Origin of the sequence: Vibrio sp. St2, assembly GCF_947311885.1 — a bacterium.
GTDB classification, from domain to species: Bacteria; Pseudomonadota; Gammaproteobacteria; order Enterobacterales; family Vibrionaceae; genus Vibrio; species Vibrio coralliilyticus.
This window is the reverse complement of the sequence record NZ_CAMZNA010000006.1, coordinates 57,672-173,014: the sequence shown is the minus strand read 5'-3', so window position 1 is coordinate 173,014 and position 115,343 is coordinate 57,672. Positions and strand designations below refer to the sequence as shown.

111 protein-coding genes and 1 riboswitch (2 of these 112 cut by a window edge) are annotated in these 115,343 nt (G+C 43.5%); of the genes, 44 read left to right on the top strand and 67 right to left on the bottom strand.

Features of this window, described 5'->3' with window-relative positions:
* From dusB to QMA41_RS17660, 3 genes are all read left to right on the top strand, one after another.
* Positions 1–693: the 3' portion of a tRNA dihydrouridine synthase DusB gene (gene dusB, locus QMA41_RS17670; RefSeq protein ID WP_281630318.1), read on the top strand. 270 nt of this gene lie to the left of the window's left edge; only the last 693 of its 963 coding nucleotides appear in the window; its start codon lies beyond the left edge, outside the window; the stop codon is at positions 691–693.
* A 72-nt stretch (positions 694–765) separates the two neighbouring features.
* The gene (gene fis, locus QMA41_RS17665) at positions 766–1,062 is read left to right on the top strand and encodes a DNA-binding transcriptional regulator Fis (protein ID WP_000462885.1); all 297 of its coding nucleotides are present in this window, start codon (positions 766–768) and stop codon (positions 1,060–1,062) included.
* A gap of 284 nt (positions 1,063–1,346) precedes the next feature.
* Positions 1,347–2,333: a sensor domain-containing diguanylate cyclase gene (locus tag QMA41_RS17660; RefSeq protein ID WP_281630316.1), complete on the top strand. Its 987-nt coding sequence runs from the start codon at positions 1,347–1,349 to the stop codon at positions 2,331–2,333.
* Here the strand turns inward: QMA41_RS17660 and zntR are convergent.
* A complete protein-coding gene (gene zntR, locus QMA41_RS17655; protein ID WP_281630315.1) occupies positions 2,330–2,764 on the bottom strand; it encodes a Zn(2+)-responsive transcriptional regulator in 435 nt (144 codons plus the stop codon). The two genes, QMA41_RS17660 and zntR, sit on opposite strands and share 4 nt — an antisense overlap.
* A 273-nt stretch (positions 2,765–3,037) precedes the next feature.
* Between zntR and purH the strand changes: the two genes are divergently transcribed.
* Both purH and purD read left to right on the top strand, forming a co-directional pair.
* On the top strand, positions 3,038–4,630 hold the full coding sequence (purH, locus tag QMA41_RS17650; protein WP_281630314.1) for a bifunctional phosphoribosylaminoimidazolecarboxamide formyltransferase/IMP cyclohydrolase: 1,593 nt from the start codon (positions 3,038–3,040) through the stop codon (positions 4,628–4,630).
* A gap of 274 nt (positions 4,631–4,904) precedes the next feature.
* Positions 4,905–6,194: a phosphoribosylamine--glycine ligase gene (purD, locus tag QMA41_RS17645; RefSeq protein WP_281630313.1), complete on the top strand. Its 1,290-nt coding sequence runs from the start codon at positions 4,905–4,907 to the stop codon at positions 6,192–6,194.
* 45 nt (positions 6,195–6,239) lie between these two features.
* On the opposite strand, the gene QMA41_RS17640 is transcribed toward purD, so the two are convergent.
* Both QMA41_RS17640 and hupA read right to left on the bottom strand, forming a co-directional pair.
* The gene (locus QMA41_RS17640) at positions 6,240–6,935 is read right to left on the bottom strand and encodes a DUF1481 domain-containing protein (protein ID WP_281630312.1); all 696 of its coding nucleotides are present in this window, start codon (positions 6,933–6,935) and stop codon (positions 6,240–6,242) included.
* Positions 6,936–6,980: 45 nt separating this feature from the next.
* Positions 6,981–7,253 (bottom strand): nucleoid-associated protein HU-alpha, encoded by a 273-nt coding sequence (gene hupA, locus QMA41_RS17635; protein WP_006963283.1) that lies wholly within the window; start codon positions 7,251–7,253, stop codon positions 6,981–6,983.
* A gap of 352 nt (positions 7,254–7,605) precedes the next feature.
* On the opposite strand from hupA, the gene QMA41_RS17630 reads away from it, so the two are divergent.
* Entirely contained in the window at positions 7,606–8,706 is a 1,101-nt protein-coding gene (locus QMA41_RS17630; RefSeq protein WP_065740838.1) for a hemolysin family protein, read from the top strand.
* Positions 8,707–8,738: 32 nt separating this feature from the next.
* Here the strand turns inward: QMA41_RS17630 and QMA41_RS17625 are convergent, their stop codons facing one another.
* On the bottom strand, positions 8,739–9,326 hold the full coding sequence (locus QMA41_RS17625) for a DUF416 family protein (RefSeq protein ID WP_172851399.1): 588 nt from the start codon (positions 9,324–9,326) through the stop codon (positions 8,739–8,741).
* 70 nt (positions 9,327–9,396) lie between these two features.
* Here QMA41_RS17625 and QMA41_RS17620 point away from each other — a divergent pair, with 70 nt between their 5' ends.
* The 4 genes from QMA41_RS17620 to QMA41_RS17605 all read left to right on the top strand — a co-directional run bounded on the left by QMA41_RS17620 (position 9,397) and on the right by QMA41_RS17605 (position 14,670).
* A complete protein-coding gene (locus QMA41_RS17620; protein WP_281630311.1) occupies positions 9,397–10,317 on the top strand; it encodes a D-2-hydroxyacid dehydrogenase in 921 nt (306 codons plus the stop codon).
* Complete coding sequence (locus QMA41_RS17615; RefSeq protein WP_281630310.1) at positions 10,317–10,898, top strand: uracil-DNA glycosylase family protein; 582 nt, start codon at positions 10,317–10,319, stop codon at positions 10,896–10,898. The genes QMA41_RS17620 and QMA41_RS17615 overlap by 1 nt, the downstream gene beginning before the upstream one ends.
* A 199-nt stretch (positions 10,899–11,097) precedes the next feature.
* Positions 11,098–13,731, top strand: a complete 2,634-nt coding sequence (ppc, locus tag QMA41_RS17610; RefSeq protein ID WP_281630309.1) for a phosphoenolpyruvate carboxylase — start codon at positions 11,098–11,100, stop codon at positions 13,729–13,731.
* 399 nt (positions 13,732–14,130) lie between these two features.
* Positions 14,131–14,670: a PadR family transcriptional regulator gene (locus QMA41_RS17605; RefSeq protein WP_006963298.1), complete on the top strand. Its 540-nt coding sequence runs from the start codon at positions 14,131–14,133 to the stop codon at positions 14,668–14,670.
* Between the two features lie 65 nt (positions 14,671–14,735).
* On the opposite strand, the gene cysE is transcribed toward QMA41_RS17605, so the two are convergent.
* From cysE to QMA41_RS17570, 7 genes are all read right to left on the bottom strand, one after another.
* Positions 14,736–15,557, bottom strand: coding sequence for a serine O-acetyltransferase (gene cysE / locus QMA41_RS17600; RefSeq protein ID WP_006963300.1), 822 nt, complete (start codon positions 15,555–15,557; stop codon positions 14,736–14,738).
* Positions 15,558–15,616: 59 nt separating this feature from the next.
* The gene (gene gpsA, locus QMA41_RS17595; protein WP_281630308.1) at positions 15,617–16,651 is read right to left on the bottom strand and encodes an NAD(P)H-dependent glycerol-3-phosphate dehydrogenase; all 1,035 of its coding nucleotides are present in this window, start codon (positions 16,649–16,651) and stop codon (positions 15,617–15,619) included.
* Positions 16,652–16,801: 150 nt separating this feature from the next.
* Positions 16,802–17,269 carry a protein-export chaperone SecB gene (secB, locus tag QMA41_RS17590; protein ID WP_019276827.1) on the bottom strand — a complete coding sequence of 156 codons (468 nt, stop codon included), beginning with the start codon at positions 17,267–17,269 and terminating at the stop codon, positions 16,802–16,804.
* Positions 17,270–17,421: 152 nt separating this feature from the next.
* Entirely contained in the window at positions 17,422–17,856 is a 435-nt protein-coding gene (locus tag QMA41_RS17585; protein WP_021457395.1) for a rhodanese-like domain-containing protein, read from the bottom strand.
* A gap of 123 nt (positions 17,857–17,979) precedes the next feature.
* On the bottom strand, positions 17,980–18,939 hold the full coding sequence (locus QMA41_RS17580) for a Wzz/FepE/Etk N-terminal domain-containing protein (protein ID WP_281630307.1): 960 nt from the start codon (positions 18,937–18,939) through the stop codon (positions 17,980–17,982).
* Between the two features lie 53 nt (positions 18,940–18,992).
* Positions 18,993–21,644, bottom strand: a complete 2,652-nt coding sequence (locus QMA41_RS17575) for an SLBB domain-containing protein (protein WP_281630356.1) — start codon at positions 21,642–21,644, stop codon at positions 18,993–18,995.
* 74 nt (positions 21,645–21,718) lie between these two features.
* Positions 21,719–22,984, bottom strand: coding sequence for a hypothetical protein (locus QMA41_RS17570; protein WP_281630306.1), 1,266 nt, complete (start codon positions 22,982–22,984; stop codon positions 21,719–21,721).
* A 242-nt stretch (positions 22,985–23,226) separates the two neighbouring features.
* Between QMA41_RS17570 and QMA41_RS17565 the strand changes: the two genes are divergently transcribed.
* The 4 genes from QMA41_RS17565 (at position 23,227) to QMA41_RS17550 (ending at position 27,158) form a co-directional block, all read left to right on the top strand.
* A complete protein-coding gene (locus tag QMA41_RS17565) occupies positions 23,227–23,484 on the top strand; it encodes a hypothetical protein (RefSeq protein WP_281630305.1) in 258 nt (85 codons plus the stop codon).
* 79 nt (positions 23,485–23,563) lie between these two features.
* Positions 23,564–24,226 carry a YjbF family lipoprotein gene (locus QMA41_RS17560; protein ID WP_281630304.1) on the top strand — a complete coding sequence of 221 codons (663 nt, stop codon included), beginning with the start codon at positions 23,564–23,566 and terminating at the stop codon, positions 24,224–24,226.
* A 5-nt stretch (positions 24,227–24,231) separates the two neighbouring features.
* On the top strand, positions 24,232–24,972 hold the full coding sequence (locus QMA41_RS17555; RefSeq protein ID WP_281630303.1) for a capsule biosynthesis GfcC family protein: 741 nt from the start codon (positions 24,232–24,234) through the stop codon (positions 24,970–24,972).
* The gene (locus QMA41_RS17550; RefSeq protein ID WP_281630302.1) at positions 24,972–27,158 is read left to right on the top strand and encodes a YjbH domain-containing protein; all 2,187 of its coding nucleotides are present in this window, start codon (positions 24,972–24,974) and stop codon (positions 27,156–27,158) included. The genes QMA41_RS17555 and QMA41_RS17550 overlap by 1 nt, the downstream gene beginning before the upstream one ends.
* 44 nt (positions 27,159–27,202) lie before the next feature.
* Here the strand turns inward: QMA41_RS17550 and epmA are convergent, their stop codons facing one another.
* Positions 27,203–28,174, bottom strand: coding sequence for an elongation factor P--(R)-beta-lysine ligase (gene epmA, locus QMA41_RS17545; RefSeq protein WP_281630301.1), 972 nt, complete (start codon positions 28,172–28,174; stop codon positions 27,203–27,205).
* A gap of 390 nt (positions 28,175–28,564) precedes the next feature.
* Between epmA and frdA the strand changes: the two genes are divergently transcribed.
* The 4 genes from frdA to frdD are packed head-to-tail and all read left to right on the top strand — an operon-like array spanning position 28,565 to position 31,918.
* Entirely contained in the window at positions 28,565–30,379 is a 1,815-nt protein-coding gene (frdA, locus tag QMA41_RS17540) for a fumarate reductase (quinol) flavoprotein subunit (RefSeq protein ID WP_045986764.1), read from the top strand.
* The gene (locus QMA41_RS17535) at positions 30,379–31,143 is read left to right on the top strand and encodes a succinate dehydrogenase/fumarate reductase iron-sulfur subunit (RefSeq protein WP_172851411.1); all 765 of its coding nucleotides are present in this window, start codon (positions 30,379–30,381) and stop codon (positions 31,141–31,143) included. The genes frdA and QMA41_RS17535 overlap by 1 nt, the downstream gene beginning before the upstream one ends.
* A 1-nt stretch (position 31,144) precedes the next feature.
* A complete protein-coding gene (gene frdC / locus QMA41_RS17530) occupies positions 31,145–31,528 on the top strand; it encodes a fumarate reductase subunit FrdC (RefSeq protein ID WP_281630300.1) in 384 nt (127 codons plus the stop codon).
* Between the two features lie 12 nt (positions 31,529–31,540).
* Positions 31,541–31,918, top strand: a complete 378-nt coding sequence (gene frdD, locus QMA41_RS17525; protein WP_281630299.1) for a fumarate reductase subunit FrdD — start codon at positions 31,541–31,543, stop codon at positions 31,916–31,918.
* 60 nt (positions 31,919–31,978) lie between these two features.
* On the opposite strand, the gene QMA41_RS17520 is transcribed toward frdD, so the two are convergent.
* From QMA41_RS17520 to priA, 6 genes are all read right to left on the bottom strand, one after another.
* On the bottom strand, positions 31,979–32,662 hold the full coding sequence (locus QMA41_RS17520; protein ID WP_281630298.1) for a nitroreductase family protein: 684 nt from the start codon (positions 32,660–32,662) through the stop codon (positions 31,979–31,981).
* A 164-nt stretch (positions 32,663–32,826) separates the two neighbouring features.
* Complete coding sequence (gene hslU / locus QMA41_RS17515; protein ID WP_021457296.1) at positions 32,827–34,161, bottom strand: HslU--HslV peptidase ATPase subunit; 1,335 nt, start codon at positions 34,159–34,161, stop codon at positions 32,827–32,829.
* Positions 34,162–34,198: 37 nt separating this feature from the next.
* Positions 34,199–34,744, bottom strand: coding sequence for an ATP-dependent protease subunit HslV (hslV, locus tag QMA41_RS17510; RefSeq protein WP_006963336.1), 546 nt, complete (start codon positions 34,742–34,744; stop codon positions 34,199–34,201).
* A 161-nt stretch (positions 34,745–34,905) separates the two neighbouring features.
* Positions 34,906–35,454: an SPOR domain-containing protein gene (locus QMA41_RS17505; protein ID WP_029236296.1), complete on the bottom strand. Its 549-nt coding sequence runs from the start codon at positions 35,452–35,454 to the stop codon at positions 34,906–34,908.
* A gap of 114 nt (positions 35,455–35,568) precedes the next feature.
* On the bottom strand, positions 35,569–36,576 hold the full coding sequence (gene cytR / locus QMA41_RS17500) for a DNA-binding transcriptional regulator CytR (protein ID WP_006963339.1): 1,008 nt from the start codon (positions 36,574–36,576) through the stop codon (positions 35,569–35,571).
* Between the two features lie 248 nt (positions 36,577–36,824).
* Positions 36,825–39,026 (bottom strand): primosomal protein N', encoded by a 2,202-nt coding sequence (priA, locus tag QMA41_RS17495; protein ID WP_281630297.1) that lies wholly within the window; start codon positions 39,024–39,026, stop codon positions 36,825–36,827.
* A 290-nt stretch (positions 39,027–39,316) separates the two neighbouring features.
* Between priA and rpmE the strand changes: the two genes are divergently transcribed.
* Positions 39,317–39,535 (top strand): 50S ribosomal protein L31, encoded by a 219-nt coding sequence (gene rpmE / locus QMA41_RS17490; protein WP_006963341.1) that lies wholly within the window; start codon positions 39,317–39,319, stop codon positions 39,533–39,535.
* A gap of 251 nt (positions 39,536–39,786) precedes the next feature.
* On the top strand, positions 39,787–41,064 hold the full coding sequence (locus QMA41_RS17485; protein ID WP_038513924.1) for a malic enzyme-like NAD(P)-binding protein: 1,278 nt from the start codon (positions 39,787–39,789) through the stop codon (positions 41,062–41,064).
* A gap of 88 nt (positions 41,065–41,152) precedes the next feature.
* Here QMA41_RS17485 and metJ read toward each other — a convergent pair whose 3' ends face one another.
* Entirely contained in the window at positions 41,153–41,473 is a 321-nt protein-coding gene (gene metJ, locus QMA41_RS17480) for a met regulon transcriptional regulator MetJ (RefSeq protein ID WP_006963343.1), read from the bottom strand.
* Positions 41,474–41,694: 221 nt separating this feature from the next.
* Between metJ and QMA41_RS17475 the strand changes: the two genes are divergently transcribed.
* From QMA41_RS17475 to metF, 3 genes are all read left to right on the top strand, one after another.
* Positions 41,695–42,864: an O-succinylhomoserine (thiol)-lyase gene (locus tag QMA41_RS17475; protein ID WP_281630296.1), complete on the top strand. Its 1,170-nt coding sequence runs from the start codon at positions 41,695–41,697 to the stop codon at positions 42,862–42,864.
* Positions 42,861–45,272 (top strand): bifunctional aspartate kinase/homoserine dehydrogenase II, encoded by a 2,412-nt coding sequence (locus QMA41_RS17470; protein ID WP_281630295.1) that lies wholly within the window; start codon positions 42,861–42,863, stop codon positions 45,270–45,272. Before QMA41_RS17475 ends, QMA41_RS17470 begins: the two co-directional genes overlap by 4 nt.
* A gap of 213 nt (positions 45,273–45,485) precedes the next feature.
* Positions 45,486–46,376, top strand: a complete 891-nt coding sequence (gene metF / locus QMA41_RS17465; RefSeq protein ID WP_019277576.1) for a methylenetetrahydrofolate reductase — start codon at positions 45,486–45,488, stop codon at positions 46,374–46,376.
* A 72-nt stretch (positions 46,377–46,448) separates the two neighbouring features.
* On the opposite strand, the gene zapB is transcribed toward metF, so the two are convergent.
* Complete coding sequence (gene zapB, locus QMA41_RS17460) at positions 46,449–46,691, bottom strand: cell division protein ZapB (protein WP_006963347.1); 243 nt, start codon at positions 46,689–46,691, stop codon at positions 46,449–46,451.
* A gap of 303 nt (positions 46,692–46,994) precedes the next feature.
* Here zapB and glpX point away from each other — a divergent pair, with 303 nt between their 5' ends.
* Positions 46,995–48,002 (top strand): class II fructose-bisphosphatase, encoded by a 1,008-nt coding sequence (gene glpX / locus QMA41_RS17455; protein WP_281630294.1) that lies wholly within the window; start codon positions 46,995–46,997, stop codon positions 48,000–48,002.
* 119 nt (positions 48,003–48,121) lie between these two features.
* On the opposite strand, the gene groL is transcribed toward glpX, so the two are convergent.
* The 5 genes from groL to QMA41_RS17430 all read right to left on the bottom strand — a co-directional run bounded on the left by groL (position 48,122) and on the right by QMA41_RS17430 (position 52,533).
* Positions 48,122–49,768: a chaperonin GroEL gene (groL, locus tag QMA41_RS17450; RefSeq protein ID WP_281630293.1), complete on the bottom strand. Its 1,647-nt coding sequence runs from the start codon at positions 49,766–49,768 to the stop codon at positions 48,122–48,124.
* A gap of 75 nt (positions 49,769–49,843) precedes the next feature.
* Positions 49,844–50,134 carry a co-chaperone GroES gene (locus QMA41_RS17445; protein WP_281630292.1) on the bottom strand — a complete coding sequence of 97 codons (291 nt, stop codon included), beginning with the start codon at positions 50,132–50,134 and terminating at the stop codon, positions 49,844–49,846.
* Positions 50,135–50,335: 201 nt separating this feature from the next.
* On the bottom strand, positions 50,336–51,478 hold the full coding sequence (locus tag QMA41_RS17440) for a Wzz/FepE/Etk N-terminal domain-containing protein (RefSeq protein WP_281630291.1): 1,143 nt from the start codon (positions 51,476–51,478) through the stop codon (positions 50,336–50,338).
* Positions 51,479–51,607: 129 nt separating this feature from the next.
* Complete coding sequence (locus QMA41_RS17435; RefSeq protein WP_281630290.1) at positions 51,608–51,940, bottom strand: DUF3135 domain-containing protein; 333 nt, start codon at positions 51,938–51,940, stop codon at positions 51,608–51,610.
* 170 nt (positions 51,941–52,110) lie between these two features.
* Positions 52,111–52,533 carry a GNAT family N-acetyltransferase gene (locus QMA41_RS17430; RefSeq protein ID WP_281630289.1) on the bottom strand — a complete coding sequence of 141 codons (423 nt, stop codon included), beginning with the start codon at positions 52,531–52,533 and terminating at the stop codon, positions 52,111–52,113.
* 68 nt (positions 52,534–52,601) lie between these two features.
* Between QMA41_RS17430 and murB the strand changes: the two genes are divergently transcribed.
* From murB to wecA, 4 genes are all read left to right on the top strand, one after another.
* Positions 52,602–53,648: a UDP-N-acetylmuramate dehydrogenase gene (gene murB / locus QMA41_RS17425; protein ID WP_281630288.1), complete on the top strand. Its 1,047-nt coding sequence runs from the start codon at positions 52,602–52,604 to the stop codon at positions 53,646–53,648.
* Entirely contained in the window at positions 53,645–54,607 is a 963-nt protein-coding gene (birA, locus tag QMA41_RS17420; protein WP_281630287.1) for a bifunctional biotin--[acetyl-CoA-carboxylase] ligase/biotin operon repressor BirA, read from the top strand. Before murB ends, birA begins: the two co-directional genes overlap by 4 nt.
* 109 nt (positions 54,608–54,716) lie before the next feature.
* Complete coding sequence (gene pssA, locus QMA41_RS17415; protein ID WP_281630286.1) at positions 54,717–56,057, top strand: CDP-diacylglycerol--serine O-phosphatidyltransferase; 1,341 nt, start codon at positions 54,717–54,719, stop codon at positions 56,055–56,057.
* 56 nt (positions 56,058–56,113) lie between these two features.
* Complete coding sequence (wecA, locus tag QMA41_RS17410; RefSeq protein ID WP_281630285.1) at positions 56,114–57,187, top strand: UDP-N-acetylglucosamine--undecaprenyl-phosphate N-acetylglucosaminephosphotransferase; 1,074 nt, start codon at positions 56,114–56,116, stop codon at positions 57,185–57,187.
* A gap of 16 nt (positions 57,188–57,203) precedes the next feature.
* Here the strand turns inward: wecA and QMA41_RS17405 are convergent, their stop codons facing one another.
* The 25 genes from QMA41_RS17405 to wecB form a co-directional block, all read right to left on the bottom strand.
* Entirely contained in the window at positions 57,204–58,424 is a 1,221-nt protein-coding gene (locus tag QMA41_RS17405; protein WP_281630284.1) for a glycosyltransferase family 4 protein, read from the bottom strand.
* 2 nt (positions 58,425–58,426) lie between these two features.
* Entirely contained in the window at positions 58,427–59,941 is a 1,515-nt protein-coding gene (locus QMA41_RS17400) for an alginate lyase family protein (protein WP_281630283.1), read from the bottom strand.
* A 160-nt stretch (positions 59,942–60,101) separates the two neighbouring features.
* A complete protein-coding gene (locus tag QMA41_RS17395) occupies positions 60,102–62,219 on the bottom strand; it encodes a bi-domain-containing oxidoreductase (RefSeq protein WP_281630282.1) in 2,118 nt (705 codons plus the stop codon).
* A gap of 10 nt (positions 62,220–62,229) precedes the next feature.
* Positions 62,230–62,994 carry an AglZ/HisF2 family acetamidino modification protein gene (locus QMA41_RS17390; RefSeq protein ID WP_281630281.1) on the bottom strand — a complete coding sequence of 255 codons (765 nt, stop codon included), beginning with the start codon at positions 62,992–62,994 and terminating at the stop codon, positions 62,230–62,232.
* Complete coding sequence (gene hisH, locus QMA41_RS17385; RefSeq protein WP_281630280.1) at positions 62,987–63,604, bottom strand: imidazole glycerol phosphate synthase subunit HisH; 618 nt, start codon at positions 63,602–63,604, stop codon at positions 62,987–62,989. The genes QMA41_RS17390 and hisH overlap by 8 nt, the downstream gene beginning before the upstream one ends.
* On the bottom strand, positions 63,601–64,740 hold the full coding sequence (locus tag QMA41_RS17380) for an N-acetyl sugar amidotransferase (RefSeq protein WP_281630279.1): 1,140 nt from the start codon (positions 64,738–64,740) through the stop codon (positions 63,601–63,603). The genes hisH and QMA41_RS17380 overlap by 4 nt, the downstream gene beginning before the upstream one ends.
* A gap of 9 nt (positions 64,741–64,749) precedes the next feature.
* Complete coding sequence (locus QMA41_RS17375) at positions 64,750–65,823, bottom strand: glycosyltransferase family 4 protein (RefSeq protein WP_281630278.1); 1,074 nt, start codon at positions 65,821–65,823, stop codon at positions 64,750–64,752.
* Positions 65,795–66,430: a CatB-related O-acetyltransferase gene (locus QMA41_RS17370; protein ID WP_281630277.1), complete on the bottom strand. Its 636-nt coding sequence runs from the start codon at positions 66,428–66,430 to the stop codon at positions 65,795–65,797. The genes QMA41_RS17375 and QMA41_RS17370 overlap by 29 nt, the downstream gene beginning before the upstream one ends.
* A gap of 3 nt (positions 66,431–66,433) precedes the next feature.
* Positions 66,434–67,654: a hypothetical protein gene (locus tag QMA41_RS17365; RefSeq protein WP_281630276.1), complete on the bottom strand. Its 1,221-nt coding sequence runs from the start codon at positions 67,652–67,654 to the stop codon at positions 66,434–66,436.
* The gene (locus QMA41_RS17360; RefSeq protein WP_281630275.1) at positions 67,612–68,715 is read right to left on the bottom strand and encodes a glycosyl transferase family 1; all 1,104 of its coding nucleotides are present in this window, start codon (positions 68,713–68,715) and stop codon (positions 67,612–67,614) included. The genes QMA41_RS17365 and QMA41_RS17360 overlap by 43 nt, the downstream gene beginning before the upstream one ends.
* 111 nt (positions 68,716–68,826) lie before the next feature.
* Entirely contained in the window at positions 68,827–70,725 is a 1,899-nt protein-coding gene (gene asnB / locus QMA41_RS17355; protein ID WP_281630274.1) for an asparagine synthase (glutamine-hydrolyzing), read from the bottom strand.
* Position 70,726: 1 nt separating this feature from the next.
* Positions 70,727–71,593 carry a nitroreductase family protein gene (locus tag QMA41_RS17350; RefSeq protein WP_281630273.1) on the bottom strand — a complete coding sequence of 289 codons (867 nt, stop codon included), beginning with the start codon at positions 71,591–71,593 and terminating at the stop codon, positions 70,727–70,729.
* The gene (locus tag QMA41_RS17345) at positions 71,590–73,266 is read right to left on the bottom strand and encodes a hypothetical protein (RefSeq protein ID WP_281630272.1); all 1,677 of its coding nucleotides are present in this window, start codon (positions 73,264–73,266) and stop codon (positions 71,590–71,592) included. Before QMA41_RS17345 ends, QMA41_RS17350 begins: the two co-directional genes overlap by 4 nt.
* The gene (locus tag QMA41_RS17340; protein WP_281630271.1) at positions 73,244–74,749 is read right to left on the bottom strand and encodes a polysaccharide biosynthesis C-terminal domain-containing protein; all 1,506 of its coding nucleotides are present in this window, start codon (positions 74,747–74,749) and stop codon (positions 73,244–73,246) included. Before QMA41_RS17340 ends, QMA41_RS17345 begins: the two co-directional genes overlap by 23 nt.
* 31 nt (positions 74,750–74,780) lie before the next feature.
* Positions 74,781–76,091, bottom strand: a complete 1,311-nt coding sequence (locus tag QMA41_RS17335; protein WP_281630270.1) for a hypothetical protein — start codon at positions 76,089–76,091, stop codon at positions 74,781–74,783.
* 645 nt (positions 76,092–76,736) lie between these two features.
* Positions 76,737–77,408: a WbqC family protein gene (locus QMA41_RS17330; RefSeq protein ID WP_281630269.1), complete on the bottom strand. Its 672-nt coding sequence runs from the start codon at positions 77,406–77,408 to the stop codon at positions 76,737–76,739.
* Entirely contained in the window at positions 77,405–78,322 is a 918-nt protein-coding gene (locus tag QMA41_RS17325; protein WP_281630268.1) for a hypothetical protein, read from the bottom strand. Before QMA41_RS17325 ends, QMA41_RS17330 begins: the two co-directional genes overlap by 4 nt.
* 10 nt (positions 78,323–78,332) lie before the next feature.
* Positions 78,333–79,019 (bottom strand): acetyltransferase, encoded by a 687-nt coding sequence (locus QMA41_RS17320; RefSeq protein WP_281630267.1) that lies wholly within the window; start codon positions 79,017–79,019, stop codon positions 78,333–78,335.
* An 11-nt stretch (positions 79,020–79,030) separates the two neighbouring features.
* The gene (locus QMA41_RS17315; RefSeq protein WP_281630266.1) at positions 79,031–80,071 is read right to left on the bottom strand and encodes a glycosyltransferase; all 1,041 of its coding nucleotides are present in this window, start codon (positions 80,069–80,071) and stop codon (positions 79,031–79,033) included.
* Positions 80,072–81,112 (bottom strand): pseudaminic acid synthase, encoded by a 1,041-nt coding sequence (gene pseI, locus QMA41_RS17310; RefSeq protein ID WP_281630265.1) that lies wholly within the window; start codon positions 81,110–81,112, stop codon positions 80,072–80,074.
* A complete protein-coding gene (gene pseF, locus QMA41_RS17305; protein WP_281630264.1) occupies positions 81,109–81,798 on the bottom strand; it encodes a pseudaminic acid cytidylyltransferase in 690 nt (229 codons plus the stop codon). Before pseF ends, pseI begins: the two co-directional genes overlap by 4 nt.
* Positions 81,799–81,803: 5 nt before the next feature.
* Positions 81,804–82,976 (bottom strand): UDP-4-amino-4,6-dideoxy-N-acetyl-beta-L-altrosamine transaminase, encoded by a 1,173-nt coding sequence (gene pseC, locus QMA41_RS17300; RefSeq protein ID WP_281630263.1) that lies wholly within the window; start codon positions 82,974–82,976, stop codon positions 81,804–81,806.
* Complete coding sequence (gene pseB / locus QMA41_RS17295; RefSeq protein WP_281630262.1) at positions 82,973–83,986, bottom strand: UDP-N-acetylglucosamine 4,6-dehydratase (inverting); 1,014 nt, start codon at positions 83,984–83,986, stop codon at positions 82,973–82,975. The genes pseC and pseB overlap by 4 nt, the downstream gene beginning before the upstream one ends.
* A gap of 8 nt (positions 83,987–83,994) precedes the next feature.
* Positions 83,995–85,251, bottom strand: a complete 1,257-nt coding sequence (gene wecC / locus QMA41_RS17290) for a UDP-N-acetyl-D-mannosamine dehydrogenase (RefSeq protein WP_281630261.1) — start codon at positions 85,249–85,251, stop codon at positions 83,995–83,997.
* Positions 85,252–85,279: 28 nt separating this feature from the next.
* Complete coding sequence (gene wecB, locus QMA41_RS17285) at positions 85,280–86,404, bottom strand: UDP-N-acetylglucosamine 2-epimerase (non-hydrolyzing) (RefSeq protein WP_281630260.1); 1,125 nt, start codon at positions 86,402–86,404, stop codon at positions 85,280–85,282.
* Positions 86,405–86,636: 232 nt separating this feature from the next.
* Between wecB and rfaD the strand changes: the two genes are divergently transcribed.
* Together rfaD and QMA41_RS17275 are read left to right on the top strand one after the other, a co-directional pair.
* Positions 86,637–87,578: an ADP-glyceromanno-heptose 6-epimerase gene (gene rfaD / locus QMA41_RS17280; protein ID WP_281630259.1), complete on the top strand. Its 942-nt coding sequence runs from the start codon at positions 86,637–86,639 to the stop codon at positions 87,576–87,578.
* Between the two features lie 84 nt (positions 87,579–87,662).
* Positions 87,663–88,775: a glycosyltransferase family 4 protein gene (locus tag QMA41_RS17275; protein ID WP_281630258.1), complete on the top strand. Its 1,113-nt coding sequence runs from the start codon at positions 87,663–87,665 to the stop codon at positions 88,773–88,775.
* 15 nt (positions 88,776–88,790) lie between these two features.
* On the opposite strand, the gene QMA41_RS17270 is transcribed toward QMA41_RS17275, so the two are convergent.
* On the bottom strand, positions 88,791–89,960 hold the full coding sequence (locus tag QMA41_RS17270; protein ID WP_281630257.1) for an O-antigen ligase family protein: 1,170 nt from the start codon (positions 89,958–89,960) through the stop codon (positions 88,791–88,793).
* Entirely contained in the window at positions 89,957–90,682 is a 726-nt protein-coding gene (locus QMA41_RS17265) for a glycosyltransferase family 25 protein (protein WP_281630256.1), read from the bottom strand. The genes QMA41_RS17270 and QMA41_RS17265 overlap by 4 nt, the downstream gene beginning before the upstream one ends.
* A gap of 354 nt (positions 90,683–91,036) precedes the next feature.
* Here QMA41_RS17265 and QMA41_RS17260 point away from each other — a divergent pair, with 354 nt between their 5' ends.
* From QMA41_RS17260 to QMA41_RS17235, 6 genes are read left to right on the top strand one after another with little or no spacing between them, the layout of a single operon-like run.
* On the top strand, positions 91,037–91,591 hold the full coding sequence (locus QMA41_RS17260) for an acyltransferase (RefSeq protein WP_281630355.1): 555 nt from the start codon (positions 91,037–91,039) through the stop codon (positions 91,589–91,591).
* Positions 91,592–91,610: 19 nt separating this feature from the next.
* Positions 91,611–92,642: a lipopolysaccharide heptosyltransferase II gene (gene waaF, locus QMA41_RS17255; protein WP_281630255.1), complete on the top strand. Its 1,032-nt coding sequence runs from the start codon at positions 91,611–91,613 to the stop codon at positions 92,640–92,642.
* A gap of 3 nt (positions 92,643–92,645) precedes the next feature.
* Positions 92,646–93,665: a glycosyltransferase family 9 protein gene (locus tag QMA41_RS17250; RefSeq protein WP_281630254.1), complete on the top strand. Its 1,020-nt coding sequence runs from the start codon at positions 92,646–92,648 to the stop codon at positions 93,663–93,665.
* Between the two features lie 27 nt (positions 93,666–93,692).
* Positions 93,693–94,472 carry a glycosyltransferase gene (locus QMA41_RS17245; RefSeq protein WP_021457889.1) on the top strand — a complete coding sequence of 260 codons (780 nt, stop codon included), beginning with the start codon at positions 93,693–93,695 and terminating at the stop codon, positions 94,470–94,472.
* Positions 94,469–95,743, top strand: coding sequence for a lipid IV(A) 3-deoxy-D-manno-octulosonic acid transferase (gene waaA, locus QMA41_RS17240; RefSeq protein WP_064488859.1), 1,275 nt, complete (start codon positions 94,469–94,471; stop codon positions 95,741–95,743). Before QMA41_RS17245 ends, waaA begins: the two co-directional genes overlap by 4 nt.
* Positions 95,740–96,420: an acyltransferase gene (locus QMA41_RS17235; RefSeq protein ID WP_281630253.1), complete on the top strand. Its 681-nt coding sequence runs from the start codon at positions 95,740–95,742 to the stop codon at positions 96,418–96,420. Before waaA ends, QMA41_RS17235 begins: the two co-directional genes overlap by 4 nt.
* 15 nt (positions 96,421–96,435) lie before the next feature.
* Here QMA41_RS17235 and QMA41_RS17230 read toward each other — a convergent pair whose 3' ends face one another.
* Both QMA41_RS17230 and QMA41_RS17225 read right to left on the bottom strand, forming a co-directional pair.
* The gene (locus QMA41_RS17230) at positions 96,436–97,185 is read right to left on the bottom strand and encodes a glycosyltransferase family 25 protein (RefSeq protein WP_019276572.1); all 750 of its coding nucleotides are present in this window, start codon (positions 97,183–97,185) and stop codon (positions 96,436–96,438) included.
* Between the two features lie 53 nt (positions 97,186–97,238).
* On the bottom strand, positions 97,239–97,928 hold the full coding sequence (locus tag QMA41_RS17225) for a 3-deoxy-D-manno-octulosonic acid kinase (RefSeq protein WP_281630252.1): 690 nt from the start codon (positions 97,926–97,928) through the stop codon (positions 97,239–97,241).
* 94 nt (positions 97,929–98,022) lie between these two features.
* Between QMA41_RS17225 and QMA41_RS17220 the strand changes: the two genes are divergently transcribed.
* The gene (locus tag QMA41_RS17220) at positions 98,023–99,078 is read left to right on the top strand and encodes a glycosyltransferase family 9 protein (protein WP_281630251.1); all 1,056 of its coding nucleotides are present in this window, start codon (positions 98,023–98,025) and stop codon (positions 99,076–99,078) included.
* A 27-nt stretch (positions 99,079–99,105) separates the two neighbouring features.
* Complete coding sequence (locus QMA41_RS17215; RefSeq protein ID WP_281630250.1) at positions 99,106–99,891, top strand: glycosyltransferase family 2 protein; 786 nt, start codon at positions 99,106–99,108, stop codon at positions 99,889–99,891.
* Between the two features lie 45 nt (positions 99,892–99,936).
* Here QMA41_RS17215 and QMA41_RS17210 read toward each other — a convergent pair whose 3' ends face one another.
* Positions 99,937–100,971, bottom strand: coding sequence for a glycosyltransferase family 9 protein (locus tag QMA41_RS17210; protein WP_281630249.1), 1,035 nt, complete (start codon positions 100,969–100,971; stop codon positions 99,937–99,939).
* Between the two features lie 111 nt (positions 100,972–101,082).
* Between QMA41_RS17210 and coaD the strand changes: the two genes are divergently transcribed.
* Positions 101,083–101,577 carry a pantetheine-phosphate adenylyltransferase gene (gene coaD, locus QMA41_RS17205; protein WP_281630248.1) on the top strand — a complete coding sequence of 165 codons (495 nt, stop codon included), beginning with the start codon at positions 101,083–101,085 and terminating at the stop codon, positions 101,575–101,577.
* A gap of 47 nt (positions 101,578–101,624) precedes the next feature.
* Here coaD and mutM read toward each other — a convergent pair whose 3' ends face one another.
* The 5 genes from mutM to radC all read right to left on the bottom strand — a co-directional run bounded on the left by mutM (position 101,625) and on the right by radC (position 104,500).
* Positions 101,625–102,431: a bifunctional DNA-formamidopyrimidine glycosylase/DNA-(apurinic or apyrimidinic site) lyase gene (mutM, locus tag QMA41_RS17200; RefSeq protein ID WP_281630247.1), complete on the bottom strand. Its 807-nt coding sequence runs from the start codon at positions 102,429–102,431 to the stop codon at positions 101,625–101,627.
* A gap of 30 nt (positions 102,432–102,461) precedes the next feature.
* Entirely contained in the window at positions 102,462–102,947 is a 486-nt protein-coding gene (locus QMA41_RS17195; protein ID WP_019276580.1) for a hypothetical protein, read from the bottom strand.
* A gap of 181 nt (positions 102,948–103,128) precedes the next feature.
* Complete coding sequence (gene rpmG, locus QMA41_RS17190) at positions 103,129–103,299, bottom strand: 50S ribosomal protein L33 (RefSeq protein WP_004410866.1); 171 nt, start codon at positions 103,297–103,299, stop codon at positions 103,129–103,131.
* Positions 103,300–103,312: 13 nt separating this feature from the next.
* The gene (gene rpmB, locus QMA41_RS17185) at positions 103,313–103,549 is read right to left on the bottom strand and encodes a 50S ribosomal protein L28 (protein WP_004410867.1); all 237 of its coding nucleotides are present in this window, start codon (positions 103,547–103,549) and stop codon (positions 103,313–103,315) included.
* 276 nt (positions 103,550–103,825) lie between these two features.
* Positions 103,826–104,500 (bottom strand): DNA repair protein RadC, encoded by a 675-nt coding sequence (gene radC / locus QMA41_RS17180; protein WP_281630354.1) that lies wholly within the window; start codon positions 104,498–104,500, stop codon positions 103,826–103,828.
* A 230-nt stretch (positions 104,501–104,730) separates the two neighbouring features.
* Between radC and coaBC the strand changes: the two genes are divergently transcribed.
* From coaBC to lpxM, 4 genes are all read left to right on the top strand, one after another.
* Complete coding sequence (gene coaBC / locus QMA41_RS17175) at positions 104,731–105,936, top strand: bifunctional phosphopantothenoylcysteine decarboxylase/phosphopantothenate--cysteine ligase CoaBC (RefSeq protein WP_281630246.1); 1,206 nt, start codon at positions 104,731–104,733, stop codon at positions 105,934–105,936.
* 111 nt (positions 105,937–106,047) lie between these two features.
* Positions 106,048–106,638 (top strand): nucleoid occlusion factor SlmA, encoded by a 591-nt coding sequence (gene slmA / locus QMA41_RS17170; protein WP_006963404.1) that lies wholly within the window; start codon positions 106,048–106,050, stop codon positions 106,636–106,638.
* A 5-nt stretch (positions 106,639–106,643) separates the two neighbouring features.
* On the top strand, positions 106,644–107,594 hold the full coding sequence (locus QMA41_RS17165) for a Kdo(2)-lipid IV(A) acyltransferase (protein ID WP_065740882.1): 951 nt from the start codon (positions 106,644–106,646) through the stop codon (positions 107,592–107,594).
* 17 nt (positions 107,595–107,611) lie between these two features.
* Complete coding sequence (lpxM, locus tag QMA41_RS17160; protein ID WP_171341534.1) at positions 107,612–108,577, top strand: lauroyl-Kdo(2)-lipid IV(A) myristoyltransferase; 966 nt, start codon at positions 107,612–107,614, stop codon at positions 108,575–108,577.
* A gap of 131 nt (positions 108,578–108,708) precedes the next feature.
* On the opposite strand, the gene pyrE is transcribed toward lpxM, so the two are convergent.
* Complete coding sequence (gene pyrE, locus QMA41_RS17155) at positions 108,709–109,350, bottom strand: orotate phosphoribosyltransferase (RefSeq protein WP_021458310.1); 642 nt, start codon at positions 109,348–109,350, stop codon at positions 108,709–108,711.
* A gap of 122 nt (positions 109,351–109,472) precedes the next feature.
* On the bottom strand, positions 109,473–110,189 hold the full coding sequence (gene rph, locus QMA41_RS17150; RefSeq protein WP_006963408.1) for a ribonuclease PH: 717 nt from the start codon (positions 110,187–110,189) through the stop codon (positions 109,473–109,475).
* 177 nt (positions 110,190–110,366) lie between these two features.
* On the opposite strand from rph, the gene QMA41_RS17145 reads away from it, so the two are divergent.
* The gene (locus tag QMA41_RS17145) at positions 110,367–111,233 is read left to right on the top strand and encodes a YicC/YloC family endoribonuclease (RefSeq protein ID WP_006963409.1); all 867 of its coding nucleotides are present in this window, start codon (positions 110,367–110,369) and stop codon (positions 111,231–111,233) included.
* A gap of 62 nt (positions 111,234–111,295) precedes the next feature.
* Here the strand turns inward: QMA41_RS17145 and QMA41_RS17140 are convergent, their stop codons facing one another.
* From QMA41_RS17140 to QMA41_RS17120, 5 genes are all read right to left on the bottom strand, one after another.
* Positions 111,296–112,666 (bottom strand): NCS2 family permease, encoded by a 1,371-nt coding sequence (locus QMA41_RS17140; protein WP_281630245.1) that lies wholly within the window; start codon positions 112,664–112,666, stop codon positions 111,296–111,298.
* A gap of 55 nt (positions 112,667–112,721) precedes the next feature.
* Positions 112,722–112,821: riboswitch (purine riboswitch) on the bottom strand.
* A 97-nt stretch (positions 112,822–112,918) separates the two neighbouring features.
* Positions 112,919–113,815, bottom strand: a complete 897-nt coding sequence (locus tag QMA41_RS17135; RefSeq protein WP_281630244.1) for an energy transducer TonB — start codon at positions 113,813–113,815, stop codon at positions 112,919–112,921.
* Positions 113,812–114,243: a TonB system transport protein ExbD gene (exbD, locus tag QMA41_RS17130; protein WP_281630243.1), complete on the bottom strand. Its 432-nt coding sequence runs from the start codon at positions 114,241–114,243 to the stop codon at positions 113,812–113,814. The genes QMA41_RS17135 and exbD overlap by 4 nt, the downstream gene beginning before the upstream one ends.
* A gap of 13 nt (positions 114,244–114,256) precedes the next feature.
* Entirely contained in the window at positions 114,257–115,051 is a 795-nt protein-coding gene (gene exbB, locus QMA41_RS17125) for a tonB-system energizer ExbB (RefSeq protein WP_006957177.1), read from the bottom strand.
* Between the two features lie 242 nt (positions 115,052–115,293).
* Positions 115,294–115,343: the end of a surface lipoprotein assembly modifier gene (locus QMA41_RS17120; RefSeq protein ID WP_281630242.1), read on the bottom strand. It continues 1,429 nt past the right edge of the window; 50 of the gene's 1,479 nt are visible here — the last part of the coding sequence; its start codon lies off the right edge, out of view; it ends in the stop codon at positions 115,294–115,296.

Here is a 115,343-nt window from a genome sequence, read left to right as displayed (position 1 = left end):
GCGCAAATCATCGATATCAACATGGGCTGCCCAGCAAAAAAAGTGAATAAGAAGCTTGCCGGTTCTGCACTGCTTCGCTTCCCAGATATCATCGAAGATATCCTGAAAGCGGTAGTCAATGCAGTCGATGTCCCAGTGACACTCAAAACCCGAACAGGCTGGGACCCAGATAATAAAAACTGTGTCCAAATCGCTAAATTAGCCGAAGACTGCGGTATACAAGCGCTTGCTCTGCATGGCAGAACAAAAGCCTGTATGTACAAAGGCGAGGCCGAATATGACAGCATCAGAGCGGTCAAGCAGGCAATTTCGATACCGGTTATCGCAAACGGTGATATCGATAGCCCAGAGAAAGCCAAGCGCGTACTGGAGTACACCGGTGCAGACGCTCTGATGATTGGACGTCCCGCCCAAGGTCGTCCATGGATTTTCCAGGAAATCCAACACTTTTTGGAAAACGGCACCACGATGCCTGACCTTCCGTCCGTGGAAGTGAAAGACATTCTGCTGGGTCATGTGAATGCGCTCCACGATTTTTATGGAGAGTACTTAGGGCCACGAATCGCGCGTAAGCACGTAGGTTGGTACCTAAAAGAGCATGAGCAAGCAAGTGAGTTTCGCCGTACCTTCAACGCGATTGAGGCAGCAGAGCTGCAACTTGAAGCGTTAGAAGAGTATTTTGATAAAGCCTAACTATTTGAAGTGAACGCTTCAGATACGATGGCTAAACGTTGCATCATAATTAAGAGAAGAGCTAGACCGAATATGTTCGAACAAAATCTGACTTCAGAAGCATTAACAGTAACTACAGTAACGTCACAGGACCAGATTACTCAGAAACCATTACGTGACTCTGTTAAAGCGTCTCTTAAAAACTACTTGGCTCAACTAAACGGCCAAGAAGTCACAGAACTATACGAATTAGTTCTAGCTGAAGTTGAACAGCCACTACTAGATACCATCATGCAATACACTCGCGGTAACCAAACTCGCGCAGCAACTATGATGGGTATCAACCGCGGTACTCTTCGCAAGAAACTTAAAAAATACGGCATGAACTAATACGTTCTGACGAATTTTTGTTTTGAGAAAGCCGATTCCAAATGGATTCGGCTTTTTCCGTTTCTAGTCGCCTTTAATTTATAAAATTCAATTCATTTGCACACTCACTGCTCAGCATGTTTTACTTATGAGACTCCCAAAGAGCAGAGAAACCAAACGCATATTAAGTCTCACTTTCGTGCCATCTAACTGAGCAAATAGTAAGCAAACTGTGATCTATCACGATTGCCATCACTACCTGTCTAGATATAATGCGGTGTTCATCTGTTGTTGGATAAAACTATATGCTTGATAAGCAAAGGGAAGCATGGCTAAGCCTGATTCTGAATGAACTTCCTGACCGACTTTTCGTTTTAGAGCAGTCGGGGCGCTTTGTCGAGGGCTTTGGGGGAACGTTCCACTCCGTTCGCCTAGAAAAAAATGGTTACGCCAACAAAACGCTTCACGACATCCTTCCACAGGATAAAGCCGACCAGTTACTCAGCTACATAAAAGATGTTAGTGAGTCAGCCAAACCGCTGGTTGTGCAGTACAGTGTCAGCCCTATCGAATGCTTGCAACTGTCCATTGATGAGCTGGAAACACTAGATGGCCCTGAAGACATGTGGTTCGAAGCCACCATCAAGCCACTGTGCTTAGTAGATGGCACCCAGTATGTTCTGTGGCAAGAACGTGACATCACGAGTAACTATCGCCGTCAGGAAGAGCTAAAGCGTCTGTCCGAAACCGATGAGCTAACCGGCATCTTCAACCGCCGCGCCTTCCTTGAAGCTCTTGAGCAAGAATTACAAAGCTACAATGAGACTCGGCGCAATTTGTCTTGCTTGATGATCGATATCGATCACTTTAAAGAAATCAACGATCAAGTCGGCCACCTTTCGGGTGATGAAGTCATCACTCAAGTTGCTAGAATTTGTCAAAAACAGATTCGTGGCAGTGACTACATTGGTCGACTTGGCGGCGAAGAGTTTGGCATTGTACTCTCAAATACCAATGCCATTCAGGCTTACGATATTGCCGAGCGCATCCGACAATCAATTGAAAGTGCCCCTTGCAGTGTCGACGGCCATATCATTCATCCGACCGTCAGTATTGGTATTGCAGAGGTCACCTCAGACATCTCTCATGTGAAAGAACTCTTGGTTCAGGCAGATAAAGCGATGTATTACTCTAAGCAGACGGGTCGAAATCAAGTCACGCTCTACCACGATAACTTGCCCGATATGAAGGTTCAGTCCGCGATTCAAGCCAAAATTCGACAGGCGAGTTAAGGCTCATCACAGCAAGTCGATGGGCGCTCTTCACTGCCCAGCGCCCCTAAAATCGAACAATGACTGGCATCGTCATCAATATGACCACAACACGCATCGTTGATTTTCTTCAATGCATGGCGAATACGGGTCAACTCCGCAATCTTTTCATCAATCACCTCAAGCTTTGCCGAGGTAATGGCTTTTACTTCGGCACAGCTGTGCTCGGTGGCTTCTAGCTTTATCTCTAGCAGCTCGCGAATTTCTTCCAGACTTAGCCCTAGGTCTTTAGCTTTTAAGATAAAACCGACCTGTTTTTGATTTTCTTCGTTATAAAGACGATAACCAGATTCACTGCGCCCCATGGGGCGGATCAGTTCATTTTTCTCATAGAAGCGCAAAGTATCGGTTGTCACACCACAACGCTTTGCCAGTTCTCCAATCTGGAACATAACTTTCCTTATTAACTATCTCGTTACTTTTTAAGTTAAAAAGCACGGTTTTCATAATTATTTTTGAGATGCCAAACGATTGCGCGAGCTTTTTTGTAATAAATTAGTTAGAATGTGCGCCATCAAGTTTAGAGTCTAATATCTGTCCAGTCTCGACTGGCAAAAAGGTCTTTACCAAAACTGGCCAATATTTTATCCCTACGAGATAAAAACAAGTTCATTTTTGGCAAATATCTTTAGTTTTAACTCCATGACTTTGAGGAAGATGGAAGCATGAACAACGCTCGTCCAATTCGCCGCGCCCTAATCAGCGTATCAGACAAAACAGGTATTGTTGAGTTTGCCCAAGCTCTCGCTGAACGCGGTGTCGATATCCTATCAACAGGTGGTACTGCCCGCTTGCTAGCTGAGCAAGGCATTGCTGTCACAGAAGTATCCGATTATACGGGTTTCCCGGAAATGATGGACGGACGCGTTAAAACGCTTCACCCAAAGATTCATGGTGGTGTTTTAGGCCGTCGCGGTCAAGACGATGACGTGATGGAAAAACACGGCATCAATCCTATCGATATGGTTGTCGTTAACCTATATCCATTTGCTGAAACTGTGGCTAAAGAAGGCTGTACGCTTGCTGACGCGGTTGAGAACATCGATATCGGTGGTCCAACAATGGTTCGCTCTGCTGCGAAAAACCACAAAGACGTGACTATCGTTGTAAATGCACACGACTACGACCGCGTTATCGCAGAAATGGACGTAAACGAAACGTCTCTTACGCTAGAAACGCGCTTCGACCTCGCTATCGCGGCATTCGAGCACACCGCGTCTTATGACGGTATGATCGCAAACTACTTCGGCACTATGGTTCCTAGCTACGGCGAGAACAAAGAAGGTGACGAAGAGAGCAAGTTCCCTCGCACATTCAACCAGCAGTTCGAGAAGAAGCAAGACATGCGCTACGGTGAGAACAGCCACCAAGCAGCTGCTTTCTACGTTGAAGCAAACCCTGAAGAAGCTTCGGTTTCCACTGCTCGCCAAATCCAAGGTAAAGCCCTTTCTTACAACAACATCGCAGACACAGACGCAGCGCTTGAGTGCGTGAAAGAGTTCGATGAACCAGCGTGTGTGATTGTAAAACACGCGAACCCATGTGGTGTTGCACTTGGCGAAGACATCCTTGAAGCGTACAGCCGCGCTTACCAGACTGACCCAACATCGGCATTTGGCGGCATCATCGCGTTCAACCGCGAACTTGATGCAGCAACAGCATCTGCGATTGTTGAGCGTCAATTCGTTGAGGTTATCATCGCGCCATCTGTATCTGCTGAAGCAATCGAGGTTGTTGCAGCGAAGAAGAACGTTCGCCTACTTGAATGTGGCGAGTGGTCAACCAAGACAACCGGCTTCGACGTAAAACGCGTTAACGGTGGCCTACTGGTTCAAGACCGTGACCAAGGCATGGTTAGCCTAGATGACCTTAAAGTGGTTTCTAAGCGTCAACCAACCGAAGAAGAGCTGAAAGATGCCCTATTCTGCTGGAAAGTAGCGAAATACGTGAAATCTAACGCGATCGTTTACTCGAAAGGTGATATGACTATCGGTGTGGGCGCAGGCCAAATGAGCCGCGTTTATTCTGCGAAAATCGCAGGCATCAAAGCTGCTGACGAAGGTCTACAGGTTGAAGGTTGTGTGATGGCTTCTGATGCATTCTTCCCATTCCGTGACGGTATCGATGCGGCGGCAGAAGCGGGCATCAAGTGTGTAATTCAACCGGGCGGTTCTATGCGTGATGACGAAGTTATCGCAGCAGCAGACGAACACGGCATGGCGATGATCTTTACCGGTATGCGTCACTTCCGCCACTAATTTCCTCTTCGTATTTGGCACTGTGGCGTCGTTAGCGGCTTTCCCCCACCCCAGCTGGCTATGCTCCCGGGGATGGGCTCAATTGCTACCTAGCCACATCACCAATTACTTTGAGCAAGACTTATAATTTTGTTTTTTAAATATTCCGATATTTGAAATACGTAGAGCAAGTCAGTGACTTTAGTTCAAGGAAAACACGCGGAGCTTATGACCATAAGTGAGCATGTTTGACACAGAAATAAAGGCTCTGAAGCAGCTATAAGGATTTTAAAACATGAATGTATTGATTATTGGTGCCGGCGGTCGTGAGCACGCTTTAGGTTGGAAAGCAGCACAAAACCCAAACGTTGAGACAGTATTCGTTGCACCTGGTAACGCAGGTACCGCGCTTGAGCCAAAGCTAGAAAACGTAAACATTGGTGTTGAAGCAATCTCTGAGCTGGTTGCATTCGCTCAAGAGAAGAAGATCGAGCTGACGATTGTTGGCCCAGAAGCGCCACTCGTTATTGGTGTTGTTGACGCTTTCCGTGAAGCGGGATTGCCTATCTTTGGCCCAACTCAAGCCGCTGCGCAGCTAGAAGGCTCTAAAGCGTTCACCAAAGATTTCCTTGCACGCCATAATATTCCGACTGCAGCGTACGCTAACTTCACTGAAATTGAGCCAGCTCTCGCTTACGTTCGTGAGCAAGGTGCGCCTATCGTTGTAAAAGCGGACGGCCTTGCTGCAGGTAAAGGGGTTATCGTTGCGATGACGCTTGAAGAAGCGGAAGACGCAATCAAAGACATGCTGGCAGGTAACGCGTTTGGTGAAGCAGGTAGCCGCGTGGTGATCGAAGAGTTCCTAGACGGTGAGGAAGCCAGTTTCATCGTCATGGTTGACGGCCAGAGCGTTCTGCCAATGGCCACCAGCCAAGACCACAAACGTGTTGGCGACAGAGACACTGGCCCTAACACAGGCGGCATGGGTGCTTACTCCCCTGCACCAGTGGTAACGCCAGAAATCCACGAGCGTATCCTTGAAGAAGTTATCTACCCAACCGTGCGCGGCATGGATGCGGAAGGTCACCCATACACTGGTTTCCTTTACGCTGGTCTTATGATCGACAAAGACGGCACGCCAAAAGTCATCGAGTACAACTGCCGCTTTGGCGATCCAGAAACCCAGCCCATTATGATGCGTATGGAATCTGATCTGGTTGAGCTTTGTCTGATGGCTATCGACGAGAAGCTTGATGAAGCCGAGTCTAAATGGGACCCACGTGCGTCTATCGGTGTGGTCCTTGCAGCTGGCGGTTACCCAGCAGACTACGCGAAAGGTGATGTAATTTCTCTACCTGCTGATGAAGTCGAAGGTCAGAAGATATTCCACGCAGGCACTGCAAACAACGAAGCTGGCGAAATCGTAACTAACGGCGGTCGTGTTCTATGTGCAACGGCACTTGGAAATAGCGTCTCAGACGCTCAGCAGCAAGCGTACGCGCTGGCTAAGCAAGTCAGTTGGACTGGAATGTTCCATCGCAATGACATTGGTTACAGAGCGATAGAGCGCGAACAAAGCAAATAATCGCTCAGTATCAAAAAAGGCGCCTCTTGAGGCGCCTTTTATATTTTAATCAGATAGCAGACTAGGCCTTTCAATACAGGAGTGATCCTCATCTGCTAGCATGAGTAAGTCTTCAACAATAACTCGGTTGGTGCGTGTCGAACCAAGGAAAGCTACGTAGTTGTCCACTCCAGCTAAGCGATTAACCACAAATGACGGCAGTGTCTGATTGAACTCCAATCGAGAGTAACTCTGACCAGAACAGGTTTCAAACGTTGAGCCATCCCAGTAGCCCTGAATCAGCTCCTGACCTTTTTTATCCTGCTCTTTCGTCACTGTTACCACAGTCATCGCATCATTTTTGTAGCGTTCGAGTTCAGCGGGTTTGACCGGAAGCACTTTGCCATCCAAGCGGTACTGCTGATAAACCGCTTCACCGTCCTTATTAAAACGAACATGCACTCGGTATTTCACCAGCCCTTGTTCGCCTTTAAGCTGTTCGCCTTCACGAATCAGTTCTCTCAGTTCCCCTTCCGCCCAGCTGTAGTCGGTTTTATACCAACCGTAATCTCCTGCTGTGACATAGTCTGCGGCTGCGCTAGGAGAAGCAATCTTTTCCGTATACCAGTATAAGCTTGTGGCATCGCCCATGCTTTTCCCGCCCGTGTAATAAGCGAACTGATCTAAGTTAGGAGTAGGAACGCTGGAAGAACAACCAACGATAAAAGAAGTGATTAGTGAAGAGAATAAACGTTTTTTCATGACAGTGATGCGCCAAGACAGAAGACTACCTTGGCGCATTATAAATTATTTCACTGCGTCTTTCAGAGCTTTACCTGAAACAAATGCAGGAACGTTTGCAGCAGCGATTTGGATCTCATCACCAGTTTTTGGGTTACGGCCAGTGCGAGCTGCACGGTGGTTTACTTTGAACGTACCAAAACCAATTAGTTGAACTTGGTCACCCTCTTTAAGTGCATCAGTCACACCGTCAAGAGTTGCTTCAAGAGCAGCTTTAGCTTGTGCTTTAGATAGATCTGCTTTCTCTGCGATAAAGTCGATTAATTGGGTCTTGTTCATTAGGTTTCCCTTCTCATATGTTATCGAATTCAACTCACTCTAAAGCATAAATGCCCCATCTGGCAAAGGTTTGTAAGCGATCTTTAGCTTTCATGACGTACTTTTAACCATAATATGAGTAATAACTCACAATTTGTTACCTTCCTCTCCTATGCGAAGGCTTGTTTTTAATCATAATTAACCTTATTTATAAAACGCGGATAGTCCACGAAGCCTGATATTGTGGGGCCTGAAGCGAATATAAAATACTCACACCAATAATGCCCAGGCATAGTGACTCATTTCATAATTGATAATTTTGATGGGTACATTGCAAAATTCGGTGGTGGTATAAACCTGATATAGGACATTTATGTTACTGCTAACCATCTACGTCTCTGTTGCGATTGGCGTATCCTTTATCTGCTCGGTCCTCGAAGCGGTTCTACTGAGTATTACTCCCAGCTATCTGGCACAACTGCGTCAGCAAGGCCATCCGGCCGCAGAGAAATTATCAAAATTAAAAGCGGATATCGACCGCCCACTAGCTTCAATTCTGACACTGAATACCATCGCTCACACTATCGGCGCCGCCAGTGCAGGTGCACAAGCTGCTGTAGTTTTTGGTAGCGAATGGCTAGGTGTATTCTCAGGTGTATTAACTCTGGGTATTCTTGTGCTATCGGAAATTGTGCCTAAAACCATTGGCGCAACATACTGGCGTCAGCTGTCTCCTCTTGCAGCCATTACGTTACGTTGGATGGTGTGGGCACTGACACCGTTTGTGTGGTTTTCAGAGCAGATCACCAAACGCCTTGCCCGCGGTCACCAAGCACCGAAGATGCGTGATGAACTCTCTGCGATGGCGATTCTGGCTAAAGAGAGTGGTGAATTTGCGGAAGGTGAGACTAAAATTCTCAACAACCTGCTTGGCATTCAGGACGTCCCTGTTACTCAGGTCATGACACCACGTCCGGTCGTCTTCCGTGTTGATGCAGAGATGAGCATTAATGAATTTCTTGCCCAACACAAAGACACGCCGTTTTCTCGCCCGCTGGTTTACAGCCAGTCCAAAGACAATATCATCGGTTTTGTACACCGCTTAGAGATGTTTAAACTTCAGCAGGCAGGTTGTGGCGAAAAGCAGCTAGGGGCAGTAATGCGTCCGGTTCACGTACTACTGAACAACTTATCTCTGCCAAAAGCGTTTGAGCAGATGATGGCTAAACGCCTACAGTTAGCGATGGTGGTTGATGAATACGGCACCATTCAGGGAATTCTGACGCTGGAAGATATCTTCGAGCACTTAGTTGGGGAAGAGATCGTCGATGAAGCGGACAGAGCCACCGACATGCAAGAGCTTGCGTTTGAGCGTTGGGAGAAATGGAAAGAGACGCATGGCGTTATCGAAAGTCGTGATGACGATGAAGAGGACCAAGCGCCAGAGCCACAAGCCAAAAAAGAAGACCACTAATAAAATCGGGAGCCTATGGCTCCCGTTTCTCATTAAAGGCTGACGCCAATATTGCTGATACCATCTTCTCTCAACTCAAAGCGAAGATCTTTAATCAGTTCAATGTCTCGTTCCTGAGCATCTTTCAGTGGACGGAAAATAGCCCACTGCACATCCCACTCCTCACAAACCGCTTCATTGTCTTTCTGATTATCATTAGTTATTTCGAGGCCGGTTTGCGCTTCTTCTAGCTGAGCAACCGTCTGTACCGACTGTTGACTGATTTTTTGCATGCTTTCAAATAAGTCATCGCGATCCAACAAGCCATGTAGCAGGGTAGACAAACCAATACAGGCATCAATCGCGGGGTAAACACCATAAAAATCAAAATCTTCAGAACTTGGAATAATCTCTTCTAACTTCTCCAACTGGCGCTCATAATTAACCTTGGCACTCTTGACTGTCAGTTGCTCCCAAATGCTATCCAGAATATCGCGATAAATACGTGGCTCTGCAAATTCCGTACTGTCACAAAACATCGCATAATTAGGGTACATACGTTCACACAGACACGCCATAAAGGTAATCTGCTTCCAAGGTTCTAACTTCTCAAGGCGAAGTTGAAGAGGGTTCTGTAGCATAAGGACTCATTGGTTCAGAAAAAGACAGCGGAAGTGTACTTGATAACCATAGTGGAAAAAAGCGAAGCCGATGAACAATTTCACCAACAAAGTCTATTTACTGACTGAGCACAACGAAACTTACCAGCAGCAGCTCGACAAGCTGCAGTTACCGGATCTCGAGATCACCGACAATCCAGACGATGCTGCTATTTTACTGGCCTCTCCACCACTGGTCGCCAAGCGACTTAGTGACTTTCCCAACGTAGAGTGGATGCAATCGGTTTATGCTGGTGTCGATGCCCTCACCAGCAACACCCCGAATTTTCTTCTCACTAATGTAAAGGGGATATTTGGTCAGCAAATCTCGGAATACGTTCTCGGTTACCTTATTCAACATCATCGCCACTTTTTGCACTATCAAGAAAGTCAGAATCAGGCCAAATGGGAACCCAAACCCTATCAATCTCTAAGCGCACTCACTTTATTGATTTTAGGGACTGGCTCAATAGGTAGCCACCTTGCCAAAACGGCTCAGGCATTTGGCATAAAAGTGATCGGTATTAACCGCAGTGGTATTCCGTCCATGCATTCTCCTTTTGACGAAACTTACCATATTCAAGAACTAGACAGTGTACTGAGCCGCGTCGATGTGGTAGTTAACACGCTGCCCAGTACCAAAGAAACGCATCATCTACTTAATCATCAGTCTCTCAGTCGCTGCCAATCCGCCTTACTGTTCAATGTGGGCCGTGGCGATGTCGTGTGTGAGACCGGTTTACTTGCCGCTATAGAAGAGCAAGCCATTGCCCATGCCTTTCTTGATGTGTTTGAAAACGAACCACTCGAAGCCAGTCATCCATTCTGGCGCCACCCAGCTGTTACGATCACTCCACATATCGCCGCTCTCAGCTTCCCTGAGCAAGTGGTCGAGATCTTTGCTGACAATTATCAACGTTGGCGAGATGGGTTTTCTCTACTGAATGAAGTCGATCTCGACAAAGGTTACTGATGCTAGAAGATCTGCTCCAACAAATTCGCCAGTGCCGGCTATGCGAGCCTGATTTACCTCTGGGAGCAAATCCCATTATTCAGGCGAGTAAAGAAGCCAAGCTACTGATCATCGGCCAAGCGCCAGGGACCCGAGTGCATAAAACGTCCATCCCTTGGAATGACCCGAGCGGTGACAGATTAAGGCAATGGCTTGAGCTTGATAGAACGGCCTTTTATGACGCGAACAAGATAGCCATCATGCCCATGGGGCTGTGTTATCCCGGCAAAGGCAAAAGCGGCGATCTCCCTCCAAGAAAAGAGTGTGCCCCGCAATGGCACAGCAAGGTGCTCGAACAACTGCCTAACATCGGTATGACGCTGTTGATAGGCCAGTATGCACAAAACTATTATCTGCAAGACAAACCGAAGACACTCACCGAAACCGTCAGAGCGTGGCAGCAGTGGGCACCTCACTATTTGCCCCTACCTCACCCTTCTCCGAGAAATACTTTGTGGTTAAAGCGTAACCCTTGGTTCGAGGCCGAAGTGGTGCCTTTTATCCGCGAATACGTTCATGCTCATATAGGAATTGAACAATAAACGAGCTTTGAATTAGCTCGTATTTCTGTAATAAAGTTTCAACAAATATAGAAAAAATGGCCACGTCATCTCAGTTGCATTCATTTGCACAATATTTGCAATCTTAGCCTACAGCATTTGACTCACAGCGATATTTTTCGCTAGATTGTCTACTTAACAAGGAACAATGGATGTAATTTTTTTACAAGGCAGGATGACAATGAACGAGAAATACTCTGCACTCAGAAGCAACGTGAGCATGTTGGGACACTTGCTCGGTAACACCATTAAGGACGCCCATGGTGATGCCCTTCTGGAAAAAGTAGAAACGATTCGTAAGCTTTCTAAGTCTGCGCTTTCTGGCAATCAATCAGATCGTGAAAGCTTGATTGAGGAAATTAAAAGCCTACCCGATGAGCAACTGACGCCTGTTGCCCACGCTTTCAACCAGTTCCTCAACCTGACGAACATGGCGGAGCAGTACCACACTATTTCACGTCATTGCGATGCACATGTCTGCGAACCAGACGCCATCAACAACCTGTTTTCCAAACTTAGCCAAAACGACATAAGCAAACTCGACACTGCTCAAGCGGTGCGAGATCTCAACATTGAGTTAGTGCTTACTGCGCACCCAACCGAAATCACTCGACGCACCATGATCAACAAGCTGGTCAAAATCAATAAGTGTTTGTCGAAACTAGAGTTAAACGACCTGTCAGCCAAAGAACGCCAGAAGACTGAACGTCGCCTCGAACAATTGATTGCCCAAGGCTGGCACTCTGACACCATTCGTCAACAGCGCCCAACCCCTCTTGATGAAGCCAAATGGGGCTTTGCTGTCGTCGAGAACTCCCTATGGGAAGCGGTACCTGACTTTTTACGCGAATTGGACGGTCGTCTGCGTCGTTATCTTGAAGAAGGCCTACCTATTGATGCTCGCCCTGTGCATTTCTCTTCTTGGATGGGTGGCGACCGCGATGGTAACCCATTTGTCACTCACACCATTACTCGTGAAGTCATGTTACTGTCACGTTGGAAAGCTGCAGATCTCTACCTCAATGACATCAATGAGCTGGTCAGTGAGCTGTCGATGACCCGCTGCAATGACGCGGTACGCTCGCTCGCGGGAGAAGACGAACACGAACCTTACCGTGCCGTGCTAAAACAGCTGCGTGCCTTGCTGACTGAAACCAAAGAAATACTGGATGCAAAAGTAAATGGTCAGAAGCTGGCAGTTAAAGCACCTCTTCAACGTGTCGAGCAGCTGTGGGAGCCTCTTTATGCTTGTTACCAATCTCTTCATGAGTGCGGCATGGGCATCATTGCTGATGGCTCGCTTCTAGACACGCTACGCCGAATCAAGGCCTTTGGTGTTCACCTCGTACGCCTCGATATTCGTCAGGAAAGTACGCGCCACTCCGATGCTTTATCAGAACTAACTCGCTACCTTGGCATTGGTGATTACAACCAGTGGAGCGAACAGGACAAGATAGCGTTTTTGACCAATGAGCTGGCCTCTAAGCGCCCACTTCTCCCACGCGACTGGCAGCCATCCGAACAAGTCCAAGAAGTACTCGATACTTGTAAGATTGTCGCCGCCCAACCACGTGAAGCCTTTGGGGCTTATGTGATTTCTATGGCACGCACAGCTTCTGATGTATTGGCCGTACACCTACTTCTGCAAGAAGCAGGCTGTCCGTATCGCATGGATGTCTGCCCACTGTTTGAAACGTTAGACGACCTGAATAATGCCGAATCCGTCATCAAACAATTGATGGGCATTGATCTCTACCGTGGCTTTATCCAGAACCACCAAATGGTGATGATCGGTTACTCTGATTCTGCAAAAGATGCTGGCGTGATGTCAGCGGGCTGGGCTCAGTATCATGCGATGGAAGCACTGGTCAAAGTCGCTGAAGAAGAAGGGGTTGAACTGACACTGTTCCATGGTCGAGGTGGCACCATTGGTCGAGGCGGTGCGCCCGCTCATGCAGCTCTATTGTCTCAACCACCGAAGAGCTTGAAAGGTGGCCTTCGAGTGACAGAACAAGGGGAAATGATCCGCTTCAAGCTGGGTTTACCTGAAGTTGCTGTCAATAGTTTCAACCTGTATGCCAGTGCGATTTTAGAAGCCAACCTATTGCCGCCTCCTGAACCAAAACAGGAATGGCGCGATCTGATGAATGTACTTTCAGAGGTCAGCTGTGAGGCATATCGAAGTGTTGTTCGCGGTGAACCTGACTTTGTTCCGTACTTCCGTCAGGCAACGCCAGAATTGGAGCTAGGTAAACTGCCTCTTGGCTCTCGCCCTGCTAAACGTAATCCAAAAGGTGGTGTAGAGAGCTTACGTGCGATTCCATGGATCTTCTCTTGGAGCCAAAACCGTTTGGTTCTGCCGGCGTGGTTAGGTGCTGGTGAAGCGATTCAATACTCCATCGATAAAGGTCATCAGGCGCTACTCGAAGAAATGTGTCGTGAGTGGCCGTTCTTCTCCACTCGCTTAGGCATGCTGGAAATGGTGTACACCAAGTGTAACCTTGAGATCTCACGTTACTATGATGAGCGCTTAGCTGATCCTAAACTGCTGCCTCTGGGTGATAAGCTGCGAGCTCAACTTCAGCAAGATATCAAAGCGGTACTCAACGTAGAAAACAACGAGAACCTGATGCAAAGCGATCCATGGGGCCAAGAGTCTATTCGCCTACGTAACATTTACGTCGAGCCATTGAACATGCTGCAGGCTGAACTGCTTTATCGTACTCGTCAGAACGACGCTGCATCACCAGAGCTGGAAGAAGCATTGATGGTAACTATCGCTGGTATTGCAGCGGGCATGCGCAACACAGGATAAACTTGTAACAAAGTACAAAAAGGCTGTCTTAACGGGCAGCCTTTACTATATCTGATTCTAAAAACGTCAAATCAAATAGCATTATTTAAACAAAAAAGTGGCAAAAATATCAATCTAGCAGGACAATAAACTAAAATATCCATTTATTGAGCAAATTATCAGTTTTTTGGGTTATTTTGTCCTTCTATTCCACTTTATGCTTATTATTTAGATATACTAATGCTCCCTTGCGATACACAACAACATCTACATATCGCTCTAGGTGATAAAACGGCTTTTAAGGTGACATGGCCAACTTTGTTGGCGCTGCTTAAAGAAATTAACTGATGATAAGTGCCACAGAAGCACGACAGTAACTAAGCAGTTGTTAGTAGTTATTTGACCATTTGGATTGAAGACATGTCATTACCACACGTTATCCTGACAGTTCTGAGCACACGCGACGCAACTGGATATGATATCACCAAAGAATTTTCCGCCACTATTGGTTACTTCTGGAAAGCAAGCCACCAACAAGTTTACCGCGAGCTGAATAAAATGGCTCAGAATGAGTTGGTTACCTGCGTATTGGAACCTCAAGAAGGCAAACCAGATCGCAAAGTATATTCGATCACAGATTCAGGCCGTGTCGCTTTAGGTGAATGGTTCGATCAGCCAACAGCGCACCCAACAGTTCGTGATGAATTCTCCGCTAAGTTGATGGCTTGCGCCGTTCAACCTTCCGCACCTTATCGTGAACAACTGGCTGAATTGGTTGAGGAATCACGCAAGCTAGTGGCTCACTATCAAGAAATAGAAAATGCGTACTATTCAACGCCTGCAACTTTGGATAAACAGCAGCGCTTGGAACGTTTAACGCTTCGCCGTAATCTATTGGTTCGCCAAGCGTGGATTGAATGGGCCGAAGAGGTACTCGCTGAATTAGCCTCTCTAGGCTAATGCAATAAAAAAGGGTTGAAGCCAAAACTTCAACCCTTTTTTGTTTTCTTATCAGCGGTTCAGTGTTAAATGCCGTCTCCACCAATAAAGCTTTGTGAACGGCCGTTAAACTGTTGATCCATATCCAGTGAGGGCTTATCCGTTTTAGGGCGACCAACAATCTTAGCTGGCACACCCGCCACCGTGGTGTGAGCAGGAACTGGCTGCAACACGACAGAGCAAGACCCAATCTTAGCTCCTTCACCCACTTCAATATTGCCAAGAATCTTAGCGCCCGCGCCGATCATCACCCCTTCGCGGATCTTAGGATGTCGATCTCCGCACTCTTTACCAGTACCGCCTAACGTCACATCTTGCAGAATCGAGACATCATTTTCGACGACCGCCGTTTCACCGATCACTATACCCGTTGCGTGGTCGAGCATGATGCCGTGACCAATTTTTGCCGCCGGATGAATATCCACCTGACACGCCACTGAAATCTGGTTTTGCAGGTAAGTCGCCAGTGCAATACGTCCTTGGCGCCATAGCCAGTTCGCCACACGATAACCTTGCAAAGCATGGTAACCTTTCAAATACAGTAAAGGCATTGAGTACATGGAAACCGCAGGGTCTCGATTTACTGTGGCACAGATGTCACAAGCCGCCGCTTCTGTTATCGAGTGATCAGCGTTAAAAGCTTCTTCAACCACTTCTCGCACGGCCATCGCTGGCATAGACGCTGTATTCAGCTTGTTGGCTAAAATATAACTCAGCGCAGCTGCTAGGCTTTCATGCTTGATGATCGTCGCATGGTAAAAGCTTGCTAGCATTGGCTCTTGTTCTGAAAGCTCTCGCGCTTCGCGAACAATGGCTTGCCATACTTTCTGTTTTTCACAATGTTTCATTTCTCAACCCTTCACCTAAGCTTGCTTAAGTGTTTTTCGCTTTCCGTGTCTCTGGACGTTTACGCCTCTGATTTCTTATCACGAGCAAGCAAATCTTTTGCTGCCATGTGTGCATCTTTTCCTTGATACAACACTTGATAAATTTGGTCAACAATTGGCATCTCGACACCCATGCGCTGTGACAATAGCCAGACCTCTTTGGTATTACGATAGCCTTCGACGACCTGGCCAATCTCATCTTGAGCAGTATCCACATCTTTACCCTGACCTAGAGCTAGGCCAAAGCGACGGTTACGTGATTGGTTATCTGTACAAGTCAGAACCAGATCACCCAACCCCGCCATACCCATGAAGGTTTCTGGCTGCGCACCTAATGCAGCGCCAAGACGCGTCATTTCAGCAAGGCCACGAGTAATCAGAGCCGTTCGAGCGTTAGCGCCAAAGCCAATGCCGTCTGACATGCCAGCACCGATCGCAATAACGTTCTTAACTGCGCCACCCAACTGCATACCTGTAAAGTCACTGTTGGCATAGACACGAAACGTCTTGCTGCAGTGAATTTTCTCTTGGAGTTCAGAAACAAAACTTTCATCAGGGGAGGCCACTGAAATCGCCGTTGGCATGCCCATCGCCAGCTCTTTGGCAAACGTAGGTCCTGATAGCACAGCTAAAGAGTACCCTTCCCCTAGCGCTTCTATAGCCACGTCTTTCAGTAGGCGTCCTGTCTCTGGTTCAAGCCCTTTCGTTGCCCAGCAAATACGTGAGTCGGCTCTTAGGTGAGGTTTAATGTTATTAAGCACGATGCCAAACACATGACTCGGTACCACAACCAGTAAATCGCGACTGGCCTGCACGGCTTTTTCTAAATCTGACTCAACAATCAGTGATTGTGGAAAATCAATATCTGGCAAGAATTCGTGATTCGCTCTATCCGACTGCAAACGTGCCATATGCTCAGGGTCATGGCCCCAAATCACCACATTCGCGCCATTTCTCGCCAGTGAAATAGCCAGAGATGTACCGTATGAGCCAGCACCAAGCACCGTCATAGCAATTTCTTTCCCGTAGCCGTTTTGAATGTCTGAGTCCGTCATTAATCCGCCCGATCGTATTAAAAATTTGGAAGTTGGAACTTCGAATGGTTTCAGTGTAAGGAACTATTGTAGGCAATAAACAAAAAATGCACATCACATCCTTTGATGCTCTGTGCATTTTGTTTATCCCGAGAAACAGCGGTAAAGCAATTAAGCTTCCGCAGTGCCTTCTTGCTGAGCTTGTTGCTGCAGGTAGTTCATAAACAGAGCGTCGAAGTTAACTGGCGCTAAGTTCAGTTGTGGGAATGTACCTTTAACCACTAGGCTAGAAATCGTTTCACGAGCATATGGGAACAGAATGTTAGGGCAGAATGCACCTAGACAATGCGCAAGCTGGCCTGCTTCCATTTTGTCAGCAGTAAAAATACCACCTTGTTGAACTTCACACAAAAATGCGGTTTCCTCTTCGTTCTTCACCGTCACAGTCAGACGTAGAACAACTTCATAAACACCTTCGCCCAGTTCACGGCTTTGAGTGTCTAGGTCTAGCTTCACATCTGGGTTCCACTCTTTCTGGAACATATTTGGCGAGTTCGGCGCTTCAAAAGATACGTCTTTAAGGAAGATACGTTGAATCGCAAAGTTTTGTGCGTCTTGTTGTGGTGCTGCTTCAGCCATTTTGAAATCCTTTAATAATCAAGTTGTCTGCTTGGAGACTAACCGAGAGAGCTTGCTATGACTAGGTTTCCGCTAAAATTCGTGGAAATGTTCACATCTCTCTATAACAAACGCTGATTTTTCAATCAGCGTTTTCAGTAAAGCCACTAAATTTATTTTTTGCCTTTAACCAAAGGCAAGTTTGCTTCATTCCAAGCAATCAAGCCATTCTTCAGCAAGCTGACATTTTCAAAGCCTGCTTTTGCCAGAAGGTTAGCACTCTCTTGTGCTGTCTGACCTGTTTTGCATACCACAATGATTGGGCTAGATTTGTGGTTTTCAAGGCTGCCAAAGTTACCAGCTTTGATATCAGAAGGTAAAATGTGAACTGCATCGGTAATATGACCTTTGCGAAACTCATCTTTACTACGAATATCAACCACAACACCATTTTCACGGTTCATAAGTTGTGTCGTTTGTGATGCAGTGATCTCTTTGTAGGCTGCTGTCGTTGATTTAACGATATTCATAATAAGGGCAACCAGTAGACCAACCCATACTAGAGAGAGAATCATGTTCTCTTGAAAAAATGCGATGTATTCTTGCATGTCCTGTGCTCTTCAATAATAGAGCTGCTTAATTTTAAGCAGCTCTGGACTAAAATTCAGACTGGGAGTATAGCGGGGATAAGAACTTAAGGCGAGAGTACCTTATGTGTCATATTAAATTAGCTAGTCATTTTCTCGGCGAAATGCATAACGGAGCAGTACAATCGCCACACCCAAAATTCCCCCCAGCAATGTTGCTAGGACACATATCAGCGCTCGTTTGGGGCCCACTTTTTCTTCAGGTACAACGGGAGGATCGATAACTTTAAATGCATACTCATCTTTCACTTCCGCCAGCATCAGTGTTTTGGTTTGTTCCTCAATAAGCTGATAGAACACATTCTGCATATCAACGACTTTAGTTCTGTCTAACTGTTGCTCCAAATACTCAATATTACGATTGGTTTCAGTTAAAGATTCTTCTTTCATCCATAGGTTGAGCTCTTTCACCAACCATTGAGTCCACTGCTGCGCCACATATGGAGACAAATGAGTAATGCTAACCGTTACAATGCCCGTATCTTTAGCTTCGGAGACATTTAGAACACCTTTAAATTTTTTGTAAGCTTGCCAAGCTGTAGGCTCTAGAGATTTTTCTGGGTCCTCGGGATCATTTAACCAACGTATACCATCATAAAACTCTGGGTTCAGTACCAACTTATTATTCTCTTTATCCCAAGATTCCGTTGCCATCAGAATGGGAAGTAAAGCATATTTGTCAATAAATGCATTGATAAACTTACGAGATTCTAGCGTTGCTAAAGACAAAGATTTATCATCTGTTCTACCACCAACATTAATCCCTGCCAAAGAGGCCAAGCCTCCAAATTGACTCGCCATTGCAGCAAGATTACTGTTTTTTTCATCACTTGCCGTGACCAAGGTTGCAGATGCTTGATAAGTATTTGGTTGAGAGAGCGCGAATAAAACACCACCTATCGCAAATAGCACTGTAATAAAAATTACCACCCACTTTCCTCTCCAAACGGCAAGGAACAACTCCCTTAAATCTATTTCATCATTAGTAATTGGCAGATCTTGCACTTGAGTGAAATTACTTTCATTAATAATGGGTTTGTTCATAATATCTTCTTGAATATTTAAGCCCTCATAATTTTAGAGGGCTCATAAACTAATTAATCCTTTACAGCACTCCAAGCCACACCAATTTGGTACAAGATTTGCGTCGCTGAAGTTAATGTGCTCAAGCCATCTAGGTAGTCTGTATCTAAAGGTACGATAATTGTGTCCCCAGGCTCCAAAGGACTAGACTTACGACTGAACCAAAATGAATTATTTGGCAGCATGACAGAACCATCAGCTCGCACAACATAAACCCGATCTGTATCCGCCTGCTTTTTCGTTCCACCAGCAGAAGAAATATAATCTTCGATAGTCATCCCAGGAGTAAAAGTGTGATTGGAAGAAAACTGCACTTCGCCCATCACACTGATAATCGGCTGCCTCGCAGGGACATATAGTTTGTCCCCCTTTTCTACAATAATATCAGCATCAGAATTGCCAGCTAGCGCCTCAGGTAGGTTAATGACTAAACGGCCAATGGCCTCAGTTGATGCAAGCTCCTCGGCAATCGTCATCGCTTCCGCAGGGCTAGTGGTATAGGTAGCGCTTGAGTTTTGGCGACGTAGCGCTAAGTTACCAATTTCTTGTTTCAATTGTAGATTGAGTAACTTCAACCTCTCTTCTTCTTGACGGCGCAAACTTTCACGACTAAATACAGCTCCTTGCGCATAGGCAAACTGAGTTAATCCCCCAGCACGCTCAATAAGATCTTGAATCGTTTCACCGCGCTGGAAGGTATATGTTCCCGGAAAAACAACTTCACCTTGCAATTCAATTGAATTACCACGCTGCCAATTTGGCTGAGTCTTGATCACAATGTGATCTTGAGCCTGAATATCAAGCTTATCTTGACCACTTAGAATCTCATTTGGGGAAAAAGCATAATGTTGAACAACAAAGTCTTGTTTTATCTTCTCCGAACGACTCAACTCAGCGCTGTACAAAAACGCCCGTTCAGCAAAACCACCTGCAGCAGCAATCAATTTTTCAAAACTGCTATTCTCAGTCAAAGGATAGACACCGGGGTATTTTACTGCCCCAGTAATTTCTATAATTTTTGCTTGTTCATCAAGACTAGCCTGTGCTTTCAACCTTTCAATGATTGGTTTTAGCAATGACTCTCGACTAGATAGGCGAAAATCATCTGCCACAGCAAATTTATCATCGTCAGCGATATCGAGCTTCTTTTGTTGTTCTTTCTCTACAAGAGCACCGGTCGCAGAGTCCAATGTAGCAACGCTTTTAGATTCCTCTTTCTGATCATTTTCACTATTGCGTCCGCTTAAATCTTCATTAAGCTTCTTCACTCGCTTTGAACTAGCAGATTTTTGCTCTCTATACCAGTAATCGACGTCGAGGCCATTATCAAATACAAATAACTGGTCACCTTGTTGAAGAGAAAAATTGTCGATCGAGCTTGGTGACTTTAGCACCTCACCTAAATCAAATTGCCATACACTAATCTCGCGGCTGTCCGGCTTTTCTCTAACCAGTAACGCATAAGACAGATCGGCATTTTCTTTAAGATCAACTCGGCTAATCACATCACTGATCTTAAGCCCTTCTATAAATTGATAAGCACCTTGGCGGAATAGCTCACCACGAAGTGCGATCGCATTCTCCAGTTTATCTCCTACTGGCAACAAAGAGACTTCATCACCCGCTTGCAATTTAAAATCTTTCCCATGTGGGGATGACATATCTAAAGTCAGCTGCTCAATACCCTCTGCACTACGTCTTTTGACGCTAACTTTTGATAAATAAGCATTAGGTGAAGCACCACCAGCGATATTGATTAAACTATTTAGACGACTATCTGAATTGAGTTCGTAATGAGCAGGACGAAGTACTTCACCTTTAACAACAATATCAGCTTGCTTCACAGGGACAAGAATAGAGTCTCCTGCTTGTAAGCGAATATCTCGACTAGAGTTACCATTGACTATCAAGTCATAAGCATCGAACGTAACGACAGTTTTGCCAAGTCGTTTTACTTTAATATTGCGTAAACTACCTGTTAATTTTATTCCCCCAGCAGCAATTAGAGCTTGGGACAAGGTAGTCAACCCATTGACATTATAAGCACCAGGCTGCTTAACATCGCCAGTAACAAACACCTGCATTGTTCTCATGGCACTTAATGAGATCACCGCTTCTACACCAATAGACTTACGCTGGATAAGCGAAGCTACGTAGTTTTTTAACTCACTAAACGTTTGCCCTGCGACATATTCAGGTCCGTACTCAGGGATATTGAGTTTACCCTCTCTATCGATTTTTAACTTTAAGTCACTATAAGACTTTCCATACAACTGAATTCGGACTTCATCCCCAGGGGCAATAATGTAGTCATGAGGTACAGGTAAGTGTTCGACGGGCGTAAAGTCTAGTGGACTCCCAGAGAAGACATCGTACCCAAAATAAGGCAACTCAGACGTTACAACTTTATTCTTTTGTTCATCAACCGCTTCAGTATTTTTCCCTGAAACTTCAGTCGCTCTCTTTGGTTTCTTTATGTCAGATGTTTCTATATCTGAGCTAACAGAAGTTGCACCGAGAGAACTTATTGCAGAAAGATCGACACCCATTTGCCGTGCAAGCTGTTCTTGTTGGGCTTTAGGGAGAGATTGAAACTGATTAATCTGAGCTTGAGTTGGCGTTGCAGCATTGACACTCGCACTTAGTAGTATTGAGGTAGCCAACATATGTATATTGAACTTCAAAGTTGTGATATTCATTAAATTATATAATCTTCTATTCTCTGATGTTAGCGACACAATCAAAACCTAAATTCATACCTAGAACCAAATACCGTTTCACTGTCATTGGTATCCTTATTGATATAATCTGCGCTAAGCTTAATTCTTCCTAGGAGTGCCGGAAACTGATAAGCCAGTTGGTATTGTTCCTGTTTATCATTTTGGTCGTTCAATAATGTTTTAGTCGAAACAATCGCAGAAACCTGATGGTCGTTGGCCAGTTGTAGGTAACTACTGAATGACCAACTACTCTCATTCAGGTAACTAGACTGCAGATAATTGTCAATTCCTTCATTCACAATTAATTTACGCTCCTCAGAAACCATTGACTGATATTCGACCGCCAAACGTACTGAACTGTTGAATATAGGCTTGTGTCCACTCCAACCTATCAGGTAAGCACCTAAGCTATTTTCCTTTTGAGCCGAAGCTACTTCAGCATACAAACCGTGCTGCACATTATGTACTTCTGGTAAAACTAGCTTTACATCGACAGCAGATTGCTTATGATTTTTTGCTACGTAATTCGTATTTGCTTCAAACCAATAATGCTGAGTCAAGCCCAGCTCTAACCAAGAATTCAGTTTACTAGCATATCTCATAGAGGTTCTGTAATCATAATCGAGGTCCTCTAACTTTGACGTGACAATATTTAGACTCCACACTCCAAGAAAAAGATTGTCTCCGATCCAGCTCAGACCAGCATCTAAATCATTTCCTGACGTTGCTAAAATGAGACTGTGATTCCAACCGTGTCCCCACCATCTAGGTAACATACTCACATCAAGTAACGCACGACCAGCATTCAGTGCAATGTAACTGTCTTTAAAAGAAAGTTCTGGATCATTGGCGTGCTCTAGGTAAGAAGAATTGAGCCTAAATGCATAACTGTTAGCTAGATGTTCATAGCTCGCCTCTACAGCCCATTTATCGCGCTCTACATCTGCAAACCAACCATTATCTAGCGTCTTATTACCACCAGACATTGCAAAACGGCGATTGCCACGATTGAGTTTAGCCGTCTGCAATGTGTAATTAAAATGCGCAACTTCATCATCTAAGTAATCAGAAGTATCGCTGGCATAGCGATCTCCTGCAACAGATGACCAACGTAATGGAAATGTACTAGTAACCCCGTTAAGCACTGCTCCATCACTCAGTGCAACCATAGATGATCTAAGAAACGGGTCATTTGCTTCAATCCAAGGTGAGGAATGGACATTGCTACTAATTAACAAAATAGATGTGAATGGTATGAATAATCTCAGTCGTTCTATCCTTGACATGTGTCCTACTTTAAATATCTGAATCGAATAGGTGGTCGGTACAAACAACTCAGTACTAGCTTCCTACATCTGGACTCATTATAAAGACCACTATGGATTAAGCAATCCACCATATTGTGATCAGCTTGCATTAAAGTTATTTTAATTTTTACAGATATAACAAAGTGAAATAGAATCAAAACTGGAGCAGATAACTTTGCTTCAACATCGATGTTAAATTGTAAATTTACAAGGAACACTCAATGAAAAAAATTGCTCTAACAATGTTAGTAGCGCTATGTGCATCTGCCGGGGCTTTCGCTGAAGAAAGTTCTAGTTCTACTGCAACTGGTAGCTCTGCTGGTGGTTCTGCTGCAGGTTCCACAACTGCAGCTTCAACTGCAGCTGCAGGTGCTGCAACAACAACTGCTGTAGCAGTTGGTGCTGCAGTTGCAGTTGCAGCAGTTGCTGTAGCTGCATCAGATAACGATGGTACTACTGGTACTACTGGTACTAATTAATTAGTACTTCTAGTAATAAACACCCTTAGCTTTGCTAAGGGTGTTTTTTTGCAATATTTCTTAGCTCTGAGTTTTCACGATGACATATAAAGTACATGCTCTATTTATAGCTGCTTTCATCACTTTCTCAACGGGATGTACACAACGTTTCGCTGACACTAACGAGACCCTAAAAGAAGCCTTTTGGGGCTTTGAAGATGTCAGCTTAAATAAAGAAGCAATCGAAAAAATCCCCTATGCTAGCAGCTATTTTAAGATTAATGATGGTCCACAAATTTTTATGGTGCTTGCATTCGTTGAAAAAAATCCTCAATCTGGAAAAACTCAGCATAAATGGCTATCCAGTGACAAAGCGATGATTGTGACCGAAGAAGGGCGTATCGTCAGAACTTATAACCTCCCAGAGGCAAACCTAGCTGGTAAAATATCTTCCAAGAACATCATACATTTTACCACTCCTCAGTATCACTGGACTTCCGTATACGATTGGCAACCCGAATATCAATATAACCACCAAGCAAAAGTCACGACCAAGTCTGAGGCAACAATCCAATTAAACTCCGTGATGTGGTCTCAAAAGGTCAAAGTCTGGCAGGAATACATTTCATTTGAAAAATTGGATGAGACCATGCAAAGCACTTTTTGGGTGGATAGCAATGGAAATGTCCTGAAATCAGCCCAATGGGTCATTCCAGGCCAACTTTTCATCGAGCAAGAAATACTCAAGCCATTTAAAGGATGATCTAGATGACACGTAGCTTTTTATTTCTTCTTTCTCTAGGTGTTTTCAGTAACGCTATCGCTAATACCGTAAAACTAGAACTTCCCAGTGAGCAATTAGTGATTGACTATACTGCCCCCATCCGCCTCGATAGAGCCATTGCTGACACTGTATTACATAGTGAGAACAATGCCCCATTTAGTTATCCACTGAACAATGCTCTATTTAACATAGATAAACAAAGAGTCGCCAATAACAAAAAACAGGCCGTATTAAACTTAATTGATAAACTCAAAAAGGAAGAATCGACACTGTATGAAAGTCTGGGTATTCTTCGCGAACAAGTGAAAACTTGGCCTGTAGGTTATAGAGAAAACGTCTCATTAGATCTAGACTTCGTTCGCCTTACACCTTCAGCCAACCCTATGCTTAGCGGTCATTACCAATTCGAATATCCAGATCGCCCAAAAAACATAAACTTAGAAGGACTATTTTTTAGTACCACTATGCCAGAAGCAAGGCCAGATTGGACGGTCAAAGATTACTTATCAACGTCTAGAGTGCTTTCTAGCGCCAGTAATAGTTATGCTTGGGTTATCTACCCAGATGGCAATTATAAGCAAGTTGGTTTCGCTTACTGGAATGATGAAAATACCCCACTTCCTCCAGGCTCTAGCATCTTCCTAGGGTTTAACAATCCATCCAAAGAACTTTCTCAACTTGAACAGGACATTGTCTCTCTAATTGCCTGGAGAAGAAATTACTAATGAAACTTAATGCAATCACCTATTTATTCCTCTCTCTTGGTTTCGTTTCAACAGTTCAGGCAAGCGATAATCTCAAAGTTTCCCAAACCGATTTTGGCGGCGTGGGCCTAATGCAGATGCCTTCAGGACGTATGGCTAAAGAAGGAGAGTTCAATATAGGCGTTAGCGTCAACGACGACTACCAACAATACACTGCATCAATTCAGTTAATGAGCTGGCTGGAGTCAACGGTACGCTACACACGAGTACCGGACTTGTTATTTAGTAGCGATCCTTCCTACAGTGGCGATAATTTGTATACCGACAAAGGCATCGATTTTAAAGTCCGCCTTTGGCAAGAAGGTTACTGGCTACCTGAGACTTCAATTGGTGTTCGTGATTTTGGTGGGACCGGCCTATTTGACGGTGAATTTATTGCTGCGACAAAACGCTTTGGCAATTTGGACGTAACCCTAGGCCTTGGCTGGGGTTACTTAGGCCAGCGTGGTAATGTGACCAATCCTTTCTGTAAAGCGAATGATAAATACTGTAATCGTGAAGGTGATTACAAAGGCACTGGTGGTAGTGTCGACTATGAGCGTTGGTTTAAAGGCCCAGCAGCTGTATTTGGCGGTCTTGAGTACCAAACACCTTATACACCACTACGTTTAAAGCTCGAATACGATGGCAATGACTATACACAAGATTTCCCTGTAGTTCGTGCTGGCAAGCCCATACCTCAACATACCCCATGGAATATAGGGGTTAACTATCGTTTAGGGGATTGGGGTGACGCCAAAGTCAGCTATCAGCGTGGCGATACCATCACTTTTGGTATCAATATCTACACCAACTTCAACGATATGAAAGCGACATGGCGTGATGAACCCAAACAGGCTGTCACCAACGTTGACAATAATAACCCTGACTGGCAATCAGCAGCAAAGCAGATTGAGTCAAACGCAGGCTTTGAGCAAAACTCGATTACCCTTGATGGCGATACCGTCATAGTCAAAGGTCAACAGAAAAAGTACCGCGACAGAGAAGAAGCGCTAGATCGAACCGCAGCCATTTTGTCTAACAACTCAAACGACCTGATTCGCGTATTTAAAGTCGTAGAACAACAAGATGGTATGGACCTTAAAGAAACCACCATCGATAAACAGAAATACCTCACTGCAGCGAATTACTTATCAACCGAAGCAAAAGTCAAAGACAGTTTTGAGGAATCTGAGCCTAAGAGTATTGCCAAGGACCCTGTAGCAAAAAACAAAGAGCGCTGGGATTATGGCTTAGAACCTGTCCTAAAGCAGAGCATCGGTGGTCCTGAGTCATTCTATTTGTACAGTTTAGGCATCAGCGCAAACTCACACTATTGGCTCACGGATAACCTTGAGTTTGGCGGCTCAATCATCTTCAACTTGGTCGACAACTATGACAAGTTTAATTACGTCGAAAACTCACCACATGTAAGAAATTACTCAACACCTAGAGTCCGAACTATGTTCCGTGCCTATGTGCATGATAATCCAGTCAGACTCAACCATCTTCAGCTAACATGGTTTGAACAACCATTTGAAGAAATTTACACCCAGATGTACGGTGGCTATCTAGAAATGATGTTCGCTGGTGTGGGTGGTGAAGTACTCTATAGGCCAATGAATAAAAACTGGGCGGTAGGCCTCGATGCGAACCTAGTCAGTCAACGCGACCCTGATTCATGGTTTGGTACATACAGTGAAGATTACTTCTTCTATGATGAAGCAACCTGTAATGACCCGACACCTTCTTGCCAAGCATATGTTTTAAGCCAAGGTACGACAGGGCATGTCACGGGTTACTATATGCCAGATTGGGATTTCCTAAGAGATACGCTGTTTAAGGTTAGTGCAGGTAAGTTCTTAGGTGGGGACATGGGTGCTCGCTTCGATTTTTCTAAGCAGTTCAAGTCTGGCGTGATTGTCGGTGCTTACGCTACTTTTACCGATTTAACAGCAGAAGAGTACGGGGAAGGAAGCTACAACAAAGGCTTCTATATCTCCATTCCTTTGGACATCATGACAATCAAGCCAAGCACTGGTCGTGCGAAAATTTCATGGGAGCCAATCACCCGAGATGGCGGGCAAATGCTGAACAAGCAGTACAACCTGTTTGATAAAACAGACGTTCGCTCTCAATGGTACCAGAGACCAAGTACTGTTGAGTAGAATGAAAAATAAAAAGGCTGACAGCAATGTCAGCCTTTTTACTATTAAGCTCTAGGGAAAGGGAACGCCGTGACCTTATCAATATGATCATTGCTAGTCGCCAACATGATGAGACGGTCGATACCTAATGCAACACCCGCGCATTCAGGCAGACCAGCTTCTAGCGCTTTGATCAAATGGCTATCAATAGGTTGAGTGGCTAGCCCCATTTGTTCTCGTTTGGCATTATCTGACTCAAAACGCTTAAGCTGTTCTGTTGCATTGTCTAGTTCATGGAAGCCATTTGCTAACTCTATTCCTTTAAAGTACACCTCAAAGCGATCCGCAACGCGGCTGTCTTGACGGTTTATCTTTGCCAATGCGGCTTGTGACGCAGGAAAGTCATATACAAATACGGGGACATGCTGGCCGATTTCAGGTTCAACTCCAACACTAAATAATAGTTGCAGCAAGGTATCTCTATCTTGTTCTGGTTGAGCAATATCACTAAGCCCGAGCTTATCAGCAGTCACCTTCAGTTCATCCATCGACGCCTCTAGCGGACACACGCTTAGTACCTGCAGAAACGCCTGCTGATACGTCATACGCTCCGCTGCGCCAACTTTCAGAAGTTGCTGCAGCAAATCATCAATTTCATCCATCAACTGGAGGTGATCAAATCCGACCCGATACCACTCAAGCATGGTGAATTCAGGGTTGTGATAACGACCATTTTCTTCATTTCGAAAAGACTTACAGATCTGGTAGATACAACCACTTCCCGCCGCGAGTAAGCGCTTCATATGGAATTCTGGGCTGGTCATCAGGTAGAGCTTCTTGCCTTCCGCATAGCCCGGGCCAACAAAATCAGTTTGAAATGTATGAAGATGGATGTCCGTTACCGTCGCATGACTCATCGCTGGCGTATCAACTTCGAGGACATCTCTATCATCAAAAAACTGGCGCACCTGTCGAATTAAATTAGCTCGCTGTTTTAACTGTTCAATGCTTGCTGTGGGTTGCCAATATGCCTGCATACCTAATCTCTCATGATGCTTTATTGTAGCGAAAACTATCATCTTTCACTCAAAATGCAAATGAGTTGTACTTAGCCTGAAGCGCTTAAATAACGTCTCACAGCCAATAATTAATTCCATTAATCATTGGGGAAATTAATAACAAATCTCACTCGCAACATCCCCGTAACAGCTGGCATAGCAAAGGGTTAGCGCTGAGATAGCTTTGCCGTGATAGCAATCACATAACCTATATTTTCTATGCTCTCATATGCATTACCGGAGCAAAAACCTAAATACATCAATTTTTCCATAATGATGCTCTTCTACACTAACCTTACCACTTTTGGGGAATTACCCATTTAACGATAACAAGCGGAATACTCCGCAAATTCACACTGGAGGATAACTGTGCAAACTATCACCACAGATATCGCAGTCATCGGCGCAGGCGGCGCTGGTCTTCGCACTGCTATTGCAGCAGCTGAAGCAAACCCTGATTTAGAAGTCGCACTGATTTCTAAAGTTTATCCAATGCGTTCTCACACAGTCGCAGCGGAGGGTGGTTCAGCAGCAGTTATCAAGGATGAAGATAGTCTAGACAACCACTTCAACGACACTGTTGGCGGTGGTGACTGGCTATGTGAACAGGACGTTGTTGAATATTTTGTAGAAAACGCGACTCGCGAAATGATCCAAATGGAGCAATGGGGCTGCCCATGGAGTCGTAAAGAAAACGGTGAAGTCAACGTACGCCGATTCGGTGGAATGAAAGTTGAGCGCACATGGTTCGCGGCTGATAAAACCGGCTTCCACATGCTTCACACCCTATTCCAGACATCAATGAAGTACGACAACATCAAACGCTTTGATGAGTACTTTGTGGTGGATCTGCTTGTCGATGAAGGCGAAGTGCAAGGCCTGATCGCCATTCACATGTCGGAAGGCGAACTGATCACTATCAAAGCCAAATCAGTAGTCCTAGCAACGGGTGGCGCAGGTCGAGTTTACCACTGCAACACCAATGGCGGCATCGTAACAGGTGATGGCATGGCAATGGCCTACCGTCATGGTGTACCTCTACGTGATATGGAGTTTGTTCAGTACCACCCAACAGGTCTTCCAGGCACAGGGATCCTGATGACTGAAGGCTGTCGTGGTGAAGGCGGTATCATCGTTAACAAGAATGGCTACCGTTACCTACAAGATTACGGCATGGGCCCTGAAACTCCAGTTGGCCAGCCAAAGAACAAATACATGGAACTGGGTCCTCGCGACAAGGTTTCACAAGCTTTCTGGCATGAGCAGCAAAAAGGCAACACCATCAAACACCCTCTTGGTGATGTGGTTCATCTAGACCTTCGCCACTTGGGTGAAGAGTACCTACAAGAACGTCTACCGTTTATCTGTGAGCTAGCGAAAGCTTACGTCAACGTTGATCCCGCAAAAGAGCCGATTCCAATTCGTCCTACCGTTCACTACACCATGGGTGGTATTGAAACCAACGGCGAATGTGAAACTCGTATTAAAGGTCTATTTGCCGTCGGTGAGTGTGCGTCAGTTGGTCTGCACGGTGCAAACCGTCTAGGTTCTAACTCGCTGGCTGAGTTTGTGGTATTTGGCCGCGTTGCTGGTGAACAAGCGGTGAAACGTGCAGCGGAATTCAAAGGTTGGAACGAAGAGTCTATTGTAGCTCAAGTCAAAGATGTTGAGCAGCGTATCGCCGCATTAATGAACCAAGAAGGCGATGAAAACTGGGCTGACATCCGCACTGAAATGGGTCACACCATGGAAGCTGGCTGTGGTATCTACCGCCAAGAAGATTTGATGCAAGCGACGATCGATAAGATTACTGAATTGAAAGCTCGCTACAAAAATATCAGCATCAAAGATAAAGGCAAAGTGTTCAACACTGACCTTCTTTACGCTATCGAAGTCGGTTACGGCCTAGAAGTAGCAGAAGCTATGGTTCACTCTGCCATCCTACGTAAAGAGTCTCGTGGTGCCCACCAGCGTCTAGACGATGGCTGTACTGAGCGTGATGACGTAGAGTTCCTCAAACACTCACTGGCTTTCTTCCAACCTGGTGCAGCGCCAACTATCGACTACAGCAAGGTGACTATCACTAAGTCACAACCTAAAGCTCGTCTATACGGTGAAGCCGCAGAGAAAGCAGCCGCTGAAGAAGCAAAAGCGGCAGAGAAGAACGCAGAGGAGCAAGCATAATGTCAGCAAATCGCATCCAAAAAGTAGAGATTCTGCGTTATGACCCTGAGAAAGACGTAGAACCGCATTTCCAAACCTTTGAGGTACCATTCGACGAAACTATGTCGACCCTTGATGCACTTGGCTACATCAAAGATAACCTAGATAAAGACCTGTCTTACCGTTGGTCTTGTCGTATGGCGATCTGTGGTTCATGCGGCATAATGGTGAACGGCGTGCCAAAGCTCGCTTGTAAAAGCTTCCTCCGCGATTACCCAAATGGCGTGAAGATCGAGCCTTTAGCAAACTTCCCAATCGAGAAAGATTTGATTGTCGACATGACACCGTTCATCGAGCGCCTAGAAGCCATCAAACCATACATCATTGGTAACGATCGTAAACCTGAAGATGGCACGAACCTACAAACACCTGAGCAAATGGCCAAGTACAAGCAATTTGCTGGTTGTATCAACTGTGGTCTTTGCTACGCAGCGTGTCCGCAATTTGGTCTGAACCCCGAGTTTATCGGCCCTGCTGCGCTGACACTTGCGCATCGTTACAACCTCGATAGCCGCGATAACGGTAAAGATGAGCGTATGGCACTCATTAATGGCGAGAACGGTGCTTGGGGCTGTACCTTTGTGGGTTACTGTTCTGAAGTTTGTCCGAAGAATGTAGACCCTGCAGCGGCGGTAAACCAAGGTAAGGTCGAGTCTTCTATGGACTTCGTGATCTCAATGTTCAAGCCTGATGGCACACCAACAAAGACTACACAGGAGGCGTAAGATGAGTAACCGTAAACCTTACGTTCGCGAGGTAAAACGAACTTGGTGGAAAGATCATCCGTTTTACCGTTTCTACATGCTGCGTGAAGCCACGGTATTGCCGTTAGTCCTATTCACTTTATTCCTGACTGTCGGGCTTGGGTCACTGGTGAAAGGTCCTGAAGCTTGGCAAGGCTGGTTAGAGTTCATGGCGAACCCTGTTGTCATTGCGATCAATATCGTCGCTTTACTTGGCAGCCTACTGCACGCACAGACCTTCTTCAGCATGATGCCGCAAGTTATGCCAATTCATCTGAAAGGCAAACCTGTTGATAAGAAAATTATCGTTCTGACTCAATGGGCTGCTGTAGCATTTATTTCACTGGTAGTGCTAGTAATCGTATAAGGAGTTATGACTATGAAACCTAATTTTTCCGTAGATCGTGCTCCCAAGCGTTCTGATGAGCCTATCTGGTGGAGTCTATTTGGCGCAGGCGGTACTTGGTTTGCCATGATCACTCCGGTGACGGTATTGGTACTTGGTATTCTTGTTCCCATGGGTGTAATTGATGCTGAGGCTATGAGCTACGAGCGTGTCACCGCATTCGCCACCAGCATTATCGGCGCTCTGTTTATCATTGGTACTCTCGCACTACCAATGTGGCATGCCATGCATCGTATTCATCATGGTATGCATGATCTCAAAATTCATGCTGGGCTAGCTGGGAAAGTCGGCTGTTACACCTTTGCAGGGCTCATCTCGGCCTTGAGCGTGATTTTTATCCTTATGCTCTGAGAGAACTAGAAGAAAAAAGCTGGCTTAACGCCAGCTTTTTTTATTGCTCGCAAGCCATCTCTATTCCATGAAAGTTGCGATATCAGACAAAGGTTTCTTGTGAGTCGCGTGTTCAGGAATCGTTGCCTCTTCCGCAGGATAACCCGTAACAATCAACATGTACGGCCTGTCAACATCATTATCACGACCACAAATCTTACTCAGAAAGCTCATTGGTTTCGGGGTATGCGTTAACGTTCCTAGGCCAGCGTTATGCAGTGCTTGCAGTAAAAACCCTGTCGCGATACCGACCGACTCATGCACGTAATAATTGGTTTGCTCCCCATCATTGATCATGCCACCTTTCTTCTGTGAAAAAACCGCAATTAACCAAGGCGCAGTCTCCAGATAGGGTTTACTGGCGTGAGTCCCTAAGGGCTTTAAAGCCTCCAGCCACTCCTGCCCTGCTCTACCTTCGTAGAAAGAACGCTCTAACTCTTCTGCGGCTTGGCGGATTTGACCTTTCACTTCAGCACTGTTGATGGCGACAAAATGCCACGGCTGATGATTCGCTCCACTAGGCGCCGTTCCGGCAGCACGGATGCAGTTCTCAATGATATCTTTCGCCACCGGGCGATCTGAAAAGCTGCGAATCGAATGGCGGCGTTTGAGCTGTTGATAGTTCTGTTCAGCACGCGCGGACATTTCCTCGGCAGGAAATTCAATAAAATCGTTCAAAGGCGAATGGGATTCTGTGGTCGACATGTTGCTTCCTTGCGCAGTTAGAGTCATTCCACTATAGCGCTATTTGTCTATCTCGCGAGGTAGCAAATGGAGGGAAACCAAAGAGTGAGAGTGAACGCAAACTTCCTTCAACGATTAATAACAAAAAAGCCGATCTTGCGATCGGCTTTTTCCTGAGGTGTAGATTAAAGAATGAAACGACTTAGGTCTTCATCTTCTATTGTTTCGCCTAACTTGGCTTTAACGTATTCGGCATCAATCGTCAGTTGAGAGCCGGATTTATCCGTTGCTTCAAAAGAAATTTCATCCATCAAACGCTCCATCACCGTATGTAGGCGGCGAGCACCAATATTCTCAGTGGTTTCGTTCACGGTCCAGGCAGCTTCTGCAATTTGAGTGATGCCTTCTTCCGTAAATTCGATATCCACGTCTTCCGTCTTCATTAGAGCAATGTACTGCTCCGTCAGTGACGCTTTGGGCTCAGTCAGAATACGTTTGAAGTCATTACTTGAAAGCGCTTCTAGCTCGACACGAATTGGCAGACGACCTTGCAGCTCAGGAATCAGATCCGAAGGCTTGGCCACCTGGAATGCGCCAGATGCTACAAATAGAATGTGGTCTGTTTTCACCATGCCGTGCTTAGTTGATACTGTGCTACCTTCAATCAGAGGAAGCAAATCACGCTGAACACCTTCGCGAGACACATCTGGGCCTGAACTTTCGCCACGCTTACAAATTTTGTCAATCTCATCGATAAACACGATACCGTTGTTCTCAACGTTGAAGATAGCCTGTTCTTTCAGCTCTTCCTGATTAACCAGTTTCGCAGCTTCTTCTTCCGTCAGCGCCTTAAATGCATCTTTGATTTTCAGCTTACGTTTTTTCTTGGTATCGCCAGCTAAGTTTTGGAACATACCTTGAAGCTGATTAGTCATCTCCTCCATACCAGGAGGCGCCATGATTTCTACACCCATTTGCGGTGCAGCGACATCGACTTCGATCTCTTTGTCGTCGAGCTTGCCTTCGCGTAGTTTCTTACGGAAGATTTGACGCGTATTCGAAGAGCTTTCGTCTTGCTGCTCACTTTGACCCCAAGCATCTCGCGCTGGTGGTAAAAGCGCATCAAGAACACGTTCTTCTGCTTGCTCTTCGGCACGGAATTTAACTTTTTCCATCGCTTGCTGATGCGTCATCTTAATAGCGACATCCGTCAGATCGCGAATGATAGTCTCGACTTCTTTACCAACGTAACCCACTTCAGTAAATTTCGTTGCTTCTACTTTAATAAACGGTGCATTGGCCAGTTTAGCTAAACGACGGGCAATCTCCGTTTTACCAACACCAGTTGGACCAATCATCAGAATGTTCTTTGGTGTGACTTCAACGCGTAAGCTTTCTTCAAGCTGCATACGGCGCCAGCGGTTACGCAGTGCAATGGCCACTGAGCGTTTCGCGTTATCCTGACCAATGATATGGCGGTTAAGTTCATGAACAATTTCGCGGGGAGTCATTTCAGACATAATCAAATTCCTTAAATTCGGTAGCCACTATCTTGGGTTATTCAGCGTTAAGTTCAGCTGGGATTTCTAGTTCTTCGATAGTGTGGTGATGATTGGTAAACACACAGATATCACCAGCAATTTTTAGTGATTTCTCCGCGATGTCACGAGCATCTAGCTCTGTGTTCTCTAGTAAAGCGGTCGCCGCTGCTTGGGCGAAATTACCACCAGAGCCAATCGCAATCAGATCGTTCTCAGGCTGAACCACATCACCATTACCAGTGATGATAAGCGAGGCAGTTTCGTCTGCTACCGCAAGCAGAGCTTCAAGTTTGCGTAACGCACGGTCACTGCGCCAGTCTTTGGCCAACTCAACAGCAGCTTTAGTTAAGTGACCTTGGTGCATTTGCAGTTTGCTTTCAAACTTTTCAAACAGCGTAAATGCGTCTGCGGTACCACCAGCAAAGCCAGCAAGCACTTTGTTGTTGTACAATCGACGTACTTTACGTGCGTTGCCTTTCATCACAGTGTTACCCAGTGATACTTGTCCATCGCCGGCAATGACGACTTTGTTGTTTCGACGTACAGATACAATAGTAGTCACGAGTAGGGCCTCATCATTATTTTCATCTTGGTGTTAAGAGATATATGAGGCTGGCTTAAGGGGAATTCAAGGGCAGCAGTGGCTGGGATTACGCTCCTCGTTGAGAGCGTGTTCTATCTACAATCCAATGAACAAAAAACGAGCCTGATGGCTCGTTTTCTTTACTGACTGTCTTTCCAAATGGCACAAGGCTCGATCTTGGCCCGCTGAAGTTTGTGCTTATCTCGTTCAGCGTCACGTTTGAACTTATATGGCCCGAGTACAACGCGATACCACTTGCTGCCTTCTTTCTTGCGGATCTTACTGTTGATACCTTGAAAAGCTATATCCAACTTACGCGCTTCGGCTTGAGAGGCATTGGTGTACGCGCCACATTGCATGATATATGGGATCTCAGACACTACCTGCTTTTTCGCCGTGACTTCGATTTCACGACTCGGCAGAGAATCAACGTAGTCCCATTTCTCTTCCGGAGGAGGAGGAAGCACCTTTTCTGCCTTTGGTTTTGGCTTAGGCTTGCTTTGCTGCACAACTGGTTGTGGCGGCTCAGGATCATTACTCAACGTATAAAGCCCGTAACCAAAACCACCTACCAGTAGAATCGCTAACAATCCACTGCGCCAGGGTTTTCTTTTTGGTGCCGACTTTTTACGCGCTGGTTTACGCCCGCTGTTACCACGGCCGCGTTTCACATAATCTCTATTTGCCACTGCTGTACATCAATGTCTGTTACCTCTGCTGCTATGTTAATGCAGAATGCGCCCTGATTACAGAGGGGAAATGGAAGCGGCGCATCAAAATGCGCCGCTGAGTGAAAGCAATCGTCAGATGACTCGCGGTGGAGCAGCGCTTTCCCTGACAACCAGCTGAGTTTCCAGCAATCGAGAACCGGCACGAACATCATGGCCGCGCAACAACTCAAGCATCATCAACATTGCCTGTCGGCCAATCTCGTAACGTGGCTGAGAAATGGTCGTCAGTGGTGGATCGCAGTACTGAGCAAACTGAATATCATCAAAGCCAACGACAGACAGGTCTTGCGGGACGCGCAAGCCCAGCTTCTTCGCTTCTTGAATTGCCCCGATGGCCATCGCATCGTTGTGACAGAAAATCGCGGTTGGCGGCTCAGGTAAAGCCAACAATTGTCTGACGGCTTTCGCACCATCTTCAAACGAGAAATCACCGTAGATGCAGTAATTTGGGTTCATACTGATGCCAGCTCGGCGTAGCGCTTGCTGGTACCCTTGGTAACGGAACTGGCATAGTACCGCAGAACTAGGACCCGAAATCTGAGCAATGCGCTTGTGACCCATCTGCGTAAGATAGTTCACCGCTTCAAATGCCGATGTCAGGTTATCAATGTGTACCGTTGGCAGCTCCAGTTCAGGTGCAAACTCACACGCCATCACCATAGGTGGCAGGTTTTTCTGTTCAGGTTTGCTGACGTCAAACGGCAGATCAGTACCAAGCAGCAACATTCCATCGGCCTGCTTAGTAAAGACAAGATTGACAAAAGAACTCTCACGCTTTTTCTGCTGACCACTGTCTCCCAGCAGCACGATGTAGCCATGTTCCATCGCAGCGTCTTCAATTCCACGGATGATCTCTGTGTAGTAGGGATCACAAATATCCGGGATGATTGCAATTATGGTTTTGGACTCATTTCGGCGCAGGTTGCGCGCCAGAGAATTTGGTGAATATCCGGCTTCTAATACTGCATCTTCTACTCGCTTCCTTGTAGCTGAAGATACTTTTTCCGGGTTCATTAGAGCACGCGATACTGTTGCAGTTGAAACGCCTGCTAGCTGAGCAACATCCTTCATTGTCGCCATATATTAATTACCCTCTTCATTTCCTAAACACGGTAGCGCCTAGTGCCACCTAAACCGATATTGATGAGCTCAAACCCATTCTTATGTTTATTGCCTATAGCAATCGTTTACCTGTCTTATATCACTCAACCTTTTCGATTGAGCTAATCCATAGTTTATTCATTTCGAAACAGAAAGTTACGGGAAGATTAACAAATTTAAATCCCGAGACGAGACGTGAGTCACAATTAAATGAAAAAGGTGAGAAATTAGCTCAAATCCTGCGGCTCAATATCTAAAGACCAACGCACCTTTTTCGCATTCGGTAACATTTGGATCGCCGGTTTCGCACTGGAAAGTAACTTTTGCATGGTTGGCCGAGTTTGCGTCTGTAGCATCAATTGCCAACGATGTTTACCGGCACGTTTTGCAAGTGGGGCCGGAGTGGGGCCCAAAACCTGACAATACCCATCAAAGAGCGGGTGGGCTTCTAAGGTATGGCGAACCTGACGCAAAAACGCTTCCACATGCTGGGAGTTATTCGCCTCAGCACGGAACAAGGTCAGATAAGAATAAGGAGGCAACATGGCAAACTTACGCTCCTGCAATGCGGTCTCAGCAAAATGTCGATAGCTTTTGGTCAGCAGAGCCTGAAGTAAACTGTGTTCAGGGTGGTGCGTTTGTAGGATCACTTCTCCCGGCTTGCTGGCACGCCCTGCTCGCCCTGCCACCTGAATAAACAGCTGAGCCAAACGCTCGGATGCTCTGAAGTCACTGCTGTATAGCGAACCATCGACATCCAACAGCGCCACCAAAGTCACATCAGGGAAGTGATGGCCTTTCGCCAACATTTGGGTTCCAATTAAGATTTGATACTTGCCGCTGCGAATATCTCCGAGAGCTGATTCCAAACTGCCTTTGCGCCGAGTGCTGTCACGGTCAATACGAATGGTCTTATATTCAGGAAAAAGCTCACCAAGCTGCGCTTCAAGCTGCTCCGTCCCTACTCCCACAGTGACCAGATTTGACGATCCGCACCCCTGACACTGATGAATAGTTGGCTGCTGAGAACCACAATGATGGCAACGGATCTCATTACTGTATTGGTGGTAGGTATAGTAAGCATCGCATCGTTTACATTCCGCAATCCAACCGCAATCATGGCACATCAAGGCTGGCGAAAAACCGCGACGATTGAGGAATAACATCACCTGATTACCGGCACTGAGGTGTTGACGCATTTCCGCAATCAGAGAGGCGGATAAACCACTTTCCAGATACTGACCTTTCACATCCAGCACCTTGTTTGACGTCGGTACAGCATTACCGGCGCGTTCGGTTAGTGTCAGATGGTGGTACTTGCCCGATAAAGCATTATGCAGAGTTTCCAGCGCCGGCGTCGCAGAGCCTAGTACAATTGGAATTTGTTCTTTGTTGGCTCGCATCACAGCAACATCGCGCGCATGATAGCGAAGGCTGTCTTGCTGCTTATAAGAAGCATCGTGTTCTTCATCAACAATGATGATGCCGAGATCAGCAAAAGGCGTCAGTAGTGCTGAGCGTGTGCCAATTACGATGCCAGCGGCTTTATCTCGGGCACTTAACCAAGCGTTCAATCTTTCGCTGTCGTTAAGCCCAGAATGAATCACTTCGACTGGCACATTAAACCTGTGGCGAAAACGGTTAATGGTTTGTGGCGTCAGACCAATTTCCGGTACTAAAACGAGAGCTTGCCGCCCTTTCTCCAACACTGGCTTGATAAGGTTAAGATAAACTTCCGTCTTACCTGAACCGGTCACTCCTTCCAGTAAGAAACAACCAAAGCCATCAAAGCTATTAACGGTCGCAATAGCGACAGCCTGCTCTTCATTAAGCTTTGGCTTATCCACATCCGCTTCAACCTGCCGACTCCAATCGCGAATCTTCGGTTTGCACTCTATCGACTCAATCCAGCCTTTCTCTTGCAAGGTTTTGAGAACACTAGAGCTGATTTCTTCATCAATGAAGTGCTGGTGTGGTACTGAACCACTTTCAAGCATATGCATGACTTTGGCTTGCTTGACGGCTCGGCCAAAACCCAACATCAGCTGATTACGCCCGGCTGCAGTCAACTGCCATTCCACCAGCGTTGCAAAATCGGCTTCTTTGCCTTTACGAAGTGCACTTGGCATCGCATTGAGCAAGGTGTCTCCAAGAGGATACTGGTAAAACTGACTGCACCATTGCAGTAACTCGTAGAGGCTATCGGGCCACACAGGCTGAGAGTCGAGCACTTGCTTTAACGGTTTTAGCTTGTCAAAACTGAACTCAGACTGATTCACCAGCGCCGTAACCACACCGACCAGCGTCTGACGACCAAAGGGTACAGACACGCGCCCACCAATAATAGGAAACAGGTGAGCAGGAATCTGATAGTCAAACTGTTTGTCGAGCGGTACAGGTAAGGCCACTCGGGCAATCGTCGGTTGCATATAGGCTTAAAACAAAATGAAAGGAACGCAATTAGTCTAAGGGAAAAGCGCTAAGCGGGGAAGCAACAGCATCACTAAGCCGATTTCTAGCATGGATACACATCATCGGCTAAAAAAGTAGCAACTTTATTGGTAAATCGGTTGATCCCTGAGGCCGTATTCATTACTATATCGCGCCTTAGTGATATGGCTTGTTTTTGAACAGCGGTATCCAAAGGAAATTTTATTAACTACGTGTGGTGTCCGGCATAGAATCGGATAGCGACACGGCCTATTTTAGAGGTTCTCCCATGAAAGCTGGTATCCACCCAGAATACAAAGCAGTTAAAGCAACTTGTTCTTGCGGTAACTCTTTCGAGTTCAACTCAACTCTAACTAAAGAGTCAATCCACCTAGACGTATGTGACAAATGTCACCCATTCTACACTGGTAAGCAGCGTATCGTTGATACTGGCGGCCGTGTAGATCGCTTCAACAAGCGTTTCGGTGCTCTTTCTTCTAAGAAGTAATTTCTTTTTAGATGAAGAGAAAAGGACGCTACGGCGTCCTTTTTTGTTATCTGCTTCTTCAGCTATTCATTCAGAGTAATATCTTCCACTGTTTGATATTCGCTAGCCATATCTCTACCCATCTGGTCTTATCTCCAGTCATTTAGCACATTTTATTGCTTTAGCTCGCATTCTGACCTAGGCAGCTTGACTTAGTTACTCTAGAATGGATTTCCCCCTATCCTAATTATTATTAACGAGTACCTACACCTATGTCCGATGACAATCGCCAAGAACTATCCCCTGAAGAACAATTCCGTCAGCAAGCGCTGGATTACCATGCTTACCCAACAGCAGGTAAAATTTCGGTTGAGCTGACAACACCAGCCGAAACGGCAGGTGATCTGGCGTTAGCGTACAGCCCAGGCGTGGCTGAGCCTGTACGTGAAATTGCACAGAATGCAGATAATGTCTACAAGTACACCTCTAAAGGCAACATGGTAGCGGTTATCTCTAACGGAACAGCAATTCTTGGTCTTGGTAACTTAGGTCCGCTGGCATCAAAGCCAGTCATGGAAGGTAAATCTCTTTTGTTCAAACGCTTTGCTGGTTTGGACTCTATCGACATTGAAGTCAAACACCGCACAATCGAAGAGTTCGTCGATACGGTAGCTAACATTGCCGATACATTTGGCGGCATCAACCTTGAAGACATCAAAGCGCCAGATTGTTTTGAAATTGAAAAACAGTTGATTGAGCGCTGTGATGTTCCGGTTTTTCACGATGACCAACACGGTACAGCAATCGTAACCGCAGCAGGCATGCTTAACGCGATTGAACTGCAAGGCAAAAAGCTAGAAGACGCTACGATTGTATGTCTTGGCGCTGGCGCTGCAGCAGTAGCTTGTATGGAGCTACTGATCAAATGTGGTGCGATGCGTGAAAAGATCTACATGCTTGACCGCAAAGGCGTTATCCACACTCGCCGTGATGATCTCAACGAATACAAACAGCTATTTGCGAATAACACTGACAAGCGTACGCTGGAAGATGTTATTGAAGGTGCAGACCTGTTCTTAGGCGTATCTGGCCCGAACTTGCTCGCTCCTGAAGCACTAAAACTGATGGCTGACAAACCTGTTGTCTTTGCGTGTTCAAACCCAGATCCGGAAATCAAACCAGAGCTGGCGCATGAAGTTCGTGATGATTTAATCATGGGTACAGGTCGCAGCGACTACCCGAACCAAGTGAACAACGTATTGTGTTTCCCATTCATCTTCCGCGGTGCTCTTGACGTTCGTGCCAGCGAAATCAACGATGAAATGAAACTCGCTGCGGTAGACGCCATTCGTGAGCTAGCAAAAGAAGAAGTTCCAGCGGAAGTATTGAAAGCCGCAGGCGTGGACAAGCTGGAATTTGGCCCTGGCTACATCATTCCTAAGCCAATGGACTCTCGACTGTTACCACGTGTTGCAAAAGCGGTTGCTCTAGCGGCAGTAGAGTCAGGTGTGGCTCGCATTGAAATGCCAGAGAATTACATGGAAGCGTAAGCGTTTCTCTCTAGCAACAAAAAACCGCTGAACATTCAGCGGTTTTTTTAGTTTTCAGCAAAATAAAAACCAGGCGCGCTGCCAGTTATTACTCTTCATCATACGCTTCGAATTCAATGCCCATCTCAGTCATGAGTTTTTTCACTTCCGCGGGAATATCATCTGGGCGATCTTTACGCAAATCTTCATCGGTAGGTAATGGCTGGCCTGTATAAGCGTGTAGAAACGCTTCACAAAGCAGCTCACTGTTCGTCGCATGGCGCAGGTTATTAATCTGACGACGCGTTCGCTCATCAGTCAAAACCTTCAATACTTTCAATGGAATAGAAACCGTAATCTTCTTTACTTGTTCGCTTTTCTTTCCATGTTCAGCATACGGACTAATGTATTCGCCGTTCCAATCTGCCATTGCGCACCTTTATGATTCATTATGTATAAAATTAGAAAGCGTAATTTTAGCGGGATTTATGGCCACAAGCAAAGACATATAGACGTCTAGAAGTGTTGACGTCTTAAAAAATGAGAAGTAAAGTGAAGAGATATACGATTGGAATAACATATATCTAACATCCGGCAAACAGGTATAGTGTAATCTCCAGCCAAGTCACTACAGTTCGAAAGGAAACACTTATGAGCGCCCGTAAACCAGCCACAATCGCGGTACGTACTGGTATCGAGTCAGACACTCAGCATCATGCCGTTGTGCCACCTATTTACCTCTCGACTAACTACGGATTTCCCGCCTTCGGTGAAGTGCCAAAATATGACTACACTCGCTCAGGTAACCCAAACCGTGGCTTATTAGAAAAAGCTCTGTATGAGCTGGAGTCCGGTAAGGGTGCGGTAGTGACCAACTGTGGAACCTCTGCGTTAAACTTATGGGTCTCCGCATTTCTTGGCCCAGATGACCTGATCATCGCGCCACACGATTGCTACGGCGGTACGTACCGTTTATTTAACACCCGCGCTCAGAAAGGTGACTTCAAGGTTCAGTTTGTCGATCAATCAGATCAAAAAGCCTTGAACGACGCTATAGCAAAGAAACCTAAACTGATTCTGTTAGAAACACCGTCTAATCCTTTGGTTCGAGTAGTCGACATTGCTGCAGTATGTGAAAAAGCCCGCCAGGTTGGTGCTCTGGTCGGCGTCGATAATACCTTTTTGACACCTGTGTTCCAAAAGCCTCTTGAACTCGGCGCTGACTTCGTCATTCACTCGACAACCAAGTACATTAACGGTCATTCTGATGTCATAGGTGGCGTGGTAATCACCAGAACTGAGCAGCATGCTGAAGATCTTGCCTGGTGGGGTAACTGTATCGGCGCTACCGGCACACCATTCGACAGCTACATGACATTACGCGGTATTCGCACCTTAGGTGCGCGCATGAAAGTGCATGAAGAAAGCTCAGCACACATTCTCAACTACCTGCAATCTCAATCTCTGGTGGGCAACATCTATCACCCAAGCTTGCCTGAACACCCAGGCCATGAGATTGCGAAAAAGCAGCAGTCTGGATTCGGCTCTATGCTCAGCTTTGAGTTTGCAGGTAGCTTTGAACAACTCAAACACTTTGTTGGTGAATTAGAACTGTTTTCGCTCGCCGAATCACTTGGCGGCGTGGAGAGCCTGATTTGCCACCCTGCGTCAATGACACACCGCGCAATGGGTGAAGCCGCATTAGCAGAAGCCGGAGTCTCACAACAGCTGCTACGCCTTTCTGTCGGGTTAGAAGACTCTGATGACCTCATTGCCGATCTAGAACAAGCATTCAGTAAAACTCAGGAGGCGTTGTCATGAGCCAGCAGCGTCAATTGCATAAATTTGGCGGCAGTAGCCTCGCGGATCCAGAGTGTTACCGCCGCGTAGTTAATATTCTCAAAGAGTATTCTAATCAAGAAGATTTAATTGTTGTCTCAGCGGCAGGCAAGACCACCAATCGTTTGATTGAGTTTTTAGACTCTCTTAACAAAGATGGTCGCCTCGCCCATGAAGCATTGCAGTCATTACGTCAGTTTCAGGTACAGCTGGTCGAAGACCTGTTACAAGGTGAAAGCCAACAGCAGCTTCTTGCCACACTCAACGACGAATTCAGCACACTGGGTGAGCTAACAGCTCCCTTAACGACTGCCGAACGCGCAGCCGTATTAGGTCACGGAGAAGTTTGGTCTTCTCGATTGCTGGCGGCATTACTGAATCAAAATGACCTACAGGCCGTCGCTCAGGATGCAAGAGCTTTCCTACGTGCCGAAGCAGGCACCCAACCTGAAGTTGACCGGGGCACCTCCTATCCGCTGATCAAGGAAGTACTCGCTCAACACGCCCATCACCGCGTTGTGATCACAGGCTTTATGGCACAGGATGACCAAGGCCATACCGTGCTACTAGGTCGTAATGGTTCAGATTACTCTGCCACTGTCATTGGTGCGCTAGCCGAAGTAAAACGCGTGACCATCTGGAGTGACGTCGCGGGTGTCTACAGCGCAGACCCTCGTTTAGTCTCAGATGCATGCCTTCTGCCCCTACTGCGCCTTGATGAAGCCAGCGAATTAGCCCGACTTGCTGCGCCAGTCTTGCACAGCCGCACCCTTCAGCCGGTCGCGCAAAGTGCGATGGATTTACACCTGCGTTGCAGCTATGAACCGGAAGATGGCTCCACACGTATTGAACGTGTGCTGGCCTCAGGTCGTGGCGCTAAAATCATCTCCTCGCTGAAAGAAGTGCTGCTGATCCAACTCAACTTTGCCTCTGGACACGATTTCAGCCGTCTTGAACAGGAAACGCTTGCAGGGCTGAAACGCGCACAACTTGAACCACTAACCTACGAAGCGCAGGAAGACCAGCAAACACTGCGTTTAGCGTATACCGCTGAGATTGCAGGCGGCGCACTCGAGTACCTCCAAGACGCCGCGATAGAAGCTGAAATTAAGCTCAAAGAGGGCTATTCGTTGATTGCAGCAGTCGGTGCAGGTGTAACTAAAAATGCCAACCACTGCTACGGTTTCTACCAGAAGCTTAAGTCTTCTCCTGTGGAGTTTATTTCAGAATCTCAGTCAGGATTAAGCTTGGTCGCGGTGTTGCGCAGTACAGATACTTCTGTTCTGGTCAAATCGATCCACAGCCAACTGTTCCAGGCTCAGAAGCGCGTTGGTATCGCTTTGTGTGGCAAAGGTAATATTGGCTCAAGCTGGCTTGAACTTTTTGCTGAGCAAAAAGCAGAGCTAGAAAAACGTCGCGGCATGAACTTCGAACTGGTTGCTGTCGTTGGCAGTCAGAACTACTGGTTCAATCCTAAAGGTATTGATGCCAGCACCGTCAGCGCTCACTACGAAGAAGAAGCGATTGAATATCAAGGTCATGAGTGGGTAAGAAAGCTTGGCGCGATTCAGGGCTACGATGATGTCGTTGTGCTCGATGTGACGGCTAGCCAGCAACTGGCCGAGCGTTACCTGAACATCGCAGAGCAAGGCATGCACCTTATCTCTGCCAACAAAGTCGCCGGTTCTGCGTCCAGTGATTATTATCATCAAGTGCAAGATGCCTTCGCCAAGATAAACCGCCACTGGCTTTACAATGCAACTGTCGGAGCTGGTTTACCGATTAACCATACGGTGAAGGACTTACGTGAAAGTGGCGATGACATTCATGCCTTATCAGGCATTTTCTCTGGCACGCTTTCTTGGTTGTTCCAGCAGTATGACGGCAATGTACCTTTTGCAGAACTAGTGGATCTCGCTTGGCAGCAAGGTTTGACTGAACCCGACCCGCGCTGCGATCTGGATGGCTCTGATGTAATGCGTAAACTAGTTATTTTAGCGCGTGAAGCCGGGCTCGATCTGGAACCAGAAGCGGTTAAAGTGGAAAGTCTGGTTCCTGCTGAGCTTGCCGATCTGTCGCTGGACGATTTCCTCGATAAAAGCCAACTATTAAGTGAGCTGTTAGCCGAGCGTTTAGAGAAAGCTCAGCGCGAAGACAAGATACTGCGCTATGTTGCAAGGCTGGAGAAGAACGGTTCAGCAACGGTTGGCGTTGAAGCGCTAAGTAAAGAACATGCTCTGGCTAACTTGCTGCCATGTGACAACATCTTCGCCATCGAAAGCAAATGGTACAAGGATAACCCACTGGTCATTCGCGGCCCAGGCGCAGGCCGAGAGGTAACCGCAGGTGCGATTCAGTCAGACCTCAATCTGCTTTCCAGTTTCTTATAATTGACTAAAGCGCAGCCCTTAGCTGCGCTTTTTCTTTCTTGGTCATGCCATTACCTTTCAAGTTGAAAACGTCTAATATTTAACTTGAAAAAAATTCATAATCGTACTGTTGACTTTAAATCGCATTCAATACATCCTGTGGACATATAGACGTCTAAACGTCGATTTGAGGATTTGAGTTTTGTGGTCCAGTTGCCACATGGAGAGAGTAAGATGGGATATACGCACGCCGGCCATATAGATGCCTTAAACCAGAATATTGCGGAACTTTCTGACAACATCAATGTGTCATTTGAGTTTTTTCCACCCAGCAGTGAAAAGATGGAAGAAACCTTATGGAACTCAGTCCATCGCCTCAAAACGCTAAAGCCTAAATTCGTTTCTGTCACTTACGGTGCGAACTCAGGTGAGCGTGACCGCACACACTCCATCATTAAAGAAATTAAAGCTGAAACAGGGTTAGTTGCCGCGCCCCACCTAACGTGTATTGACGCGTCACGTGAAGAGCTAGCACGTATTGCTGATGATTACTGGGCGAACGGTATTCAGAGCATCGTCGCTCTGCGTGGTGACATCCCACCGGGCGGCGGTAAGCCAGAAATGTACGCCTCCGATCTGGTGAAACTTCTAAAAGAGCGTCATGATTTTGATATCTCCGTTGCCGCTTTCCCTGAGGTGCACCCAGAAGCCAAAAGTGCACAAGCGGATCTACTCAATCTCAAACGTAAAGTCGATGCAGGCGCAAACCGCGCTATTACTCAGTTCTTCTTTGACGTTGAAAGCTATCTTCGTTTCCGTGATCGCTGTGTTGCAGCAGGCATCGACGTTGAAATCGTACCGGGTATTTTACCGGTTTCGAACTTTAAGCAAGCGTCACGCTTTGCCGCTCAAAACAACGTTAAAGTACCAAGCTGGATGGCGAAACAGTTTGAAGGTCTGGATGATGACCCGACGACACGTCAGCTGGTTGGCGCAAGCCAAGCCATCGATATGATTCGAGTGCTGAGCCGTGAAGGTGTGAAAGACTTCCACTTCTACACACTAAACCGCGCAGAAATGACCTACGCGCTGTGCCATACGTTAGGCGTTCGCCCTCAAGTGTAACCTGAGCCCTCATTATCCTCTAAAAACTCAAAAAGGGTGGCCATGGCCACCCTTTTTGTCATTAGACGATGCTTACTCAACTTCGTCCATCTTACCTAGCAGGTTACGAATACGCTCCTGCCAAGCTGAATGCTCTTGTTGCATCTGCTGCGCTTTTTGTTCGATCTCTTCACGGCTAGAACGAAGCTCATTTGCTTCTACTGCCAGCTTCTCTTTTTCTTCTTTCAGCTCTTCCACTTCCATTTGTAGAAGTGCAATGGTGTCAACTGCAGTTTGGATTTTCGCTTCTAGTTTTTCTAGTACTTCAAAAGACATCTTAGCCTACCTTGTATTGTCCGGTTATTGTGAAGAGCTTTCTCCACCTAATGTCCTCATTCTACTCAGGCAGAGAGTGATAAACACGCCCTATATTCTATATTTCGCACCATTCGGTCAAAAAAACAGCATACATTGACAATGCACTGACGGAGAAGCGCTGAGGCCAAATTTTTTGTCGATTTTCACCTCATTTTGATCGAGTTCAATTCCGCTGGGCGAAAATGGCAAACGTTTACTTGCAACTATGCTAAAATCCTGCGCGTTTAATTCATTCCCCTATTCTCTAGATTTGGAGTCATCATGAAACGCGATTTGGCAATGGCATTTTCCCGAGTAACAGAAGGCGCCGCATTGGCTGGTTATAAATGGCTGGGGCGTGGTGACAAAAATGCGGCCGACGGCGCTGCCGTTGAAGTGATGCGAATCTTGCTCAACAAGACCGATATCAGTGGTGAAATTGTGATTGGCGAAGGCGAGATTGATGATGCACCTATGCTGTACATTGGTGAAAAAGTCGGAATCGGCGGGGATGAAGTCGATATAGCAGTCGACCCCATTGAAGGCACACGTATGACGGCTATGGGGCAATCAAATGCGTTAGCAGTACTCGCCGCAGGTGAGAAAGGCAGCTTCCTAAAAGCACCTGACATGTACATGGAAAAGTTGGCTGTAGGTCCAGGGGCAAAAGGCTGTATCGACCTTAATAAGCCACTGAAAGACAATCTAGAGAATATCGCTCAAGCGCTGAATAAAACGCTAGATACGTTGGTCGTCATTACGCTGGCTAAACCGCGCCATGATCAAGTGATTGCGGAGATGCAGGCAATGGGAGTACGTGTGTTTGCAGTTCCAGATGGCGATGTGGCCGCTTCGATTCTGACATGTATGCCTGACAGCGAAGTTGATGCTATGTACTGCATTGGCGGCGCACCTGAAGGAGTGGTGTCTGCTGCAGTCATCCGCGCTCTGGATGGTGACATGCACGGCCGTTTACTGCCTCGTCATGAAGTCAAAGGCGATACGGAAGAAAACCGTATTTATGGGACAGCAGAGCTAACACGCTGCAAAGAAATGGGCGTAGAAGCAAATGTAGTACTCACGATGGAAGACATGGCCAAAAGTGATAATGTGGTCTTCTCTGCAACGGGTATTACTAAAGGTGATCTGCTCGAAGGCATCACTCGCCAAGGTAACATTGCCACCACAGAAACACTGCTTATCCGTGGTCGCTGCCGCACCATTCGCCGCATTAAGTCCACTCACTATCTTGAGCGCAAAGACGCTGAAGTAAGAGAGATTATTCTCTAGTTACATTGTTTGGAGTTGCTTGGGGTAGATAAGCTTCTTACCCTGTAATCACAGAACATCAGAGACGAAAACGGAGCCTAAAGGCTCCGTTTTTATTTGGCTGAAGTAGCTCAGGGGGATTACATCATACCGCCCATGCCACCCATACCGCCCATGCCACCCATATCAGGCATTGCAGGAGCATCTTTCTGAGGTAAGTCTGTAACCATTGCTTCTGTTGTGATCATTAGGCCAGCAACTGATGCCGCAAACTGAAGTGCAGAACGAGTTACTTTTGTTGGGTCTAGGATACCCATCTCAAGCATGTCACCGTACTCACCAGTTGCCGCATTGTAACCGTAAGAACCTTCACCACCTTTCACGTTGTTCGCAACCACAGACTCTTCGTCGCCTGCGTTTGTAGTGATTTGACGGATAGGCGCTTCCATTGCACGTAGAGCAACGCGGATACCAACGTTTTGCTCTTCGTTATCACCTTGAAGTTCAGTAATCTTAGAAGCTACGCGGATTAGAGCGACACCACCACCAGCAACTACGCCTTCTTCAACTGCAGCGCGAGTCGCGTGTAGAGCATCTTCTACGCGATCTTTCTTCTCTTTCATTTCAACTTCAGTCGCAGCGCCAACTTTGATGACTGCAACACCGCCTGCTAGTTTAGCAACGCGCTCTTGTAGCTTCTCTTTGTCGTAGTCTGAAGTCGCTTCTTCGATTTGTTGACGGATTTGAGCAACACGACCAGAGATCATTGCTTCTTCACCGATACCATCGATGATCGTTGTATTTTCTTTAGTGATAGCAACACGCTTCGCTTGACCTAGGTCTTCGAGAACCACTTTCTCTAGCTCTAAGCCGACTTCTTCAGAGATCACTGTACCACCCGTTAGGATAGCGATGTCTTGAAGCATGGCTTTACGACGGTCACCGAAGCCTGGCGCTTTAACAGCAGCCACTTTCACGATACCACGCATGTTGTTTACCACTAGAGTTGCTAGTGCTTCACCTTCTACATCTTCAGCAATGATCAGAAGTGGACGAGTTGCTTTTGCTACCGCTTCTAGAGTCGGAAGAAGTTCGCGGATGTTAGAAACTTTCTTGTCGATCAGAAGAATGAATGGGTTTTCTAGATCAACAGAACCTGCCTCTTGGTTGTTGATGAAGTAAGGCGAAAGGTAACCGCGGTCGAACTGCATACCTTCAACAACATCTAGCTCATCTTGCAGAGCCTGACCTTCTTCAACAGTGATAACGCCATCACGACCCACTTTTTCCATCGCTTCAGCAATGATGTTACCTACGCTTGAATCTGAGTTCGCAGAGATAGTACCTACCTGTGCAATAGCTTTAGTATCAGCACATTCAACAGACAGAGCTTTAAGCTCTTCAACCGCAGCTATTACCGCTTTGTCGATACCACGCTTAAGATCCATTGGGTTCATGCCAGCAGCAACCGCTTTAAGGCCTTCGTTAACGATAGCTTGAGCAAGTACTGTTGCAGTTGTTGTACCGTCACCCGCAGCGTCATTTGCTTGAGACGCTACTTCTTTAACCATTTGCGCGCCCATGTTTTGGAACTTGTCTTCAAGTTCGATTTCGCGCGCTACAGATACGCCATCTTTAGTAATCGTTGGTGCACCGAAAGATTTGTCTAGAACAACGTTACGGCCTTTAGGACCCAGTGTTACTTTTACCGCGTCAGCTAGAACATTAACACCTTCTAGCATTTTTACACGTGCGTCGTTACCAAATTTAACGTCTTTAGCAGCCATCTTTAGTTTCCTTTTCTAAATTCTTTGTTTTGGTTTTCAGCTGAATCTGAGCAAAAAATTACTCAATGATTGCTATTATTCAACGATTGCCATGATGTCGTTTTCAGACATCACTAGCACTTCTTTACCGTCGATTTTTTCAGTCTTAGTACCGTAACCTTCAGCGAAGATAATCGTGTCGCCGACTTTAACGTCCAGTGGCATCACAGTGCCATTTTCTAGAATGCGGCCTTTACCTACAGCTAGAATTACGCCGCGAGTTGATTTCTCTGCAGCAGAACCAGTCAGAACAATACCACCCGCTGATTTAGACTCAACTTCTTGGCGTTCTACGATAACTCGGTCGTGTAATGGACGAATGTTCATCGGTCGTCTCTCCTGATTAGTTTCCATATTTGACATGATAAATGGCTATAACAGCCTAATGGTATCTATATGAGGGGCAGAGAGGAGAAACCCAAGGGGAAAGAGAAAGTTTTTGTGTGATATAGCTCTTAGATGCTATCTAGAATGAAAGGAGCCGGATTCACTAGAAAGTGCATCCGGCTACAACAAGTTGGTATCTATTTAATTTTTCTCTCTACTGAAAGCGAAGCGAATAAGAACAATAACGACACCCAGCATGCCACCGAGTAAAGTTCCTGCAACAGCTATTAGTGCTCTCTTTGGTTTATCTCGTGTTATTGGTTGTTCAACATTTTCTAAAAAGCGAAAAGTCTGAAAGTCAATACTGCGATCAACCTTTAAAGTATTCAGCATTTGCAATTTCGCATTAATTTGTTGAAGTCGAGGCTCTATAACACTTAAATTTCTTATAGAATTTAAAGCTTCAATTTTAGCTGCGAGGGCTTTTGACCCCATATCAATCCCGAAAAGTTCTTTACTACCATTAGTTTGAATTGGCGATGTAACTCCTGCAGCGTTCGCTATACTGAGTGCATAGCGGGCTCGATCAGCTTCAACTACTAGGCGGTTTTTCGCCTGAGTTTCAAGTATTTTCTTTTGTTGGGCTAGCTCATCTCTCTTAGCAGAAATTATTGCCTCTAAGTTATTTAACGCATCTTGATGCGCTTTGTTCTTGATCGTTTTTATATAGTTAACCAGCAACAAATAACTGCTTTCACTTGTCGTAGACTGAAAGCTGATGTGGTACGGTGTTAACGCATTTTTGGGATTGTCAGCTTTAGCTGAAATTCTATCAAACCATCCTGAGTATATGCCACGCCTCGCTTCAATTACCTTTTCGTCACTTAATTCACTGCTAGTTTGTTCTTTGAACTGCTGAAATTCTTCACTTGAATCTAAAAACTTGCGTTTATTATTACTCGAGTTAAAAGCATCGACAAATCGGCTAAATAGCACTTTTGAATCAGTCAAATCATCCAGCTCTTCACTTACTAAAACAGTTCCATCATCCTGGTAGATATCAAAAACCGGCTGGAACTGCTTAACCTGCTGCCTATAAGCAACCATATCTTGAGCCTGAGGATGAGAAATCGTAGCTTTCGATGACCACCATTCTTGAGAAGTCATTGCAGATAAAACAGCCACAACAGCAAACACTAAAGTTGTAGCAATTATTAACAATTTTCCATCCCAGAGAACTTTAAATAGCACTCTAAGATCAATTTCGTCACTTACTGGGAAAGAATTTGGTAATTGAGGTGAGTATTGCTTCTCGTTTAGTGATTGTTGAATTTTCCCGCTCACACTTGATCCTTTTAAGGCTTATAGTACCTTAACACTCTGTATTTCTATTCAGCGCGGGAGTGTAACATAGCGAACATATAGTGAACAGAGCTTCAGCCTAAGTTGAACAATTGATTACACTAATTTATCTTAACGCCACTCATCAAGAAAAATCACTTCTACATTTCTATCAATTTTACCTCGAATATCCCCTTCGAGGGCCTCATGAAATTTACCCATCTGGCTAACTAACTCTCTCATTAAGACTACATTGGTGTGGTTTGGGTTTTTACAATGACCGACTACCCTATCAATATGACTTTGCTGAGCCCACAACCTATCTTGCATATCTTTAGAAGCAGACTGGATCATTTCTTCACACATCTCTTTTTTAAAGCGATTAAAGGCCTCTGGGTTATCTTGCGCCAAAGCCATTAGTTCATCAAAAGTCGGTAAGGTTTGATTGATTAACGTTGCGCTCATAATTGCTCCTTAGTGATGATATTTTTATCAACACCCTAAATGGAGCTTAGGCGAAGGATATTAGAAATGAAACACGCCAACCCTGTATTCTCAACTCTGAGACAATCAACTGCATCATCATGGTCATGCTGCAACGTCAAAGCGCTCTTCGTGGAGTTATACAATACGCTTTACCGAGATGGTTTGACATACTTCATCGCTACGAGTTGCTTCTTAATGCTATAACGTTCAAACAGTCCTCTTAGCGAGCTAGGTAACTGACTCGTGTCAATCGTCTTGAAGTTATGTTTAGCATAAAATGTTTCTAGATGTGCGTAGGCAAAACAGAAGTCATGCTCCGATAAAACATACTGAGCGCAGTAACCCATTAACTGATGACCTAAGCCGCTTCCCCTGTGCTCTGGTATCACTAGCATTCCTGTTAGCAAACGGAATTGCTCAATATTTCTAAAACGAACCAATGAAACGATTTGCTGCTCAATGGAACCAACAATGGTCAACTCATCCTTTTTCGCCTTGCCTGAAGGATAGTGTGCTTTGTACAAACGCGATACAAGGGGGAGTTTTATTGGGTCTAAGGTTTCAATCTGCATTGGGCTCATTATCACCAAACTTCAATTTAGGGTAGAATGCAGGCAGTTTAGATTACTCGATAAATCCGATGCAAATATTAGCTAACGCAGATCTTAGTCGCTCCCACACGTTTTCAATCTCGCAAACCTGCTCTTATCTGGTTGAAGTTGCAACCGTTGAAGAAATCAAACATGTGTATCAAAAACAAGAGTGGTTGAGGCTTCCTAAACTGATTTTGGGAAAAGGCAGTAATGTATTGTTTACCCAACCCTACCAAGGCGTGGTGGTAGTCAATAAATTGCTCGGTAAGTCGGTCAGTGAAACTGACACACATTGGCATCTTCATATCGCTGGCGGTGAAGATTGGCCAAGCTTGGTGAAATGGAGTGTTGAACAAGGTTACTTTGGATTAGAGAATCTCGCTCTGATCCCCGGCTGTGCGGGCAGCGCTCCGATTCAGAACATCGGCGCTTATGGTGTTGAGCTGAAAGACATCTGCGAATATGTCGACGTACTTTGTTTAGAAACCTTCAATACCAAACGGCTGAGTGCTGAAGAGTGTCAGTTTGGCTATCGAGATTCCATTTTTAAACATGAGCTGTTTGAGAAAGTTATGGTTGTAGCGATCGGCTTGAAACTCCCAAAACAGTGGTCAGCAAATATCGAATATGGCCCGCTTCAATCTCTACAAAGCGAAACCCTCACCGCGCAGCAAGTTTTTAAGCGAGTTTGCCAAATCCGAATGGAAAAGCTGCCTGACCCTGCCAAGCTAGGCAATGCAGGGAGCTTCTTTAAGAACCCGGTTATCTCGGACCAGCAGTTCGAAAATTTGACTAAACAATTCCCCAATATTGCTGCCTACCCAACACAAGATGGCGTAAAAGTCGCTGCCGGCTGGCTAATAGATCAATGCCAATTGAAAGGCCATCAAATCGGTGGTGCTCAAGTCCACCCTAAACAGGCTTTAGTGCTAGTGAACACAAACAATGCGTTAGCAAACGATGTGATCAAACTAGCTGCAACAATACGCCAAACCGTGTTGGAAAAATACCAAATAGCGTTGGAACATGAAGTGAGATTTATCGGTTCTCATGCGGAGACAAATCTAGAGACTATATTAGAGGGCCAGCAATGAAAGAGCATTCCGTAAAACTTTCTATCTTGAAGGCTTTATCACAAGGGGGATTTCACTCCGGTGAAGAGCTAGGAGACAAGCTTGGCGTATCCAGAGCCGCGATCAGTAAGCATATTAAAGGCATCCAAGCTTGGGGGGTCGATGTGTTTCGCGTCCAGGGAAAGGGCTACCAACTCGCCAAGCCTATGCAATTGCTCGACAAAGAGATTCTTCAAACTAGTTTAGCTAATCGAGTAAAACTGATACCTATTATTGACTCAACCAACCAATATCTACTTGATCGAGTTGATAGCTTAGAATCTGGCTCAGTGTGTCTTGCTGAGTATCAGGCTAAAGGCAGAGGTCGCCGCGGACGTGAGTGGGTATCTCCTTTTGGTTCGAATCTATACCTCTCAATGTTTTGGCGTTTAGATGCTGGTATGGCAGCCGCTATGGGATTAAGCCTAGTGGTTGGCGTGGCAATCGTTGAAGCTCTCGAAGAGATGGGACTGACAGGGGTAAAACTAAAGTGGCCGAATGACCTCTATTATCAAGACAAGAAGCTCGCAGGCATTCTGGTCGAAATGTCAGGCCAAGCTGGTGCAGCGGCCAACCTTGTAATAGGTATGGGACTCAACTTAATGATGTCAGAGGCAACTGAAGGCATTACCCAGCCTTGGGCTAGCCTAGATGAGGTGGCAGATAATCAACAGATTGATAGAAACCAACTTGCGATTAGCATGATAACCACCCTACACAAGGCTTTGGATGACTACGAACTGTATGGGGTGGCTGGTTTTGTCGAGAGATGGAATCGTTTGGATAACTTTATCAACCGTCCAGTAAAGCTGCTTATGGGACCCAGAGAGATTAGCGGAATCGCTAGAGGCATCAACGAACAAGGCGCAGTTCTTTTACAAACTGCAAATGGGTTAGAAACCTTCATCGGCGGTGAAATCAGCCTTCGTCCCAATCAGTAAATCACAGGTTTTACAACTCGCATTGTCGAACTAGGATCTGGTAACTAGGAACTGCTAGCACATTTTGCTAATATCCTCGTCCACTTTAAGTAAAGGTAACCCATCCAACATGATGACTAATAGGAACTTATTCGAACAACTTCCTACTTTGGCGCAAGACCCAGCTCAGTTTGAGACACTTTATGCAGCTAAAGATTTTCGAATTCGCTTAATAGAAGCGATTCGTCAGGCAAGTAAACGAATCTACCTGGTTGCTCTTTACTTGGAGGATGATGAAGCAGGAAGAGAGATCTTAACTGAACTCTATGAAGCGAAACAGCGCAACCCTGGTCTAGAGATCAATGTATGTGTTGATTGGCATCGTGCTCAGCGCGGCTTAATTGGTGCAGAACCAGGCGAAACCAACGCCTCTATGTATACAAGCTTCGCGGATAGTTACGAACACAGAGTCCCTATCTATGGCGTTCCGGTTCGTGGGCGTGAAGTATTTGGTGTTTTGCACTTAAAAGGCTTCATTATTGATGACCAAGTTATTTACAGTGGTGCAAGTCTTAACAACATCTATCTCAACTACAAAGAGCGTTATCGTTTCGACCGCTATCATGTGCTGAATAACAAAGCACTGGCCGATAGTATGGTCAACTTTGTTCAGAAAGAGATGATCGACCACCCTGCAGTTAACAATCTGGCGTGTTCAAAGAAACCTGAGACCAAAGAGATAAAGGCGCAAATTCGCCAATTAAGGGCTTCCCTCTCCAAGTCCTCTTATCAATTTGAGTCTCAAGCGGTATCTCAAGAACAGGTTGCTGTAACGCCTATCGTCGGGGTGGGTAAAAAGCGTAATAAGCTTAATCAAGGTATCAATCAGTTACTCGCCCAGGCCAAAGATGAGATTTTCATCTGTACGCCTTATTTTAACTTCCCGCGTAGCGTGGCTAAGGAAGTAAAAAAAGCGCTAAAGCGTGGTGTAAAAGTGACTATCGTTGTAGGTGATAAAACAGCTAATGACTTTTATATCTCACCTGAGGAAGAGTTTAAAACCATCGGTGGTCTTCCCTACCTTTATGAGCGAAACTTACGTCAGTTTGCTAAGTCAAATGAAGCCAATATCGCCAGTCGCAAGCTTTCTATCCACTTATGGAAACATGAAGAAAACAGCTTCCACCTAAAAGGTATCTGGGTAGACAAGCGCTATATGCTGATAACGGGTAATAACCTCAACCCGAGAGCTTGGAGTTTAGACTTGGAAAACGCTCTCTTTATCCAAGACAATTTCCACCACTTAACACCTCAGTTTGAGAAAGAGGTAGAGAATATTCTTCAGTACACACAGCTAATTTGTACATACAGGCAGCTAGAGAAAGCAGAAGACTATCCTGATGCCGTGCAAAAACTGATGCGTAAAATTACTAGGGTCAGTGCAGATAGGGTGCTGAAGCAGATTTTGTAGAATTGTAATAATTTACAAAGATTTCATAATTTAGAACACAACCAGGCTTATTAACAGTGTTGATCCCATTTATAGATTTATCTTTCTTGTTTTTCTTTTCGTTGGCTACAACATTTACCATGCGGAAAGTAGCAAAAAAAGTTGGGTTAGTAGATAAACCAAATTCCCGAAAGCTACATAATGGAGCCATACCTCTAGTCGGCGGAATATCTATTTGTATTTCTATACTATATTTTTTGTTCAATAACCCAACTGTTTTACCTAATACAGCTCTCTATTCTGCTTGTATTATCATACTTGTTGGAGTTGGTGCTTTGGATGATAAGTTCGACCTTAGCTTTAAACTAAGATTTGCAATCCAAGCAGCACTGTCAGTAGCAATGATGATTCTCGGAGGTATAGAACTAAATACGATAGGGGATATTTTTGGAACAGGGGAGATTGTAACTTTAGGTTGGTTTGGATACTTAGTTACAATTCTGGCTGTTGTTGGTGCAGTTAATGCTTTTAATATGGTAGATGGAATTGATGGATTATTGGGAGGACTATCTATAGTGGCATTCGGAGGCTTGGGAGTGATGCTAAGTCATGACGGGCAATACAATCTTGCCTATATATGCTTAGTTTTAGTCGTTGTTATTATTCCTTATATACTATTGAACTTAGGACTGTTTGGTCGCAGAAGAAAGGTGTTCATGGGAGATGCAGGGAGTATGCTCATAGGTTTTACAGTTATTTGGCTATTGCTACTCTCCAGTCAAAATGGCACAAATCCTCCATTGCGCCCTGTAACAGCGCTATGGTTAATTGCCGTGCCACTCATGGACATGACTGCAATTATGATTCGTCGCATGCGTCGTGGAGATTCACCTTTTAAACCAGATCGAGAGCATCTGCACCATATTTTTCAAAGGCTTGGATTTAGCTCTACTCAAACACTCATTGCAATCTCATGTATTGCTACAGCCTTTGCATTTATCGGTATTTATGCTGAAATCAGGAGCGTTCCTGAATTTGTAATGCTATACAGTTTTATAATATGCTTCTTTGTATATCTTCTAGTCTTAAGCAATATATGGAAAATTACTACTTGGACCAAGGCTAAGTTAGGTAGATTAAACAATCTATAACTAATAACACCTAATTTTAGGATAGCTTCGCTAAGATATTGAGCATTTTATTAGCCAATACTTCTCTATTGAAAATTCTAGAGGATTTTATACTGGATTGTTTAAGCTCCTCTTTCTTATCTGGATTTCTGTACAGTTCCATTATAGCGTTAGATATTCCTTCCTTGCACTCAGGTTCAACAACTATACCCGTGTTATTCTTCTCGACTATTTCTGTCGCCTCCCCTTTGGGCACACTCATGATGACAGGAAGCCCCATCGCCATACATTCAAATATTTTTGATGGTATAACAGTTTCAAATAGAGGGTTATTGATCAGTGGAACGAGTGAAACATCACACAAAGACCATACTTGGGGCATCATTTCCTTTGGTTGCCGATCAATAAAAACAACATTACGCAAATTCTTTTTCTGAGCTGCAGTAATAACTTTCTCTTTTGCAGCACCTCCACCTGCAAATACAAATCGAATATCATCGTAACCTTGAAACATTTCGGCTACATCTATAATACCCTCTAATCCATGGGCCATACCGTGGGTCCCAACATAACCAACTACAAATTTACCTTCTAAGTCGTATTGCTGTGCTAACTTAGAGTCTTTACATTCGACTCTTTTATACCTAGATAGATCTACACCATTGAGGACTACACCTATCTTCTCACTATCCACTCCTCGAGCGACGAGCTCCTTCTTAAAGGAGTGCGTCACTGAAATAATACAGTCAGCCCTGTGATATAAAAACAGTTCTAGCTTTTCTAGCATCTGTATCAAATAACTATCTTTCATTGCTCCTACAGCGGTAATAGATGCAGGCCAGATATCTCGCAGCTCAAACACAAATGGAACTCTTTTCACTGCCGATAAAGCCCACCCTGCACACGCGCAGAAAAATTGTGGCGACGTGGCTATCACTAAATCAGGCTTTTTATGAAATAAGCCGGCAATAAATCCGGTAACCATAAATGACTGGTAGTCTAAGATGCGCTTTAAAAAACCTTCATTTGCCGTAATGTATGTTTTTACTCGAACGACTCGGATACCGTCCATATAACTAACATCATAGAGCTTATTTTTGTAGCCCTTGTAAACCTTTCCTTCTGGAAAATTAGGGGCGCACGTAATGACCGTAACCTCATGCCCTTCTTTTATCCACTGAGCCGCATGCTCATAGGTTCTTGATGCAGGGGCATTCCCTTCCGGTGGAAAGTTGTCAGTCAAAAATAGTAACTGCATGATTAGAACCTTATACGGATATGTTGAGAAGAGTCGATGATGGGGATACACAGCTTAGTCGTTGGCACTGAAACACCAAACTCAGGGCACCACAATACGGAATAAGAGGCAATAGATTGACTAGATTCAAAAACGATTTCTCGACCACAACCTAGTACCAACTTGGCTGTATTATTGTAGACAGTCACTTTCACATCAGGATGTAGATGATAGTGTGCGGTCGCTTTCGAATAGTCCCCCGTTAGATGGTCCGTTATTTCTAAACCTGTTTCACTAAATCGCCATTGGCGGCTATGGGTCACTTTGCCTTTTAGTCTTTCGTAACCGTTATGTGAGCAGGATATTAACAGCTCTCCGTTGGATTTTTCTATTTTGGCTTGAGTGGGATACGCTCTCTTAGCCACTCGAAAACCACTCCACACTTCAGAGGAGTCTAAGTCGTCGACCTCAACAGTATTATGGGCGGCAGTTTTTCGCTGCCTCGAACGTTCTTCACTAAGACCATATTCTCCTGTCCCCGTGTTCACAAACACACGCTGATCAAAAATACTCATTTCGAAGCTTAGCGTATCTGCATGCGCGTGCCCTGGGATGTAATCTGGTCCTATGCGAGCGACATCTAATATTGCTTTGTAGTTTCCTGACTGCGCCACAATATAACCGGAATCTCGATAATGGCGGTAGATGATAGTGTCGTCTGCATGTGCTTCGCCATTAATCGCATTTGTTGGTATACCTAATGCTTCGGCATATTGAGACAGTGATTGGTAGCGAGCAGCGATTCCCATTGCAGAGTCATTAAAAAAGGAAACTTCGCCATCTGGATGTTGGAGTGACTCCGAGTAGTCGAGCATTTTTTGAATCACTGACATCCACTTGCGTTTTCTTGATTCAACATTTTGAATAGCATATGTATTAGCTAAGTTATAGAGATCCAACATATCAGCAAGAATAATGTTGTGATACATGGGGCTTAACTCAAAATTTCCGCCGTCATCAAGAATCTGTTCAGAAACTTCAGCATCTATGATTTCGAGACCTTTTTTAAGCCATTCATCGGCGCTCTCACCTTTAAAGTAACAGCCCGCAAACACTAAAGCTTTAGCATTTGCAAATAAGTGGTTACCTAATAAATGATATTCTAAATTCTGACGGAGTACATGGGTTTGGAGATACAAACTTTGCCTACTATTATCAGCGTCATACTCATGTTTGTGAAAAAATTTAATCCAGTTCACTATTCTTAACGATAATGGGTAAGGCTCCCAACCATTGCCAGATAGGGGAGGGTTTTCTTTTATCCAAGAACTAATAAGAGAGACACAGGTGTCCCGTCGATTTGAAGAGCCAATCGCATTCAGATCATCAAAATAGTGCAGGTTATATAACCACAACTTAGATTTATCAGCGTCATTCCAACTACCGACTTCACCTTCCAAATTGAGGAAACGATACTTATCCTTTGATATATATGAACTTTTTATTAACTCCTTATCCTTCCACAGTTGTTTTTTCAATCTTAAAGAGGGCGTTGAAGAGAGTCTGAGATCTATTTTTTTAAATCGTCGTCGAATTCTATCTATCAACTGTATAGGCTTAAGGTGCCTGATAGTATGGAAAAGTAAGTAGATTTTTTTCATATTAAAAGGGGGGACGTGTTGCCCCCAATAAGAATAGTTAACGTAGTGATTGCGCAACTTGACAAGAAACCCTTGCCACTTCGACAATCTCATCGAACGGAATTGGAGATGGTAAGCCTTTGGTAATACTTTCAACAAAGGCTTTGGTACAATTGTCTTGGCCTTTATCTTGAGCCATTAGTTTAAGCTTACTAAATCCGTTCCACCCAAAACCATTCAGTTTACGGAAGTTATCCAACTGTAAAACCGCATTATTTGAGAACACTTCAATTCGCTCTTTAGGGAAAGATTTACCACCATTAGCAAAGTAGTGAATCGTACCAAATGAGCCATCCTCAAAACTCAGAGTAATAGTCGCTTTATCTTCTTTAATCGCGATCCCTGGGGCATCCCCCATACACACCGCATCAAAATCGACAATCTTAGATCCTGCTAAAAAGCGCATAAGATCAATATAGTGGCAAGCTTCCCCGATGATTCTACCACCACCAACCTCTGGATCTTGAGTCCAATGGTCGGCCGGTATTTCACCCGCGTTCATCGTCATGATGAACGTTTTTGGACCAATAGACTTAGACAACAGTTCTTTCATCTTCTGGACATGAGGAGCAAAACGACGGTTGTACCCAACCATGACTTTAGGTTTGGTGTTACTTTCATTATAAGCCTGCTCGATCTGGTCTATCTCATCCAGCTTTAATGCCAACGGTTTTTCGACAAATACATGCTTCTCCGATTTAATTACAGCAATGGTTTGTTCCGCATGCAAATGATGCTGAGTTGCGATCACTACCGTATTGGTTGACGCGTCTTTCAACGCCTCATTTAGGTCAGTAGAGGCTTTCGCAAACTCTAGCTTTTTACCATGGTGGACTGCACTGACCCCGCCACTGGTAACAACGGTGTCAAGTTTTGCACCAGCCTTCTTAAAAGCGGGCATTAACACTCTAGATGCATAGTTTCCTGCACCCACAAATGTGCAAGCAGCATCGGATGCATGATAGGTTTGTGCATTTTGAAGACTGACACTTCTTTTGGTCAGTTCACTTTCACTGGCGTTTGGATAGTCTAAAACGATTCCAAGCGCTGTCTTATCTTCTAGGCACTGATAGGCTTCTAAAGCATTGTCAATGGAATAGCGGTGCGAGATCAGTGGCTCAACATCCAGAGTACCCGACGCCATCATATCTAAAACAGCTTCAAAGTTTCTCTGTTCTGTCCACCGTACGTAGCCAATAGGGTAATCATTCCCTTTCTCTTCATATTCACTGTCATAACGACCTGCGCCATATGAACAGGAGACCTGAAAAGTCAGCTCCTTCTCAAAAAAGTCAGCTCTAGATAGCTCCAACCCGACAACACCGACCAGTACAATGCGCCCACGTTTGCGACACATCTTGGCCGCTTGAGATACAGGTTCATTGCTCTTTGTAGACGCAGTGATAATTACTCCGTCCACGCCTCTACCTCGAGAGAATGACTCCGCATGATGTATTGGATCTTCCCCTTGGGATAAGTCGACAGTTTCCGCCCCCAACTTTCTTGCAAGTTCACATTTAGAAGAATCAAAATCAATCCCGAGTACTCGACAACCATTAGCACGTAAAAGCTGCACCGTCATTAGTCCAATCAAGCCTAAACCAGTAACAACCACACATTCACCTAGTGTCGGCTTAACCAAACGTATTCCCTGTAATGCAATGGCTCCTAAAACGGTAAACGACGCGGCTTCATCGCTGACTAAGTCTGGCACTTTAGCACAAAGATTTTTGGGAACCCGGACCACTTCAGCGTGGTGGCCATTTGAAACAACTCGAGTTCCAACTTCGAGGCTTGTGCCTCCATTATCTAGAACCACACCAACATTACAATATCCAAGAGGCAAAGGTTGATCGAGTTTTGAACGAACAGTATCAATAGTAGGAGCTAAACCATCAGTCTTAATTTTTTCCAAAACCATTTTGACTTTATCTGGCTGTTGTCTCGCTTTGTCTATGTAACTCGCCTTTCCAAAATCAATCAGCATTCTTTCGGTACCAGCCGAAACAAGGGTTTTGCAGGTAGAAATAAGGATGTTTCCAGATTTACTTTGAGGACAGGGAACATCAACAACATTAGTTTCACCGTTTGCGATGTTTTGAAGCACTTGTTTCATACTTAACCTATCAATTTTTAAATAATGAATTTTTTTCTTCTAAGTTGGGATAATTGATAAGTACTGCTCTGTATTTCCCTTTAAACACAAATAAGCTACCCGCTGCAACACCGATTGGGGAGTACTCATCAATAACGTTTTTTAAGTCTTGGTGAGACCCTGCCCCGCCGAGATAAGTTAGAGGGACACTAACCTTACTGCGGAGTTTTTCCAAAAGGTTAGTATCGTAGCCCGCCATGGTGCCGTCAGCATCAATATTGTTGATAATGATCTCTCCAACACCTTGTTGCTCGAACGTTTTTATGAGAGAGAATAAATCTACAGACGTACTTTTCTTACCGTTATGGGTATAAGCTTTGTAGCCACCAAGGAACCTCTTTTTGACATCCACTACGGCAACAACACTTTGATTTCCCACTTGAGAAGCTATTTCTTTAATCAGTTCAGGCCTATCTATAACTGAAGAGCTCAATGCCACTTTTTCAACACCGAGTGACAAGATCCGCAAAGCCTGCTCAACGGTTTTGACACCTCCGCCATAACAGAGGGGCATACGACATTCACTAGCCCAATTTTCTATCGACTGATAGTCTGGCTCTTTTCCTTTTACCGTGGCGTCAATATCAACGATCATTATTTCGTCTGCTTCCTTCTCATTAAAGATACGGACAGCATTCAAAGGGTCACCGACGTACTTATCATCTGAAAACTTTGTCGTTTTAATTAGACCTTTATCACGTACAAGTAAAACAGGAATGATGCGAGATCTAAGCATTTGTCGCCTCGTAAAAATTTTTCAGTAATGTCACACCGTTATGATGGCTTTTCTCTGGATGGCATTGAATTCCAAAAATATTTTCTTTTTGCACAATACAGGCTATCTCATTCGAGTACTTTGATCTCGCCACGGCGCAGCTAAAGTCTGACTTAAAGTGATAAGAGTGAAGAAAATAGAAAGAAGGCTTTGATTCAATGTCGTTAAATAACGGACACCCCCCCCCTATCAACTCCAGCGAATTCCACCCCATATGAGGGAGCGGAAACTTAGTATCAGTGCGACTGAACTTCACAACTTGAGTATCAAGCCAACCCAACCCTTTAGCCTCACCTTCTTCACTGGATACAGCCATGATTTGCATGCCCACACAGATGCCAAGTACAGGTCGTTTTTGGTTAAGGACAAGATCATCGAGAGTGTCGCGCATTCCTGACTCGTTCAGTTTTTGCATCGCATAATCAAAAGAACCTACCCCGGGTAAAATAATATGCGTTGCTTGTTTTAACGACTCATTATCTGAAGCGAGAACATGTGGAATGCCTAAGCGCTTATATATGTTCGCAAATGCTCGAATATTACCTAACCCATAATCGACAATGGCGATCATCGTTTACCACCCTTTTCAATACCCAAGTATCTGAGTACTTTTGCCCCAATATCATAAATGCCTTGTTGCGATTTATAGCTTTTATAGGTCTTATTAGGCGCATCAAAATAGGATTGAAGCTCTTCCGTCGTGATACCGAGTTTATTTGATACAAATTCAAACTCTTGCTTAATTTGCTCATCGCTCATCGCTGGGTTTTCGAGCTCTTTAAGCGCTTCATTACGAGTCATTTGCCCTGTTAAAATCAGGCTAGAAAACTGTACTTTACGTGTATCGTATCCAAACTTCTGTGGCAGCCAATAGCCCTCATAGAAGCGGGTAAATCTAGATTCAAAGTGCTTTTGAGGGTAACGTTGATAGCCAAACTTGTCTTCCAATAGCTTAGTAGCTTCCTCTTTATCGTATTTCATAAAGTCTAAAGGTCTTGTGACTTTTATCCCTTTAAAGTACGGAAGGTAGAACTTGTGCCATAGAATATTTGTGACTGGGAATCGTTTTAGGGGTCGGCTTCCAAACTGGCTGTGAATGTCTTTTAGCTGTCTTGAATCAGACTGGTAATACATCCACTCAAGAGGATTTCGTATACATTCAGTAGAGTAGTTACCGCCAGTCAGAATATTTTTCACTCCATGCTTATCAGCAAACTTATACATGGTTGCAAAAAACGCGTGGTCTTGGGGAGTATCAATATGAGAGACGCCAGATTTAAAGAAAGAAAGCTGCAGATCTTTCATTTCTTCCCAGTCTATCACTTCGGTATACAAATCAAGGTCTAGGCCATCAACCAATCGTTCAATATTGGTTACCGCTTCCTTAGAGTTCCAACCGGCATCGACATGAAAAACAAGTGGACGTAAACCCAGCTTCTCTTTTGCTAAGTAAAGAAGGTAAGAGCTATCAATGCCGCCACTCATGCCGATGATGCAATCGAAGTCTTGCCCTTCTCCCTCTTTTTTGATTTTTTCTGCCAATTGTTCAAGCTGCGAATCATCCAAACCCTCAGGATTCCACTTTGGCAAAATATCGTTTAAATACGTATTACAATGATCGCAAACTCCATTGTCATCGAATACGATTTTCGAATCGGTGGTATCCATAACGCATCGAGTACAAATTGTATGTGTGATACTGCTCATTAGCTCCTCTCAGCTCTCATCAACGCAAGATAAGTTCGTGTTTTCAATTGCGTCTACAAACCCTTGTACCATGTTTTCAATGGTACAGAATCGTGAATAATAGTTATAGGCATTTTCACCCATCTTGCGAGCTAAATGACCGTCATTTGAAAACCTAACAATTTCCTTCTCGAGCGCCATTCTATCATCGCAGAAGGCACCATTGATGTTATGTTTTATGTTTGACTTTTCGCCACCGCTTATTGCATCCCGATGAGTAATAATGGGAACACCAAAACCTAGGCTCTGCAGTACAGATAGGCCCGCTTGCCCATAAGAGATAGAAACAAGCGCTTCGTTGTAATACTGAACAAGATCATGAGGGTTCTCGAGTCTACCAACAAAATCGACACGCTCCGCGATACCGAGACGATTAACCAAGGCACGAAGTACGTCGTTCTCCTTTCCATCGCCAACAAAAGTCAAGGTAATATCTTGTGGTATGTATTCTAAGGTATTTTTATAAGCTTCGATTAGGTCAGTGTTCTTCTTACGTTCGTCTAAACTACCGACAAAGAGTAATCGAAACTTGTTTTCGTGCTCATAGGCTTTTGATTTGTTCTCGACATCAAAAGTATTGTTGGCAACATAGAGATTGTCGGGGTTTAACCCACGAATAACAAAGTCTCTCCGTGCTTCAGCCGTGTAATAAACATTGGCATGCACCATTTTTGATAAAGCCATTCTTACATGGTTTGCTATATTGCTTTTTGTTATCCACGCGCCCCAAAGGAGGATTTTTTTATGTTTAAACAAGACTTTATTAAAAAGCAAAGTCAATACTGTAGAAACCCACCGAACATCAAATAGCAGAATGACAAAGTCATATTCTTTGCTAAGGCACTCTTTTATCAGCTTTTTCTGTAGAAAAAATGGCCCCATTTGGCGAGTTGGGACAATTATCTCTGAGAAATTATCATTTTCATTTACACTAACCTCACCAGAGTGTAACACCGTGACATCGTAGTGTTTTGCAAGCTCGTTAAAAAACGGTTTTCTATAATGCAGGATATAGTTATATCCTATTAGTACTTTTTTCTTCATTTTTATGCTTATTAATAAAAGTCAACGGCGATTTAATATCTTGGGCTAATTGTTCCAGTTTCGATTCTTCAAGCTCCCACCATTTTGAAGCAAGTAACCCTTCGATGACTTCTCTATCGAATCGATATCTAATAAATCTGGCTGGGTTGCCAGCAACAATAGTGTACGGCTCTACGTCTTTGATAACAACACTACCCATTCCAATGACAGAGCCAGTACCTATAGTCACACCCTGCTTGATTAGCACATTTTGACCAATCCAAACATCATGACCAATTGTGGTTGACTTCACTGCCTCACGGGCATGAGTGGAAAACTTCTTTGTAACGCTATCGCGACCTTCATAAAACACTGGTGAAGTCGATACCCATTCCATGGGATGCATACCACCACCAATGATCACACCATTTGCTATCGAGCAAAATGATCCTATCGACGTCGTGCTAATTTCACAATTATATCCGCAGAAAGAGTGCCTACCCATACTGCTATTCACAACATTTGATCCCGATTCTACTTTCGACGTCGAGTGTATCTCACTGTTTTTTATAGCTGAAAGTCTTGCCTTTTTAATAACCTTAGATAGATAGTAAAACAATATATTCATGATTTATCCTGACAGTTTATTTCCTTGGGGATCCATGGTTGACCTGCTATAAATAACACTAATGACATAACACCACATCAATATGCCGTCGGCCCAGCCAACACCTATTCTTCCTACATTAAGAAATAACAATACCAGTACCAATGGGTATATCTCACGTGGATAACGGAAAAATAAAGCCAATGTTAATACCAATGGAAATCCAAAAATAAAAAATCCAGTCAAGCCAGACTGACTAATAATCATGAGGTAAGTATTTTCAGAGCCATTACCGAGTAAAACGTTAAGATACGTCCCTGCACCAAATAACCATTGAGTCAATGTGTAATTATCCAACTCGTGAATATAACTACTCCAGAAGAATACACGATCAACGTGTGAAGAGCTGCTAAAATCAAAAGAGGCTAGTATTCTATAAAGCATATAAATATTATTTTTATCAAAGTACTTTACTGCTAAGTATCCAAACAAAACACCACCAAAAAGCATGATGGTTATTGCTTTATAAAAGTCCTTAGTTTTGAATTTAACTCGGAGTGCAAGAAAAAAATCCAATAGAATAATAAATCCAACAAAAAGTATAACTGTTCTAGAGCCTGACATTAACGATGAAGCAATAACGATCGACTTAATAAATAGTCCCGATTGATATTTTCTGACATATAAAAAGGCAAAGAAAAGAAAAAATCCACATTCTTTTGAATAGCTAAACAATCCTTGTAGCCTTCCGTGCTCATATTTATTCTCTGCAACAACTTTGATTAAGTAATCATGTGTTGCTAGTTCATACGTCATAACCAAAAAGTTAACAACGAGAACAATTCTTAACACCTTATATATAACATCGTTGTACTTATAAAAAGAGAGCGCAATGATCATGGCAATAAATGGCGCTATCTCTGATTGATAGGTTCTAACTTGATCTAGAGAAAGCTGGAAGACAACAAAAACTATAAGTATAGATTGAAATAAAAAGTCAAGTCTCTTTTTCTTTATATTGTTTACTATGCTAACGAATACCACTGACGCAACGAATAGAACCGCTACAATTCTAATCGGCGGTATCTTATAAGTAAAAAAAGCGGAAGTGACAAATCCAACAAATAGCAGGCAGACAGAGAAAATATCTAAATGTCTACTCAGATAGTTAAATAAGACAAAAGCAAAGTGGTCAATTCTCCCTACAATGCTTGAAGCATTCTGTGTACCTCTTGAATAGTACATTCCATACTCCATTTTTTTCTATCTTTAATTACATTTTCCTTACACAGGTTTAATTGCTTGTGTAAAGACAGTTTTTCTATGCCAGTCCTTAGGCCTGCGATATCTCCAAACCTGACCGCACTACCATATTGACTACCATTGATAATATCTATCGCATCACCTTTAGGAAGCGCCCCTAATATAGGTAATCCCAAATTAATATATTCATATAGCTTTGATGGTACACACATACCATAATAATCTTTTTCTAAGCTTACAAAGCCAACATCGATATTTTTTTGCATAAATTCGATAAATTCACTGTGTGGCATGTTAGGCACCAAATTAACCCTAGGGTCAACAATGGAGTTTATTGGTTTGTAGTTTTCTGAATTACCAATAAAATATAATTCCACATCAAGTTTTCTTTGATCTTTGATTGCCTCATATAGTATTTCAGGCTTTTGTGTTGGACTCATCAAGCCCGCATAGGCGATCCTGAGTTTTCTGTCGCCTCGATCTAGGCGTTTAACTTCACAAGTAATACTTTTATGATAGCCGAAATAGTTATTCTTTATCTTATTGGAAAGATGGGAAAAATTCTCTGATAGAAGGGCGGCATAACTCATGCTGGAAGTCAAAACAAGATCAGCACATTCCATGTACTTCTTCTGTACTGATGCGCGACCAATATGAAATTTATAATCTCGCCTCATGCCATCGGTGTATCCGTAATTGAGTGGGTCTCTGAAGTTAACAACAAGTTTACAGCCCACTTCTTTTTTTAGTAGTGCACCAAGTTTGATCATTCCAAGCTCCCCACCACATGTAGCGAAGAGTATGTCATTAGAAGCAATTCGGTCTTTTAACAAGTCGAAAGCGTGCGCAACCCATTTGTCTAAGTAATCTTCGTAATAACCGATACGTTCTAAAAGTGAGCTTAGTTTTTGCCTATGCTGGCGCTTGAAAGGCACCATTAACACGTTTTCTTTAAACTCTTCTTCGAACGACTCATAATTTGGCCTAACAACAACCACGTCCCAACCTAGCTGGGTAAGATGCTCAACTGCTCCTCGTCTCATTAGGGCTCCGCCACCGGCGTCATATGGAGCGTAAGATCTAGTCAGATAATAAACCTTTCTATTCATAAATAAAGTCATCGAATCCTTGTGCTGAAGAGAGTGTAAAAGTGGTTATTTGCTTGGAGTAATCCATACCTCTTTCCATTTATACAGACAAAACAGGCGCCATACCAAAGCCCAATCATTATGCTCTTTATTCACATAACTTTGATAAAACTCGTATATGGATGATGCGTTAGTGAAATCAAACAGTCCGTTCAATTTTATGTCATCAAACACTTTATCAAACTCAGGTTTAAGCTCGTTGCGCTGCCAACTTTCCTGTGGCGACACAAAACCAGTTTTATCTTTCCTCTCATAGACTTCTTTAGCTACTTTTCCTTTACAGAGTTGGCGTAGCTGAGCTTTAGTGTCTCCTTTGATTATCAGCGCTTCATCGGGCAGGGAAAAAGCCAACTTTACTAGTCGGTAATCAAGGAAAGGTAGCCTAGATTCTAAAGAGAAATACATTGAGTTTTTATCTTCATAACGCAGGTACTCTCTCAATGCGGAGAACGACAAGTTGCGATAGAGACGAGATTTTAGTGGCGTAAAATCTTTACGCGAATGCTTCTCTCTTTTCCGCTCATATGAGCCATTGAAGAAGTTGTATTTATCTTCTTTAGACATATACTCAGCCAGCAAAGTTTTAGCAATCCAGATAAGTGAGCGAGTTAAGTTCATCTGCTTATTGGTCATAAAGGCACGTAGCTCACTCAACAGGAGCCTAAATTTTCGCTGTCGTAATAATGTCGAGAAATAAAAACTATAGTGTTCCGTATATCCTGTGAATATTTCGTCCGCCCCCTGACCATTCAAAAGTACTTTCACCTTCCCTTGCTGCGCAACATCTTTATAAATTAGATATTGTGATAACACGGACAGGCTTCGGAAAGGCATCTCTTGCACGTGTATCAGCTCTTCAATGTTCTGAAGTAGATCACTAGGCCTAGGATAGATATAGTTGGGTTCAAAGTGTAAATATTCAGCATTTTTTCTGATGTATTGCTCTTCAGAGAAGCGGTCATCGTCAAACACAGCAGAATAAGCTTCAAAGTTATCGAGCCCTTTAATCGAATTAATCATGCCAACAATCAGAGAAGAATCAATTCCGCCACTCAGCAATGAGCCAACGGGAACATCAGATCGCAGTCTCAACTGAATAGCGGCTTTAAGCATAGACTCTATATTATTAATAGGGTCATTTACCCCACCTAGGTCATCTTCTCCCCAGTACTGGCTGACTTGAACACCAGAAGGTGCCACTTTTATATAGTGACCAGGTTCTACCTGTTTTACACATTTAAAAAAGGTCGATTCATCAAAGTCTGTTTCCGAGTAGCGAATATATTGATATATCGAGTGTTCATCATACTCGGCAAGTAGCCCAAACGGCTTAAAAAACCTCACTTCAGACGAAAAATACAAACCATCAGGGCTTTCAACATAGTAGAGAGGCTTCACACCAAATCGGTCTCTGACAAGAGTCAGTTCATTAGTATCTAAATCATAGATTGCGGCTGCCCACATCCCATTGAACTTTTCAAAGGCTTTTTCTTTCCAAGTATTGTAGGCCGCAAGAAATACTTCGGTATCGGTATGGGTTTGAAACTCGACTCCCTCAGCAATAAGCTCTTCTCTTAACTCGAGATAGTTATAGATTTCGCCGTTATAGCAAAGCACTTTATTTCCAACCTGAAATGGCTGATGGCCTTGAGTTGACAACTCAATAATACTAAGACGCCTATGTCCCATGACAAAACGTATATCATCAACCTCACGAATATCGATAAGTTCAGGAATATCCTTGTCGGTATCCTCTCCTTTCGCAAAGGCATGTTGATTTTGGTTATTTAAATATAAAAAACCTTCATCATCCGGACCACGATGCGCTATTTCAGCGTGCGCTTGATAGTATTCTTTCCCATTAAGTGATGTTGATGAAGAAATAAAGCCAGTTAAACCACACATATTAAGCCTTTACAAATTCGACAATTTTCTTTGTTTCTATTCTAGGGGGCTTGTTAACCACTTCTTTTGGATTACCAACTAATATAGTTAAGCCACAATAAAACTCGTTTGATAAATCAAATTTCTTTTTCCAGTAAGCTTGTCCATGGTCTAAATGCTCAGAGGCGTAACAGCAACACGTACCAAGGCCAAAATTCTTGGCTTTAAGAACAAAGTTCTGGGCAAACATGCCAATATCAATCATTGCAGCATATTTTTCAGAGTAATTATTAACATTGTAATAAATGAAAACTCGATATGGTGCGGTAGCAAACATACTTGCGTTACGAGCACCTTCTCCATCAAAGTCTTGAGTATGGTTTACAGCCACTTTGATCAGAAAGGCTTGGCGATTACAAGATGCAGATGCCATTTGGCCAGAGTTTATACATTCTATAATCTGGCTTTCAGGAGGTGTACCTTTCTTCCAAAAACGTATAGACGGAACGGCAAGTTCTGGTAACGCTTTGAAGACATTATCCCCTGATAACATTTGGGACGTTTTCGCCTTAGTCCAAATATCATACTTTTCTAATACTTCATATGCCCAGTTTGAGATTTCCTTAAAATCTACATTTCTTTTATCCAATTCACTCAAAAGAGAAGCTAGATATTCCTTTCTGGCGGCAGCTCTTCCAGGAGAGTATGGGTTCTTTACCGCTTTATCTAATAAATGAGCTTCATGTTTAATTTTGCATATCAAGTAAAAGTTAGGGTAATTTGATACATCTTGACTTGCCGCAAGTTGGAACCGAAGAGGGTTGATACTGCCAACAAGAAAGGAGTCCTTAACTCCCTTCAAGAATCCTCGAATACGTTCAGTTTTCATAGGTATGTCACGCTATACTCATTGTTTGGGGTGTCTATCTCTAGTGATTTAACAGAAATATCACCAGAAATAGAGCTAAGCTTCCTACTATAGCCTTTATTTATTCTCAAAGGAACCGAGAACTCTAACAAAGGCGTACCATTTATCAAAACACGTTTTCCTTCGATCGTCATAATATCTGTTGGCTTGTGTGAAAATTGAAAATAGCAATCTGTATTATTTAAAACTTTAAATTTCAGTGTTATTTTGTTTTCAAAGTTAACCGTTACATTTAATATGGTTTTCTTTACTTCACATTCATGACCACACTTTCCTCCTGGGAAGACATAAGCATTATTAACTTTCAGGTCAACAGAGTGACTTTCTATATCTAACATTTCAAATTTCGAAGGGACATAATATTTATTATTAACTTTAAAGTAAGGCATATAACCCAAGTAAAGCTTCGAATATCTAGATCGTAAATATCGCTCAGATATCTTTCGGTATACTTTATACCATATCGAGTCATTTTCTTTTTTAAGTATAGACTTAAAGGGAGGGCTAGGAACGAAACCACTGTGGTGAGCATAGGGGAATAAGGGCATATAACGATTGTCGTTCGGCCGAATGGGCGCGAGCTGATGCCCAAGCAGATTCATAGATATTTCGTAATCTTCACGCTTCACTTTGAGAAAACCGGAAATCGGGTCTAGAAAAGTGTATTCTGGACGTTGTTCTTGATCTATATCCAAAATTGATCTCGACTGGATGATATCAGGAGAACAGGATATCCTAGATAGCGAATAAAGCTCATAAACCATAGGATAAACGTACGAATCCATACCATCACGATTATCCTCACCTATTTGAAAAGGGTTGATAGCAAGCTTGGCACAAGAGGGGGCTAAATAGCTTTGTTCAAACCTATGTATACACCTCTTCCAAAAACCAGTAGCTTGGTCTTTAAACATTAGTTTTATGGCCATATACAACGATGCTTCACCATAAATTAGGTCTGCAGAACGACCATAGTAGGCGCTTCTACCACTATTTGACGCTATATTCAGTATAAAATTAAAGCCTTTATGAACCATTGGTTCTAAGCTTTTATCATCCAGCAAGACCACACAAGATGTTAGGATTTGTAGATTTCTACTATGATAAGCTAAATCTGGGCAACCTTGATTTCCATTAAAAGAGTCGAATAATACGCCTGATTTTGATTGTGTAGCCTGTATGACATTCAGCGCGCCATTTGGACATGAGATATTCACACCCAATTTTTCTTTAAAATATAAGCAATTAAAGTACCTTAGATAATAATAATCGGTAGCTTTTGCTTTGATTTTATTTTTTAGAATATCAGAATGTTCAACAAGGAATTTTTGTATCTTTAGTTTTACTTTCTTATCTTTTGCATAATAGTGAGCCAAGCATAATGATTCAATAGAAAAATCGGCACTGTCTATCCCTAGGTTATTGTTCCACTGCATATTTAGATAACTAAGTGACTCTTCTAAGTAGTTGAAGTATTGACCATTATTAGAGTTTTTTGCCAAGTAGTTAATCAGGCATAATACATAAGCACCAATATGATATTGACCTATATAGGCGTTATCAAAAATATCTTTACTAACATAATGCCTTTCATGTGCACTTATGAACAATTTATCGAGATTGAACTCTTTCATTCCAGATTCTTCTTGTTATTTGTATGATTTGGACTTTACTTTCATTCTTTTGTAACAAGAACAAAACTAATGCGACAAAAATCGCCAAGACAGCCTTAAGAATATATGTAACATAGGTAATCGTATCAGAATTATCTAAATACCTTAACAAAATGACGCTAAATATTCCCACTAGGACTATCAACGCTAATTGCTTATATGCAATATTTATCGGACTAAGCTTTTGAGAGAAATAACATAACCAAATTGTATACACCATCATACTCAGTAAAGTACTTAATGCTGCAGCGTACATTCCATAATATGGTATCAATACCAAGTTAGAAAAAACATTTATTATAGCTTGAAGAACTGCCCCAGTTGATATGTATAATGTTGTATTATGATATGATATCACATTGGTGAAAACACGATATATACCACTAAAAATATAGACCCAACCCAAAATATAGAATATATCAGATACAGCTTTGTACTCATCACCAAACGCTATATTAACAAAGAACGGAGTGAATATTGAAATGATGAAATACATAAAGATCAATATTGTTAAGTAAATATGAACAAAGTCAGACATTTTCTGCTTCGCTCGCTCAATGTCTTCTGTCATTCCAGACATAGCTAATGGGCCTTGAATACGTGTAATTGCATCATTCACTATATATAAAACCAAAGTCAGTTGAGCTGCTATTGAATAAACCCCGACTTGATCTAAATGGCCATAATACGATAGTATTATCCTATCTGAAAACATTGCTACCCAACCAGCAATAATATTTGGGATAAGTGGAATGGAGAATTTAAGACTTGTTTTTATGATTTCAATATCGAATGATAATATTAACAATTTACTTTTTATAACAATCAAAAAAACTAATACAAACTGAATTAAGCTAATCAGAAAAAGTGCATAAAACCTAAATTCCCAACTTTGTTTACTAACAACTATGAAATACATCGTTATTAGTAATGTTAATAATGAAAATAATATGTTGAAAATTGCCAATCGTTTAACATAAAGATTCGCAGACCATAAAGAGGTAAGCATGACTACAAGTTGGCTAAATAGTTGGCTAAATAGTAGGGCAGGGATTACTAAGTCACTGGCTTTCGGTAATGAAAAAACGCCTGGTTGAATAAACAGCCCCATAGTTATACAGGCTCCTCCCCCCCATAATAGTACAAACCAAAAATGCGTACTAAAAAAGCAAGCCATTCTAGTAGGTGACTCCGATTTAACTTTATAATAATATCTTGTAAAGGCAGCATCTAAATACAGTGAGATAACTACAACTATGATTCTTCCCAAAGACTCATATACGGACAAAGAACCAATTTCTTCTTTAGAAAAATAGCTTGTATAAACAGGAAGTAAAATAAATCCTATCAGCTTAGTCGATACGCTACTAATAAGATACCACGGAGCTTTAGTTATATATTTTTTAAAGTGGCCTCCTTCATGAATTTTCGTTTCATTAATCATTCACAAGTCCTAATAAAATTATAACCAACTATCATAACAACTCATCCATTTTTTTTGAAAGTTCAAAAACCTTTATGGTCCTTTCTACTTGATCCTGATCTAAAACTCTTAGACCTCGAATTAAGTTAAGAATATTGATATTTCTAATCACATACTTAGATAATTGTAAAATTCCAAAATTTCTTATAACATCATAATTTTTATAATTTGAGTAGCAAGAATCATTTAGAACTGGTTCTATTTCTGACACCGCCCTTAAATGATTTTTGCCATCATCATAACCAATAATATCACCAATGATTTTTTTTCTATTTACGGTAACATCTTCATCTAAAGATATAGCTTCTATAAATCGACTGACATTACTCATCGAATTATTTAACTCATCATAGTTTTCAATGATAAGACTACCATTTGCCGTTATATCACGAGTAAAATCCACTCCACTTGGGTTAAACAAAAACGTCTGTTTTCCTAATAACCATGCTTCCATACACGTTGTTGTTTCATACCCGCCCCAAATATCACATATAGAAATCAAGTCACTAATAGAATAAGTACAACTCCTTGGTTTGGAGTAGTAAACATTAGGAAGATCCTTTATTTTCTTAAACTCGTCGTAATAGTACTCCATTAGACCGGGGTGAGGCCTTGCAATAAAAAAGGTACGCGGATTATTAGTGACAAGGTCATAGTAGTATTGAGTCAACAGTTTGAAGTCTTTCCGGTGTAAGTCTATTTGTCCCGGACGCATACTTGCAAGCATGGCTTTTTTATTTTTCTCGTAGAATTCTGTTTCATGAATTTTATCGAACCCCCACCCTGCAAGGCCTACAAATGCATCATAGTCTTTTTCTACATTTTGTTCATTAATAAATGCTTGCTTGGATTTAAACGAAATCAACTTATAACGGTCGAACCCTACCCCTCCCGAAACAACAACTTTCTCTTCCAGTTCAGGAAAGTACTTCAATATCAAGTCTTGACTACGCTTGCTCCAAACAAGCATTTTTTCAAAATAAATTTCTCTTGATAAATTGTGGCCCCATGTCATTTCTTTAATAGATTTTTCCCTAAGATTACCCTCTGCAATCAGGCTTATCACCTTGATACCTAGTCTTTTAGCTTCTTGACACACTTTATGATTTACACGAGCACCTTGAAAACTAGTAATTAGAAGCACCTTAGGGCGATATTGACATAAATAGTAGAGATGTGAAAAAATATCACCAGTAATACATGTATAACCCTTATTACGGAGTTCCAAAATTATAGGGGCAACAGAAAAACTATCTCTTTCGTTTCCTGGCCATTCTAAGTTTAGTACATCAATTTCTTTCATTATTTTTTCATTATTTTTTATAAGCAATGTGATTGTAAACATCCTATTGGACAATATCTCACAATTTAAAGTTTTAGCGTATCAGCATGTATTATGTCGATTTAGAGGTTAATTCACTGCATCTAACCGTTGGGTATCCACTTTTTAACCTCTCATCCCTTAATGATTGGTATTGTTAATATGGGACATAAGAGTGACAATTCTGTTTTGGTAGCACAACAATGAACACTCACTATTACGAAACAAAGCCTCTTCACCTTATACAAGACTATTTAATTTACATTAACTATGTTTTCTAATATTAACATGAAAAGATAATTATTATATACCAGTAAATTCTATATATAGCTCCACCTCTATCAATATTCACAATGCATTACACTAGTTTAACAGCAATAAAACTGATCGATGGGACAAATTAAACCCACTAAGATTAAGTAATCCCCATCCAAGAGTGAAAATAAAACCTGTTTTTAACAACGTAACATCTTATAATTTAAGACAATTAGTGTGCTTTATACCGATATTTACACTTAAAAGTTCGCAATCAATAAGTTGATATCCCGCATCACATTAGAATATCAACATTTAGCAAATTACCATCATAGGCATCTATTACGTCATGAGCTCAAAGCAAGGAAGTGCCTATAGATAAAGCCTAGATTTGGTTCCAACATTGAATAATAGGTCTAAAGCTGACATATATGGAACAAAATCATTTAGACCTTGAGGATATGACTTAGGTTTATAGTCAAAATACTCAACTGAAACCTTGTTAAAATCAAAGCCTGATTCTGATTCCATATATTCTTTACTACCCATAGCTGATAAATAGGATGTCGCACCTAATTTAGAACAGATATTAAACATCAGTTCTGACTTTGTGCCTTCGACATTTAAGTTACTACTAAATATTAATTCCGTTTCAATACTTAGTTGCTCCTTAATATAATTTATTAATTTTACATTTAAATCACACAACGAAGTCACTTCATTAGACAAACACAATAGATCGTTATAATACAAATCAAAGTACTCTGATTTTGAGTATGATTGATGAATTGTTTTTAAATGCTTACCAAAATTACCATTAGGTTCTGTCAATTCAATCTCGTTAATAGGGGTGCTTCTATCAGCTTTTCTAACAGATAATGATAACAACTGTTCTTTGCCATTTGATAGTATCCTATTTCTTTGCTGCCAAGATCTACGAGAAAATTGCACATGATCTAAAATCACGAATCTATCAACAGAATTCATCATGGCGAAATAGCCAACCCAAGGAATATAAGTTGGCTGCATGATAGCTACTTTCATACCTTCTCCACCGCTACACCAATCCCTTCTTCTCCATAGTTGTTACCATTATAAAACATTATTTTCCTACCTTTATAAATAACTACAGAAGCATATTCTATCATCTCAGAATCCCAGCCACTTTCAGATGGACGAATACCTACATCAGAATCTTTGCGTGACCAGTTGAAACCGTCGTTGGATTCAGCATAACCAATAGTATATGCGCCTCCTTTTTCAACATCTTCTTTAAATGAGAACCACATCTTATAAAGGCTTCCATCTTTTAAGACAAACGGTCGAGCTAAAGCCATTTCCGAGTCATCACGATAATCAATAGCAACATCTCCATTACGTTCCCAGTCTCTACCATTCTGAGAAGTAGCAATCTGTATATTATAACGAGGTAAATCTTTGTGTAGCCATTCGGTACCTGAAACATAATACATAAGCCAACGTTCTTGCTCTTTAATAACAAACGGGGCTGTATTTAAAAATGGGTTGACTTTACACCTTTCAAGAATCGGAGCTCTACTGTAACGAACGAAATTAGAAGACTTTGAGCTCTTAATCGCCAAGCCACCAAACAGATGCATACGAACATTAAAACCAGGATTCCAGCCTATAAAATAGAGATTCGTATCATTTTCATCATTAATAATGCAAGAAGGAGTCACTCCGTTATCATCGAAACAACCTCTCTCCCCCGGACTTAAAACCGGTTCAGGTGAAAAATCAAATGGTTCCGTTAAATTATCGAGATGAATATGGCAATAGCCAATATGAGATACATTATTCTCATCTCGCCCTGAGAAATATACTCGAACAATATCTTCTGAAACTCTCTCTAGAGTAGGGATCATTGCATGTGTCTGCATCCACCATAATTCTTTTTGTGGTTTGATCACAAGGCCTAGTTTTTTCCACTTCTCCATTGTTCTTTCCTCACAGTTTAAAGTATGACCTTTTGATTTTCTTTCCAATTCGGTCATTTGAACCTAAATAATTTGATTGTGGTGCAAGTACTGTTGAGCCATCTTCTATTGAATCTTTAACAATATTAGCACCCATTGTGATAAAGCAGTCAGCACCTATTTTACAAAAATCTTTCATTGCTACAGCTACGCCAATAAAGGTCCGTTCGCCAATAACACAGTGACCTGAAATACATATATTGGAAGCCATATAAACATGGTCTTTAATTTCAGTACCATGGCCGATATGATTACTGGACCAAATCATTACATTATTGCCAATTTTCACGGTTGGCTGAATAGTTTGATTCTCGAGGATAAAACAGTTATCTCCTACGTTCAAATCAGACCAAATAGCTGACTTAGAGCATACATAAGACGCAAGTTTATAACCATCACTCTTCAATTGATGATATTTATCTTGTCTTAACTGATTCAGTTTCTGGTAGCTTAATGCAACATGAGCCTCATACTCACAAGGTGGGTAAAGCTGACTAACTGTAGAATAAGGAACAAGTGGGAGACCTTCAAAACTATCCTCACCGCAATATTCATCATCTACTGTAAAAGCAACAACTTCGTATTCTGAGTCATTTTCAAAGTAGTACTTAGCTAATGATGCTATCTCAGCATTACCAAATATAATTAATTTTTTCATTGCCTATAGCCTTATATATGTAATAGTTCTATCTCATTGACAATTCGATTTAATCCGTCACCATCTACAAGATTCATAGCGTTTAAAATCATTTTATTTCGGGAGTTTTCATCAAACAACAATGTAGTAATTGCTTTTACAAGATCATCAATCTCCACATCACATTGTAGCCCCAAGTCTAGCGCTGCACCTGTTTTTACAAAATGCTTGTTTATATCAGCCAGCTCTTTACTACTTGAAATATGAATAGCTGGAACGCCTAAGTACGCAACTTCATATTTAGTCAGCCCTGTAGCAGTAATAACCAATTGGGAACTAGAGATCGCTTCCCCCAAACTACTAGGGCCATCCATTACCTTATATCGAGGATGCGTAAAACCAAGTAACTTGTCACGATTATCTTCATTATAACCGGGGCCACAAACCATTATAAATTGATAATCTGACATGTTATTATTTTCAATTATTGACTTAATTAATTTTAAACCTAAATAGCTTATATTCGTCGGATCGCTACCGCCGAAGGTAAATAAGATTTTCTTTTCTTTAACTTTGTCAAACTTAAACTTTTTAATCTGTTTGTCTAATATGAAATATTCTGGTCCAATTAGACTATTTTCGCTTTTACAATTAGTCTTGCTACACGCATAGGGAACAACGACCATTGTTGTTGGAATATTTTGATATGAAGAAATCATTTCTTCACCAGCACCATCAAAAAACAAGGATTTCACTCTATTTTTTTTCAAAATATTCAGCGTATTAATCATGTGATGAGGATTATTTCTATTATCATGATGAGCGACATCATAAATAACAATATCGAAAGTCGACCCTGTTAACTCCCAATATGAAAGTTCTTGCTCTTCATTTAGCTCAACATATTCAAATTTACTTAAAGCTTTTTTAACAAATGGAGTTAGTTGAAGCTGACCGAAAATGAACTTAACAGAATGATTCCTTTCAATGAGTTCTTTTGCAACAGTAAGCGAACGCATAAAATGCCCCCACCCAATAGCTTCATAAAGGTCAAGTCGAATTGCAATATACACTTATTTTAACAGCTCCCACGTAAGTCTGGTCCCCTTCGAAGCATCCTCTTGAACGGTTAATCCAAGAACATTTCTATACTCCTTAGCAGGCATCCCATACCCTGGACGAATGGCCCTTACATTTCTTTCTGTTAAAACATCCCCTTTCTTCACATCTTCAACAATATATAGCGATCTTCTCGACAATCGGCTATTTTCACTTTTTGTCGTTCCATAGTGTATATGCCCAATCGCTTCATATGCCTTATTACATTCTTCTACCAATTGCTTAAATTCTGCTGGCTCCATTGAAAAAGCAGAATCAACACCACCTTCAGCTCTGCTCGAGGTAAAGTGTTTCTCAATAATAGTCGCTCCTAATGCTATTGAAGCAACTGCGACCCCGATACCCATAGTATGATCAGACAAGCCGATTGGCTTCCCTGTCAAATCAGCCATATTTGGAATAGTAGCTAGGTTAGCTTCTCGTGGAAGAGCTGGATAAGCTGCCGTACACTTTAATAGTGCATACTCTTTACAACCATTACTCTCTAATAAATTAACAATTTCTCCGATTTCTTGGATAGTCGCCATTCCTGTCGAGACGATTACTGGCTTCCCTGTCATGGCAACTTTCTTCAGTAGTGCAGGTTCGGTACTCTCTGTCGAACCAATCTTATAACAAGGACAACCTAGCGTTTCTAAGAAATCAACAGCTGTCGTATCAAATGGAGAACTAAAGCAGATGATTTCTAGTTCTTTACACTTATCAAATATTGCCTGATGCCACTCCCAAGGAGTATGAGCAATTTGGTACAACTCATACATGCTCATCCCATGCCAAAGGCTATTTGGGTCCTTTAATTGGAAATCATCTTTATCACAATCTATCGTTAAAGTATCTGCTGTATAAGTCTGAATTTTAACAGCATCAGCTCCTGATTCCTTCGCTAGTTCTATCAAGCTCAGTGCTTTCTCAAGAGATTGGTTATGGTTTCCAGACAGTTCAGCAATAATAAATGGCTTCTTATCCTTGCCAATATTTAGATTATCAATTTTCATTTAATATCCTCTCTTGCAGAGTAAAGCTTTGTTGCAAAATTCCAATCATCCATTGTGTCAATATCAACGACCTGATCTCTATTTAATACATATGGAAATGTGTTAGCATTCAAAACAAGTTTATCGCTAAGAAATGTAGAGACTGTTCCCCAACAAAATTGTGCTGCGTCAAAGTAACACTCATTTAAGTCCTGAGTTCTCGAATTAATACCCCGAGCCATATTTATTGAAACATAGCCTTCTTCATTTATAGATAGTGCTCTTTCTATAGGCGGAGAAAAAACTCCAACGCTTAAAACATAATCAGCCTTACTGTTTTTAATCATCATATGAGATTCAATTAAATTGCTGCTTTTTAAAAAGGGAGCTGTCGCATATATCAAACAAACCTCGTCATCACGATCCAAGCCCAATCGTTGGATTTCATATTGAATTACATCTCGAATCGTTGCTTCATCATCGGCTAGAATTTCTGGACGTTTAGAATTGATTTCGACAGCTGATAGATCTTCAATATAATGCTCAACCTGTACTTCATCTGTACTAATGACAATCTTATCAAATAATGAACTTTCAATTGCTGCTTGTATTGAATAATTGATAACCGACTTTCCATGAAACTCTCTGAAGTTTTTATGTGGAATTCGTTTACTTCCCGCTCTTGCAGGTATTATGGCAACCTTCATCAATCTTAACCTATCAATATATTAGTAAGCACAGCAACAACTCGATCCTGCTGCTCTTCCGTCATAGAATGGAACAGTGGCAATGAAATCGCTTCTCGATAGTACTGCTCAGACTCTGGAAAGGACGGCTCTGCATCACCTAATTTCTGATAGTAAGGTTGTGTATGTACAGGTATGTAGTGAAGATTTACACCAATGCCACTCGCTCTAAGCGCATTGAAGACTTGTTCATGAGTGAGGCTTATTTCCTTTAGTTTCAGCCGAATTACATATAGATGAAGACCAGAATAGGTGTTATCTAATTGATATGGTAAAACAAGAGGTAAGTCGGAAAGCAAATCGTTATATCGATTGGCAAGGTGGTGCCTTGCCTCAATGAACTGGTGCAACCGCTGCATTTGAGATACACCTAAAGCGGCTTGCATTTCAGTCATTCGATAATTGAAGCCCAAATCGATTTGCTGATAATACCAAGCGCCGTGGCTGTCTCCTTCCATTAAACTTTGATCACGAGTGATTCCATGGCTACGATACAGTTCCATCTTCTGTGCCAACGCTTTTTGATTGGTCAAAGCCGCACCACCTTCCGCTGTCGTTACTATTTTAACGGGATGGAAACTGAAAACAGTAATATCAGAATAAGCACAGTTACCAATGGGTTCTCCATGATAATGACCGCCGATGGCATGGGAAGCATCTTCAATCACTTTAAAGCCATACTCTCTTGCCAGCTTACCAATGGCTTTCATGTCACATGGCTGTCCACATAGATGTACTGGCACTACCACCTTTGGTAGCTTGCCACTGGCTTTAGCGAGTTTCAGCTTGTCTTCAAGCTTTCTAGGACACATATTATATGTGTCTGGGTCAATATCGACAAAATCGACTTTTGCACCACAGTAAAGCCCACAGTTTGCTGAAGCCACAAAGGTAATTGGTGATGTCCAAAGCCAATCTCCCTCACCCAACTCTAAAGCAAGACAGGCAATATGAAGGGCCGAGGTTGCACTGTTCACAGCAAGGGCATACTCAGCACTTGTATGATCTTTCAGAGCTTTTTCAAACGCAGGCACCTGAGGACCTTGCGTTAAAAAATCTGAATTCAGTACGTCGATAACGAAATCTATGTCCTGTTGGCTGATATCTTGTTTTCCGTATGGAATCACTGCTCTTCTCACACTTTAAAGTTAGGATCTACATGCTCTTTAACTAGAGTACGTAAGCTTTCAATAGATTCCCATTCTGTATTCGTTCCAGAGTTATATTTAAATCCAAACGGTACTTTTTGTGCCTTGTGGTGTTCTAAATATTCTTCTTCTGTATAAGTGAATGAGACAGACGGCAGAATAGCGTAGTATTTACCCAAATCTATGGTATTCAGAGAGTCCGTATCAGTGATCATCTCTTCATGCAATTTTTCACCTGGTCGAATACCAACCACTTTGGTTTTGCACTCTGGGGCAACGGCAGTAGCAATATCGAGAATCTTATACGACGGAATTTTAGGAACAAATATCTCACCACCAAGGTGATGCTCAAGGGCGTACATCACCATGTTAACGCCATCCTGAAGAGAGATATTAAAGCGAGTCATCTCTTCGTGAGTAATAGGTAACACTCCATCTTTTCGTCTTGCTAAAAAGAATGGGATTACAGAACCACGAGAACCCATTACATTCCCATAACGCACGACACTAAAACGAATGTCTTTTGAACCTTTGATGTTGTTTGCTGCCGTAAACAATTTATCTGACGCCAGTTTAGTTGCACCATAGAGATTAATTGGAGCACAAGCCTTATCTGTTGATAAGGCAACTACGTCTTTTACGCCACACTGTAGCGCAGCATGGATAACGTTTTCCGCCCCGTCGACATTCGTACGAATACACTCTGTAGGATTATATTCCGCGGTATCTACTTGCTTAATTGCAGCAGCGTGTATAATGACATCTACACCTTCACAAGCTTGAGCCATTCGATTTTGGTCACGGACATCACCAATAAAAAAGCGTAACTGAGGGTATTCATGTGCGGGATACTGTTGTTTTAGCTCAAACTGCTTAAGCTCGTCACGTGAAAAGATAATGATCTTTTTTACATTGCTATAACTACTCAGAATAGTCTCAACAAACTTTTTACCGAAAGACCCTGTACCACCAGTTATCAAAACGGTCTTATTATTAAGCATTGTCTTTATTACCCCCAAATGCCTTTTGTATCGATAAGATAATCGAACTTAACTTTCTCAGCTTTAAACTCTTTATGATCCACTAATAATACATGGATGTCAGCTTGCTCGGAAGCTTGCTCAAAACTGACCAGAGGAATATCAGTAGATTCATCTAGGTTAGGCTCTACACCCCACACGCGTCCAGGGTGTAGGCTCACCAATTCTTTGTATATTGACAGAGCAGGACTCTCGCGAACGTCATCGATATTTGGTTTAAATGCTAACCCATAACATGCAATAGTCACATCTTTAGATGTTTTGTCTATGTTAGCCTGTAAGTAATCAGCAATGGCAACTTTCACTTTATCGATCACCCAGCCCGGCTTACCGTCATTGATTTTTCTTGCCGTGTGGATAATTTGAGCTTCTGCTGGCGTTCTTGCCACAATAAACCACGGGTCAACAGCAATACAGTGACCACCAACACCAGGGCCTGGCTGCAAAATGTTTACTCGAGGGTGACGATTAGATAACGCAATTAGTTCCCAAACATTGATATCTAGCTTGTCACAAATAACAGAAAGTTCGTTGGCAAACGCAATTTGGACATCTCGAGAACTATTTTCTGTTAGCTTAGCCATTTCCGCTGTACGCGCATTGGTAATAACACACTCACCTTCAACGAAGGTCTTGTACAGTTCTACAGAACGTTGCGAACATTTTGGTGTCATACCACCAATAACACGATCATTTTCAACCAGTTCGCGTACAACGTGCCCTGGTAACACTCGTTCCGGACAGTGAGCAATATTGATATCCGCATCTTCGCCGTGAGTCTGTGGAAAAGAAAGTTCTGGACGAGCGAGCGCAAGCCATTCCGCCATTTGCTCCGTCGCACCTACCGGTGAAGTTGATTCAAGAATAACCAAGTCACCTTTCTTAAGAACAGGGGCAATCGCGTTGCTCGCAGCTTCAATGTAGGAAAGATCAGGCTCTGGCACTTCATCTTCTTTGCAAGGCAAAAATGGTGTTGGGACCGCAATTAAAAATGCATCCGCCGGCTCGGGCGCGGTAACGGCTTTTAAGTACCCTTGCTTAACTGCCGCATTCACTATCATATCCAACTCAGGTTCTACGATATGAATTTTTCCCTGATTAATGGTATCAACGGCGTGTTGGTTGACATCAACACCAATAACCTGCTTTTTTCGCGATGCAAACATCGCTGCTGTAGGTAAGCCAATATAGCCTAAGCCGACAACCGATACTGCTTCAAAAGACATATATAATTCTCTTTAAATTTGAATAAAACTATTTTGCTAGAACGTCTAGGATTTTTTGACAAGCGTGCCCATCGCCATATGGGTTATGGGCAAAGCTCATTTCTTTATAAGACTCTTCGTCTTCGAGTAATGTCGTCAAACCCGTTACAATTCTATCCACATCTGTGCCGACTAACTTAACGGTACCTGCCGCTACGGCTTCTGGACGCTCAGTTGTATCTCTCATAACTAAAACTGGTTTGCCTAGAGAAGGGGCTTCTTCTTGAATGCCCCCCGAGTCAGTCAAAATAATATGAGCTCTATTCATGAGATAAATAAACGGAAGATACTGCTGAGGTTCCACAAGATGTATATTGTCTATGCCAGACAGAATTCGATTCACAGGTTCACGGACATTGGGGTTTAAATGGACAGGATATACAATTTGTACTTCTGGGTGTTTCTGAGCCGTTTGAGCTAGAGCTTCACAAATTCGAACAAAGCCATCACCAAAGTTCTCTCTTCGATGACCCGTCACTAAGATCAGTTTGTGCTCGTTTTGAAGAAACGGGAACTGAACAGAGAGTTTTCTTCGCAAATCAACATCATTATCAATTTTATCTTTAATCATTAGAAGCGCATCAATAACAGTATTTCCGGTAATCGAAATATCATTGTTATCAAAGTTCTCTTTTAACAAATTGTTTTGAGAGGTCTCTGTTGGTGCAAAATGATACGTCGCCAACGCACCAGTTAGCTTTCTGTTGGCTTCTTCTGGCCATGGAGAGTAGATGTTTCCCGTTCTCAGTCCAGCTTCTACATGGCCCACGGCAATTTGCTCATAATAGGCAGCGAGACTAGCGGCAAAAGTGGTTGCTGTATCACCATGAACTAAAACCACGTCAGGTCGAAAATCTTGTAAAACTGGCTTCAACTCTAGAAGGATTCGAGCAGTTACATCATTCAGTGTCTGGCTAGACTTCATTAAATCGAGATCATAATCAGGTTTGACTTCAAATAGATCCAACACTTGGTCTAGCATTTCTCTATGTTGTGCAGTAACGCAACATTTGGCGTCAAACCGCTCGTCTGCCTCTAATGAATGCACTAAAGGGGCCATTTTAATTGCTTCTGGTCGGGTACCAAACACTGTAAGTACTTTTTTCTTTACCATTTTTACCTTCTAAACCTACCAATAATTTCCAAATTCTGGCTTCGATTAGCTTGTTGCATCTAGCATCAACAAGCTAATCGACACAAAAGCGCCAGAGATAATAGCGCAAACTAGACATATGGTCGATATCAGTACAGTAAGTTAGCTTTAAACAAATGCTAGCCACTATCAGACTGATTTTGAGCATGATATACTCATCAGCAAACGCTCAGTTGTTGTTTGGAGGAAGAATATGATCATCGTAACTGGCGGAGCTGGCATGATTGGCAGTAACATCATTAAAGCTCTTAATGAGCAAGGTATTAACGACATTTTGGTAGTCGACAACCTTAAGAATGGTAAGAAATTCCAAAACTTGGTTGATTTAGACATCGCAGACTACATAGACCGTGATGATTTTCTAACTCAAGTCATGGCCGGTGACGACTTTGGGCCGATCGAAGCTATCTTCCATGAAGGTGCTTGCTCTGCTACAACTGAGTGGGATGGTAAATACATGATGCTCAATAACTATGAGTACTCAAAAGAGCTGCTACATTTCTGTTTAGAACGTGAAATCCCATTCCTTTATGCCTCTTCAGCTGCGACTTACGGTGAAACCGATACTTTCATTGAAGAAAAAGAGTACGAAGGCGCACTAAACGTATACGGCTACTCAAAGCAGCAGTTCGATAACTATGTACGCCGCATTTGGCAAGATGCTGAAGAGCATGGTGAGCAACTTTCTCAAATTACTGGTTTCCGTTACTTCAATGTTTATGGCCCTCGCGAACAGCATAAAGGTTCTATGGCATCAGTAGCTTTCCATCTAAACAACCAAATGAATAATGACGAAAATCCAAAGCTGTTTGCTGGCAGCGAAACGTTTAAGCGTGATTTTGTTTACGTCGGTGATGTTGCAGCAGTAAACTTGTGGTTTATGGAAAGCGGTCAGTCAGGCATTTTTAACTTAGGTACAGGTAATGCAGAATCTTTTGAAGAAGTAGCTAAAGCCGTGATTAAGTTCCATGGTAAAGGTGAAGTAGAAACTATTCCATTCCCTGAACACCTTAAAGGTGCGTATCAAGAGTTTACTCAAGCAGACCTGACAAAACTTCGTGCAGCAGGCTGTGCTCATAAGTTTAAAACAGTCGCCGAAGGCGTTGATGAATATATGCAGAAGATAAACAAGTAGCCTCTAATATTTTAAAGACTTACTATAGAAAGGTGGTTTCAGTACCACCTTTTTTATTACCTCTCCACTAGATAAAGGTAAGTTGTGAAAAAACCAGCAATTCTTCATATTTGTCTTTCCCAAGGCTGGGGGGGACTAGAAATGTATCCGATAAGAACTGGCAAAGAGTTTCTTCAGCGTGGCTATAAAGTTTATGGCCTATGTACCGGTGGAACACAAGTTGCTGAAGGAATGCAAAATTTTGGTATTGAAACCTTTGAGATATCGAGTAAAGGGAAATTAATAGCATCTCAACTCTTAAGACTGAACCACTGGTTAAAACAACGAAACGTCGAAATTATCCATTGCCACAAATCTGGTGATATTCTGATTTCTGCGCTATTGAGCTTATTAACTAGACGGAGAACTTTTTTCACGGAGCATATGGGAGTTACTCGCCCTAAAAAAGATCTCTACCATAAGTGGGCCTATTCACATGTTGACCAGACTTTTTCGATCAGCGATGAAACCTATAAACGTAACCTAAAAGCACTCCCTATACCTGAAAATAAAATTACCCGACTCTGGTTAGGCACTGATATCCCAGAACAGCCAATTGATGACCAAAATCAAATCGCCACTATCAAATTTGAATTGGGTTTACCTACAGATAGTATAATTATTGGTAATCTAGGTAGAGTCTGCTCTGGTAAAGGTCAAATGGAGCTTTTAGAGGCCTTCAGTTTACTGAAAGACAAATACCCCGAGCTTCATTTATTACTAGTCGGAGGGTTAGATGTTTCAGAAGGTTCGGACAACTCATACGTTTACAAGCTAAAAGATAAGATTAATCACTTAGATTTAACTCAGCGAGTTCATCTAGCTGGATTTAGGACAGATACTGATCGTATGCTGGCTGCAATGGATATTGTATGCCTACCAAATCACAACGAAGCTTTTGGTTTAACTGCAATAGAGGCAATGGCAGCCAAGAAACCCATAGTAGCGGCTAATACTGGAGCGCTGCCAGAAATACTAGTATCAACAGCTATTCTAACAAGCCCATTAGAGCCTCAAAGAATAGCTACTAGCCTAGAATGCTACCTTCTTGACAATAAATTGATGAAGAAGAATTCAATTTTAGCTTATCAACGAGCACAATCAGAATTTTCGATGAATGCACATATTGAAAATCTCGCAAAGTATTACCGTGAGTAACCTTCCTCAATAAGACTAACTTAACCTTGATTTCATCTGATTCAAAGAGAATAGACCGACTACGAGGGTGAATAAATAAACTACATGCGTATGGTGGAAAGGCACATCAGATAACCCCGCGATAGCCACAAGCATAACAAGCACCTGTGTAATGATACTATCACCCTCTCGGGCCTTATTCAGCCTTACTGGATTGAATAGCCAAACCATCATAATAAAAAGACCAACAGAACCGTATCTAGCAAGCGTATCTATATATTGGTTATGGAGGTGAGGCTGTCGATAAGCCATTCTGTTTGGCACTTTTCGAATACCCTCTTCTAACATTATATCACCTTCTCCAACAATAGATTGCTTCTGCCAAACATCCACACCGAGCGCCCATAAATCCAATCGCGCCCCTAGAGATGTCTCATAATTCCCTTTACTTATAGAATGAAACTCAACCACTGTTCTGTTAATACGCTCATCTATCATAGGCTTAAATGACATATAAATAATGCTCAAGCCAATCAATGTAACCCCTCCTAATTTCACAAGAGATAAAGCATTAAAGCTCCTATAAATTACAAACATCATTACTATTGGGTATGCGACCCATACACCACGAGAATCAGTTAAGACTAGTGCCCATAAAGCGACTAAAAAGCCCACAATACAAATACCTTGCATCAGTTTGTTTCTATAGATTTTGACCAAAGAAAAAGAGGACAAAGATACAAACGAGCAATATAATGCATAGGGTATAGGATTGGTTGCCATACCGACTCTAGATACATTTAAATAGTAATATTCAAATATCGCATTAACTCCACATACATATGCGGAAAATATAATTGCATTATAAAACCAAGAATTAGAAAATTTACTCCAAGGAACAACAGATAAGTAAATAATACAAGTCAGTAAAGTCCTAGGCAATCCAAAATTATCACCTCTCCAAAAATGCATAATAGAAAAATATGCAAAAACCAGAATGCTAGCTAAAAAAAACTTTTTGTAATTATTTTGATTAAAATTACTCTTAATAAATTGTCTATATCTTACTATGCTATAAACAATAACAATAACAGTAACCCTTGAAACTAAAGACTTAGTATCTGTGAAGTTAAATATTGAGATTAAAACTAGAAAAATTGGAGAGAAAAGAAATACTTTCTCCAATTGCTGAACTAAATTCTTCATTGATACTTTCTATTATAAATACGTAAGACAATCTTTCTGTATAAAGAGTAAATCTCTCGAGTAGGTTTTCGATACCACCTAGCTTTACTTTCTTCACCTAGTTGAATTGTCGTAGCGAATTCTTGGGGGTTTTCAACAACAGCAGGGGAAAGAATATAAGATGGCATATCATGTAGATACAAGGAGCCAACATAGTTATCTACTGGCATACACCATCGCTCGGAGTTACTAACAAGCTTTTTTGCAGCATACGGTGAAATGGCATAACACCTAAGTCCACCATAGTTATTCGTCATAAAAGAGATGCTAAAGTTATCACCCTCTTCCTTCAGACACAAAACCCCTTTGTCTGTTTTAGACTCTAAGCGCAAGAAACCGTAGTTATCGATTTTTTCTTCAACGACTTTCAAGCTACTTGGAAATGAAGGCAAGATAGCCGCGTCATCTTCAAAAACTATAATAGGCTCATCAAGCTCAATCGATTTTTTCCATAGAAGGTAATGACTTCCGTATACGCCGAGCTCTCCTTTCGAGGGCATTCGGCCACTCGTAAGCCATAGTCGTTTAGCATAGTTATAATTTTCGAACAATTCGTGAGGGGGCTCTGCTCTACCGTCAACTGCGTCAAAAAAATCAAAGTCAATATCAAGTTGGTCTAGCTGCTTCTTTATGTAGTCTCTGCGCTCAGGACTACGTTTTAAACTAATAACAAATATTTTCACTTAACAATACCAAACCAAGAGAAACGGACGCCATTAGACCATATATGGCAAGAAAATTGAACTGACTTTAGTCAACTCTCACGCACGCTTAACGTTGTCCCTTCAACATACTAAGCTCTTAGCTCCTGATGCTTCTATATAACCGAGAACACAAAAGCAACTAGTTTCACTTGAAGGGATATTCCATATGTTTAGCACATCTCATTCATAGCTAAGTTCAATGACTATAAATCCAACTATACTTACTGCTCTTTCAAGTAGTCATAGTCAATAAAATTACGCTGTCATAGCTTTATATTTAAGCTAATGAACTATAACATAAGAAGGTGATATGGATTGATACAGGTGAATAAAATGTTCAGCTTGACTAACAAGTTAAGAAACAAAATAAAAATATCGGGCCGACATCAAATTACGATAGATGCATCCTCAAAAATACGACAATGCAAGATTATTATTAAAGGGGAGAACAACATCCTAAAAATAGGAAAAAACGTAAACCTACGTCGTAGCAACATTGAAATTGATGGAAATAATTGTCACTTAATTATCGACGACAATACTATCATTGGACACGACTGCTACCTTTCTGCAAGAGAAAATGGAATTAAGCTAAAAATTGGCAAAGGAAGCATGCTATCCCGAAACGTGAAGATTATGACCAGTGATGGGCATAATATTGTTAAAGATGGAAAACGCATCAACAGTGCTCAAAGTATCGAAATTGGTCCTGAAGTGTGGCTTACAGATAATGTAACCGTTTTAAAAGGTGTTACTGTCGGTGAAGGATCAATCATTGGCATCAACTCTACCTTGACCAAATCAGTCCCATCGGGCGCCATTGCTGTTGGTAACCCTGCCAAAGTCGTACATAATGGAGTATCATGGCAGCATGAACTGACTTATTAGACGAACCCTAGCTTCCTAAATGAAAATTCTCATTATCGGTCCCTCTTGGGTTGGCGACATGGTGATGTCGCAAAGCTTGTATACGACTCTCAAAGATAAATATCCAGACTGTGAACTGGATGTCCTTGCTCCTGCTTGGTGTAAACCTATCCTAGAACGCATGCCAGAAGTACATCAAGCCATAGAGATGCCGATTGGACATGGGGACTTCAATCTATTTGGTCGAAGAGCAATTGGGCATGAGTTACGTTACAATCATTATAGCCATGCATTCATATTACCTAATTCTGCAAAGTCAGCCCTAATTCCATGGTTTGCTGGAATACCAGTACGAACTGGCTGGAAAGGTGAGTTCAGATATGGGCTACTTACAGATCTTCGTCCTGATAAGCGTGTATTTCAATATATGGTTGAAAGGTACGTCGCTCTCGCTTCAACTTCTAAAAAGATGTTGGAAGAGGTTGAGTTAGCCAATTGCCCAAAGCCCAGTTTAACCGTCGACTCCACTTCACAACTCGCTGCTCGTCAGAGACTCAATCTAGATTTACAACTTCCAATTGTAGGCCTCTGCCCTGGTGCGGAGTTTGGCCCGGCTAAGCGTTGGCCAGACCGGCACTATTCTAAGCTTGCTAAACATCTTGTAGATAAAGGCCAGCAAGTTTGGTTGTTCGGCTCAGAAAAAGACAGAGCTGTCACCGAAAAAATCAAATCAGCTCTCACATCAGAGCAACAACAATATTGCTTTAACTTAGCTGGCGAAACATCACTAATCGAAGCAGTAGACTTATTAGCAGCTTGCCATACCGTTGTATCGAACGATTCAGGCTTAATGCATGTTTCTGCTGCCGTAGGGTGCAATATTGTTGCGATTTATGGCTCTAGCTCACCAAAATATACGCCACCTCTGACTGACAAGTTAGAAATGGTGCATACTGACATTGAGTGTCGGCCGTGTTTCAAACGCGAGTGTCCGCTTGGCCACCAAGACTGTCTCAATAAACTAATGCCTTCTCAAGTCATCAATGCTGTTGATAAATTTCTAGAGCAATAACTCATGAAACACCTATGGTTTGAGCGTGGTGCTTACGCTTCTAAAAAAGCACGCAAGTATATTCAAGATGATTTTCAGCCTCAAAAAATCAAGAAAATAGCAGTAATTAGACACGCAGCACTTGGTGATCAGGTTGTTGTTCGCCCATTTCTAGTTGAAGCCAGAAAGTTTTTTCCTAACGCTGAAATTACGTTAGTTCCAGTTTCCAACTATATGTATGGAATACCGAGTGACTTGGTTGATCATGTTCATGTGATGCCAGGAAAAGAGCCTGGAAAAACAACACCTGTCAAAGAAAAAGTCCAAAACATCAAACAACTAGGCGAGCAAGACATAATTTTCGATTTGGCGAGCACTAACCGTTCTCATTGGATGACAGCATTAAGTAAAGCCAAACTAAAAATAGGCTTTCCATACAAATGGTACTTCTGCGGTACTTTGTTTAATGTTGCAGTTCATCGTTCAGATTTTCAGCCAGAAGTGGAATGCATGTTAGATATGCTCAAGCTACTAGGCCACAACCCCGCTCACCCACTGGACTTTGCCTATCCTGATCATCGCAAACTGGTAGACACTGAAGCTCCCTATGTGCTCTATTTTAACGGCGCCTCGCAGCTGCGAAAAATATTATCCAAAGAGCAAATGTTTGCGGTATTAGAGAAGGCTGTTCAAGAGAACCCAAATCATACTCACGTGTATCTGGAAGGAAAAAATGATTTTGAGAAAGGGGATTTTTGCCAAAGCCTTTTAAAATATCCTAACTTCAAAATTCAACCATGCTTACCACTTGAAGAGTTAGTTGATCTAACGGCAAAAGCTACACTAATGGTCGCTCCTGATACAGGCGTCCGGAACATTGCAATATCGACCCATACACCAACTGTAGGCATTTTCTATGCGACAGTGCCGTTTCGATATACGCCTTTGTATGAGCACCATGACATCGTGATGAATGCTGATGGCTCAATACCGACCACGGCTCAAATCACAGATGCAATTTCCCGTGCCCTATCGAGCCAATAACTTCATTTCGGAATTTTATAAGCAGCAATGAAAAATCTATCAATTTTAGTTTCCAATCGACTCATTCGGCTCATCGGCAACATTTTTAAAATGTTGTCATACCCTTTTCATGCCTTGTTTCCAAACAAGCGCTTTACGATTCCATCGTTCTCCAATCCAAAGGTCACCTCTACCAAGCAAACCAAGATACCTAAGATAATCTGGCAAACTAACTTTTCTGCACAAAGCACTCTGCCTGTTTATCTTAACTATTTGTTCAATCGCCTGATGTCCTTAGATTATGAATATCGCTATGTGAGTACAGAAGAACGAGCCGAGTTCATTAAAGCAAATGCTTCTGAACGAGTGTATAACGCCTACATGCAATTGAATGATGGTGCTGCGCAAGCAGATTTGTGGCGACTCATCACAATTCACACTCACGGTGGTATCTATATGGATATTGATGCGACACTTGTATGGCCACTTAAACGCATCTTACCTACCGATGAAAATGCGATGTATGTGAAGTTAAAAAAGAATCAGCACTACACCAATTTCTTTCTCGCCTCAGCTCCTAACAATCCAGACTACGAACTTGCGATCAATAAGATTGTCGAAAATATAGAAAGCAGAAACATAGAACAAGGAGTTTATTTTCTGACAGGTCCGATGGTTATAACTGGCGTATTGGATAACAAGCCAGTCGTATACAAAGAAAGAAAATACGTTTGCATACAAGGCACATTTACGAACGAATATTTCCAATACCTAGATAAGCCTCGTAGCAAATGGACACATAAAAAGCCGGAAGATCTCCTCAAGTGATACGAGCTCTATATACATTTTTACTAGTCATTGCACTTCCTTTCCTTTTACCAAGCTTATATAAACATAAGCTTGGTAAACCTTCCGTAGGCACTCGTTGGAAAGAACATTTCGGCCTCACACCTAGCCTGAACAACCCAGAGAACAAACCTGTAATATGGGTTCACGCTGTTTCAGTGGGAGAAGTTATTGCTGCATCACCATTGATTAAAAAGATACATCAAGCCCAGCCAAATGCTAAAATCCTTGTCACTACTACAACTCCAACAGGTGCTAAGCAAGCAGAAAATTTAAAGGAATATGCTGAACACAGATATATGCCTCTGGATTTTACTTTCGCGGTAAAAGCATTTTTAAAAGTCGTCAGACCAAAACAGTTAATCATTGTTGAAACTGAGCTTTGGCCTAATACATTAATTACGGTATCAAAAAAGCACATTCCAATCACAGTGGTCAATGCTCGTTTGTCAGATAAATCTTTCCGCGGCTATTCAAAGGTCAAGCCTTTATTTAATCTACTTTCCCCCTCTTTAAGTAAAGTTATATGTCAGCATAAAGATGATGCTAGAAGATTTGAAAATCTCGGGGTACCTCAAAGTAAAATCTTTGTCTCTGGCTCGATAAAATTCGATATATCCATTTCATCCGAGCAGTCAATCAAGGGAAAACAGCTCAGGTGTGAATTGGATAGCTTTCGCCCTATTTGGATCGCAGCCAGCACTCATCAAGGAGAAGATGAAAAAATACTCGCTGCTCATTCTCAGGTCTTACAGCATGTGCCTAATGCTCTCCTCATATTAGTTCCTAGACATCCAGAGAGATTTAATGATGTCATGGTGAAATGCAGTGAACTCTTTACGACAGTCCGTCGGACAAGTTATTCAACTGTATCAGCCAGTACACAAGTCTATTTAGGTGACACTATGGGTGAAATGTTAACACTTATTGGCGCTAGCGATGTCTGCTTCATGGGTGGAAGCTTACTTGGAAATAAAGTCGGTGGACACAACCTCTTAGAGCCCGCGGCATTGGCAAAGCCAACTCTAACTGGGCCTAGTTATTTCAATTTTTCTGATATCACAAAGCAACTAGTTGCATCGAATAGTTGTCAGATCATCAACTCTGAATCTGAGCTCGCAGAAAAAATTATTGAGCTTTTTCACTCCACAGATCTTAGGGACGAACAAGGCCAGGCCGCATTAAGTGTGGTGGAGCGAAACCGAGGTGCGCTCAAAAACACTATCCAACACATTTTCGGAGAAGCAAGATGAGTTTGAAGAAGTTATCCAAGCTATACCACTATGTGAGATGTATACCCAAAACTCTATTCTTTAATTTCTATTACCTACCATTTCACCAAGCGATAAAACTTCCAATTTTAGTCAATCATCGTACCAAGTTTGTTGCTCTAGGCGGCAGGATATCTATCCCTGAATCAGCCAAACTAGGCAAGATCAAACTAGGATTTGGTCGAGTGCAGATTGCTGACAACAAATACTCTCGTTTTATATGGAATATTGGCAAGAATGGACATATAAAGTTTGGCCATCACATTAAGGTAGGTACAGGCTCCAAACTCCATATAAATGGTAAGTTAGCAATTGGCTCTGGCAGCAATTTTACTGGTGAAGCAACTATCATTTGTAATCATGTGATCTCTTTTGGTGATAACTGTCTAATCTCTTGGCAAACTCTTTTTATGGATTCAGATCTACACAAAATTACAGATTTAGAAAATCAACAAACTAATCCAGATCAGCCAATAACCATTGAAGACAAAGTATGGGTTGGCGCTAGGTCCACTATCCTCAAAGGGACTAACATAGCAACTAACTCCGTTGTCGCAAGTACTGCTACAGTAACGGGTAACTTTGAACAGGATTCAGTCATAGGGGGCAACCCAGCCAAAGCTATTTCATCATTTTCTGGGAAGTGTTTTCATCATTAAAGTCGCGTTAGAGACTTAGCTCTGCCCTTTATTAGGTAATGCTTTGGCGAATAAAATACGGTTCCAAACGCTCATACGTAGAAACCTGTAAAACCTATATAACTCTCGGTTCAGTTTATTGATTAGAGATACTTTGCTTTTCTGACCTAGCTGAATTGTAGATTCGTACTCAGCTTTCGAAGACGCATAAGGCATAATCCCTAGGCAGGGAATCTTTGTTCTATAAGCTTCGCCTATATAGTTATCTACTGCACAAATCCATTTTTCACTTCGTTTCAGTAACTTGGCAGCACCTCTAGGTGAAATACTGTAGCATCGTGTAGAGCCACTTTGGTTATCACACCAATGAACTATGTTTTCATTAACATCTATAACTTGAGGAACTTCGCTAGTATCACTTATCCCTAATCTAAAATATTCGAACCCTTTGCTGTGTAGCTTTTCAACACGATTACATATTGAAACAAAACAATCTTCGAGGACCACGTCGTCTTCCATGATCAAAAAAGGTTCATTTTGCTGAACGCACTTTTCCCATAATAGATAATTGCTAGCATATATACCGCGCTCTCCATATGATAAAGGCCTGCTTCTAAATTTCTTCCGATGTTCATCATCAACTTTGTCAGCTAGATAACTAGGCATCTGACTGCCATCGATAGCTTCAAAAAACTCATAATTGGCAACCCCAAGCTTCTTTAGCTGAGCTTCCATAGAAATTCGACGATCTACTGACCTTGGTAGGTTAATAACAAATATTTTCATATATACACTGACGCGGTTTAAAGGTATAAATTTGCGAATATCTCTATACGAGATTACTGTTTTAGATGCTGAAAATCATCTAGTTTCCAATGAATCCCACCCTTACCTACTTCCTTTTCAAACGACCTTTTCAATCTATCCAAGTTGCTCTGCTTCCAGCCATTTCCTGATTGCTGATAGCATTTATCAAAGTCGATTATCCACACTTTGTCTTGCTCATCTATCAGGATATTGTGAATGTTAAGGTCGGTATGATTAACCTGTGCATCATGCATCTTGCGGATTTCTAGGCCAATCTTTTGATACATTTCGGCAGGAAGTGGGCTTTCCATCAGGATAGAAACCAAGTCCCGTGCATTGGGGATTTTTTCGCTCAATAGATCCGCTTTGTAGGTTACACCACTTTTTACCGTGCGGGCAGCGATTGGTCTAGGTACATTGACGCCAGCTTCAATCAAGGTGTTTAGCAACTGAAATTCCTGATAGCTGCGAGTTTTTTCCCAGCTTGAAAAGAGATAGCTATCTTCCACTAGTTTTCCAAACAAGCCACCGCGACGATAATGCCTGAGTGCCGCTTCAATAGTTTCCGTTTGCACAAACCAAGTGGTTCCACGTCCTTGAGCACTGCCGATGACTTTACCGGCATTTTGCCAAAATCCGGCGTCAAACACCTGCTTAGGGTCTTCCTTAAGCAAGGTCTCGTCATACCAAATTGTTTGGTTATCCAATTGCACGGTTTTCATGCGGGGGCTATCTCTGATTAAATTTCAGTGGCCATTTTACATTTATTGAACGCGTCTGCATAATCTTCACCATTGCTAGCTAAAAGAATTATTTATGAGCCTTTTTTCTTCTGCCCCTGACTCTTTGTGCATTCTGCGTTTATCTGCGATTGGCGATGTGTGTAATACCGTTGCGGCAGTGCAAGCTATTCAACATCAGTGGCCGCAAACCGACATTGTCTGGATCACAGGTAAGCTTGAAGCTAAGCTGATTGAAGACATGCCTGGTATTCGTGTGATCGTTTTTGACAAGAAGGAAGGTTGGCAGGGCTATAAAAAGCTCTGGGCTACACTAAAAGGACAAAAATTCGATGCACTGCTGCACATGCAGTACGCATTTAGAGCCAGTATTGCCACTCTTGGCATCAAGGCGAAATACAAGCTCGGTTTTGATTCTATCCGCAGTCAGGACTTCCAAACTCTGTTTACCAATATCAAAGTGCCTTCACCAGATTCCATGCACGTTTTAGATGGACTGCTCGCCTTTGGCCATACACTTGGTGTTCAAGATATGACCCCTGTTTGGACGCTTGAATATTCAGATGAAGATAAATATTGGGCACAACAGCAATTATCTGCCGACAAACGCAACTTGGTTGTCGTACCTGCGGCAAGTAAAACCTACAAGAACTGGACAGCCGAAGGCTACGTCGAACTTACCCAGCACGCCGTAGATCAAGGCTGGCAGGTCACCTTAGCCGGTAGCCCAGCGCAAGTAGAATTAGACCTAGCGACGAAGATTGAGAACAAGCTGACATGCACCGTCAATAATCAGGTCGGCCAAAGTTCGCTGAAGCAAATGCTGGCACTGTTAGACCAAGCTGATTTGGTGATCGCCCCCGACACTGGCCCTGCTCATATGGCCAATGCGGTCAATACACCGGTTATTGGTTTGTATGCCCACCACAACCCTGAACGCACTGGGCCTTATCAGTATCGCCAATATGTAGTGTCTGCTTATGAAGACGCAATTCGGGCTGAAACGGGGAAATCGGCAGCTCAGCTTAGCTGGCGTGCCCGTGTCAAAGACAAAAACGCCATGCAGCGCATTCAACCTCAGCAAGTCATCGCCATGTTTGATAAAGTAACCACAGAACTCCATTTAAAATAAACTCCGAGAGACTTCAGAGGTACCATAGTGAGTAAACCAACTATTGCCGTCGCACTTATCGTTAAGAACGAAGCGCAGCACCTGAAAGCTTGTTTAGAAACCGTTCACGACTGGGTAGACGAGATTGTGGTACTGGACTCTGGAAGTACAGACAATACCGAACAGATTACACGCCGTTTTACGGACAAGTTTTACGTCAACCCTGAATGGCCTGGCTTTGGCCCTCAGCGCCGCTTGGCTCAGTCCTACGTCGAGTCGGATTACGTTCTGTGGTTAGATGCAGATGAGCGTGTTACTCCTGAGCTCAAGCAAAGCATTTTAGATTCAGTGAGTGCAAACAAGCCGGATACCATTTATCAGACGGCTCGCCTAAGCTGGGTGTTTGGACGCTATATTCGTCATTGTGGCTGGTACCCAGATCGTGTATTGCGCTTATACCCAACCAAGTTAACGCAATACAATGACGCTCTGGTCCATGAAAAAGTCGAAGTGACGAAAACCATGAAAGTCGAAAACTTGGATGGCGATTTGATCCACTTTACCTATAACGACATGAATCACTACTTAGTGAAGTCGGCGGGCTATGCCAAAGCCTGGGCTGAACAGCGCGAGAAAAAAGGTAAGAAAAGCAGCATCTCACAAGGCATTTTGCACGCATTAGGCTGCTTCTTGAAAATGTATGTTGTTAAAGCCGGCTTTCTTGATGGCAAGCAAGGCTTCTTGCTCTCCCTGCTTTCGGCACACTCTACTTTTGTGAAATATGCGGATCTGTGGATTCGCAGTGAAACAGACAAGATGCCAGATAAATTCTAAGTCTTTCAATACAAACAAAGGGTGATATTTCTATCACCCTTTTTATTAATTCAGCTTACGACTGATCCATGGTTGTAATTCTCTCGAGACCAAATCTATATCAATTCTGGCCATATTTTCCTGACTGGCTTTATCTTCTGCCACTGGTGGGCAAAAAGCGATATGGTTGCCTGCCGAGTTAATTGGTTTCCAGCGCAGCGGTGTCGCTGAACGCTTACTTGGGAAAAAGCCAACAGTCGGCACATCTATCGCCGCCGCGATATGCAAGGGCCCAGTAGAACCAGCAACAAACAAGTCGGCACAAGCGATAGAACAAGAAAAATCGACTAAGCCATCGTTCTTATCGTACACCACCGATGCTCTGCCCTTTTCTTTCAGTAGGTTATGTAACTCAGCCGCTTTCTGCTCTTCTCCCGGTCCAGCCGTCAGTATAATTTCAAACGGCTCCGGCATATCGCAGATTAACTGAGTGTATTGCTGTAGAGATAAGTTATTGGCTGAACCACCGCTACCAGCATGAACGAACACCCATTGCTTCTCTACGTTCAAATTCAATTGTTGTGAGAGCTTGTGCTTTTGTTGCTGCAGATCGTCAGCTGAGAAAGATAGATAAGGTGCGCCAGTCTCAACCACCGCTTGACCAATATCCGTTAAAAACGCACGCACTAAGTCCAGGTTGTATTCGTATTCTGGTTTTGCTGATTGTGAACGCTTTTGTTTGATACGTTTGTTGTAAAAGATCTGCGCCAGCTTTGTCGCCGGAGCAAGGCGGTAAGGAATCTTCGCTTTCCAGACCAATTTCGCGTTATATGTCGTAGAGAAAAGGTTGATGGATGCATCAAAGCGCTCCGCTTTTATTTGCTCAATCAAAGTCGATTGCGCGTGCTTAGAACCGTTCTTCGTTGGATCAACCAACACTTTATCAATCCAAGGACAAAGCTCTGCAAGGGCCACTGTATAATTAGGTACCAGCGCTGTAATCTGACAATCCGGCATCGAAGCTTTCAGCATCGCGAAACTGGGCCAAGCCAGCATGAAGTCGCCTATTTTGTCGTTACGAACCACCAGTATCTTTTTCATTACTTTTCCTAACTCTCAATCTTTGCTCCCAATGATAACGGCTAAGTTGGGTAAATGTGAGCCTTTTTGTTACCATTAAGCGATATAAAAGAATCATTTGAGTAACTGACTGTGAGCAAAAAACGCCTTTCCCGAGTGATCTATCCTGGGACCTTTGATCCTATTACTAATGGCCATTTGGATTTAATCGAACGTGCGGCAGATATGTTTGATGAGGTCATTATTGCTGTTGCTGCCAGCCCAAGTAAGAACACCATGTTTACGTTAGAAGAGCGCGTAGCTTTTGCACAGCAGGTGACTCAGCATTTGGACAATGTCAGCTCGAAGGGATTTTCGGGTTTGATGGTCGACTTTGCGAAGCAAGAAAATGCGAACGTTCTTATCCGTGGTTTACGTACCACCGTCGATTTTGAGTACGAATTTGGTTTAACTAATATGTATCGCAGACTGATGCCCGGATTAGAAAGCGTTTTCCTGACACCCGCAGAAGAGCACGCATTTATCTCCTCGACCATAGTCCGTGAAGTGGCTATTCATGGAGGGGATGTCACCAACTTTGTGCCTAAAACGGTCGCTGAAGCGTTAAAAAGCAAAGCGAAAGTCTAGTTGTTATCGAGATATAGAGCTGAGCACAACCTCAGCTCTATATTTGACTACTTCTGGCAATAACTACAGAAAAACGTATTGCGCTGGCCAATTTTCTGCTCTTCAATCACTTCCCCACAGCTAGGGCAAGCTTCACCGGTTTTGCCATAAATCTGAAGCTCTTGAGCAAAATAGCCCGGTTTACCATCCGCTTGAGCAAAATCTTTTAATGTTGTTCCGCCTTGCTTAATGGCAGTATGGAGCACCTGTTTAATCTCTTTAACCAAACGTTGCCACTCTTTAGCCGTTAGCGTTCCTGCTGCGCGTGTCGGATGGATGCGCGCACTAAACAAAGACTCATTGGCGTAGATATTTCCCACCCCAACTACGACTTTGTTATCCATAATGAACTGCTTCACCGCGACGCGCTTATTCTTTGCCTTGTCCGCGATATATTGCGCATCAAAGTCTTCCGTTAGCGGCTCTGGCCCCATATGGCCCAACGCATCATGTTCACCATCTTCGGTCCACAACCAGGCCCCAAAACGTCTGGGATCGTTATAACGTAGTACCTTGCCATTGGTCAGTTTCAGATCGACATGATCGTGTTTTCCCGGCTCCATATCTGCATCCAGTACACGTAAAGACCCCGACATGCCCAAATGCACAATCGCGCTACCCACATCGGTTTCAATCAGCAAGTATTTAGCACGGCGAGAAATACTGCGGATCACCTGACCTTCCATCTTCTTTAGCTCATGTGGAATATCCCAGCGCAGCTTGGGGGTACGAAAAGTCAGCTTAGCAACGGTTTGTCCCGCCAGATGAGGGGTGATCCCCATGCGGCTGACTTCAACTTCAGGTAATTCAGGCATAGTGGTATGGCAATTAATAACTCAGGGCGTTTAAGGTAGCAGATATTCTGGAGCAACTGAAACGGCTATCCATTGATCCTGCCAGTTTTTCAACAACCAGAATTGTGGGGTTTGATAGAAGGTGATCCTTTGAGGCTCTTCTTGATCGCGATACCAAACTTCAATCGTCTGTGGTGAGGTCAATTGAGGCTTCAATCCATCAAAAGTGTCCTGATCAACTTCGGTCCCAACTAAGCCCGACCAGCGTTCAACTAGCTCCTGTGGTGAAAGGCTACTTTGCTTAGTCAAACTCCACTCACCGTTCAAGTGCTCCAGTGACCAGTCAGAAAAATGCAGTGCTTTCAACTCCGCCGACGGATTGAGCAAATAAGGATAAGGACTAACTTCAGCGACCGGTTCGTCATCAATCAAATAGGTTTTGATGATAGTCGGCAAATTGAGGATCGCGATGAAAGCGATGATGCCCAATATCATGATGTTGTTCCAGCGACGCCGCCGTGAAGTAGAAACACGCATGAACTTTGATTTCCCTGTAGGTAACTATAAGAAAAGGTAGCAGAAAATAGGAAAGAGGGAAATGAGCGGAGGTAGGCTAGACTGTGACGCCTTTTGGGAATTTCAGGTAATAAAAAACCCAGCGAAAACGCTGGGTTTCTAATTCAGACTTCTGTTTAAGAAGCTTCAAAGAAGAAATCAATTACTTGATTTTAGCTTCTTTGTACATAACGTGCTGGCGAACAACTGGATCAAACTTTTTGATCTCAAATTTGCCTGGCATGTTACGTTTGTTCTTGTCAGTAGTGTAGAAGTGACCAGTACCTGCAGAAGATACTAGACGGATTTTCTCACGTACGCCTTTCTTTGCCATTGCCTATTTCCTCTTAAACGTTTTCGCCGTTTGCGCGAATGTCAACAAGAACAGCATCGATGCCCTTCTTATCGATGATACGCATACCTTTAGCAGATAGACGTAGTTTAACAAAACGTTTTTCGCTCTCTACCCAGAAACGATGAGTTTGTAGGTTCGGCAGAAAACGACGCTTAGTAGCATTGCGTGCGTGTGAACGGTTGTTACCCGTTACTGGACGCTTACCAGTTACTTGGCATACTCGTGACATGAATGTCTTCTCCAAAATCGTTTCAGCTCGATATCAACCTTGGTGGCCGAACCTCTCAGTTTCTAAATATAGAAGTTTGAGGTCTTATACCGCTATGGAAACCCATACAAGGCTATCAAAGGTCGCGCATTATACTAACTTGACTAGCATTGCTCAAGACCCGAACAGATCCTTTTTCAAGGTTTTCGTGATCTTTTTTAGGCAGAGCTGATAATAGTTCAAAAAATGTCGGGGGATTGTAGCAGAATTCGCGCAACTCACAACAAATAATGTGATTTAAATCCATCCACGCTCAGCGAAGGAAATTACATCGCCATCTCCAACCACAAAATGGTCGAGAACTCGAATGTCGACCAAAGCCAGCGCATCACTGATACGCTGGGTGATTCTGCGATCAGCCTGACTCGGTTCTGCCACCCCAGACGGATGATTATGAGCAAGAATCAAAGCCGCTGCATTATGCTCCAATGCCCGCTTCACAACCTCTCGGGGATATACAGATGCGGCGTCTATGGTTCCTTCAAACATCACTTCATCCTTGATTACCCGATGTTGATTATCAAGAAACAATATATAGAAAGCTTCCCGCTGGCGATCGCGCAACATGCTAGAAAGATAAAGCTTGGTCTGCTGAGGGCTGGTTAACGCTTCGCCACGTTCTAAGGTTTCACTTAGGTAGCGCTGTGTCATCTCAAGCACGGCTTGCAGCTGGACATATTTGGCTTCTCCCAGCCCTTTGTGCTGACAGAACTCCTCTTTGCTCGCCGCAAATAAGCTGCGTAGCGAACCGAGATCCTTAAGCAGTTTGTCCGATAACTGGAGCACATTCATACCTTGCGTACCAGTGCGAAGAAAAATCGCTAACAGCTCCACATCGGTGAGCGATTGTGGGCCTCGGCTGAGCAGCTTTTCTCTAGGCATCGACTCTTTAGGCAACATGCAAACACTTATCCTTAAGACAATAAAGTGGGTGACGTTAGCTTAAACTCTCTTGCTCACTCTCTGGCGGGCAAAAGAATTATCTTCGTCGCAGTGAAAGATTTTCTGCAAATGATAGGTATATAAAGAAGCAATAACGAGAAAGGCAAAAGCGTACGGAATCTGCAACAACACTTTCCATTTCTAGAGTCTCTATTGGCTGCGTGGTAATCTACTCGCAGTATTTTTTAAGGATGATCATCATGCAAACACTCGCGGGCAAAAAGATCCTACTTGGTATCGGTGGTGGTATTGCCGCTTATAAATGTGCCGACCTGACGCGTCGTCTGATTGAACGTGGCGCTGAAGTTCAGATTGTTATGACTAAAGCCGCAAAAGAATTCATTACACCACTGACAATGCAGGCGGTCTCCGGACGTCCAGTCTCCGATAGCTTATTGGATCCGGCGGCAGAAGCCTCTATGGGCCATATTGAGCTGGCTAAATGGGCGGATTTGGTCTTACTTGCACCAGCCACCGCTGATCTAATTGCACGCATGGCAGCGGGCATGGGCAATGATTTACTCACCACACTGGTACTTGCGACCGATGCTCCAATCGCAGTCTCTCCGGCCATGAACCAACAGATGTATCTCAATCAAGCAACACAAGAGAACATTGCGACGCTAGAGCGACGTGGCATGCACATCTGGGGACCAGCAGCCGGTGAACAAGCCTGTGGCGATGTCGGCCCTGGCCGAATGTTAGAACCAATGCAACTGGTGGGATTGTGCGAACAGTTCTGGGGCGACAAACCTCTCAAAGGTAAATCAGTATTGATTTCTGCTGGGCCAACCCGCGAAGCCATCGATCCGGTGCGCTACATCACTAACCACAGCTCAGGGAAAATGGGCTTCTCATTAGCAGAAGCAGCAGCTCAGCTCGGTGCGACGGTCACGTTAGTCGCAGGCCCGGTGAATCTTAAAACACCAACTGGTTCGCAGCGAATTGATGTGGAGAGCGCAGAAGATATGTATAACACCGTAATGGACAAGGCTTGTGAGCATGATGTTTTCATCAGCTGCGCAGCCGTGGCGGATTATCGCCCACAAGCGGTTTCAGATCAGAAAATTAAGAAGACGGATGACAGCGAACAAATGACCATCACTATGGTCAAAAACCCTGATATTGTCGCTTCAGTTGCCGGTATGACTCAACAGCGCCCATTTACCGTTGGTTTTGCCGCAGAAACTCAGGATGTAGAACATTACGCTCGAACTAAGCTGACCAAGAAAAATCTCGATATGATTTGTGCCAACGATGTCTCAGTAGAAGGACAAGGCTTCAACAGCAACGACAATGCGATTAACCTATACTGGAAAGATGGTGAGCAATCACTTACCCTTGCATCAAAACAACAAATTGCGAAGCAGATACTTACAATTATCGCCGCAAAGTTAGACAATTAAGTCGCTATTCTAACAATCAGAAATTCGTCTATTCCGCCCATCTTAGCCTGCTAAGTTGGGCGAATGCCTGTGTCTATGGGCATCAACAGTGGTAACAAAAGGAACACGTTCATGGCCGGAACAAGAAAAAGCAACCGCCGGGAAGAAATCTTACAAGCACTTGCACAAATGCTCGAATCTAACGATGGTGGCTCTCGCATCACCACCGCCAAGCTAGCGAAACGCGTCGGCGTATCAGAAGCAGCGCTATATCGACATTTCCCGAGCAAAGCTCGCATGTTTGAAGGCTTGATCGAGTTCATTGAAGAATCCTTGATGTCGCGCATCAACCGTATTCTGGATGAAGAAAAAGATACCCTGACCCGCATTCGTCTGGTGCTACAATTGATTCTGGCCTTTGCCGAACGAAATCCAGGGCTTACGCGTATCCTTTCTGGGCACGCATTGATGTTTGAGAATGAGCGACTGAGAGAGCGCATCAACCAACTGTTTGAACGCATTGAAACGTCTATTCGTCAAATTCTGCGTGAACGTAAGCTCAGAGAAGGTAAGTCCTTCCCTGTGGACGAAACCATTCTGGCCGCTCAGCTTCTTGGGCAAGTAGAAGGCAGCTTGAACCGTTTCGTACGCTCAGACTTTAAATATCAACCGACCGCCAACTTTGAAGAATACTGGTCACTCTTGAGTGCACAGATTAAGTAATCACTATGAGCAAAAAAAATACCGTCGAAAAGCCTAAGTTTACTCCAGCCCTACTCCACCCTAAATATTGGGGCGTATGGTTTGGGTTTGGTTTACTGGCCCTGACCGTCAATCTTCTGCCTTATGCATTACTGCTCAAAATCGGCCGAGGTATCGGTGCGTTGGGTATGAAGTTAGGCAAATCCCGAGTTAAAGTCGCCAAGCGTAACCTTGAGCTGGCTTTTCCTGAGATGGAAGCCAAAGAAGTTGACCGCATGGTCGTAGAGAACTTCAAAAACACCGGTATGGCTTTGATTGAAACTGGCATTACTTGGTTTTGGCCGACTTGGCGTTTCAAGCGTATTTTGATTGCGAAAGATATCAAAGAGCTACAGCGGCTCAACGATGAAGGTAAGGGTGTGCTGCTCTGTTGTGTGCATGCGCTGAACTTAGAAATTACCGCTCGTGCATTTGGTGTACTGGGTTTACCTGGATACGGCGCTTACCGCCCCCACACAAACCCTGCTTACGAGTTCATCCAATATAGAGGACGCACACGTAACGGCAACCAACTCATCTATCGTCGTGATCTTAAACAGATGGTGCGCGTTTTGCGCCAAGGCCATCGCCTGTTCTACCTACCAGATCAGGACTACGGCCATAATAAATCTGTGTTCGTGCCTTTCTTTGCTGTCGAAGAAGCTTGTACAACAACAGGAACCAGCATCCTTGCTTACACTAGTAAGAGTGCCATCGTGCCAGGTTCTGGATTCCGTAACCCAAACGGTAAATATGAAATCATTGCCGACAAGTCTATCGATCAAGATTTTCCGCAAAAAGATGAAACGGCGGCCGCAGCCTACATGAATAAATTCGTCGAAGAGATTATCATGCGCGCTCCGGAACAGTGGATGTGGCTACACAAGCGATTCAAATCGCTGCCAGACCACTCTCTTACTAACTCAAGATATCAATAACATAGGTGCTGCTTTCAATGAGCAACAACGATAAAAATAGCATCGATAAACATTTGCATAACCCAACCTTTGAGTGGGCATTTTTACACCCTAAACACTGGGGGACGTGGCTGGGCATTTTATTTGCTGCCCTGTTGGCCTTTATTCCGTACCGCTGGCGCGATAGCTTGGCGCGAAAACTGTCTGTATTTGTGGTACGCAAAAATGGTCGTGTGGTACGTCGTGCACGAGTGAACCTAAAGTACTGTTTTCCAGAGAAATCAGACCAAGAGCGTCAGGAGATACTGGAAGAGACCTTTGTTAAGGCCGCTCAGTACCTGTTTGGTTATTCTGAGTTTCTGGTACGCTCTACCAAGCACAACCAAGATCGCGGTGTCATGATCGGCGAAGAGAACATCTTACCGCTGCTCGATGCGGGGGAGAAAGTGATCATCTTAGCGCCGCACGCTTGGGCGGTCGATTACCCAGCGGTGATGCTGGCTGCAAAGGGCTACAAAGTTACCACCATCATGAAGCCGCAGCGCAACCCTATCGGCGATTGGCTAATGCAAGTACAGCGCATGCAATATGGCGGTCGTATCTTCGCTCGTGAAGCGGGGGTAAAACCTTTCGTACGCTCAATTAAAGACGGTTATCTTGGCTACTGGCTGCCAGATGAAGATTTTGGCGCCGCCAACTCGGTATTTGTCCCATTCTTTGGTACAGAGAAAGCGACTCTAAAAGGCTTTGGTAAAATGGCTCGCCTATCAAAAGCCAAAGTGATTCCAGTTTTACCTGCTTACAACGACAAATCAGGTAAGTACGAAGTACATATTCTGCCAGCCTTGGAAAACTTCCCAACCGGCGATGAAGAAGCCGATGCTCGTGCAATGAACCAAGCGATCGAAGACTTGGTCAGACCGCATCCTGAACAATACATGTGGAATCTGTCGTTATTAAAAACGCAGCGAGATGGAAGCGAAATCTACGATAACTCTCACTAAGGTAATACAAGCTCGCGAGAGGCAAGAAACAAAAAGGGTTGATGCATGTGCATCAACCCTTTTTAATAATTGCAGCTCAAGGTTCAGTCACTTACTCCTGACTATGGCTAAACCTCTTCTATAGCGCTCTTTTAGATGCCGTATTCAGCTCGATAAGCTTTTACGGCTTCAAGGTGATCGGTCGCATTACCTTTCTCTTCAAGATAAGTCACTAAGTCACCCAAGCTAACGATGGAGATCACTGCACAGCCAAAGTCACGCTCGACTTCTTGAATCGCAGACAACTCACCTTTGCCTTTTTCCTGACGGTCAATCGCCACTAATACACCAGCCAAGTCTGCTCCATTGGCTTTGATGATTTCCATCGACTCACGGATTGCGGTACCCGCAGTAATCACATCATCAACCAACATAATACGGCCTTCTAGCGCACTACCAACAAGGTTGCCGCCTTCGCCGTGGTCTTTCGCCTCTTTGCGGTTAAAGCAATAAGGCGTGTCAATCTCGTGATGATCCGCCAAGGCAACGGCTGTGGTCGTCGCAATTGGAATCCCTTTGTATGCTGGGCCAAACAAAACATCAAACTCAATGCCAGAATCTGCCAGCGCAGCGGCGTAGAATCGACCTAAACGCGCCAAATCTCGACCCGTGTTGAAAAGACCAGCGTTAAAGAAATACGGGCTCTTACGACCTGACTTTAAAGTAAACTCACCAAACTTCAGTACTTCTTTCTCTAGTGCAAACTCAATAAATTCACGCTGGTATGCTTTCATCACTTTCTCTCTAAATAAAAGGTCTAGTTTTCTAGACGGTTTATAAACAGGTCAAAACTTCGCCGGAGCCAAGTCTTGATAAAAAAATAGCTTCCTTTTTAGGGGAAGCTATTTAACAAAAATTAATTTTCTAACGCCGCCTTCTGCGCCGCTACAATCTCGGTGATCCCTTTGGTCGCCGACTCCAATAACTTCATCAGCTCAGCATGGGTAAATGGTTCGCCCTCTGCGGTACCCTGAACTTCAATCATGCGGCCATCTTCCGTCATGACAACATTCATATCCGTGTCAGCGGCAGAATCTTCGACATACTCTAGGTCACACAGGACGTCTTCACCTAGGATACCAACTGAAACGGCTGCGACATGGCCTTTCATCGGGTTTTTCTTCAGCTTACCGTTCTCAATTAGGTGTTGGAACGCATCTGCCATTGCCACGCTTGCGCCTGAAATCGATGCAGTACGTGTACCGCCATCAGCCTGAATTACGTCACAATCGACAGTCACCATAATCTCACCCATCGCTTCTAGGTCGACCACGGCACGAAGGCTACGTGCAATCAGACGTTGGATTTCCATGGTACGACCGCCCTGTTTACCACTTGCCGCTTCACGACGCATACGTGAATGCGTTGAACGTGGCAACATGCCGTATTCAGCCGTCACCCAACCCTTGCCCTGACCTTTTAGCCAACGTGGCACGTTCTCTTCAACGGTCGCATTACACAATACTTTTGTATTGCCGAATTCCACTAAAACTGAGCCTTCAGCGTAAGCCGTGTAATTACGAGTGATTTTGATTGGGCGAATTTGATCCGCCTGACGGTCATTTGGACGCATGGGCATCTACCTTAGTTATCTACCTAACGAGAGGGGGAGACGAATTTGGTTGGAGCAGGATTCTAGCAGAAAGCGGGATATCGGGAAAGCATCCCATCTGCGTTACGTTCCAAATCTCGTGCATTCTGCTACTATTGCAACGCGTTATTTTCAAAGATGATGAAATAGGAAAATTCGATGATCTACAGTATGACCGCCTATGCACGTAAAGAAGTGAAAGGCGATTGGGGTACCGCTGTTTGGGAAATCCGCAGTGTGAACCAGCGTTACTTGGAAACCTACTTCCGCCTTCCGGAACAGTTCCGAGGTTTAGAGCCCGTTCTTCGCGAGCGTTTTCGCAAGCGCCTAGCACGCGGTAAAGTGGAATGTGCATTGCGCTTTGAAGCTAACCCAGCAGCAAAAGGCGAGCTGAGCATTAACGAAGGTTTGGCACAGCAAGTGATCAACGCCGCTAGCCAAGTGATGAAGATGACTGGCGACGAAAGCCGCCTTAACCCATTCCAGATCATGAACTGGCCGGGCGTGATGGAAACTTCTGAGCAGGACATGGATGCGGTCAACAAAGATTTGTTGGCGGCTTTTGACCAAGCGGTAAGCGAATTTATCGAAGCCCGTGGCCGTGAAGGCGAAAACATGAAAGCGCTGATTGAACAGCGTTTATCAGCGATTACTGACGAAGTGGTCAAAGTTCGTGCTCGCATGCCTGAAATTCTCGATTGGCAACGTGAGCGCCTATTTGCCAAATTTGAAGAAGCCAAAGTGGAACTTGACCCTTCACGAGTTGAACAAGAGCTGATCTTATTAGCGCAAAAGTCAGACGTAGCAGAAGAGCTGGACCGCTTGGACTCTCACGTTAAAGAAGCGACCAATATCCTGAAAAAAGGTGGCGCTTGTGGTCGTCGTCTCGACTTTATGATGCAAGAGTTCAACCGTGAATCGAACACGCTCGCATCTAAGTCTATCAGCACTGACATCACCGCATCTGGCGTTGAACTCAAAGTTCTGATTGAGCAAATGCGCGAGCAGATCCAGAATATTGAGTAAGTTAATACTCAGAATGACAAAGCCCCGCTCTGAGAGCGGGGCTTTTTAGTTTCAGAATCTTATTACAACAGTATCAAGTACGTCAGGAAGATAGCCGATAGAGCATAAATCACCGGATGTACCTGTTTACCTTTGCCTGCCACGACCATGGTAAATGCGTAGCTGATAAAGCCCATTGCCATGCCGTTGGCTGGTGAAAAACTTAGAACAGTGAACATGATGGTAAAAAATGCTGCAATACGGGATTCTTTCTGTTCCCAGCTAATTTGTCCTAAGCGCCCGATCATATAGATGCCCACGACGACCATCGCTGGTGCCACCATAGCGGCTGAAAAAATAGAAAACAGTGGATATAGGAACAGAGACACTAGGAACAGGCCTGCAACCATCACGGCAGCTAATCCGGTTTTAGCGCCCTGAGAAGAGGCGATGCCGGACTCTGAGAATGCAGTGATAGAGGTGGTTCCCAGAACTGAACCAATCACTGTGCCACCAGCATCTGCAACCAATGCAGAACGTGCATTGGGTACCTTGCCATCCTTATCGATGATCCCTGCATCACGGCCAACGCCAACAATCGTGCTCAAGCCGTCAAAGAAATCGACAATCAGGAAAATAATCACAATAAACAGCAGATCAAACATTTTGTCCGCCGTTAATCCTGAAAAATCAAACACCGCACCAAAGCTGCCCGCTAAGCTTGGCGGAGCAGAGACAAATTGCTCTGGAATCGGCGCATTGTTGGTCCCCATCAACATGTCAGCAAAGACGGTTAGCACAATAGCAGTGATAAAAGAAATGAAGGTCGCGAGCTTGATATCACGCACCATGCAACCCAAAGCGACAAAGATACTGATGTAAGCAATGATGACCTGTGGGTCTGTCACCTTGCCCATGCTGACCAGAATGATCGGGTTAGAAACAATAATGCCGGCGTTTTTCAGGCCAAGAAAGGCAATGAACAGTCCAAGTGAAACGGTGATCGCCAGCTTGAGATCTTCTGGTATCGACTCAATCATCGCTTTGCGGATATTGGTCATCGAAAGAATCAGATACAACACACCAGAGAGAAAGATACCAAACAGCGCTTCATGCCACACCAAGACAACCGAGCTACTCAGCAACATCCCCTTGAAGAAGCCATTCATACTCATGCCTGGCGCCAGCATCACTGGGTAATTGCCCCAAATGCCCATAATCAAGGTGGCCACTGCCGCTGCGATCGCCGTCGCCGTAAACACCGCGCCTTTATCCATGCCGGGAATACTGCCCAAAATGGCGGGGTTAACAGCCAAAATATAGCTCATCGCCAAAAACGTAATAAAGCCTGCGTACAACTCAGTACCTAGGGTTGTGTTACGTTGAGTGATTTTAAATACCGATTCCAGTACACCGGATTGATTCTGGCTTTTCAGGGTTGATTCGAGACTCACAATGAAACCTTTACAAGTGGGGTAAACAGTAAACGGATTCAATGCTGTATGAAGAGAAAAGTGGCAAAGCAACTGTAGTCACCGAGATAGGCTCAGCGGTAGAAACGTCCAATCCATTTCATCAGACATATACAGCATTTAATCGTTTGCGCGGATTGTAAGGATCTTGAGTGAAATCTCAATGCTTTTGTGTAAATTTAGCAAACGTTTGCTTCGGGTGTATATTGGTCAATCAAATGCTAGATTCATTCACTACTGAACGTAAAACCGAACTGGAACCGTCCAAGTTAAGGTCGCACCGCTGACTTCATCTGGTGGTAATGGCAATGGCATAGCGCGGTAGACAAGATCCACCGCCTCTTTATCGAGCGATTCTGTTCCGCTACTGCGCACCAGTTTGACGCCCAGCACCTGCCCAGCTCTATCCATAGTAAAGGTTATCAAGGGCACACCTTGTTTACGCATTCGCTTAGCGCGGCGCGGATACTGCTTATGCTGCTCAAGATGTAGCACCAGTTGCTGCTTCCAACTCACCTTGACTTGTTTGAGGTGCTGGCTGAATGCCCCCGATACGCCTTGAACCTGCTTACGCTCTTTTTCGACTTCAAGCTTGGGAGCACTCTTTTTAATCTGAGCAACCGAAGCTTGCTGACTGACGGAAGGCGTCTCGGCTTTCGGCGTTTCCACCTGTTTTTGAACCTGAGCTACAGGTTTGCTCTCTGCTCTCTTTTTGGCCTTTGGTTCGATTGGTTTTGCCGGCTTGGGCACAATGCTCGCAATCCCTGAAGGGCGCTCAGTTTCTTTGGCCACAATCGGAGTCGGTTCTGGTGAACTCTCGACCTCTTGTTGGATCTTCTGTTGTGGATCAATCGGCTCTGGGCGAGCCATTAATGCCATAGAATCCATCGACTCATTTTGCTCAGGACCAGAGTTTAACGCGGGCTTTTCAACATGTGGCGCCGCGACGGGTGCAACCAAAGCAACACTGACGGGAATCGCTGCTGGCGGCTGAATAAATTTAGCTTTAGGTTGGTACAAATAATATACCGCAACAGCCAGATGAAAACCGACACTAACGGCTATTCCAGGTAACAACCAAGGGCCAAAGCTATCATGCGATGTGGCTCTGCCGAACTGACTGACCATCATGCCCCTGTTATCTCTGGTTGTTCCAATCCGACCAGAGCGATCTGCGCATAACCTTCCGCAACTAAAGCGTTCATTACTTTCATCAGGCTTTGGTAATCCAGTGCTTTGTCAGCACGCAAATAGATAAGCTGCTCTTTATCGGGCAAAGCTTGGGCTAACGCTTGAGGCAGTTGTTCGAGAGTCACTGTATTCTCCTCGCCCAATGTCAGTGCCAGATCGGTGCTGACGGTCAAATAAAACGGAGCCTTAGGTTGAGGTGTCGGTGCCGCCGAAGACGTTGGTAAATCGACCGGTATATTGACCGTCGCCAGTGGTGCCGCAACCATTACTATGATCAGCAACACCAGCATGACATCAACAAACGGCGTTATGTTGATCTCATGATTGACCGCCAACTCATCCTGCTGCGAAGCAACTTTAAATCCCATCTCTATGCTCCGCTCAGGCTGCTAACTTTTTTCCGTCGATAGAAACGGGCTCTCTATCGAGATCTCGGCTCACCAGTACCATCAGCGCTGCCGAGATATCCGCCATGAGCGCGCGATACTGACTAACGCCACGAGTAAAGTGGTTATAAAGCACCACAGCAGGAATTGCAGCCACTAAACCAATCGCCGTTGCCAGCAAGGCTTCTGCAATCCCCGGCGCCACGACGGCTAATGTGGTGTTTTGAGATTTAGCGATGCCGATAAAGGCATTCATGATCCCCCAAACAGTGCCAAATAGACCGACAAAAGGGCCAACAGAACCAACCGTCGCCAGCACTCCGGTGCCTCCTACCATCGCACTGCTTAAACCAGCCTGAACACGTTCGAGTCTGAGCTGTAAGCGCTCTTTAATGCCATCTTCATTGTCTGCTCGAGCAGATAACGCAAGCTCTTTTTCTGTAGCTTCAATCAACGCCAGCCCAGCGCCTTCTGCACTGTCGCAGCGCAGCTTGCCTTCGACCAAGGTTTCAGAATCAAGCAATTCATTAAGAATATGACGCGCACGGCGACGCGCTAGGTTTAACTGGATTTGCTTTGCGATACCAATCGCCCAAGTCACGCCTGAGGCCACCAGCAGTAAAATCATCACCGCTTTAACCACCCAGTCAGCCGATTGATACATGCCATAGGGAGACATATCGTGTTGAGGAGTAGCGGCGACCAAATCCGGTGGCGACATATTGTCGCTCACCGGTGCAGGAAGCGCAGAGATTTCAGCCTTCTCTGCGATGGTCGCCCTTTCCTGCATAACGGGTTGTGACCCGATTTCTGACGTTGTTTCAGCCCAGCTGAATGGGGCCGCTAAAAAAAAGCAAATAATCAGTAGTGATCTGGATAAGCATTCCATTGTTTTACTCACATTCGGTTTATCTGTGCGCACTATGCCTAGCCAAACACGTGCACCTCTATCAGTAACACCGAACAACAATGAAAAATCCGTAAAAGTTTTTTCATTTACTCTTCAAATAACCAATAAGCCATTGATTATTTTCAGAATCTTTTTTCTAGTTTTATGCTGTATTGATGCTGCTTGTAGCTGT

Bases quoted from the DNA above. Each gene is read 5' to 3' on its own strand.
- fis (WP_000462885.1), top strand. From the start codon at position 766: ATGTTCGAACAAAATCTGACTTCAGAAGCATTAACAGTAACTACAGTA.
- QMA41_RS17660 (WP_281630316.1), top strand. From the start codon at position 1,347: ATGCTTGATAAGCAAAGGGAAGCATGGCTAAGCCTGATTCTGAATGAA.
- zntR (WP_281630315.1), bottom strand. From the start codon at position 2,764: ATGTTCCAGATTGGAGAACTGGCAAAGCGTTGTGGTGTGACAACCGAT.
- purH (WP_281630314.1), top strand. From the start codon at position 3,038: ATGAACAACGCTCGTCCAATTCGCCGCGCCCTAATCAGCGTATCAGAC.
- purD (WP_281630313.1), top strand. From the start codon at position 4,905: ATGAATGTATTGATTATTGGTGCCGGCGGTCGTGAGCACGCTTTAGGT.
- QMA41_RS17640 (WP_281630312.1), bottom strand. From the start codon at position 6,935: ATGAAAAAACGTTTATTCTCTTCACTAATCACTTCTTTTATCGTTGGT.
- hupA (WP_006963283.1), bottom strand. From the start codon at position 7,253: ATGAACAAGACCCAATTAATCGACTTTATCGCAGAGAAAGCAGATCTA.
- QMA41_RS17630 (WP_065740838.1), top strand. From the start codon at position 7,606: ATGTTACTGCTAACCATCTACGTCTCTGTTGCGATTGGCGTATCCTTT.
- QMA41_RS17625 (WP_172851399.1), bottom strand. From the start codon at position 9,326: ATGCTACAGAACCCTCTTCAACTTCGCCTTGAGAAGTTAGAACCTTGG.
- QMA41_RS17620 (WP_281630311.1), top strand. From the start codon at position 9,397: ATGAACAATTTCACCAACAAAGTCTATTTACTGACTGAGCACAACGAA.
- QMA41_RS17615 (WP_281630310.1), top strand. From the start codon at position 10,317: ATGCTAGAAGATCTGCTCCAACAAATTCGCCAGTGCCGGCTATGCGAG.
- ppc (WP_281630309.1), top strand. From the start codon at position 11,098: ATGAACGAGAAATACTCTGCACTCAGAAGCAACGTGAGCATGTTGGGA.
- QMA41_RS17605 (WP_006963298.1), top strand. From the start codon at position 14,131: ATGTCATTACCACACGTTATCCTGACAGTTCTGAGCACACGCGACGCA.
- cysE (WP_006963300.1), bottom strand. From the start codon at position 15,557: ATGAAACATTGTGAAAAACAGAAAGTATGGCAAGCCATTGTTCGCGAA.
- gpsA (WP_281630308.1), bottom strand. From the start codon at position 16,651: ATGACGGACTCAGACATTCAAAACGGCTACGGGAAAGAAATTGCTATG.
- secB (WP_019276827.1), bottom strand. From the start codon at position 17,269: ATGGCTGAAGCAGCACCACAACAAGACGCACAAAACTTTGCGATTCAA.
- QMA41_RS17585 (WP_021457395.1), bottom strand. From the start codon at position 17,856: ATGCAAGAATACATCGCATTTTTTCAAGAGAACATGATTCTCTCTCTA.
- QMA41_RS17580 (WP_281630307.1), bottom strand. From the start codon at position 18,939: ATGAACAAACCCATTATTAATGAAAGTAATTTCACTCAAGTGCAAGAT.
- QMA41_RS17575 (WP_281630356.1), bottom strand. From the start codon at position 21,644: ATGTTGGCTACCTCAATACTACTAAGTGCGAGTGTCAATGCTGCAACG.
- QMA41_RS17570 (WP_281630306.1), bottom strand. From the start codon at position 22,984: ATGTCAAGGATAGAACGACTGAGATTATTCATACCATTCACATCTATT.
- QMA41_RS17565 (WP_281630305.1), top strand. From the start codon at position 23,227: ATGAAAAAAATTGCTCTAACAATGTTAGTAGCGCTATGTGCATCTGCC.
- QMA41_RS17560 (WP_281630304.1), top strand. From the start codon at position 23,564: ATGACATATAAAGTACATGCTCTATTTATAGCTGCTTTCATCACTTTC.
- QMA41_RS17555 (WP_281630303.1), top strand. From the start codon at position 24,232: ATGACACGTAGCTTTTTATTTCTTCTTTCTCTAGGTGTTTTCAGTAAC.
- QMA41_RS17550 (WP_281630302.1), top strand. From the start codon at position 24,972: ATGAAACTTAATGCAATCACCTATTTATTCCTCTCTCTTGGTTTCGTT.
- epmA (WP_281630301.1), bottom strand. From the start codon at position 28,174: ATGCAGGCATATTGGCAACCCACAGCAAGCATTGAACAGTTAAAACAG.
- QMA41_RS17535 (WP_172851411.1), top strand. From the start codon at position 30,379: ATGTCAGCAAATCGCATCCAAAAAGTAGAGATTCTGCGTTATGACCCT.
- frdC (WP_281630300.1), top strand. From the start codon at position 31,145: ATGAGTAACCGTAAACCTTACGTTCGCGAGGTAAAACGAACTTGGTGG.
- frdD (WP_281630299.1), top strand. From the start codon at position 31,541: ATGAAACCTAATTTTTCCGTAGATCGTGCTCCCAAGCGTTCTGATGAG.
- QMA41_RS17520 (WP_281630298.1), bottom strand. From the start codon at position 32,662: ATGTCGACCACAGAATCCCATTCGCCTTTGAACGATTTTATTGAATTT.
- hslU (WP_021457296.1), bottom strand. From the start codon at position 34,161: ATGTCTGAAATGACTCCCCGCGAAATTGTTCATGAACTTAACCGCCAT.
- cytR (WP_006963339.1), bottom strand. From the start codon at position 36,576: ATGGCGACAATGAAGGATGTTGCTCAGCTAGCAGGCGTTTCAACTGCA.
- priA (WP_281630297.1), bottom strand. From the start codon at position 39,026: ATGCAACCGACGATTGCCCGAGTGGCCTTACCTGTACCGCTCGACAAA.
- rpmE (WP_006963341.1), top strand. From the start codon at position 39,317: ATGAAAGCTGGTATCCACCCAGAATACAAAGCAGTTAAAGCAACTTGT.
- QMA41_RS17485 (WP_038513924.1), top strand. From the start codon at position 39,787: ATGTCCGATGACAATCGCCAAGAACTATCCCCTGAAGAACAATTCCGT.
- metJ (WP_006963343.1), bottom strand. From the start codon at position 41,473: ATGGCAGATTGGAACGGCGAATACATTAGTCCGTATGCTGAACATGGA.
- QMA41_RS17475 (WP_281630296.1), top strand. From the start codon at position 41,695: ATGAGCGCCCGTAAACCAGCCACAATCGCGGTACGTACTGGTATCGAG.
- QMA41_RS17470 (WP_281630295.1), top strand. From the start codon at position 42,861: ATGAGCCAGCAGCGTCAATTGCATAAATTTGGCGGCAGTAGCCTCGCG.
- metF (WP_019277576.1), top strand. From the start codon at position 45,486: ATGGGATATACGCACGCCGGCCATATAGATGCCTTAAACCAGAATATT.
- zapB (WP_006963347.1), bottom strand. From the start codon at position 46,691: ATGTCTTTTGAAGTACTAGAAAAACTAGAAGCGAAAATCCAAACTGCA.
- glpX (WP_281630294.1), top strand. From the start codon at position 46,995: ATGAAACGCGATTTGGCAATGGCATTTTCCCGAGTAACAGAAGGCGCC.
- groL (WP_281630293.1), bottom strand. From the start codon at position 49,768: ATGGCTGCTAAAGACGTTAAATTTGGTAACGACGCACGTGTAAAAATG.
- QMA41_RS17445 (WP_281630292.1), bottom strand. From the start codon at position 50,134: ATGAACATTCGTCCATTACACGACCGAGTTATCGTAGAACGCCAAGAA.
- QMA41_RS17435 (WP_281630290.1), bottom strand. From the start codon at position 51,940: ATGAGCGCAACGTTAATCAATCAAACCTTACCGACTTTTGATGAACTA.
- QMA41_RS17430 (WP_281630289.1), bottom strand. From the start codon at position 52,533: ATGCAGATTGAAACCTTAGACCCAATAAAACTCCCCCTTGTATCGCGT.
- murB (WP_281630288.1), top strand. From the start codon at position 52,602: ATGCAAATATTAGCTAACGCAGATCTTAGTCGCTCCCACACGTTTTCA.
- birA (WP_281630287.1), top strand. From the start codon at position 53,645: ATGAAAGAGCATTCCGTAAAACTTTCTATCTTGAAGGCTTTATCACAA.
- pssA (WP_281630286.1), top strand. From the start codon at position 54,717: ATGATGACTAATAGGAACTTATTCGAACAACTTCCTACTTTGGCGCAA.
- QMA41_RS17405 (WP_281630284.1), bottom strand. From the start codon at position 58,424: ATGCAGTTACTATTTTTGACTGACAACTTTCCACCGGAAGGGAATGCC.
- QMA41_RS17395 (WP_281630282.1), bottom strand. From the start codon at position 62,219: ATGAAACAAGTGCTTCAAAACATCGCAAACGGTGAAACTAATGTTGTT.
- QMA41_RS17390 (WP_281630281.1), bottom strand. From the start codon at position 62,994: ATGCTTAGATCTCGCATCATTCCTGTTTTACTTGTACGTGATAAAGGT.
- hisH (WP_281630280.1), bottom strand. From the start codon at position 63,604: ATGATCGCCATTGTCGATTATGGGTTAGGTAATATTCGAGCATTTGCG.
- QMA41_RS17380 (WP_281630279.1), bottom strand. From the start codon at position 64,740: ATGAGCAGTATCACACATACAATTTGTACTCGATGCGTTATGGATACC.
- QMA41_RS17375 (WP_281630278.1), bottom strand. From the start codon at position 65,823: ATGAAGAAAAAAGTACTAATAGGATATAACTATATCCTGCATTATAGA.
- QMA41_RS17370 (WP_281630277.1), bottom strand. From the start codon at position 66,430: ATGAATATATTGTTTTACTATCTATCTAAGGTTATTAAAAAGGCAAGA.
- QMA41_RS17365 (WP_281630276.1), bottom strand. From the start codon at position 67,654: ATGTACTATTCAAGAGGTACACAGAATGCTTCAAGCATTGTAGGGAGA.
- QMA41_RS17360 (WP_281630275.1), bottom strand. From the start codon at position 68,715: ATGAGACGAGGAGCAGTTGAGCATCTTACCCAGCTAGGTTGGGACGTG.
- asnB (WP_281630274.1), bottom strand. From the start codon at position 70,725: ATGTGTGGTTTAACTGGCTTTATTTCTTCATCAACATCACTTAATGGG.
- QMA41_RS17350 (WP_281630273.1), bottom strand. From the start codon at position 71,593: ATGAAAACTGAACGTATTCGAGGATTCTTGAAGGGAGTTAAGGACTCC.
- QMA41_RS17345 (WP_281630272.1), bottom strand. From the start codon at position 73,266: ATGAAAGAGTTCAATCTCGATAAATTGTTCATAAGTGCACATGAAAGG.
- QMA41_RS17340 (WP_281630271.1), bottom strand. From the start codon at position 74,749: ATGATTAATGAAACGAAAATTCATGAAGGAGGCCACTTTAAAAAATAT.
- QMA41_RS17335 (WP_281630270.1), bottom strand. From the start codon at position 76,091: ATGAAAGAAATTGATGTACTAAACTTAGAATGGCCAGGAAACGAAAGA.
- QMA41_RS17330 (WP_281630269.1), bottom strand. From the start codon at position 77,408: ATGAAAGTAGCTATCATGCAGCCAACTTATATTCCTTGGGTTGGCTAT.
- QMA41_RS17325 (WP_281630268.1), bottom strand. From the start codon at position 78,322: ATGGAGAAGTGGAAAAAACTAGGCCTTGTGATCAAACCACAAAAAGAA.
- QMA41_RS17320 (WP_281630267.1), bottom strand. From the start codon at position 79,019: ATGAAAAAATTAATTATATTTGGTAATGCTGAGATAGCATCATTAGCT.
- pseI (WP_281630265.1), bottom strand. From the start codon at position 81,112: ATGAAAATTGATAATCTAAATATTGGCAAGGATAAGAAGCCATTTATT.
- pseF (WP_281630264.1), bottom strand. From the start codon at position 81,798: ATGAAGGTTGCCATAATACCTGCAAGAGCGGGAAGTAAACGAATTCCA.
- pseB (WP_281630262.1), bottom strand. From the start codon at position 83,986: ATGCTTAATAATAAGACCGTTTTGATAACTGGTGGTACAGGGTCTTTC.
- wecC (WP_281630261.1), bottom strand. From the start codon at position 85,251: ATGTCTTTTGAAGCAGTATCGGTTGTCGGCTTAGGCTATATTGGCTTA.
- wecB (WP_281630260.1), bottom strand. From the start codon at position 86,404: ATGGTAAAGAAAAAAGTACTTACAGTGTTTGGTACCCGACCAGAAGCA.
- rfaD (WP_281630259.1), top strand. From the start codon at position 86,637: ATGATCATCGTAACTGGCGGAGCTGGCATGATTGGCAGTAACATCATT.
- QMA41_RS17270 (WP_281630257.1), bottom strand. From the start codon at position 89,960: ATGAAGAATTTAGTTCAGCAATTGGAGAAAGTATTTCTTTTCTCTCCA.
- QMA41_RS17260 (WP_281630355.1), top strand. From the start codon at position 91,037: ATGTTCAGCTTGACTAACAAGTTAAGAAACAAAATAAAAATATCGGGC.
- waaF (WP_281630255.1), top strand. From the start codon at position 91,611: ATGAAAATTCTCATTATCGGTCCCTCTTGGGTTGGCGACATGGTGATG.
- QMA41_RS17250 (WP_281630254.1), top strand. From the start codon at position 92,646: ATGAAACACCTATGGTTTGAGCGTGGTGCTTACGCTTCTAAAAAAGCA.
- QMA41_RS17245 (WP_021457889.1), top strand. From the start codon at position 93,693: ATGAAAAATCTATCAATTTTAGTTTCCAATCGACTCATTCGGCTCATC.
- QMA41_RS17235 (WP_281630253.1), top strand. From the start codon at position 95,740: ATGAGTTTGAAGAAGTTATCCAAGCTATACCACTATGTGAGATGTATA.
- QMA41_RS17230 (WP_019276572.1), bottom strand. From the start codon at position 97,185: ATGAAAATATTTGTTATTAACCTACCAAGGTCAGTAGATCGTCGAATT.
- QMA41_RS17225 (WP_281630252.1), bottom strand. From the start codon at position 97,928: ATGAAAACCGTGCAATTGGATAACCAAACAATTTGGTATGACGAGACC.
- QMA41_RS17220 (WP_281630251.1), top strand. From the start codon at position 98,023: ATGAGCCTTTTTTCTTCTGCCCCTGACTCTTTGTGCATTCTGCGTTTA.
- QMA41_RS17210 (WP_281630249.1), bottom strand. From the start codon at position 100,971: ATGAAAAAGATACTGGTGGTTCGTAACGACAAAATAGGCGACTTCATG.
- mutM (WP_281630247.1), bottom strand. From the start codon at position 102,431: ATGCCTGAATTACCTGAAGTTGAAGTCAGCCGCATGGGGATCACCCCT.
- QMA41_RS17195 (WP_019276580.1), bottom strand. From the start codon at position 102,947: ATGCGTGTTTCTACTTCACGGCGGCGTCGCTGGAACAACATCATGATA.
- rpmG (WP_004410866.1), bottom strand. From the start codon at position 103,299: ATGGCAAAGAAAGGCGTACGTGAGAAAATCCGTCTAGTATCTTCTGCA.
- rpmB (WP_004410867.1), bottom strand. From the start codon at position 103,549: ATGTCACGAGTATGCCAAGTAACTGGTAAGCGTCCAGTAACGGGTAAC.
- coaBC (WP_281630246.1), top strand. From the start codon at position 104,731: ATGCAAACACTCGCGGGCAAAAAGATCCTACTTGGTATCGGTGGTGGT.
- slmA (WP_006963404.1), top strand. From the start codon at position 106,048: ATGGCCGGAACAAGAAAAAGCAACCGCCGGGAAGAAATCTTACAAGCA.
- QMA41_RS17165 (WP_065740882.1), top strand. From the start codon at position 106,644: ATGAGCAAAAAAAATACCGTCGAAAAGCCTAAGTTTACTCCAGCCCTA.
- lpxM (WP_171341534.1), top strand. From the start codon at position 107,612: ATGAGCAACAACGATAAAAATAGCATCGATAAACATTTGCATAACCCA.
- pyrE (WP_021458310.1), bottom strand. From the start codon at position 109,350: ATGAAAGCATACCAGCGTGAATTTATTGAGTTTGCACTAGAGAAAGAA.
- rph (WP_006963408.1), bottom strand. From the start codon at position 110,189: ATGCGTCCAAATGACCGTCAGGCGGATCAAATTCGCCCAATCAAAATC.
- QMA41_RS17145 (WP_006963409.1), top strand. From the start codon at position 110,367: ATGATCTACAGTATGACCGCCTATGCACGTAAAGAAGTGAAAGGCGAT.
- QMA41_RS17135 (WP_281630244.1), bottom strand. From the start codon at position 113,815: ATGATGGTCAGTCAGTTCGGCAGAGCCACATCGCATGATAGCTTTGGC.
- exbD (WP_281630243.1), bottom strand. From the start codon at position 114,243: ATGGGATTTAAAGTTGCTTCGCAGCAGGATGAGTTGGCGGTCAATCAT.
- exbB (WP_006957177.1), bottom strand. From the start codon at position 115,051: ATGCAGGAAAGGGCGACCATCGCAGAGAAGGCTGAAATCTCTGCGCTT.